At 32.7% G+C, this 115,343-nt stretch carries 123 protein-coding genes, 2 riboswitches and 1 other annotated feature (1 of these 126 running past the window's edge); of the genes, 99 read left to right on the top strand and 24 right to left on the bottom strand.

Going from position 1 to position 115,343, the window contains the following annotated elements:
- The 12 genes from fdhF to ACFWM3_RS12295 form a co-directional block, all read left to right on the top strand.
- Positions 1 to 1,338, top strand: partial view of a formate dehydrogenase subunit alpha gene (gene fdhF, locus ACFWM3_RS12350; RefSeq protein WP_390311514.1) — the 3' portion only. The gene continues 789 nt to the left of window position 1, outside the view; 1,338 of the gene's 2,127 nt are visible here — the last part of the coding sequence; its start codon lies beyond the left edge, outside the window; the stop codon is at positions 1,336 to 1,338.
- Positions 1,339 to 1,345: 7 nt separating this feature from the next.
- The gene (locus ACFWM3_RS12345; RefSeq protein ID WP_390311513.1) at positions 1,346 to 1,900 is read left to right on the top strand and encodes a 4Fe-4S dicluster domain-containing protein; all 555 of its coding nucleotides are present in this window, start codon (positions 1,346 to 1,348) and stop codon (positions 1,898 to 1,900) included.
- A 33-nt stretch (positions 1,901 to 1,933) separates the two neighbouring features.
- Positions 1,934 to 2,467, top strand: a complete 534-nt coding sequence (locus tag ACFWM3_RS12340) for a QcrA and Rieske domain-containing protein (RefSeq protein WP_056475604.1) — start codon at positions 1,934 to 1,936, stop codon at positions 2,465 to 2,467.
- A complete protein-coding gene (locus tag ACFWM3_RS12335; RefSeq protein ID WP_056475607.1) occupies positions 2,457 to 2,651 on the top strand; it encodes a hypothetical protein in 195 nt (64 codons plus the stop codon). The genes ACFWM3_RS12340 and ACFWM3_RS12335 overlap by 11 nt, the downstream gene beginning before the upstream one ends.
- 392 nt (positions 2,652 to 3,043) lie before the next feature.
- On the top strand, positions 3,044 to 3,478 hold the full coding sequence (locus ACFWM3_RS12330) for a GNAT family N-acetyltransferase (RefSeq protein WP_390311512.1): 435 nt from the start codon (positions 3,044 to 3,046) through the stop codon (positions 3,476 to 3,478).
- Between the two features lie 232 nt (positions 3,479 to 3,710).
- Positions 3,711 to 4,268 (top strand): TetR/AcrR family transcriptional regulator, encoded by a 558-nt coding sequence (locus tag ACFWM3_RS12325; RefSeq protein ID WP_390311560.1) that lies wholly within the window; start codon positions 3,711 to 3,713, stop codon positions 4,266 to 4,268.
- A gap of 198 nt (positions 4,269 to 4,466) precedes the next feature.
- The gene (speB, locus tag ACFWM3_RS12320; protein ID WP_390311511.1) at positions 4,467 to 5,399 is read left to right on the top strand and encodes an agmatinase; all 933 of its coding nucleotides are present in this window, start codon (positions 4,467 to 4,469) and stop codon (positions 5,397 to 5,399) included.
- A 577-nt stretch (positions 5,400 to 5,976) separates the two neighbouring features.
- A complete protein-coding gene (locus ACFWM3_RS12315) occupies positions 5,977 to 7,311 on the top strand; it encodes an APC family permease (protein ID WP_390311510.1) in 1,335 nt (444 codons plus the stop codon).
- Positions 7,312 to 8,202: 891 nt separating this feature from the next.
- Positions 8,203 to 9,465 (top strand): helix-turn-helix domain-containing protein, encoded by a 1,263-nt coding sequence (locus tag ACFWM3_RS12310; protein ID WP_390311509.1) that lies wholly within the window; start codon positions 8,203 to 8,205, stop codon positions 9,463 to 9,465.
- Positions 9,466 to 9,826: 361 nt separating this feature from the next.
- On the top strand, positions 9,827 to 11,083 hold the full coding sequence (locus ACFWM3_RS12305) for a helix-turn-helix domain-containing protein (protein ID WP_390311508.1): 1,257 nt from the start codon (positions 9,827 to 9,829) through the stop codon (positions 11,081 to 11,083).
- A 250-nt stretch (positions 11,084 to 11,333) separates the two neighbouring features.
- Entirely contained in the window at positions 11,334 to 15,479 is a 4,146-nt protein-coding gene (locus ACFWM3_RS12300; protein ID WP_390311507.1) for a S8 family serine peptidase, read from the top strand.
- A gap of 612 nt (positions 15,480 to 16,091) precedes the next feature.
- Positions 16,092 to 16,583 carry a YxiF family protein gene (locus ACFWM3_RS12295; RefSeq protein WP_390311506.1) on the top strand — a complete coding sequence of 164 codons (492 nt, stop codon included), beginning with the start codon at positions 16,092 to 16,094 and terminating at the stop codon, positions 16,581 to 16,583.
- A 149-nt stretch (positions 16,584 to 16,732) separates the two neighbouring features.
- On the opposite strand, the gene ACFWM3_RS12290 is transcribed toward ACFWM3_RS12295, so the two are convergent.
- The 4 genes from ACFWM3_RS12290 to ACFWM3_RS12275 form a co-directional block, all read right to left on the bottom strand.
- On the bottom strand, positions 16,733 to 17,269 hold the full coding sequence (locus tag ACFWM3_RS12290) for a hypothetical protein (RefSeq protein WP_390311505.1): 537 nt from the start codon (positions 17,267 to 17,269) through the stop codon (positions 16,733 to 16,735).
- Between the two features lie 216 nt (positions 17,270 to 17,485).
- The gene (locus ACFWM3_RS12285) at positions 17,486 to 19,000 is read right to left on the bottom strand and encodes a nitrate/nitrite transporter (RefSeq protein WP_390311504.1); all 1,515 of its coding nucleotides are present in this window, start codon (positions 18,998 to 19,000) and stop codon (positions 17,486 to 17,488) included.
- A 130-nt stretch (positions 19,001 to 19,130) separates the two neighbouring features.
- A complete protein-coding gene (locus tag ACFWM3_RS12280; protein WP_390311503.1) occupies positions 19,131 to 19,574 on the bottom strand; it encodes a hypothetical protein in 444 nt (147 codons plus the stop codon).
- A 311-nt stretch (positions 19,575 to 19,885) separates the two neighbouring features.
- A complete protein-coding gene (locus ACFWM3_RS12275) occupies positions 19,886 to 20,602 on the bottom strand; it encodes a Crp/Fnr family transcriptional regulator (RefSeq protein WP_390311502.1) in 717 nt (238 codons plus the stop codon).
- 326 nt (positions 20,603 to 20,928) lie between these two features.
- Here ACFWM3_RS12275 and moaA point away from each other — a divergent pair, with 326 nt between their 5' ends.
- Positions 20,929 to 21,936 carry a GTP 3',8-cyclase MoaA gene (gene moaA, locus ACFWM3_RS12270; RefSeq protein ID WP_390311501.1) on the top strand — a complete coding sequence of 336 codons (1,008 nt, stop codon included), beginning with the start codon at positions 20,929 to 20,931 and terminating at the stop codon, positions 21,934 to 21,936.
- A gap of 365 nt (positions 21,937 to 22,301) precedes the next feature.
- On the opposite strand, the gene hcp is transcribed toward moaA, so the two are convergent.
- A complete protein-coding gene (hcp, locus tag ACFWM3_RS12265) occupies positions 22,302 to 23,591 on the bottom strand; it encodes a hydroxylamine reductase (protein WP_390311500.1) in 1,290 nt (429 codons plus the stop codon).
- A gap of 222 nt (positions 23,592 to 23,813) precedes the next feature.
- Here hcp and ACFWM3_RS12260 point away from each other — a divergent pair, with 222 nt between their 5' ends.
- Positions 23,814 to 24,362, top strand: coding sequence for a hypothetical protein (locus tag ACFWM3_RS12260; protein WP_390311499.1), 549 nt, complete (start codon positions 23,814 to 23,816; stop codon positions 24,360 to 24,362).
- Positions 24,363 to 24,381: 19 nt separating this feature from the next.
- Here ACFWM3_RS12260 and ACFWM3_RS12255 read toward each other — a convergent pair whose 3' ends face one another.
- Positions 24,382 to 25,899 (bottom strand): MDR family MFS transporter, encoded by a 1,518-nt coding sequence (locus ACFWM3_RS12255; protein ID WP_390311498.1) that lies wholly within the window; start codon positions 25,897 to 25,899, stop codon positions 24,382 to 24,384.
- The gene (locus tag ACFWM3_RS12250; protein WP_056466957.1) at positions 25,899 to 26,375 is read right to left on the bottom strand and encodes a MarR family winged helix-turn-helix transcriptional regulator; all 477 of its coding nucleotides are present in this window, start codon (positions 26,373 to 26,375) and stop codon (positions 25,899 to 25,901) included. Before ACFWM3_RS12250 ends, ACFWM3_RS12255 begins: the two co-directional genes overlap by 1 nt.
- A 364-nt stretch (positions 26,376 to 26,739) precedes the next feature.
- On the opposite strand from ACFWM3_RS12250, the gene ACFWM3_RS12245 reads away from it, so the two are divergent.
- Entirely contained in the window at positions 26,740 to 27,240 is a 501-nt protein-coding gene (locus tag ACFWM3_RS12245; RefSeq protein ID WP_390311497.1) for a GrpB family protein, read from the top strand.
- Positions 27,241 to 27,268: 28 nt separating this feature from the next.
- Here the strand turns inward: ACFWM3_RS12245 and ACFWM3_RS12240 are convergent, their stop codons facing one another.
- Both ACFWM3_RS12240 and mciZ read right to left on the bottom strand, forming a co-directional pair.
- A complete protein-coding gene (locus ACFWM3_RS12240) occupies positions 27,269 to 28,180 on the bottom strand; it encodes an aldo/keto reductase (protein WP_390311496.1) in 912 nt (303 codons plus the stop codon).
- 37 nt (positions 28,181 to 28,217) lie between these two features.
- The gene (gene mciZ, locus ACFWM3_RS12235; protein ID WP_156339604.1) at positions 28,218 to 28,367 is read right to left on the bottom strand and encodes a Z-ring formation inhibitor MciZ; all 150 of its coding nucleotides are present in this window, start codon (positions 28,365 to 28,367) and stop codon (positions 28,218 to 28,220) included.
- 90 nt (positions 28,368 to 28,457) lie between these two features.
- Between mciZ and ACFWM3_RS12230 the strand changes: the two genes are divergently transcribed.
- From ACFWM3_RS12230 to ACFWM3_RS12175, 12 genes are all read left to right on the top strand, one after another.
- Positions 28,458 to 29,003 carry an NUDIX domain-containing protein gene (locus ACFWM3_RS12230; RefSeq protein WP_056466947.1) on the top strand — a complete coding sequence of 182 codons (546 nt, stop codon included), beginning with the start codon at positions 28,458 to 28,460 and terminating at the stop codon, positions 29,001 to 29,003.
- 78 nt (positions 29,004 to 29,081) lie between these two features.
- Entirely contained in the window at positions 29,082 to 29,768 is a 687-nt protein-coding gene (locus ACFWM3_RS12225) for a DUF975 family protein (RefSeq protein ID WP_056466939.1), read from the top strand.
- A 181-nt stretch (positions 29,769 to 29,949) separates the two neighbouring features.
- The gene (locus ACFWM3_RS12220) at positions 29,950 to 30,816 is read left to right on the top strand and encodes an alpha/beta fold hydrolase (protein WP_390311495.1); all 867 of its coding nucleotides are present in this window, start codon (positions 29,950 to 29,952) and stop codon (positions 30,814 to 30,816) included.
- Between the two features lie 213 nt (positions 30,817 to 31,029).
- Positions 31,030 to 31,680, top strand: coding sequence for a stage II sporulation protein M (gene spoIIM / locus ACFWM3_RS12215; protein ID WP_390311494.1), 651 nt, complete (start codon positions 31,030 to 31,032; stop codon positions 31,678 to 31,680).
- 67 nt (positions 31,681 to 31,747) lie between these two features.
- Complete coding sequence (gene fur, locus ACFWM3_RS12210) at positions 31,748 to 32,197, top strand: ferric iron uptake transcriptional regulator (protein WP_056466931.1); 450 nt, start codon at positions 31,748 to 31,750, stop codon at positions 32,195 to 32,197.
- 203 nt (positions 32,198 to 32,400) lie between these two features.
- Positions 32,401 to 32,619, top strand: coding sequence for a YqzK family protein (locus tag ACFWM3_RS12205; protein WP_056466929.1), 219 nt, complete (start codon positions 32,401 to 32,403; stop codon positions 32,617 to 32,619).
- Positions 32,620 to 32,625: 6 nt separating this feature from the next.
- The gene (xerD, locus tag ACFWM3_RS12200) at positions 32,626 to 33,552 is read left to right on the top strand and encodes a site-specific tyrosine recombinase XerD (protein WP_056466928.1); all 927 of its coding nucleotides are present in this window, start codon (positions 32,626 to 32,628) and stop codon (positions 33,550 to 33,552) included.
- Between the two features lie 175 nt (positions 33,553 to 33,727).
- A complete protein-coding gene (gene map, locus ACFWM3_RS12195) occupies positions 33,728 to 34,474 on the top strand; it encodes a type I methionyl aminopeptidase (protein WP_056466927.1) in 747 nt (248 codons plus the stop codon).
- Between the two features lie 324 nt (positions 34,475 to 34,798).
- Positions 34,799 to 35,500 (top strand): TerC family protein, encoded by a 702-nt coding sequence (locus tag ACFWM3_RS12190; protein WP_056466924.1) that lies wholly within the window; start codon positions 34,799 to 34,801, stop codon positions 35,498 to 35,500.
- 287 nt (positions 35,501 to 35,787) lie between these two features.
- Complete coding sequence (deoB, locus tag ACFWM3_RS12185; RefSeq protein WP_390311493.1) at positions 35,788 to 36,969, top strand: phosphopentomutase; 1,182 nt, start codon at positions 35,788 to 35,790, stop codon at positions 36,967 to 36,969.
- 13 nt (positions 36,970 to 36,982) lie between these two features.
- The gene (locus ACFWM3_RS12180) at positions 36,983 to 37,801 is read left to right on the top strand and encodes a purine-nucleoside phosphorylase (protein WP_056466918.1); all 819 of its coding nucleotides are present in this window, start codon (positions 36,983 to 36,985) and stop codon (positions 37,799 to 37,801) included.
- Positions 37,802 to 37,897: 96 nt separating this feature from the next.
- On the top strand, positions 37,898 to 39,205 hold the full coding sequence (locus tag ACFWM3_RS12175) for a pyrimidine-nucleoside phosphorylase (RefSeq protein WP_056466914.1): 1,308 nt from the start codon (positions 37,898 to 37,900) through the stop codon (positions 39,203 to 39,205).
- A gap of 187 nt (positions 39,206 to 39,392) precedes the next feature.
- Here ACFWM3_RS12175 and ACFWM3_RS12170 read toward each other — a convergent pair whose 3' ends face one another.
- Entirely contained in the window at positions 39,393 to 40,970 is a 1,578-nt protein-coding gene (locus tag ACFWM3_RS12170; RefSeq protein ID WP_390311492.1) for a P-loop domain-containing protein, read from the bottom strand.
- 109 nt (positions 40,971 to 41,079) lie between these two features.
- On the bottom strand, positions 41,080 to 41,238 hold the full coding sequence (locus ACFWM3_RS12165) for a hypothetical protein (protein WP_390311491.1): 159 nt from the start codon (positions 41,236 to 41,238) through the stop codon (positions 41,080 to 41,082).
- A gap of 631 nt (positions 41,239 to 41,869) precedes the next feature.
- On the opposite strand from ACFWM3_RS12165, the gene ACFWM3_RS12160 reads away from it, so the two are divergent.
- From ACFWM3_RS12160 to ACFWM3_RS12145, 4 genes are all read left to right on the top strand, one after another.
- Positions 41,870 to 42,697, top strand: a complete 828-nt coding sequence (locus ACFWM3_RS12160) for a hypothetical protein (protein WP_390311490.1) — start codon at positions 41,870 to 41,872, stop codon at positions 42,695 to 42,697.
- A 303-nt stretch (positions 42,698 to 43,000) separates the two neighbouring features.
- Complete coding sequence (locus tag ACFWM3_RS12155; RefSeq protein WP_056466903.1) at positions 43,001 to 43,357, top strand: DUF2500 domain-containing protein; 357 nt, start codon at positions 43,001 to 43,003, stop codon at positions 43,355 to 43,357.
- A gap of 229 nt (positions 43,358 to 43,586) precedes the next feature.
- On the top strand, positions 43,587 to 44,531 hold the full coding sequence (locus tag ACFWM3_RS12150; RefSeq protein ID WP_390311489.1) for a nucleoside hydrolase: 945 nt from the start codon (positions 43,587 to 43,589) through the stop codon (positions 44,529 to 44,531).
- Between the two features lie 266 nt (positions 44,532 to 44,797).
- The gene (locus tag ACFWM3_RS12145; protein WP_390311488.1) at positions 44,798 to 45,187 is read left to right on the top strand and encodes a hypothetical protein; all 390 of its coding nucleotides are present in this window, start codon (positions 44,798 to 44,800) and stop codon (positions 45,185 to 45,187) included.
- A 107-nt stretch (positions 45,188 to 45,294) separates the two neighbouring features.
- Here the strand turns inward: ACFWM3_RS12145 and ACFWM3_RS12140 are convergent, their stop codons facing one another.
- Positions 45,295 to 45,762, bottom strand: a complete 468-nt coding sequence (locus ACFWM3_RS12140; RefSeq protein ID WP_390311487.1) for a hypothetical protein — start codon at positions 45,760 to 45,762, stop codon at positions 45,295 to 45,297.
- A gap of 252 nt (positions 45,763 to 46,014) precedes the next feature.
- Between ACFWM3_RS12140 and ACFWM3_RS12135 the strand changes: the two genes are divergently transcribed.
- The gene (locus ACFWM3_RS12135; RefSeq protein ID WP_056466895.1) at positions 46,015 to 47,313 is read left to right on the top strand and encodes an NCS2 family permease; all 1,299 of its coding nucleotides are present in this window, start codon (positions 46,015 to 46,017) and stop codon (positions 47,311 to 47,313) included.
- Positions 47,314 to 47,386: 73 nt separating this feature from the next.
- Here the strand turns inward: ACFWM3_RS12135 and ACFWM3_RS12130 are convergent, their stop codons facing one another.
- The 3 genes from ACFWM3_RS12130 to ACFWM3_RS12120 are packed head-to-tail and all read right to left on the bottom strand — an operon-like array spanning position 47,387 to position 49,644.
- Entirely contained in the window at positions 47,387 to 48,388 is a 1,002-nt protein-coding gene (locus ACFWM3_RS12130) for an ABC transporter permease subunit (protein WP_390311486.1), read from the bottom strand.
- Positions 48,381 to 49,259, bottom strand: coding sequence for an ABC transporter ATP-binding protein (locus tag ACFWM3_RS12125; RefSeq protein ID WP_056466889.1), 879 nt, complete (start codon positions 49,257 to 49,259; stop codon positions 48,381 to 48,383). Before ACFWM3_RS12125 ends, ACFWM3_RS12130 begins: the two co-directional genes overlap by 8 nt.
- 1 nt (position 49,260) lies before the next feature.
- Positions 49,261 to 49,644: a GntR family transcriptional regulator gene (locus ACFWM3_RS12120; RefSeq protein WP_390311485.1), complete on the bottom strand. Its 384-nt coding sequence runs from the start codon at positions 49,642 to 49,644 to the stop codon at positions 49,261 to 49,263.
- Positions 49,645 to 49,836: 192 nt separating this feature from the next.
- On the opposite strand from ACFWM3_RS12120, the gene ACFWM3_RS12115 reads away from it, so the two are divergent.
- The 11 genes from ACFWM3_RS12115 to ACFWM3_RS12065 all read left to right on the top strand — a co-directional run bounded on the left by ACFWM3_RS12115 (position 49,837) and on the right by ACFWM3_RS12065 (position 57,868).
- On the top strand, positions 49,837 to 51,000 hold the full coding sequence (locus ACFWM3_RS12115) for a D-alanyl-D-alanine carboxypeptidase family protein (RefSeq protein ID WP_056466886.1): 1,164 nt from the start codon (positions 49,837 to 49,839) through the stop codon (positions 50,998 to 51,000).
- A gap of 128 nt (positions 51,001 to 51,128) precedes the next feature.
- Positions 51,129 to 51,479, top strand: a complete 351-nt coding sequence (spoIIAA, locus tag ACFWM3_RS12110; RefSeq protein WP_025672020.1) for an anti-sigma F factor antagonist — start codon at positions 51,129 to 51,131, stop codon at positions 51,477 to 51,479.
- Complete coding sequence (gene spoIIAB / locus ACFWM3_RS12105; RefSeq protein WP_056466884.1) at positions 51,479 to 51,919, top strand: anti-sigma F factor; 441 nt, start codon at positions 51,479 to 51,481, stop codon at positions 51,917 to 51,919. Before spoIIAA ends, spoIIAB begins: the two co-directional genes overlap by 1 nt.
- Positions 51,920 to 51,932: 13 nt before the next feature.
- Positions 51,933 to 52,688 carry an RNA polymerase sporulation sigma factor SigF gene (gene sigF / locus ACFWM3_RS12100; protein ID WP_056466881.1) on the top strand — a complete coding sequence of 252 codons (756 nt, stop codon included), beginning with the start codon at positions 51,933 to 51,935 and terminating at the stop codon, positions 52,686 to 52,688.
- A 275-nt stretch (positions 52,689 to 52,963) separates the two neighbouring features.
- Positions 52,964 to 53,587 carry a stage V sporulation protein AA gene (locus ACFWM3_RS12095; protein ID WP_390311484.1) on the top strand — a complete coding sequence of 208 codons (624 nt, stop codon included), beginning with the start codon at positions 52,964 to 52,966 and terminating at the stop codon, positions 53,585 to 53,587.
- Positions 53,580 to 53,996, top strand: coding sequence for a stage V sporulation protein AB (locus tag ACFWM3_RS12090; RefSeq protein WP_056466874.1), 417 nt, complete (start codon positions 53,580 to 53,582; stop codon positions 53,994 to 53,996). The genes ACFWM3_RS12095 and ACFWM3_RS12090 overlap by 8 nt, the downstream gene beginning before the upstream one ends.
- 12 nt (positions 53,997 to 54,008) lie before the next feature.
- Positions 54,009 to 54,461 (top strand): stage V sporulation protein AC, encoded by a 453-nt coding sequence (spoVAC, locus tag ACFWM3_RS12085; protein WP_056466871.1) that lies wholly within the window; start codon positions 54,009 to 54,011, stop codon positions 54,459 to 54,461.
- Between the two features lie 13 nt (positions 54,462 to 54,474).
- Positions 54,475 to 55,482, top strand: coding sequence for a stage V sporulation protein AD (spoVAD, locus tag ACFWM3_RS12080; RefSeq protein WP_056466869.1), 1,008 nt, complete (start codon positions 54,475 to 54,477; stop codon positions 55,480 to 55,482).
- Positions 55,483 to 55,493: 11 nt separating this feature from the next.
- Positions 55,494 to 55,844, top strand: coding sequence for a stage V sporulation protein AE (gene spoVAE, locus ACFWM3_RS12075; RefSeq protein ID WP_056466865.1), 351 nt, complete (start codon positions 55,494 to 55,496; stop codon positions 55,842 to 55,844).
- A gap of 3 nt (positions 55,845 to 55,847) precedes the next feature.
- Positions 55,848 to 56,411 carry a stage V sporulation protein SpoVABEA gene (spoVAEA, locus tag ACFWM3_RS12070; protein ID WP_049819788.1) on the top strand — a complete coding sequence of 188 codons (564 nt, stop codon included), beginning with the start codon at positions 55,848 to 55,850 and terminating at the stop codon, positions 56,409 to 56,411.
- Positions 56,412 to 56,467: 56 nt separating this feature from the next.
- Positions 56,468 to 57,868 (top strand): spore germination protein, encoded by a 1,401-nt coding sequence (locus ACFWM3_RS12065; protein WP_082459356.1) that lies wholly within the window; start codon positions 56,468 to 56,470, stop codon positions 57,866 to 57,868.
- A gap of 483 nt (positions 57,869 to 58,351) precedes the next feature.
- Here the strand turns inward: ACFWM3_RS12065 and ACFWM3_RS12060 are convergent, their stop codons facing one another.
- The gene (locus ACFWM3_RS12060; protein WP_390311558.1) at positions 58,352 to 59,185 is read right to left on the bottom strand and encodes a DUF1002 domain-containing protein; all 834 of its coding nucleotides are present in this window, start codon (positions 59,183 to 59,185) and stop codon (positions 58,352 to 58,354) included.
- A gap of 224 nt (positions 59,186 to 59,409) precedes the next feature.
- Here ACFWM3_RS12060 and ACFWM3_RS12055 point away from each other — a divergent pair, with 224 nt between their 5' ends.
- On the top strand, positions 59,410 to 59,847 hold the full coding sequence (locus ACFWM3_RS12055) for a peptidylprolyl isomerase (protein ID WP_390311482.1): 438 nt from the start codon (positions 59,410 to 59,412) through the stop codon (positions 59,845 to 59,847).
- Positions 59,848 to 60,277: 430 nt separating this feature from the next.
- Here ACFWM3_RS12055 and ACFWM3_RS12050 read toward each other — a convergent pair whose 3' ends face one another.
- Entirely contained in the window at positions 60,278 to 60,907 is a 630-nt protein-coding gene (locus ACFWM3_RS12050; RefSeq protein ID WP_390311481.1) for a cupin domain-containing protein, read from the bottom strand.
- Positions 60,908 to 61,237: 330 nt separating this feature from the next.
- Here ACFWM3_RS12050 and ACFWM3_RS12045 point away from each other — a divergent pair, with 330 nt between their 5' ends.
- Positions 61,238 to 61,597, top strand: a complete 360-nt coding sequence (locus ACFWM3_RS12045; protein ID WP_025672354.1) for a GNAT family N-acetyltransferase — start codon at positions 61,238 to 61,240, stop codon at positions 61,595 to 61,597.
- A 240-nt stretch (positions 61,598 to 61,837) separates the two neighbouring features.
- Here the strand turns inward: ACFWM3_RS12045 and ACFWM3_RS12040 are convergent, their stop codons facing one another.
- Both ACFWM3_RS12040 and ACFWM3_RS12035 read right to left on the bottom strand, forming a co-directional pair.
- The gene (locus ACFWM3_RS12040) at positions 61,838 to 62,341 is read right to left on the bottom strand and encodes a DUF309 domain-containing protein (RefSeq protein WP_056466854.1); all 504 of its coding nucleotides are present in this window, start codon (positions 62,339 to 62,341) and stop codon (positions 61,838 to 61,840) included.
- Between the two features lie 110 nt (positions 62,342 to 62,451).
- Complete coding sequence (locus tag ACFWM3_RS12035) at positions 62,452 to 62,565, bottom strand: YjcZ family sporulation protein (RefSeq protein WP_082459343.1); 114 nt, start codon at positions 62,563 to 62,565, stop codon at positions 62,452 to 62,454.
- A gap of 208 nt (positions 62,566 to 62,773) precedes the next feature.
- On the opposite strand from ACFWM3_RS12035, the gene ACFWM3_RS12030 reads away from it, so the two are divergent.
- The 13 genes from ACFWM3_RS12030 to ACFWM3_RS11970 all read left to right on the top strand — a co-directional run bounded on the left by ACFWM3_RS12030 (position 62,774) and on the right by ACFWM3_RS11970 (position 73,165).
- Positions 62,774 to 63,544 (top strand): segregation/condensation protein A, encoded by a 771-nt coding sequence (locus ACFWM3_RS12030; protein ID WP_390311480.1) that lies wholly within the window; start codon positions 62,774 to 62,776, stop codon positions 63,542 to 63,544.
- Positions 63,544 to 64,125 (top strand): SMC-Scp complex subunit ScpB, encoded by a 582-nt coding sequence (gene scpB / locus ACFWM3_RS12025; RefSeq protein ID WP_390311479.1) that lies wholly within the window; start codon positions 63,544 to 63,546, stop codon positions 64,123 to 64,125. The genes ACFWM3_RS12030 and scpB overlap by 1 nt, the downstream gene beginning before the upstream one ends.
- Positions 64,126 to 64,197: 72 nt before the next feature.
- Positions 64,198 to 64,593 carry a hypothetical protein gene (locus tag ACFWM3_RS12020; RefSeq protein ID WP_390311478.1) on the top strand — a complete coding sequence of 132 codons (396 nt, stop codon included), beginning with the start codon at positions 64,198 to 64,200 and terminating at the stop codon, positions 64,591 to 64,593.
- 18 nt (positions 64,594 to 64,611) lie between these two features.
- A complete protein-coding gene (locus ACFWM3_RS12015; RefSeq protein WP_390311477.1) occupies positions 64,612 to 65,106 on the top strand; it encodes a DUF3907 family protein in 495 nt (164 codons plus the stop codon).
- A gap of 166 nt (positions 65,107 to 65,272) precedes the next feature.
- A complete protein-coding gene (locus ACFWM3_RS12010; protein WP_390311476.1) occupies positions 65,273 to 66,259 on the top strand; it encodes an aromatic acid exporter family protein in 987 nt (328 codons plus the stop codon).
- A gap of 151 nt (positions 66,260 to 66,410) precedes the next feature.
- Positions 66,411 to 67,334, top strand: coding sequence for a superoxide dismutase (locus ACFWM3_RS12005; RefSeq protein WP_390311475.1), 924 nt, complete (start codon positions 66,411 to 66,413; stop codon positions 67,332 to 67,334).
- Positions 67,335 to 67,479: 145 nt separating this feature from the next.
- Positions 67,480 to 68,625 (top strand): serine hydrolase, encoded by a 1,146-nt coding sequence (locus ACFWM3_RS12000; RefSeq protein WP_390311474.1) that lies wholly within the window; start codon positions 67,480 to 67,482, stop codon positions 68,623 to 68,625.
- Positions 68,618 to 69,211: a nucleoside recognition domain-containing protein gene (locus ACFWM3_RS11995; protein WP_056466830.1), complete on the top strand. Its 594-nt coding sequence runs from the start codon at positions 68,618 to 68,620 to the stop codon at positions 69,209 to 69,211. Before ACFWM3_RS12000 ends, ACFWM3_RS11995 begins: the two co-directional genes overlap by 8 nt.
- Positions 69,212 to 69,742: a spore maturation protein gene (locus tag ACFWM3_RS11990; RefSeq protein ID WP_056466828.1), complete on the top strand. Its 531-nt coding sequence runs from the start codon at positions 69,212 to 69,214 to the stop codon at positions 69,740 to 69,742. It abuts the gene before it with no gap.
- Between the two features lie 200 nt (positions 69,743 to 69,942).
- The gene (locus ACFWM3_RS11985; protein ID WP_390311473.1) at positions 69,943 to 70,863 is read left to right on the top strand and encodes a PLP-dependent cysteine synthase family protein; all 921 of its coding nucleotides are present in this window, start codon (positions 69,943 to 69,945) and stop codon (positions 70,861 to 70,863) included.
- 3 nt (positions 70,864 to 70,866) lie between these two features.
- Complete coding sequence (locus ACFWM3_RS11980) at positions 70,867 to 72,021, top strand: bifunctional cystathionine gamma-lyase/homocysteine desulfhydrase (RefSeq protein ID WP_390311472.1); 1,155 nt, start codon at positions 70,867 to 70,869, stop codon at positions 72,019 to 72,021.
- Positions 72,022 to 72,663, top strand: coding sequence for a class I SAM-dependent DNA methyltransferase (locus ACFWM3_RS11975; RefSeq protein ID WP_056466817.1), 642 nt, complete (start codon positions 72,022 to 72,024; stop codon positions 72,661 to 72,663).
- Positions 72,664 to 72,691: 28 nt separating this feature from the next.
- The gene (locus tag ACFWM3_RS11970; protein WP_056466815.1) at positions 72,692 to 73,165 is read left to right on the top strand and encodes an S-ribosylhomocysteine lyase; all 474 of its coding nucleotides are present in this window, start codon (positions 72,692 to 72,694) and stop codon (positions 73,163 to 73,165) included.
- Between the two features lie 352 nt (positions 73,166 to 73,517).
- Here the strand turns inward: ACFWM3_RS11970 and ACFWM3_RS11965 are convergent, their stop codons facing one another.
- Positions 73,518 to 73,790, bottom strand: coding sequence for a hypothetical protein (locus ACFWM3_RS11965; protein WP_056466812.1), 273 nt, complete (start codon positions 73,788 to 73,790; stop codon positions 73,518 to 73,520).
- A gap of 67 nt (positions 73,791 to 73,857) precedes the next feature.
- Positions 73,858 to 74,136 carry a hypothetical protein gene (locus ACFWM3_RS11960; protein WP_056466809.1) on the bottom strand — a complete coding sequence of 93 codons (279 nt, stop codon included), beginning with the start codon at positions 74,134 to 74,136 and terminating at the stop codon, positions 73,858 to 73,860.
- Positions 74,137 to 74,377: 241 nt separating this feature from the next.
- On the opposite strand from ACFWM3_RS11960, the gene rluB reads away from it, so the two are divergent.
- The 13 genes from rluB to ACFWM3_RS11895 all read left to right on the top strand — a co-directional run bounded on the left by rluB (position 74,378) and on the right by ACFWM3_RS11895 (position 87,770).
- Positions 74,378 to 75,106 carry a 23S rRNA pseudouridine(2605) synthase RluB gene (gene rluB, locus ACFWM3_RS11955; RefSeq protein WP_390311471.1) on the top strand — a complete coding sequence of 243 codons (729 nt, stop codon included), beginning with the start codon at positions 74,378 to 74,380 and terminating at the stop codon, positions 75,104 to 75,106.
- Between the two features lie 279 nt (positions 75,107 to 75,385).
- Entirely contained in the window at positions 75,386 to 75,913 is a 528-nt protein-coding gene (gene resA, locus ACFWM3_RS11950) for a thiol-disulfide oxidoreductase ResA (protein WP_056466802.1), read from the top strand.
- 28 nt (positions 75,914 to 75,941) lie between these two features.
- Positions 75,942 to 77,558, top strand: coding sequence for a cytochrome c biogenesis protein ResB (gene resB / locus ACFWM3_RS11945; RefSeq protein ID WP_056466799.1), 1,617 nt, complete (start codon positions 75,942 to 75,944; stop codon positions 77,556 to 77,558).
- A 20-nt stretch (positions 77,559 to 77,578) separates the two neighbouring features.
- On the top strand, positions 77,579 to 78,745 hold the full coding sequence (gene ccsB / locus ACFWM3_RS11940; RefSeq protein ID WP_056466796.1) for a c-type cytochrome biogenesis protein CcsB: 1,167 nt from the start codon (positions 77,579 to 77,581) through the stop codon (positions 78,743 to 78,745).
- Between the two features lie 236 nt (positions 78,746 to 78,981).
- Positions 78,982 to 79,701, top strand: coding sequence for a response regulator transcription factor (locus ACFWM3_RS11935; RefSeq protein WP_025672290.1), 720 nt, complete (start codon positions 78,982 to 78,984; stop codon positions 79,699 to 79,701).
- Complete coding sequence (locus ACFWM3_RS11930) at positions 79,701 to 81,485, top strand: ATP-binding protein (RefSeq protein ID WP_390311470.1); 1,785 nt, start codon at positions 79,701 to 79,703, stop codon at positions 81,483 to 81,485. Before ACFWM3_RS11935 ends, ACFWM3_RS11930 begins: the two co-directional genes overlap by 1 nt.
- 147 nt (positions 81,486 to 81,632) lie before the next feature.
- Positions 81,633 to 81,804: riboswitch (cobalamin riboswitch) on the top strand.
- Between the two features lie 124 nt (positions 81,805 to 81,928).
- Positions 81,929 to 82,888, top strand: a complete 960-nt coding sequence (locus ACFWM3_RS11925) for an ABC transporter substrate-binding protein (RefSeq protein WP_056466790.1) — start codon at positions 81,929 to 81,931, stop codon at positions 82,886 to 82,888.
- Positions 82,854 to 83,906 (top strand): FecCD family ABC transporter permease, encoded by a 1,053-nt coding sequence (locus ACFWM3_RS11920; protein WP_056466786.1) that lies wholly within the window; start codon positions 82,854 to 82,856, stop codon positions 83,904 to 83,906. The genes ACFWM3_RS11925 and ACFWM3_RS11920 overlap by 35 nt, the downstream gene beginning before the upstream one ends.
- Positions 83,903 to 84,688 (top strand): ABC transporter ATP-binding protein, encoded by a 786-nt coding sequence (locus ACFWM3_RS11915; RefSeq protein WP_390311469.1) that lies wholly within the window; start codon positions 83,903 to 83,905, stop codon positions 84,686 to 84,688. Before ACFWM3_RS11920 ends, ACFWM3_RS11915 begins: the two co-directional genes overlap by 4 nt.
- A 29-nt stretch (positions 84,689 to 84,717) precedes the next feature.
- Entirely contained in the window at positions 84,718 to 85,287 is a 570-nt protein-coding gene (locus tag ACFWM3_RS11910) for a cob(I)yrinic acid a,c-diamide adenosyltransferase (protein WP_056466779.1), read from the top strand.
- A gap of 295 nt (positions 85,288 to 85,582) precedes the next feature.
- Positions 85,583 to 85,729, top strand: coding sequence for a hypothetical protein (locus ACFWM3_RS11905; protein WP_156339602.1), 147 nt, complete (start codon positions 85,583 to 85,585; stop codon positions 85,727 to 85,729).
- Between the two features lie 145 nt (positions 85,730 to 85,874).
- Entirely contained in the window at positions 85,875 to 86,783 is a 909-nt protein-coding gene (locus ACFWM3_RS11900; protein ID WP_390311468.1) for a phosphotransferase, read from the top strand.
- Positions 86,784 to 86,846: 63 nt separating this feature from the next.
- A riboswitch (FMN riboswitch) is annotated at positions 86,847 to 86,983 on the top strand.
- Positions 86,984 to 87,200: 217 nt separating this feature from the next.
- Positions 87,201 to 87,770, top strand: coding sequence for an ECF transporter S component (locus ACFWM3_RS11895; protein ID WP_056466771.1), 570 nt, complete (start codon positions 87,201 to 87,203; stop codon positions 87,768 to 87,770).
- A gap of 113 nt (positions 87,771 to 87,883) precedes the next feature.
- Here the strand turns inward: ACFWM3_RS11895 and ACFWM3_RS11890 are convergent, their stop codons facing one another.
- Both ACFWM3_RS11890 and ACFWM3_RS11885 read right to left on the bottom strand, forming a co-directional pair.
- Positions 87,884 to 88,426, bottom strand: coding sequence for a YpiB family protein (locus tag ACFWM3_RS11890; RefSeq protein ID WP_390311467.1), 543 nt, complete (start codon positions 88,424 to 88,426; stop codon positions 87,884 to 87,886).
- A 237-nt stretch (positions 88,427 to 88,663) separates the two neighbouring features.
- On the bottom strand, positions 88,664 to 88,912 hold the full coding sequence (locus tag ACFWM3_RS11885) for a ferredoxin (protein WP_056466764.1): 249 nt from the start codon (positions 88,910 to 88,912) through the stop codon (positions 88,664 to 88,666).
- Between the two features lie 320 nt (positions 88,913 to 89,232).
- On the opposite strand from ACFWM3_RS11885, the gene ACFWM3_RS11880 reads away from it, so the two are divergent.
- The 14 genes from ACFWM3_RS11880 (at position 89,233) to rpsA (ending at position 102,531) form a co-directional block, all read left to right on the top strand.
- Positions 89,233 to 90,306 carry a YpbB family protein gene (locus ACFWM3_RS11880; protein ID WP_390311465.1) on the top strand — a complete coding sequence of 358 codons (1,074 nt, stop codon included), beginning with the start codon at positions 89,233 to 89,235 and terminating at the stop codon, positions 90,304 to 90,306.
- On the top strand, positions 90,293 to 91,810 hold the full coding sequence (locus ACFWM3_RS11875; protein WP_390311464.1) for a RecQ family ATP-dependent DNA helicase: 1,518 nt from the start codon (positions 90,293 to 90,295) through the stop codon (positions 91,808 to 91,810). The genes ACFWM3_RS11880 and ACFWM3_RS11875 overlap by 14 nt, the downstream gene beginning before the upstream one ends.
- A gap of 9 nt (positions 91,811 to 91,819) precedes the next feature.
- Complete coding sequence (locus ACFWM3_RS11870) at positions 91,820 to 92,404, top strand: CPBP family intramembrane glutamic endopeptidase (protein ID WP_056466755.1); 585 nt, start codon at positions 91,820 to 91,822, stop codon at positions 92,402 to 92,404.
- Positions 92,401 to 93,018 carry a LysM peptidoglycan-binding domain-containing protein gene (locus ACFWM3_RS11865; RefSeq protein ID WP_056466751.1) on the top strand — a complete coding sequence of 206 codons (618 nt, stop codon included), beginning with the start codon at positions 92,401 to 92,403 and terminating at the stop codon, positions 93,016 to 93,018. Before ACFWM3_RS11870 ends, ACFWM3_RS11865 begins: the two co-directional genes overlap by 4 nt.
- A 113-nt stretch (positions 93,019 to 93,131) precedes the next feature.
- Positions 93,132 to 93,764: a CBS domain-containing protein gene (locus ACFWM3_RS11860; protein ID WP_056466747.1), complete on the top strand. Its 633-nt coding sequence runs from the start codon at positions 93,132 to 93,134 to the stop codon at positions 93,762 to 93,764.
- A 388-nt stretch (positions 93,765 to 94,152) separates the two neighbouring features.
- On the top strand, positions 94,153 to 94,803 hold the full coding sequence (locus ACFWM3_RS11855) for a hypothetical protein (RefSeq protein WP_390311463.1): 651 nt from the start codon (positions 94,153 to 94,155) through the stop codon (positions 94,801 to 94,803).
- A gap of 33 nt (positions 94,804 to 94,836) precedes the next feature.
- Positions 94,837 to 95,745 carry a MerR family transcriptional regulator gene (locus tag ACFWM3_RS11850; RefSeq protein ID WP_390311462.1) on the top strand — a complete coding sequence of 303 codons (909 nt, stop codon included), beginning with the start codon at positions 94,837 to 94,839 and terminating at the stop codon, positions 95,743 to 95,745.
- A 76-nt stretch (positions 95,746 to 95,821) separates the two neighbouring features.
- The gene (locus ACFWM3_RS11845; protein ID WP_335415320.1) at positions 95,822 to 96,430 is read left to right on the top strand and encodes a genetic competence negative regulator; all 609 of its coding nucleotides are present in this window, start codon (positions 95,822 to 95,824) and stop codon (positions 96,428 to 96,430) included.
- A 236-nt stretch (positions 96,431 to 96,666) separates the two neighbouring features.
- Positions 96,667 to 97,947, top strand: coding sequence for a Glu/Leu/Phe/Val family dehydrogenase (locus tag ACFWM3_RS11840; protein WP_056466735.1), 1,281 nt, complete (start codon positions 96,667 to 96,669; stop codon positions 97,945 to 97,947).
- Positions 97,948 to 98,088: 141 nt separating this feature from the next.
- Positions 98,089 to 99,060, top strand: a complete 972-nt coding sequence (locus tag ACFWM3_RS11835) for a YpdA family putative bacillithiol disulfide reductase (protein ID WP_056466732.1) — start codon at positions 98,089 to 98,091, stop codon at positions 99,058 to 99,060.
- A gap of 123 nt (positions 99,061 to 99,183) precedes the next feature.
- Complete coding sequence (locus ACFWM3_RS11830) at positions 99,184 to 100,152, top strand: asparaginase (protein ID WP_390311461.1); 969 nt, start codon at positions 99,184 to 99,186, stop codon at positions 100,150 to 100,152.
- A 148-nt stretch (positions 100,153 to 100,300) separates the two neighbouring features.
- Positions 100,301 to 100,486 (top strand): DUF5359 family protein, encoded by a 186-nt coding sequence (locus ACFWM3_RS11825; protein ID WP_069031855.1) that lies wholly within the window; start codon positions 100,301 to 100,303, stop codon positions 100,484 to 100,486.
- Positions 100,487 to 100,623: 137 nt separating this feature from the next.
- Positions 100,624 to 101,304, top strand: coding sequence for a (d)CMP kinase (cmk, locus tag ACFWM3_RS11820; RefSeq protein WP_056466725.1), 681 nt, complete (start codon positions 100,624 to 100,626; stop codon positions 101,302 to 101,304).
- Between the two features lie 108 nt (positions 101,305 to 101,412).
- Positions 101,413 to 102,531, top strand: a complete 1,119-nt coding sequence (gene rpsA / locus ACFWM3_RS11815; protein ID WP_390311460.1) for a 30S ribosomal protein S1 — start codon at positions 101,413 to 101,415, stop codon at positions 102,529 to 102,531.
- A gap of 47 nt (positions 102,532 to 102,578) precedes the next feature.
- On the opposite strand, the gene ACFWM3_RS11810 is transcribed toward rpsA, so the two are convergent.
- Complete coding sequence (locus tag ACFWM3_RS11810) at positions 102,579 to 102,716, bottom strand: YpzI family protein (RefSeq protein WP_082459340.1); 138 nt, start codon at positions 102,714 to 102,716, stop codon at positions 102,579 to 102,581.
- Positions 102,717 to 102,843: 127 nt separating this feature from the next.
- On the opposite strand from ACFWM3_RS11810, the gene ACFWM3_RS11805 reads away from it, so the two are divergent.
- From ACFWM3_RS11805 to aroA, 14 genes are all read left to right on the top strand, one after another.
- Positions 102,844 to 103,434: a YphA family membrane protein gene (locus tag ACFWM3_RS11805; RefSeq protein WP_056466720.1), complete on the top strand. Its 591-nt coding sequence runs from the start codon at positions 102,844 to 102,846 to the stop codon at positions 103,432 to 103,434.
- 132 nt (positions 103,435 to 103,566) lie between these two features.
- Positions 103,567 to 104,877, top strand: coding sequence for a ribosome biogenesis GTPase Der (gene der, locus ACFWM3_RS11800; RefSeq protein ID WP_056466717.1), 1,311 nt, complete (start codon positions 103,567 to 103,569; stop codon positions 104,875 to 104,877).
- 20 nt (positions 104,878 to 104,897) lie between these two features.
- A complete protein-coding gene (locus ACFWM3_RS11795) occupies positions 104,898 to 105,953 on the top strand; it encodes an NAD(P)H-dependent glycerol-3-phosphate dehydrogenase (RefSeq protein ID WP_335413476.1) in 1,056 nt (351 codons plus the stop codon).
- A 131-nt stretch (positions 105,954 to 106,084) separates the two neighbouring features.
- Complete coding sequence (locus tag ACFWM3_RS11790) at positions 106,085 to 106,354, top strand: stage VI sporulation protein F (RefSeq protein ID WP_056466710.1); 270 nt, start codon at positions 106,085 to 106,087, stop codon at positions 106,352 to 106,354.
- Positions 106,355 to 106,797: 443 nt separating this feature from the next.
- Positions 106,798 to 106,995, top strand: a complete 198-nt coding sequence (locus ACFWM3_RS11785) for a DUF2768 domain-containing protein (RefSeq protein ID WP_056466707.1) — start codon at positions 106,798 to 106,800, stop codon at positions 106,993 to 106,995.
- A 20-nt stretch (positions 106,996 to 107,015) separates the two neighbouring features.
- Positions 107,016 to 107,732, top strand: a complete 717-nt coding sequence (locus tag ACFWM3_RS11780) for a hypothetical protein (protein WP_390311459.1) — start codon at positions 107,016 to 107,018, stop codon at positions 107,730 to 107,732.
- 196 nt (positions 107,733 to 107,928) lie between these two features.
- Positions 107,929 to 109,407, top strand: coding sequence for a stage IV sporulation protein A (spoIVA, locus tag ACFWM3_RS11775; protein WP_390311458.1), 1,479 nt, complete (start codon positions 107,929 to 107,931; stop codon positions 109,405 to 109,407).
- A 472-nt stretch (positions 109,408 to 109,879) separates the two neighbouring features.
- Complete coding sequence (locus ACFWM3_RS11770) at positions 109,880 to 110,152, top strand: HU family DNA-binding protein (RefSeq protein WP_056466694.1); 273 nt, start codon at positions 109,880 to 109,882, stop codon at positions 110,150 to 110,152.
- A gap of 243 nt (positions 110,153 to 110,395) precedes the next feature.
- Positions 110,396 to 110,968, top strand: coding sequence for a GTP cyclohydrolase I FolE (gene folE, locus ACFWM3_RS11765; RefSeq protein WP_056466689.1), 573 nt, complete (start codon positions 110,396 to 110,398; stop codon positions 110,966 to 110,968).
- 175 nt (positions 110,969 to 111,143) lie between these two features.
- Positions 111,144 to 111,815 (top strand): heptaprenyl diphosphate synthase component 1, encoded by a 672-nt coding sequence (locus ACFWM3_RS11760; protein ID WP_056466687.1) that lies wholly within the window; start codon positions 111,144 to 111,146, stop codon positions 111,813 to 111,815.
- A gap of 41 nt (positions 111,816 to 111,856) precedes the next feature.
- Positions 111,857 to 112,567, top strand: a complete 711-nt coding sequence (locus tag ACFWM3_RS11755; RefSeq protein WP_056466685.1) for a demethylmenaquinone methyltransferase — start codon at positions 111,857 to 111,859, stop codon at positions 112,565 to 112,567.
- Between the two features lie 44 nt (positions 112,568 to 112,611).
- A complete protein-coding gene (gene hepT / locus ACFWM3_RS11750) occupies positions 112,612 to 113,574 on the top strand; it encodes a heptaprenyl diphosphate synthase component II (RefSeq protein WP_056466682.1) in 963 nt (320 codons plus the stop codon).
- A 226-nt stretch (positions 113,575 to 113,800) separates the two neighbouring features.
- Entirely contained in the window at positions 113,801 to 114,247 is a 447-nt protein-coding gene (gene ndk / locus ACFWM3_RS11745; RefSeq protein WP_025671395.1) for a nucleoside-diphosphate kinase, read from the top strand.
- Between the two features lie 233 nt (positions 114,248 to 114,480).
- Positions 114,481 to 114,707, top strand: a binding site (T-box leader).
- Positions 114,708 to 114,813: 106 nt separating this feature from the next.
- Positions 114,814 to 115,343: chorismate mutase (gene aroA, locus ACFWM3_RS11740; RefSeq protein WP_390311457.1), on the top strand; the 530-nt coding region annotated here is incomplete at its 3' end.

The following is a 115,343-nucleotide window of genomic DNA, read 5'->3' as shown; positions in this document are numbered from 1 at the left end:
AATAATTTTGAAGAACTAAAGAAAACAGTTGAAAAGTTTACACCCGAATATACTTCAAAGATAACAGGCGTGTCGGTTGGAAAAATTGTAAAAGCTGCTCATATTTATGGATTATCCCAAAAATCAGTTGTTATGTTTGCACGAGGTGTTGAGCAACAGTCAAAAGGTGTAGATAATGTTTCGCTTTATACATCGATGGCACTGCTCATGGGACAAATAGGTAAATTTGCTTCGGGGGTTGCAACTTTTACTGGACAGGGAAATGGTCAAGGAGGAAGAGAACACGGGCAAAAAGCCGACCTTTTACCAGGATATAGGAAGCTAACAGATCCAGAAGCGGTGAAGTATGTATCAAAAGTATGGGGAATCGATCCAAGCGAAATGCCAAAGCCTGGTGTTTCTGCATATGAAATGTTCGATGAAATTCAAAAAGGTACTATTCGTGGTATGCATGTTATTTGTAGTAACCCTGCAGTTTCAGCTCCGAATCTTGAACATATATGGAACGGGTTTAGGAAGCTTGATTTCTTAGTTGTCAGTGATTTCTTCTTATCTGAAACAGCGGAGTTTGCTGATGTAGTATTACCTGCGACTACTTGGGCAGAGGATGAAGGAACAACGACCAACCTCGAAGGCCGAGTGATTCGAATCCGTAAAGTACGTGAACCTTTAGGTGAGTCAAAGCCAGATTGGGAGATTGTTAGCTTAATTGCAGAACGAATGGGCAAAGGTAAATATTTTCCATATAAAAATGCTGAAGAAGTTTTTGAAGAGTTTCGCATTGCCACTAAAGGTGGGAAAGCAGATTATTACGGAATAACATGGGATCGAATTGATAAAGAAGACGGGGTGTTTTGGCCATGTCCTTCTGAAGACCATCCAGGAACTCCAACGATGTTTATTGACAAGTTTGGAACGCCAGATGGTAAAGCCAACCTCCCGAGTGTTGAATGGAAAGAAGCAGGTGAAACTCCAACGAAGGAGTATCCTCTGTTCTTAACGACAGGAAGGGTAGTGTTTCACTATTTATCTGGTGCTCAAACAAGAAGAGTCAAATTTCTTATGGAACAATGTCCAGAGCCATTTGCTGAGATGCATCCGGCACTTGCAAGCCAATATGGATTGGAAAATGGCGACCTTGTAAAGTTGATCACACCGCGCTCCCATATGCTTGTAAAAACGAAATTAACAAAAGCTACGAGAAGAGATACGGTGTTTGTTCCATATCATTGGGGAAAAGAATTAGCGGTCAATCAATTAACCAATCCATGTTTAGATCCGATTTCGAGAATGCCAGAATTTAAAGTATGCTCACTGAAGATTGAGAAATATAAATAACTTTTGAATGGAGTCGGGATCGATGAATAAAATCATGTATTTAGAATTTGAGCGATGTATTGGATGTCGTTCTTGTCAAGCGGCTTGCCGAGAATGCGGTGATCATGACGCAAAAGAAAGAAACTATGTAGAATATGTTGATTTCATGGAAAGTCGACAGACCTATCCGATGCTTTGTATGCATTGTAAAGATCCAGCCTGTGCACGAGTTTGTCCCGCGAATGCCATTCAAATAACTGAAGAAGGTGTAGTTCTTTCAGCTATGGAAGAGAAATGTATAGGATGTAGGAATTGTACTTTTGGATGCCCGTTCGGTATTCCTAAGTTCGATTTTGAAGAAAATAAAATGTACAAATGTGACATGTGCTACGATCGCTCAAAATACGATATTGCACCAATGTGTGCTTCTGTATGTCCTAGTGATGCGATTCGTTTTATTGACTTTGATGAAATGCAGCTGTTGCGTAGAAGAAGATCTCAGATGAATCTCGTTGAAGGGAAAAAACCACAAGAAGGAAATAAGTGGGAATACGTTCCGGAATTTTTTGGAGTATATACATAAATAAGTTCATATTAGGCGAAAGGAGACGGACTTATGCCTCAAGATAATAAAAGTAAACGAAATATAAAAGAAACAAATGATGATATGATTAACTTAATCGATAACTTAAACAGAAATGAAGATTTAAAATTAAACAGAAGATCTTTTCTGAAATCTGTTGTAGGTGCTTCTGTTGCTCTTGGATTAGCAACTGTTCCATTTTCAGCTATTGCCCTTAATAACAAGAAAGAGGATTTAAATAGACAAAAGATTATCAGATTGAAAGACTTACCAAAAGATAGTTCAATAAACTTTAACTATCCAACTGCCGATGAACCTGCAATACTAGTACACACAAAAGATGGTAATCTAAAAGCTTATAATAATAAATGTACTCATCTACAATGTCCTGTTTTTTATGATAAGGAAGAATCAAAGCTATTGTGTCCTTGTCACCGCGGATTCTTTAGCGTGGACAATGGTCAGCCTCTAGCTGGCCCACCTCAGCGTGAATTACCACTGATTGAATTAGAAGTAATCGATGGGGTTGTTTACGCAGTCGGAAGGAAAGTTCGTCATGGTGCGTAAAAAATATTGGATAATCATATTTATTACCTTAATTGTTAACGTAGTGATGCTTCAATGGACAATTGAGTCTTTTTATGGAGAAAAATATGAATCTGTTAAGCTATATACTGTTATAGGAGTTCTTTCTTCTATCGTTTGCTTTCTTACTTACTTAAAATGGAGAAAGAAAGAATATCAGAAATAATGAAAGTTAATAGATTGATTTGATGAAGAGATTGATGATGAATGAAATGAACGATTTTTAGAAGAAAACCCGCAAATAAATGAATTTTCTTTGCGGGTTTTTATATTTCAATAGATTTAATGTCATTCCTAATATCCAAGGGTATAAATCATTGCGTCTAGCTAGTCCAAAAAATGAGCTTTTATGGAACTCTTTCAAAATGACTCAGACGACATGCTATTCTTAATCTTTTAAGGTTTATTTGGTTGAGGAAGAAATATCTTCCTATTAGTTATATAATTTAAGCATTACTTCAAGTTAGCAGGAAGTAATGCTTTTTTAATTGAATAAGTGATATAGTTCTTCAATTCTATAAATTTTAAAAATATAAGAGTTAATCAAGGGGGAATATTATGCATCAATTATCAAGTATTAAGCATATGGAATCAAAAGATGAATTAGTAAAAGCTTTTAACCTTTTAAATCAATTGAGAACACACTTAACTTTAGAAAAATTTGAAGAACAATATAATCAAATGCATAAAGAAGGGTATCGTTTGATTGGTTTGGAAGTAAATGATGAGATTGTTGCAGTTGCAGGGATCAATATCTTAACAAACTTTTATAATAATAAATTTCTTTTCGTTTACGATTTGGTAACGAAAGAAACAGAAAGGTCAAAAGGATATGGTGAAGAATTAATGACGTACATTCATCGCTACGCACGCGAGCAAGAATGTTCACATGTAACATTAGAATCAGCTCTTCACAGAGTTGACGCTCATCGATTCTATGAGGAAAAAATGGGATACGATAAGTTTTGTTACTCATTCCGTTATACTCTATAAATAATGGAGATCATCCACCTTATGTAACAAACGTAGTGCTTTAGTAGAACAACATGATCGCCGATTCATCGTTATTTTATTTTTGAACAAAATGGTATGACCACAAAATTCCTATTTTCATTCGTGGTGTAGCAACAATTTTTTTATTGTCAGAATATTTCATTATATGATACAATGATGGAAACTGTTATAGTTTTTTTAGTTTCTGTGAATACGTGAGAGGTGGATATGTATTAAAGATCGAATTATAAAAGCTTTTATTGAAGAAATTCAACTTAAAGGTCTGAAATTTCCTTTAGATGATTTGGTAAAACGACTAGGTATTAGCAAAAAAACGTTGTACAAGTACTTTCCTTCAAAATTAGAAATGATGGAAGCGGTTATTGATTACACCTTTGAAGATATGGATATAAAAGCGACAGCAATTATACAGAATGACGAATTGTCTTTAATCGAAAAAATTAAAAATGTTATTACTGTTTTACCAGATCACTATCAGTTTCTTGACCAAAATATATTAGATCAAATGAAACGATATTATCCTGAACAGTGGGTTAGGATGGATACGATACTAAAGAGTGATTGGGAGTTGCTTCGTAATTTAATTGAGCAAGCGATCAAGGAAGGGATAATTGTTGATCGGAATATATCTCTAATTATGAAAGTTATTATTGAATCGATTAATTCTACATTAGATCAAAATTTTTATATGGAAAATCGAATGACTGTTTCTGAAGCACTTTCTGAAATAGTTGATATTCTACTTTTTGGTCTTACTATTCAAGAATAAAAGAGAAAGTTTCTTTTATTCTTCTTTTACGCCTATGGAAACTAAGGAAACTAATATAGTTTCCTATTTGGATAAACTTAGATTATAAAATAACGAATAAGCAACTTATGTTTGTTATTTTCATAATAAATTTAAAATTTCACATGTTAGAAAGGGGTTATATTATGGGAAATAAGATAGTTTGGAGGTATTTTGAAAATGTCAAATCCATTTGAAGATTATCAACCTGACTTTTGTACTTCAGGTTCTTTTATGAGGTTGCCTTCCGAAAGTGAGAATACAAGACTTGCTATATTAGGGATGCCTTTTGATACGGCAGCTTCTTATCGCGTAGGCGCTAGATTTGGTCCACAAGCCATTCGTCAGATGTCGATGAGTTTATCTTCTTATCATGCACTTCTTGATGTTTCACCTTTTGAAGATACAAATGCAATCGACATTGGGGATTTACCTGTCGTTACGCAAAATATCCATCGAAGCTATGGGATTATAGAAAATGCCATGTTCGATCTTATGAAAAACGGAATCATCCCTATTGGATTAGGTGGGGACCATTCCATCACATTAGCAAGTCTACGTGCAGCAGCCAAAGTATATGGACCTGTGGCTTTACTTCATTTTGATTCCCATACAGATACATGGGATACATATATGGATGAGAAATACTGGCACGGTTCTCCTTTTATTCGCGCACATGAAGAAGGTCTTATACAGCCAGATAAAGTTTTTCAAATCGGTATGCGCGGCTGGGAAATAACTTCTAGTCTTGAATTGGGGTATAACGTTATTACTCAGAGCGAGCTGTTTACTCGTGGGATTGATGATGTTGTCCAACAAGTAAAAAGTACGATTGGTAATACTCCTTGTTTCCTAACTTTCGATATTGATTTCGTTGATCCTGCTTTTGCTCCAGGAACTGGTACACCTGAAGTGGGTGGTTTCAGCAGTCATGAAACACTTAAAATGGTTCGTTCTCTTACTGATTTTAACTTTGTTGGGTTTGATCTGGTTGAGGTACTACCTTCATTTGATCCAACTCAAACTACTGCCCTTTTAGCTGCAACAATTGTGCATACTTTTGGTAGTTTGATAGCCTTAAAAGTTAGGAAGGATTCCGTCATACAAATATAGTTTTATTTCACGTTAGCATGATCACCAAGCCAACAGATACTATTGTAATTAAATGATACTTTTAAAATCGGCAGGATTGCATTAAATTATTTTCAATTGAACAAGATAAATTCCAAAGAAAGTTATCTAATTTATAAATTTATCCAAGCCTTTATGCGTATTAAAAAACCCCCTTATAATTAGGCTGTGTAGTCATGTTCAAATCGTAATTATAAGGGGAATCCCTAAAGTAAAGGTCAACATTGAATTCCAAATTAATGAAATACTAAAAGTTTTGACGAAGAGACTTTTATTTAATGTTATCGATTTTGATAAGTATGTTAAAAAGCCAATAGTTTTCAAATTCTTGCAGCTACTTATCTTAGTGCAAATGAATAAAAATGGATAGTTTTGCTGGGTAGTTGCTTTATATACTGGTGTATTTTTAATTCGCGATTAAATGACTGAAAATTCAGTTAATGCTTTAAGGTAACATAAAAATTCAATTTAACAAGACTAGTAAGTTTTCATGCAATGCTAATGATTCAAAATATACTTTATGACAATTATTTTTTGAAAATTATTAGGAGGAAAATAAATGGAAAAAGAGGTTTCTTTAAAACGTTCATTAATACTTTGGCATATTGTCATAATTGGGATAGGGTTTATTGCGCCGACAATTGTGTTCGATACTTTTGGTATTGTTTCCAAAGCAACAGATGGCCATGTTCCAGCCGGATACTTGTTGACTGTGATTGCGATTCTTTTTACAGCTGGAAGTTACAGGGAAATGGTGAGGGTTTTCCCTTCCTCAGGGTCTGCCTATACTTATGTGCAAAAGACTATAAACCCATCACTTGGCTTTATAGTTGGATGGTCAATTCTTTTAGATTATCTTTTTACACCGATGATCAATGCGTTAGTATGCAGTATATATGTTTCAACATTGTTCCCCGATTTTCCAGTTTGGTTAACCATTGTGTTCTTTGTTCTTGTGACAACGCTAACTAATATATTTAGTGTAAAAATTTCGATATCTGTAAATGTTTTGTTTGTTATTTGGCAATTTATTACAGTATTTGTTTTTACTGCATTATGCATAATCCATCTATTGCAAGGAAAGGGCCCGGAAGGACTATTTTCCTTAGAACCACTTTATTCAAGCAATTTGAAATTTTCTCTGTTAATGGGTGGTGCAGCATTACTAGCTTTTTCATTTCTTGGATTTGATGCGGTTACTACGCTTGCAGAAGAAACGAAAGATCCGAAAAAAACAATTCCAAAGGGAATATTATTAATTGTCATTATTGCAGGCTTTTTGTTCATCACTGCTTCCTATTTTGAGCAATCTGCATTAGCTCTTTTTCCAAAAATAGAAGATATTGAAGGAACCTCCTCTATTTTAGCAAAATATTTAGGAGGGGTATTTTTTCAATCTATGTTATTTTCAGCTTCTCTTACATCTACTTTTGTATCAGCCATGGTTTCACAGACAAGTGCTTCACGGATTTTATATGCAATGGGCAAGGATGGTGTACTACCAAGAAAATTTTTTGGATATATACATCCGCGCTTTGGGACACCTGTCTATAATATCCTTTTACTTGGATTAATAGGTTTAACTGCTATATTTCTAAATTTAGAAACTGCAACTTCCTTTATTACCTTTGGAGCACTTACTGCCTTTACTTTTGTGAATTTGTCAGTCTTTTTCCACTACATAATCAAAGAGAGAAGAAGAGGATTCAAATCTGTTTTAAATTATCTCGTTTCACCGTTAATTGGTACATGCTTAATAGTATTTTTATGGTTAAATCTTGATCAACATGCTCTAGTTTTAGGAATTTCTTGGGTAGCGATTGGAATATCATACCTGTTAATACTAGAAAACATATTTAAGAAAGATATATCCAAAATAAATTTTGAAGCATAGAAATTTTTCGAAGTTAATTGTAAGCATATTGGAAACTTTGAACAAATATCATTAAATTTAGCAAAAGAGTTTATTAGCACATTTTTATATCATGTAAAAGACACAAGATTAATAGGTGTTGCACTGCCAAATGTTTATTTAGATAGTTTCTTAGATGAGGAAGACACTCTAAATAAGATGACAGAAGAAAGAACAGGACTAGAGAATGTTCTTACCAGGAAAGAATTTATTGTTCATTAAAAATGGTTCATTTAATGGTTATGAGATCTTAGGCTATGAAACAAGTTCATTTCAAACTTATTTGTGTAACGGATTAGAAAAGATTTTAAAAATCAATTTAATTTTACATTGAATGAATATAGTTTTATTAAATCCCTTGCTGAAGCAGACAGGTGTTGTTACATCGCAAATAACGAAGACTTTGGAAGTAAACCTGTTTTTTGGCTTCCATGGGCTATTTTTGAATTCAATTCTTATTGAATTAACACATGCTTTAGTTGAAGAACACAAACTGCTTAATTGCAGTTTTTTTGTTGAACAAATGGCAGATTCGTATAAGAATTTTATTGTTTTAACAATTTTATTCTCTCGGAAGTGTTTTTTCACAAATGAATGTAAAATTTGAAGTGACACTTTAGCACGGATTTTATCTTTTTAAGGAGTATTCCTAAACTCTTACAAGAAAAATGAGCTTTCTAAGCAACTGATGGTCATTTGTATGGCGAATTAATTGTATTCTATCATCATGTTTATTTTTTATATAAACCTAAAATTGTTAATTCGAAATAATATTTTGTAAATTGAAAAAATTAAAATGGTATTATACGATATTAAAAAGATTAAGATCGAAAACGTATTGGTAAGTACGGAACAAGAAAGCAGGTGGATAGGATGAATGTCAATCTTTTTGATAAAATTGACCAATATATGCAAAAAAAGAAATTGAGCAGAACGGATTTGGCAAAACAAACCGGTATCCACTTGAGTGAGATAAGCCGTATTTTGAATCATAAGCAGTCACTTTCTTTGAACAATTTGGATATAATTACTATTGCACTCGGGCTTATTGAAGGTACTTTATATCCTTATTATGTGGAGGAATGTTTTAATGAGAGTGGAAATTTGGATAAGAGAAAAGGTGAGCAGTTTTTATATAAATGTGCAGTAATAGGGTATGAAAGGCAACTCCAATCTATTTTTGATGCAGTAGTGGAAGAGAGATCTAAAACTGTACGAAGCAAAAATTTTGTGCACATTTTTTCTGTGGCAGAGCAGCTGTTTGAAGAAGGAATGGAAGAAAAAGCATTGCTACTGTATGAATTCATCATAGAGAACATGCCCGATCACTTCTCACAAGAAGTAGCGATCAGTTATTTCAGACGGTTTTACATAGTTCGATTAACCGAAGAAGGACAATTCGCGCTTGGGTATGTGCTAGAGCATATAGCTTATATGCCAGAAGAATTTCAGATATTATCCTATGTTTGGATTACAGCTACGTTTTATGTACGACGGGAATGGAAAAAAACGTTCTATTATGCTAGTAAATTAGAGAAAATGGCTAAAAAAGGTGAGCATTATGGAAGGGCTCTTGTATACCAAAGTCTCGCATTACCACGTCTAGGTGGCTCATTGGAAGAAGTATTAGCCCTTATAGATCGATATGCACAGGTTAATGAATATTTTGCTGATGCAGCTATTGGGAATAAATTTTGTGCTTATCTAGATTTTAATCAATTCGAATATGCCGATGACTACTTAAAATGGCTACAAGGGAGGGACGATATGTTTGCCGGCTTACCGCGAGTGTTAGAGGCATATGTCCAACTGCATCGACTAGAGGATGTTGAGCGATTAATGGATCGTTTTCAGCATATCATCCAAGATTGGGCTGCAAGTAAGCATCCACATCAGCAGCAGATGTACTTGCGTTTTCGTTATGCCTATGCTTTGTACCAATTTGCTTGCAAGCGTTTTTCAGAAGGGCTATATGAGGTGTTAGATGTAGCATATGCGGCAAATAAAATCGGCATTCCGGAGAGATTTAAACAATGCCTACTTATCTATTGGGAATATAGAGATTATGTCACAATCGAACACGAAGTAATGTATGTGAAGTTATTCCAAACAGAAAATAGTAGCAAACTACTTTAATTATATGAAGTTGGTAAACTTTTTTTCTTTCGTGGGGGAGAAGATACCATCTTCAAAAAAATGGAAGGACCGGAAATCCTTCATTATTTACATAAGCATGAGTAAGTAAGAAAAAGAGGTCTCAAAAAACAGAGACTTCTTTTTTATTATCATAAAAAAGTAAAATTGATAGAATTTGTTAAAACTGAAATCCCATCAAGTCGCAATATAATGAAATTAGCAACAACTAAGGAAAAGGAGAATGAGAATATGAAATTATATTTTTATAATTAGTTTTATGTTAGGAAAGCATTTTAGTTTTAAAGAATATCTAATTTTATATCTTCATAGCCTAATTGGCGATAAATGGTAGGTGGTTAAGGTGAATACTGTTCTATATCAAAAGATTCAGCATTATATGCAGAAGAAAAAATGGAATCAAAGTGACTTATCGAAAAATACTGGTATTCATTTCAGTGATATAAGTCGGATTTTGAACCATAAGCAGTCTCTCTCATTAAAAAAACTGGATGAGATAACGAAAGCGTTTGGGTTAAAGGAAGGGTCTTTCTATTCATATTTTGTACAGGAATGTCTTAGTGACAATAAATATGCAGAAAAGCGAACGTGTACACAGTTTTTATATAAATGTGCAGTTTATGGGTTTGAGAAAGAATTTCACGAACTGTTACGTGTAATGATGGCAGAAACTTCACCTATTACGCGAACCAAGTATATGACATATATTTTTTCCGTGGCAGAGAAGTTATTTGCAGTGGGAAAAAAAGAGAAGGCGCTTCCGCTCTATGAGAAAATCATTGAAAATACGTCTGATCACTTCTCAGAACAACTGGCAATAAGTCATTTTAGGAAGTTTTATATGAACAGCATGACTGAGGAAGGCGAACATGCGTTAACGTATGTGTTAGAGCATCTCCCATATATGCCAAGGGGAGTTCGGAGAGAAGCTTATTTATGGATTACAGCCGGTTGCTATAGACGTCAAGAATGGAAAAAAGTTCTCCATAATGCTCAAGCGTTAGAACGCATATCCAGTGAAGGCAGTTATTATGGAATAGCTCTTATGTATAAGAGTTTTGCGCTAATGCGATTAGGGGCTCCATTAGATACAGTGCTGACTTATATCGATCAATATGCGCAAGTAAATGAGTTTTTTGCTGATATTGCAGTTGGGAATCGATATATTGTCCTGTTAGATTATGGGAGGCTAGAGTATGTAGATGAGTATTTGATTTGGTTGGAAGGAAGAGAAGATTTGTACGTTGGTTTACCAAGAGTACTGGAGGCATATGTCTTTTTGAGTCGCCTAGATGATGCTACAAGATTAATAGAAAGGTTTCCCCATGTGATTGAGGATATGGCTGTAAGTAAGGAACCTTGGTTAAAGCAGAAAATGTATTGGGATTTTCGCTATGCGCATGCTTTGTATTGGTGTAAAAGAAATCAGTTTTCAAAAGGCTTGGATGAATTATTGGATGTAGCGGAAGCGGCAAATCAAATAAGGAATATGGAAAGATTGAAACAATGCCTTCAAGTTTACTGGGAATATAGATCCTATGCGACTATCGAACATGAAGTTAAATATAAACAATTATTAAGTATTAAAGAATGCAACTGAATACACTTCCAAATAGTTTGGAGCAATACACGAATTTTTCGTATTTGCTTGTCAGCCTGATCTGTAAAGATAACAAACATTAAATGTTTCCCTTTGAACGATTAAGCTAATCAGATTATAAGGAGAAAAAACTGCTTTGGGAGTTCATACTAAAAAAAAAGTGACTTGATGGAATTTTGCAAAAATTAAAATTCACTCAACCCTATATACAATGAAGTTGTAACAAACACAGTAAGAAGGGGAGAGAGAAATGAAGAAGAAATTTGTAAAAAGTACCGCAATCTTTGCGCTCAGCACTGGAGTTCTACTTAGTACTTTGCCAAACATCAACACTAATGCCGTTGTTAGCGCAAAATCATCAACTTCAATCGAACAAGTATTATCAAATCTTACACCTGCTCAGAGACAAGCCATTAGACAGCTGAAAACGAATGACCAAGAGGGATTGCAATTATCTCCTGAGGTTGATCCAGAAAGTAATGCTCCTGTTTCTGTCATTGTTGAGTTTAAGGACAAGCCAGAAAAAACAGCAATATTAGTAGCGCAAGCGGAAGGTAAATCTCTTTCTTCTGCTGAAGCAAAACAAAAAGTAGTTGCTTCTCATGAAACGTTTCAAAACGATTTGAAAACGATTTTTAAACAGGAGCTAAAAGAAAAGAAAAATCCTTACACTGTAAAACAGACATTTAAGCATGCGTTTAACGGGGTTGCCATGACACTACCTGCCAACAAGGCCAAAGAATTACTCCAATCCGGAGCGGTAAAGACTGTCTGGAGCGATATGCAAGTACAGGTAGAGCCATCGGTAGAAGAACAACAATCGAATCAACAAGCAGATACACATACAAGAGTGACATTCCCTGGCATCAAAAAGCTTCATGAAGAAGGATATACAGGGAAAGGAATTAAAATCGGCATTCTTGACACTGGAATTGACTACAATCATCCTGATTTACGTGATGCGTACAAAGGTGGTTATGATTTTGTCGACAATGATAATGACCCGATGGAAACAACATATGATGACTGGAAGAAATCAGGACAGCCGCAAACAAGCTCCAGCGGCGAAACGTATTATACCGAACATGGTACTCACGTCGCTGGAATTATTGCTGGACAAGGAAAGAACAACACGGATTATGCCGTGGAAGGCGTTGCTCCAGGTGCAGATATTTACTCTTATCGTGTACTAGGTCCATACGGTTCCGGTTCGACGGCAGGAATTTTAGCTGGTATCGATAAAGCGGTGGCAGACGGTATGGACATCATCAGTATGTCCCTTGGTGCTTCTTTCAATGATCCATTATACGTGACGAGCATCGCCGTCAACAATGCGGTTCTTGCGGGAGTCACAACGGTTGTAGCAGCAGGAAACTCCGGTGACAGAATGTATACGCTCGGTTCGCCAGGTACATCTCCTTTGGCAATCACAGTCGGAGCGAACGATGTATCGGAGAATATCACAACATTTAAGGGAGCTATTGACACAGTATCTGTTGACATGCGCCTTCTTGGACAGAATTATACCGATAACATCCCTGCTCTAAAAGGTCAAACTCTTCCAGTTGTAGATGTGGGTCTTGGTGGTTTAAACGATTATACTGGGAAGGATGTAAAAGGGAAAATTGTACTCGTAAGCCGAGGTACGTATGGGATAAATGATAAAGTCAAGTATGCGAAGCAAAATGGCGCACTTGCTGTTCTTATGTATAACAACAATACGGCAGAAGGATATCTACCGTTTAATCTAGGCGAAGGAATGGACTTCATCCCGGCGTTCAATCTCACGAATGCCGATGGATTGGCACTGCAGGCAAAAGTGAAAGCTGGATACACAAGCTTCACCTTTGGAGAAATGAGTCAAATGCAAACGAATGGGAATACGTTGGCAGGTTTCAGTTCCCGCGGTCCGTCCCGAGTGTTGTATGATATCAAGCCGGAAGTAACTGCACCTGGTGTTGCCGTATTCTCTACTGTGCCGTCTTATGTACACGGGCCAGATCAAATCGGAAACTACAAATATGCATACGAGCGCCTATCAGGCACATCTATGGCGACCCCGAATGTTTCCGGCGTGGCGGCTCTGTTATTACAAGCCAATCCAAAGTCCACACCAGCCGAAGTGAAGCAAAAATTGATGAATACTGCCGATCCGCTAAATGGGGACTACAGCGTATTTGAAGTTGGGGCAGGCCAAGTTGATCCTTACGAAGCGGTTCATTCCCAAACTCGAATCGAAGTAGTCGATAAAACGGAAGGGACATTTGATAAAAAAGGAAAATTAAAGAGCATTAAAGATGACACTGGAGCAGTCAGCTTTGGCACCATTGCACCAGATGGAAAAAATGTGCAGGATAAACGTTCTGTTGTTATTTACAACGACAGCAAGCAAGCAAAAACATTTGATGTGAAGGTTCAGTTCCAGACCGGTCGAAGAGGTTCAAAGGATGCGGCTGCAAATGGAGTTCAGCTCTTAACTAATAAGACAATTACAATAAAGGAAAATTCGAAACAGAATGCAAATGTTGTAATTGAGGTTCCAAAAGAAGCAGTATTAGGTACGTATGAAGGGTATATCACGTACATAAACAAAGATAATCCAGAAGAATCATACCAAGTTCCATTTGCCATCCATACAGTGAAGGAAGGAATCGATCATATCGCGATAGATCCGCCAGCCTATACGACAGCTGTTGAGGCAGGCTATAACGGATTAAGATGGTCGGTTGGTCTACTCTTTCAATTAAAGTCCCATATGCGCACAATGGATTTATTTCTTGTAAATCCAAAAACGAACGAAGAAATAGGTTTCCTTGGCTCATTGGACGGTACTGGTGCGGATGAGAATATTGAATATTATCTAAGAGGCGCAATGAACGAAGGATTTTATTATCCGTTAACGGGAGATAAGGATAACCCGATTGCGTATGATAAGGAACAAACCGAACCAGGATTATATAAAATCAGGCTCGTTGGGACAAATGATGATGGAAAAACCTTCAGCGCAGATGCACCTGTTTACTATAGCGTTACACAGCCAACGCTCAATCTTAGCTCGGAATCCGGTGTATATGAATATAGTCCGGAACAACCAACTGTTTCATTAACAGGTTCTGTTTATGATCCAGATGTGAAAGAGATGAAAGCTGGGGGCATTAATGTTTCTCAAGCAGATAACAAAGTTGTCTATACGATGCCGGGTAGTGGAAGCGGACTTGGAGGAGGGACTAAGACCGTAACGGTACCGGTAGAAGAAAGTGGCAAGTTTGCTACGCAAATCCCTCTGAATCCAAATGTACAACCGTTCAAAGTGCAAATGTATGCAGAAAACAAGGCGACAGTGCGGAACTATACAAGTAATAAAACTCTATACTATGTGAAAAAAGGTACGCCGTATGCGACTGCTATGGCTGACAAACAGACAGTAAAGGCGGGCGATACAGTGACGGTTACCCTTTCCATGAACAATATGACAAACATGAAACAAGCTGTCTATTCATTTATAGATTCCAGTCTATCGAATATCGATCTAGTGAGCATAAAACCGCATGCAACAATGGAAGGGAAAGTAGATATTAAGACGGCAAATTCAAATAGCGGAAGTTCGATAAAAAGAGATATTACTGTAACATTAACTGGCGATGTAGCACAAACAGGAGTAACTGGTAAAATTCCAATGGTTGATCTAACATACAAAGTAAAAAATGATGCCGACACTGCATTTCCAGCATTAGCACAATTTAATGCTTCGTATACTAATACGGATGACTCAACGAAATCCGCATTTGGCATCAGTCTTCCTTACTTTGTTGAACGAAATTATTCCTTTATGAAATCGTATGTCTATGCCGAAGCATTTACGCTTCTTCCTTATCTTGATGAACCATCAAGCTTGGATTATGTAAAGGCAGGTGCAAAGGTCAAAGTAACAGATGAAACAGGAAAAGAATATCCAAACACATTTGGAAAAGGGAGTATGGCGTTTCCATCCTCGTTATCATCCAATCTGCCGCTAACAGATAAACCATTTACACTAGTAGTAGATATGCCGGGGCATTTCACGGTTAAGAAAAACTTTACGATCGGGTTGAAAGAAAATGGTGAAGTCAAGCCTTACTCCAAGGCACTCTACTATGACAATGCGCCTGCAGGTGATGTAAACAAGGATAATGTGATTGATATCCGAGATGCGCTTACCATTCAATCCTATTTGAAAACAAACAAACGTGAAGCTGACATCAACTTTGATGGTGTGGTAGATGAGAAAGATATGCAATATGTGGTGAATAATTACTTAATGCAAAACCCATGGATGTTGGACAAGGCTCCGAAACCGGAAGAGAAATACAAGGGGAAAGCATTAAATGATGTTCTTCACAAGATAGGAATGAGGTAACGACTAAAAAGATTATGTGTTAGAGTGAATCACTATTAATAACCTAAACTTAAAAATCGGTGGCGATCGGAATGACGTTGCCGGTTTTTTTGATTTTAACCCATTCTTAGTGTCAGTTGATCTCCACTTGTAGAAGACTGACAGGAGAGAATCTTATTTGTTTAACTAACTAGCCATCGATTAACGATGAAGAAACCTCTACCGATGAAAGTCCTGCTATGTGGACTAACCTCAAAAAGTTAGACAAATAGATTTGCAGTTTTAGAGAACTAGACTCTGTAATGAACATAAGGTCTAAGTGTGCCCCATCCGCGAGATCTTAGGCTTGGTTGAAAGTAATCAACTGGAGATATAAAAATTGCATAATCGCTAGGTATAAAAAGTATTCTTCAGATTAACCTATTGCATTAGGAAGAGAAGGGGATTTGTGGCAGCAGTAAAAATAATATTCTGGTAAAAATTAAATTGCCACTAATGTAAAATCATTGCATTAGTGTTTTTTTGCATTTACACCGATTTCTTATTCAACATAATGGCTGTTTAATTGAACAAGGCATTCAGTTTTTTTGTTAAAATGGGCTTATTAATATGTTCATAGAGGAGACTGTTTAAGTGGATATCAACAATCGAAAAGAAAAGATTAAATTACTTCAATTGAAAAATAATCGAAATAACATAATTAAAAAAATTAAGACTAAGGACATACACTTAACTTTAAATTCTTTCTTAGAACCTCAATACTCCAGAGACTTACTTATTAATTTACACAAAGAAATAGATAAGTTAGGTGAAAATAAAGAAGAATTTAAGTTTGACCATAATAACCCTAAAGCAGTTAAAGAAATTGATTTGTTATATAAGAAAATTCCTAAGCATCTTCTAGAAAAAGAAGTTATTTTGTTTCATTTGAATTATCGTGAAACAGGCGCGATTATTTTAAGGTTAAAAGATATTTTTAGTGATATTAATTGGTTCGTTAACTTTAGTGGGTATAACGATAATACTTTTGATTTTGTTGTTTTTGAACAGACTTTTAATTTTGGAATTTGTATTGAAAGGTTGGAATATTGGGATGCATTTACTAACTGGGGCTTATACAATTAAAGCAGAGCGTTAGTTGAAAAGGCACCACTCAAGAGCAATGCCTTTTTCTCATTTTATTATCTAATACAAATTAGCACGTTATTTATATAACTTTACAAAAAACAGAACAACGATTGAAATTACGTTTCAAATAAGTTAAGTATTTTCAGTTACCATTCGTTTGTTGCTTCAATTAATAAACTGCTTCCTTTAAAGGATCTCTCACCAAAATGTGTAATCAATATACATTCTGTAATATTTGATGATTGTTCATCCGTTTTGTAGCTTATAAACATACCAGAGGCAATTTCTTTATTTGTTTCATCGAATACTCGTACTTTTTTTCCTTCTAAACTATGTAGTCTTGCTTTTTGAAGAAAGGCAACCCAATAGTCCCAATTTGTAATGATGTATGCTCCTTCTCCAGTAGATAAGTAGCCTAATAAACTTTGAGAATCATTATATTCAGCATTAAGAACTAGAATAAGATACTTAATAATATGGTGTACGGTTGTATATTGTTTTAGATTTAATTGTGGGGGGAAATTGATTTTTAGACATCTTTTATTAGAATCTATGATACCTTCTAATTTAATGTTATCTTTTGTGTAAAAATACGTTCCTTCTTGAATTTTAAATCCTTTCATATGAAGAGTATGTTCTATAGATAGATCAGGGCTAATAGAGTGTAATTCAACAGTTAACATGATGTATATCTCCTCCCGTGGCTTTATCACTTACGATCAATTCATTCCTTATTATAAAAGATAACGAAGAAAGCTCCTGTGACATTTATTACATGTAAGTGGTAGAAAAAGTATTATATACATAGTTCAATACATAAAAAGAAAGTGGTGCCCCTTTATAGGAGCACCATATGTAAAGTATTATGTTTTTCATAAGTTATAGAATAAACTACATTTTTAGTTTATTTTACTTTTACTTTTACTTGTAGATAGATCACTAAATTGTCCAATATAATAAATCACTTTACCATGATCGTCACACACTTGAGTGATCGTCAGCCATTCTAAATAAACTTCACCATTTTTTCGCTTGTTCCAAATTTCACCTTGCCAATTACCTTGATCTTTGAGTTGTTTCCAAAGTTGTATATAGAATGCTTTGTTGTGATGTCCAGATTGAAGGATATTTGGCTTTTTACCAATGACTTCTTCTTTCTTGTAGCCTGTTACTTTCGTGAAGAAAGGATTTATTTTTTGAATTACTCCATGCTCATTTGTAACCATCATTGCTTGGGCTGTATTTTCTAATATTTTATATTCCGTTTTCAATTTTTCACGGAAAGTCATCCATACTACAATAACAAAACTGAGAAGTGCAAACTCAGATAATGCCATAAATCCAATCGCATAATGTCCTGTCAAGCTAAATACAGCTGTTAATATTAATGGAGGGAAGAAGCCTCCTAAACCTCCCATAGCAGCAACTAACCCATTTACAATACCAGCCTGTTTTGAAAAATAAAGTGGTACTAATTTAAAGATTGTACCGTTTCCGATTCCTGCACAAACTGCTACTAATAAAACCCCTACTGTGTATAGTTTAATAGTAGGAGAAAAAGATAATAGAACTCCTGAGAATGTTAGTCCACCAAAGACAAACAATAAAATATTGAAAGGATTGAATTTATCTGAAAGGAATCCACCGATTGGTCGGAAAACTGTTGCTAGAGCAATGAAGCCAGCGGTAAGTAAACCAGCGTCAATGGGACTTAAATTAAAATTATTAACTAAGAAATTTGGTAAATAGATTGTAAATGCAACAAACGATCCGAAAGTTATGAAATAGAATAAATTAAGTGACCATAAAGTTGAATTATGATAAACCTCTTTTACCTGCTTTACAATCGGAACATTTACTTTCTTCTCATTTTTATCACCTAACAGAAAATTAAATAGGGCAAACGCAATTAGTAATACTAAATAAAATCTGACTGTTGTTTCCCAACCAAATGATTTAGCTAAAACAGGTGCCGAAAATGCAGTAATGGCTGTACCGATATTACCAGATCCATAAATTCCATTCACAAAACCATGTTTATTTGAAGAGTAATACTTTGGTAATGAAGTGACTCCGACTGAAAAGACTGCACCACCTATACCAATAAATAATCCTCCAATAACTAAATCTAAAAGTGAATCAGCATGACTAATGAAAAATACAGGAAATAAAAGTGCAAGAAAACAGATGGTGAAAATGGGTCTAGCTCCAAATCGATTTGTGTAATACCCGATTGGAATACGTAAGATGCTTCCTAAAATTACAGGGATGGCAGTGACTAAAGAGACTTGACCATTTGTTAATTCAATATCTTGGCGAATATTTGGCATGAGTGAAGAAATGAGTACCCAAACCATGAACCCTACGATGAGACTTGATGTTTGAAGAGGTAATTGGATTTTAGAACTTTTCATATAATGATGCCCCTTTCAATGGATCAATAATAAAATTTACTAACTAAATTTTACCAATCAATGGAAAGAAGCGTTGTGAAGTATATCACACAAATGGGGCAAGAATGGATAACATATTTTAAATTATTCGTTAACTCATCATATTGAAAATTTCTTCGTAAGTACTTTGAAGGTTTTTATGTAAAGAGCGCAAAATATTACGTTTTAAAATAGGCTCTTTAACAGACAAGCTTTTTATAAATAAATATGGGACTTCAATATATACCGAAGACTGAGTCACTTCAAGAATAATGGAATTGTTAACATGAGTATACAGAAAGATACTAGGCAAACAAACATCACTTGAGTTTAAGTTGCCAATTTTATATTGAAGGCCACTCGATTCTTTCATATGAACATTTACCTTTCCGGTTAAAATGATAATCATATTCTGTTCATTATGAATAGGTATATTTTCATTTGTTTCTCTAAAGTATAGATTGGATGCATCAACTATTTTTTTTAAGAGGTTATGATTGATATCTTGAAACAAACAGAGGCTTTTCAAATAAAGTAAATAATCAGGTTTATACAATTTTTTTCTCTCCCTAAATTACAAGACCGTATATTTTCATCATTATATAAAAACGATTTGAACCAAACTGTGACTCTTTTCACACATATAGCTCAAATAATAGCGATCAGATGATGTGAAATCAGTTAGATGGTGGGAAAGGAGGGGGAATTTGGAGGACCAATCTATTTTAAAGAGAAATACAAGTAATTAAAAAATAAATAACCTTAACTAGTTAGAAGTAAAGTTAAGGTTACTTAATATCAAGTATTTAATAATATTATGTAAAGACAAATTTAATCAGCTTTATACTTAAATAGTCTTATAAAGAACTAATCTATGTTACATATATCTTTTGGGCAATTATCACAGCCGATTTCATTTTTAAGAAATTGTAAATCTTTGATGATAATTTTTCCATCGGGAGTATAACTAATAACATCTTTTTTCCTTAAATCACTTAACATCCGATTAACACTTTCTCTAGTAGCAGCACAAAACTTAGCTAATTCTTGATTGGTAAGATGAATATTAAGAAGAATTCCGTTTTCTATTATTTCTCCGTAAGAGTTCGATATACGGATGAGTGTAGAGTAAAGTGCGCCTTTTTTACCACTCAATACTAAGTCTCGAATCTTTGATTGATTTTTTCTAAGATGAGTAGAAATCCATTTCATAAATTCAAATGTCAATGGAGCATGGTTAATTAGTTTTTTCTCCAAAATATCTTTCGGAATGACCTGCACTTCTGATTCTTCTAATGCGTATGCGCTAAGCATATAATTTGCATTCTCTGAAAAGAGAGTCAATTCTCCGATTAAGTCATCTTTTTTACAAATACGAAGATTTAATTCATCACCATTTAAAGTCAGCTTACTTATTTGGATCATTCCTGATTTAATTAGATACAATTCTGTAGCATCTTCTCCTTCTTGAAATAAGAAGGTGCCTTTTTTTACTGAACGAGTTGATCCAATCGACTGTAATAAGGAAGCCAAATCTTTAGAAACGATTGAAAGGTCACTTTTTCTATTATTATTTTTTTCCATCAAAGTATCTCCGCTTCGTTATAGTTGAACATCATTGATTTTATGTATTTATCAAGAAAACAAGTATTTTATGTATTACATTTATTATTATAATACCATTCTATTAAATAGCATAGAACTCTAAGGATATAGAATATGAAAGATTGACGTAGTAGCTGGTTAAACTTGCATTTTGCAAATGGAAAGTAACTCTTTCAAAGAGGCATTCTGGAACATAAATACTGAATAGCTTAAACAACGAGATTGTGACATACATCATAAGGTGAAATAACTTTGTATGCTAATATTAGCTAAAAATCATACATAAGAAGAAGGGGGAGGAAAAAATGACCAATATCCTCGATACCCGCAATCGACCACTTCGAGATTTAAGAATATCTGTAACAGACCGTTGTAACTTTAGATGCAGTTATTGTATGCCTAAAGAGATATTTGGGGTTGACTATCCCTTTATGAGTAAAGATGAAATCCTATCCTTTGAGGAAATTGTTCGATTAGCTAAATTATTTGCAAAAATAGGTGTAGAAAAGATTCGTTTAACAGGAGGGGAACCTCTTTTAAGAAAAGATCTACCAATACTGATTAATCGTCTTTCAAAAATTGAAGGAATTAAATATGTGACGTTAACAACAAATGGTGTATTTTTGGCAAAAAACGCCAAAGCACTTAAAGAAGCCGGAATTTGCCGCGTAAATGTGAGCTTAGATTCCTTGGATGATAAAGTTTTCATGAAGATAAATAATATGAATACGAGCGTTTCCACAGTCTTAAACGGAATTATTGCAGCTAGAGAAGCAGGGTTAGAAGTCAAAGTAAATATGGTAGTAAAGAAAGGGTTAAATGATACTGAAGTATTACCAATGGTTCATTTTTTTAAAGAGAAAAATATTACATTACGATTTATAGAGTATATGGATGTAGGGTGTACAAATGGATGGAATTTTAAAGATGTTATCTCGAAGAAGCAAGTTTACGATCTGTTCCAAGAACAATATCAGTTGGAGCCAGTAGAGCAGAATTTCATTGGCGAGGTAGCAAAACGATATCGATATAAAGGAACGAATACTGAGGTCGGATTTATCTCATCAGTTACAGAAACTTTCTGCGGTTCATGTACGAGAGCGCGCCTATCTACAGATGGAAAGCTATACACCTGTCTATTCGCTTCAGAAGGGTATGACTTAAGAAAAATGTTGCGCACTGGCGTTACAGATCAATACATTTCAGCAATAATTCAATCATTATGGGAAAAAAGAGATGACAGATACTCTGAGATCCGCACAGAAGAAAGTCATAAAAATCGTAAAATTGAAATGTCTTATATTGGTGGATAAGAAACAACTATTTATCTATAGTTGTTTCAGACTGCCCGCCAAACGCTCGCTTTCTTCGTTACTTCGCCTGTCTGCGGTGCTCATTACCGCCTAAAGGTAACTCCGCTCCTCACCATGCTTCGTGCCTCGAAAGACAAGCGCTTGCAATCAGTCTGAAAATCAAGTATTTAGTACTTTGTCTACACACTGAAACAACTATTTATCTATAGTTGTTTATTTATTTTTATTTTGAAATATGGTATATAGCAACACAGAAAAATACGTTCGAAATGATTGAACAAACTCTAAGCATTCATTGATGTTGGAACTGAAAAATAAATAAAAGAACTTCTCTTTTAAGAGAAGTTCATTGTTCATTCAGGCTATTATCCTTGTAAAATTGTTTTCAAATCGTCTTGTGCATTCGTAATTAATTTTAAGCCAAATGTATCAACTAATACATTTAATACGCCTTCATTAATAAAGTCTGGTGCTTTAGGTCCGATTCGAATATCTTGGATTCCAAGGCTAAATAACCCTAATAATATAGCCACGGCTTTTTGCTCAAACCAAGAAAGTATAATACTTACAGGCAAATCATTGACACTACAATTAAATGCATCCGCTAATGCAGCCGCAATTTTTATTGTTGAAACTGAATTATTGCATTGCCCTAAATCTATAAATCTAGGAATGTTTGTACCAGTTACAGTACCGTAATCTACATCATTAAAGCGAAATTTACCGCAAGAGGTTGTTAAAACTACTGTATCATTTGGTAAAGATGTGACAAGCTCACGATAATATTCTCCACCTTTTCCTGGGGCGTCACAACCTGCTACAACAAAGAAGCGTTGAATCTTCCCATTTTTTACAGCTTCTACAATTTCAGGAGCAATAGATAAAACTGTTTCGTGATGGTAACCAGTAGTCATTACTTCTTCTGATTCTATATTTGCTTCTGGTAGTTCTAATGCACGTTGAATTAATGGCGAAAAATCTTCCTCTATAATCTTTGTTACTCCTTCTAATCCCGCCACTTCATATGAGAAGAAGCGATCTGCATAACTTCCCTTTATTGGCATCACACAGTTTGTGGTTGCTAAAATCGCTCCAGGGAATTTTTCAAATAAACGTCTTTGATCAAACCAAGCTTTTCCGATGTTACCTTTTAAATGTGTATATTTTTTTAATGCTGGATAACCGTGAGCAGGTAGCATTTCAGAGTGTGTGTAAATATTTAAACCTTTCCCGTCTGTTTGTTTTAACAATTCTTCTAATGCAAATAAATTGTGGCCAGTCACAACAATGCATTTTCCTTCGATTTTATTAGAAGAAACTTGAACAGGTTCAGGAATTCCAAAATGTTTTGTATGGGCTTCATCTAATAGCTCCATTACACGAATTGCGGCTTTACCTACTTTCATAGCCATATCAATGTGTTCTTGTAAGTTAAAATTAGAATTTGTTAAAGTCATATACAGAGCTTCATGTGTTACTTGGTCAACAAATGGATCGGTATACCCTAATTGAGCAGCATGTGTACGATAAGCTGCAATTCCTTTTAACCCATAAACCATCGTATCTTGTAAACTTGCAATTGTTTCATCTTTTCCACATACACCTACAATCTTACAACCACCAACCGGAGTTTGTTCACATTGGTTACAAAACATCATTCATCCCCCTAACAATTTGAATAAACTTATTATATGGCGGGATATAATCATTGTTTGTGACTTAAATCACATGAAATCTTTAAACTAATAAATAAATTATTTCAAAGATTGTAAGGGTATAAGTGAATTCTTAGATAGGTTATTGAACGAACGTATACATTATTTGAATAACGGTTTAAGATGACTATGAGCAATAAGATAGGGGGTGATAGTTGGAGGATGAGTATAGACCTAACCAAAAACAATGCTAAAATAATTGTAGAGATGATCGATTCAGGATTAATTTTTTACAAACACTACTATTTGTGGTGTGATTCAATTATTGAGTCTTTAGAAAATCCACCTTACTGGATTTTAGAATTAGCGATTACTAAAAGCTCAAATGATGCAAGTGGGATTGTTTCTGAATATGCTTACTCTGACCTAGAAACATTAAGCCCGGACTTTTATATAAAATTTAATAACCTACATTTAGCGTGTCTTTTTTTAAGTTCTAAAAATGGTGAACTTTCTTGGAATACATTATTAAGAGAATCAGGCCACTACTCGGATGGTTCTATATGTAAAATTGACTGTACGTTTTTTTATGAAATGCTAAATAAATATGAAGATAGCTTGCAATCATTTGAATTAAAAAGAGAACAAATGAATGAAATGGAAATAATGTTAAGTGATGAAATTGAAGAAATAATAGAGATTTATAAAGTATTCCAAATGTATTATTCAAAGTATTTAATAGAAGAAAAAAATAAGCCAAATCCATATTAGAATGGGTTTGGCTTTATTTTTATTGAGCTTTTTTAGCTCTATTTTCTTTTACTTCAAATGTTAATTTTTCTTTACCCATTAAGATAATCGCGATAAAACCTAAAGTAATCGGAATTAATGTCCATTTGAAAGTAGTTGCAACTGAATGTGCCATTGCTTCTGAGATTTTATGAAGTACTTCTGGTGGAATTTTAGCTCTTGCATCAGCGGATAATAATGCTCGTGAATCAACTTTTCCGCCAAATGCGCTAATATTTCCAAGTAAATCACTTAATTTATTTTTAAATACGTGGTTTTGAATTGTACCAAAAATTGTTACACCAATTGTCATACCTAATGTTCTAAAGAAAGTATTTGTTGATGTAGCGATGCCTCGTTTTTGAGGTTCGATTTTGTGTTGAGTTGCCATACTTAATAATGAGAATGAACAGCCCATCCCAAGACCAGCGATAATCATGTAGAATGTTACTGTTGATCTAGCTGTATCAGTATCTAAAGTGCTTAATAAATACATTCCAATAAAGAATAAAACAACTGAAACTAACATGATGCTTCTGTAACTAAATTTACGTACTGATTGACCTGCTACTTGGCTACCTACAACCGAACCAAGCATCATCGGAATAAGAATGATACCAGAATTTGTAGCTGTACCACCAAAAACTGATTGAACAAAAAGTGGAATTAATACAGTCGTAATAATGAAAGCAGAACCGTAGAAAAATGCAACACCCTGTGTTGCTGCAAACAGTTGCTTTTTAAATAAGCTAAATGAAATAATTGGCTCTTCAACTTTTCTTTCAATTAGAATAAATGCGATAAATAATACTGCAAAGATTGCAAATAAGGAAATAATTGGAGCAGAATTCCAATCGTACTCATTTCCACCTAATTCAAGAGCAAACATTAAACTGACAACTGAACCAACAAGTGTAATCGCACCAAACCAGTCGATTTTAAGTTTTCTAAGCTGAAGGTTTTCTTTATAAAACTGTGAAATTAAATATAAAGAAATAATACCTAAAGGTAAATTGATGTAGAAAATCCAGCGCCAATCAATTTGATCAGTAATATAAGCACCTAAAAGTGGTCCAAATACACTAGAAAGACCAAAAACTGCACCAAATAAACCAGTCATTTTTCCTCGTTTTTCTGGTGGGAAAATATCGAAAATAATTGTAAAGGCGATTGGCATTAGTGAACCTCCGCCAATTCCTTGAATCGCACGATAAATACTTAATTGAATAATGCTATTTGCTGTTCCACATAATGCGGAACCAATTAAGAAAATGATAAGTCCTAATAAATAAAATCGTTTACGTCCATACATATCTGATAACTTACCAAAAATCGGCATACTTGCCATAGTAGCAACCAAATAGGCAGAGGTTACCCAAATAAATTGGTCTAAACCACCTAGTTCTCCAACAATTGTCGGCATTGAAGCTGAAACAATTGTGTTATCCATAGCCGCCATCAGCATTCCTAATAATAGACCTGCTACGACAAAGCCAACCTTACTCTCTTTTGAAACCATTAAGTTTCCCCCTTATTTAATTCTTTAGTCTCTTTTGGAATCAATTCATTAATATCATTCCAAAATTTAAATAATAATGTTAACTCTTTGTCATCATACTGATTAAAAATATTAGAAAGAGAGTCAGATAATGGTTTAAAAAGTTCTGCTAATTCATCATCACGTTCATACACAGGTTGAATAATTACTCGTCTACGGTCATTAGGATCTTGAATACGTTCAACAAAGTTGACTTTTTCAAGTCGGTCAATAACACCTGTTATAGCACCAGTAGTTAGATGTGTTAATTGAGATAACTTTCCAGCTGTAATCGGGCCAGTGTGGCAAAGTAATTCTCGACATCGTAAATCAGTCGCATTTAAATGAAGGTTTGAGGCAAGCCCTTCATTAAAAAGAACGATTGAAGTGCTGAATTTTCTAAATTCCATTATAAGAGATGGAATAAATTCACTTCGAATGATTGGTTTTTCTGACATTTCATTCTCTCCTTAGAATATAGGAAGTACTAAAAAGTTAACGTAACTAAATATCTTAGTAACTAAAATAATTATAATTCAAAGAAACCAATTAAAGTAGGAATTGTGAGTATTTTAACCAAAATTTAATTTAGTATTAAATTACGATTTTTGAACATTTTTTAAGTGAAAGTAAGGGTAAAAGGGATTAGGGAATTTTAATTAAAATAGTTTAAACATAAGGTTTATGGGATAGGTGGAAAGTCATGATTGTATAAGGTCTATTTTTATGCTTTTTCTACTACAATTAATTTTTTCAATAATTAATTGTCCTTTAACGAATGCTATAAAAGGAAGTTAATGAAAAAAGTGTAGGTGTTCTAAAATGAAAAAGAATATTGAAATTGTACCTTATCGTACTTCCTGGGAAGAAGATTTTCAGTCTGAAAAAAAGGCAATTGATCTATTATTACCAGAGAAAGCAGCGATTTATCATATAGGGAGTACTTCAATTCCGAATATGTTTGCGATGCCAATCATTGACTTAATGATCGTTGTAAAATACTTAAAAAAGTTTGATGAGTATAGTGATGTTCTAAAAACTTTAGGTTACGAACAATTGGGGGATCAATCTAAGCAAGACAGAAGACTTTTTATAAAATGTGATGATAATAGTAGTTTCCATATTCAAGTATATGAAAAAGGAAATGCTGCTATTGAACGAAATATTGCATTTAGGGAATATATGATCGCTCATACTGATCAAGCAATGGAATATATAAAATTAAAAAAAGAACTTGCTAAAAACAAATTAGAAAATAAAAGAGGACGTAAAGAAGAATTTTTAGATGAAATCGATAGAAAAGCAAGTAAATGGAAGAAATAACACTCCTTCCATGGAAGGAAGGAGTGGCTTAACGATGTTCCTCATAATTCGTAAGAAGTGAAATTTCTTTTATTTGGGCGATTTGTTGTGAATTTAATGGTTTTGCAAAGTAAGCGTTAATATTATCTAGTAATTGTTCTTTATTTCTAGCTCCAACAGCTAATGATGAAACTGCTTTATGAGAAAGAGCATATTGTAAAGCTAAGCTATGTAAGGATTGTTCTTCATCGAGAAGTTGGAGAAGTTTTCGGATTGTTTCAGTACATTCTTGTTCTGAATATGACATATAGCCCTTGTTAGATAGTTTCTTTTCCCATTTACTTGTTAATAATCCTTTTGCTACAGAACCACGTGCAATGACAGAAATATTATTTTTTTCGAAAAGCGGAAAGAATTCTTCAGGTCTACGCTCAAGTACATTATATTGCATCATAACACCTTGTATAGATGAATGATTTATAAATCGATTAATAACATTCGGACGAATTGAAGAGATTCCATAATGGCGAATTAAGCCTTCTTTTACTAGTTCATCAAAAGTAAATATAGTTTCTTCATATTGATCCTCAATTGTTCCACCATGAAGTTGATAATAATCGATATAATCTGTATTTAGTCTACGTAAACTGTCTTTTACAGCTTCTTTAATATATGCTCTCGATGGATCCCAATACCATTTATTATCATGTGAATTATTCCAACGGTTTCCGACCTTCGTTGCAATAACCACTTGATCTCTGCGACCTTTTAAAGCTTTACCAACGATTTCTTCATTTTTACCGAAATCATATAAATCAGCAGTATCAAAGTAATTAATACCAGCATCGATTGCTGCATGAATTGTTGAAATTGCCTCATTTTCTTCTGTCCCAAGAGACATACAACCTAAACCAATTTCGGATATTTCTAATAAAGTAGAACCAAGTTTACGTTTTTTCATATAAATCCCTCCAAGTTTAATTGTAGGGAAAAGAGAATTATTTTACAACATAGAGAAGCTTGCCATTGGAGTTTTGAATCCATTCTTGAACCGTTTTATATTGCATAGCAATAACTTCGAGGCTTTTTAAAATTTCTGTTTTAGAGCCTACAAGGACAACAGAATTTTCCGTCATACACATTTTCATCAGACTACCTCATTTCAGAAAGTATTTTAATGAAATAAATGATAAAATGTATGTGACAACCATATAAATTAGAACAAGGTGATGAAAAAAATGAAAAAATTTGAAGAAAAAACACTAGCAGAAGAAAAAATATTCACAGGACGAGTAATCTCTCTTTATCATCAAAAAGTAGAATTACCGAATGGAAATACAAGTACACGTGAAATCGTAAAGCATCCAGGTGCTGTAGCTGTAATTCCAATTACAAGTGAAGGAAAAATAGTATTTGTAGAGCAGTATCGAAAAGCGCTAGAAAGAAGTCTTTTAGAAATTCCAGCGGGAAAATTAGAAAAAGGCGAAGAGCCACTTGTAACGGCTAAACGAGAACTAGAAGAAGAGACTGGATATGAAGCAGCCGAGTGGGAGCATATTCAATCTTTTTATACATCACCGGGGTTTGCAGACGAGTATATACATATATATGTAGCAAAAGGTTTAAAGAAATTAGAAAATAGTGCAGTTTTAGACGAAGATGAATTTGTCGAAATTTTTGAGCTAACATTAGACGAGTGTCTAGAAGAACTAAAAAAAGGTTCAATCCATGATGCGAAAACATGCTTTGCAGTCCAATATTTACAATTATTACAAAAAAATTAAATTAAAATTAAAAATATCTCTCAAAAAGTGGTAATAAACATGGTAAAATAAAGTGACATTTTTTGAGAGGATGAGTAGATGAGAATTTCGTCAATTAAAAAAACAGCTAAAAGTCGTCTATCTGGTAATTGGGGTAAAGCGATTTTAACACTTGTGGTTTTTGGTGTATTACAAGGACTTATTTATATGTTACTTAATGGGCCAGTCAACTATCATTATACAGGGAGTATAACTTTAGATTTTGATCAACAAGATTTAATACCTGGTGGAATCCAAACCGTAATCGAAATTATTACTGCAATCTTAAATACGCTACTAGGTTATGGATTACTTGTATACTTTTTAAAGTTGATTCGTGCTGAGGAAAAAAACATATCGGATATATTTTTCTATTTTAAAAGTGGGCATCAATTTATAAGAGGAATAATAGTTGGATTTTTAGTAACTTTATTTACAGTATTATGGACTGTTTTATTAATCATTCCTGGGATTATCAAATCAATCGCGTATTCACAAGTTGGATATATTTTAAAAGATTTTCCAGAAATGAATGCACTAGATGCAATTACATTAAGTAGAAGAATGATGGATGGGTATAAATGGAAATTCTTTTTACTAGGGCTTTCATTCATCGGTTGGGGTCTATTAGTGATCATCACTTTTGGGCTTGCTTTATTTTATGTAGCACCATACTTTTATACTTCTCAGGCACAATTTTATGCAGAAGTAAAAGAAGCATACGAAGCAAAAAATGAAACGATATAAAAATCTTGAGAAAAAAGACGTTATTTTTTTAACGTCTTTTTTTTATGACTTATTGAATGCCTATATTGAAAAACAGCATTTCACTTTTATTAAGCAAAAATTAAAGAATGAAAGATAAAATAGAAAATAGGAAAAATGAATACAATAAGACAACTAATCAAATACGATGAAGGTGAGAATATTGTTTGTTAATGGTGAGCTTGGCACATATCACGTTCGAGTAAAAGGGGATGGCAAAGTTACAGTTCTTTTAGAATGTGGAATGATGCATACTCTTCATCAATGGAAGTATTTACAAGAAGAGTTGAGTAAATATGCCAAAGTTATAACGTACGATCGCTTAGGTTATGGAAAAAGTGGAATATGGACGACAGAACGATCAACAGAGCAACAAGCTTTTGAATGTTATGATATTTTATTAGCATTAAATATTAAAAGTCCTTTAATTGCTGTCGGACATTCTCTGGGGGCATATATTGTATTCCAATTGTCTCGGCTTTTTCCAAATTCTATCCAATCAATGGTTTTACTCGATCCAACACATCCGACCCTAGAAGAACAAGAGCAGAAATTATATGATAAGTTACTATATCAATTTGCGTTAATGATGAAGAACGCGAACCGATTTAATCTTACTAAGGTAATTCCAAATAAATTAATTAATAAAATGATGAAAACTTCACCGGAGAACCAGTTCGAAATGATTAGCGCAATTAAAAGCTATAAGCATTGGAAGACTGTTGTCAGTGAGTGGAAAAACCTAAATTATAGTAACTTACGAATTAAGGACGCATTGAAAATAAAAATGAATATTCCTTTACTAGTATTAACAGCTTCTAATCAAAGTGGCTTACAACTTAACCTGAAGAAAAAAAAGGAATTACTACATAAAGTTGAAAAATATCATAATGAATATTGTGAAACAACGAATCAAGGTAACCGTCAAACATTAGAAGGCTACACACATTCTTCTATTTATGGAAATAATGCAGAAAATGCTAAATCAATCGGTCAAATCATAAAAAAACAAATTGAATTATTAAATTAAAACAAAGCTGTTTTAGTCGTTGACTGACTTTAACAGCTTTTTTTTATTTTTTTAAAATTTTTGATGACAACGAAAATCATCATCCCTTTCCATAAAATAGCAACTAGACCTACTTTTTCTTTATGATTAATTTTTCAACTTTTATAAATTAATAGAATAAATTACTTGTCCATTCATAAAATGAAGAGAGAATATAGTGCAGGAGATGATATCATGACAAGAAGCTCAGTCAAATCAACGATGAAAAAACATGTTAAAGATTATTTGTCACTCTATATTTTTGTTAGTGTGATTTTACTTTTTGGTGTAGTATTTGGAGCAGTCATCGTAAATAGTATGAATGTGAATCAAAAGCAGGATATTCTATCCTTTATTACACATTTTTTTGGACAAGTTAATAATGGGGATTATATAAGCGGAAATGAAGTGTTCCTTTCTAGCTATTCCTCTCATTTAAAGTTTTTAGCATTGATTTGGGTTTTAGGGATCTCAATCATCGGATTACCAATCATTCTTATTTTATTATTTATGAAAGGATTGGTAGTTGGATTTACAGTTGGATTTTTAGTCAATCAATTAGGTTGGCATGGTATTTTATTAGCATTTTCTTCTGTTTTTCCACAAAATGTGATCGTTTTACCATTATATATACTTTTAACTGTTTTAGCAGTTCAGCTATCTATTCGAATGATTCGAAAGCAATTTATTAAAAATGATAATGAACCAATTATGAAACAGTTAGTCTCGTATTCTATTGTTTTTGGAATTGTTGCTGTTTGCTTAAGTATGGCAAGTATTATTGAAGCATATGGTTCAACATATTTTTTAAAAGCCATCTCAGAAATAATTGTTTCAAAAAATTAACAAATAATTTTTGACACTTTCTCTTTCTTTGTTATAATTATTATCAAGTGGCGAGGGAGTGAAAAGAATGGAAGAACGAGTTGAACGAATAAAGAAACAACTACATTTAGCAGGATACAAATTAACACCACAACGGGAATCTACTGTTCGTGTTTTATTAGAAAACGAAGAAGATCACCTAAGTGCAGAAGATGTTTACCTCCTAGTGAAAGAAAAATCGCCAGAAATTGGACTTGCTACTGTTTATCGTACGTTAGAATTACTAACTGAGTTAACAATTGTTGATAAAATAAATTTTGGTGATGGCGTTTCAAGATACGACTTAAGACATGAAGGTGCACAACATTTTCACCATCATTTAATTTGCACGGTTTGCGGAGCAGTAGATGAAATTCATGAAAATCTATTAAGTGAAGTTGAAAAGACAGTTGAAGAACGTTGGAATTTTAAAATTAAAGATCATCGATTATCATTTCATGGTGTATGTCATCGTTGCCATGATCAAAACGAAGAGTAGTAAAATGATTTTAATTTAATTAAAATCATTTTATTTTTGATTCTTAAAAGACGGAGCAGTTCAATAAAAAGAGTCTGCTCTTTTTCATGTTCTAAAAATTACACTGGTAATGATTAATGTTGCTTTTTTGAAGTATGATTTGTCCTATTTTTGCATAGTATGTAGTAATGATGTCTTTACTTCTAGCAAAAGGTGGTGGTCATATGAAAAAAAGAGCAAGTATTGTTTTTAATGTAATAAAAGTTACAATTTTATTCATTACATGTACAATTTTATTTTATTTTGCTATTCAATGGATTCATTCTGAATATGAAAATATGCATCGATATGACCGACCAGAAGGCTCAATGTTAAAGGTGGACATTCATAAAAAGGATGGTGCTTTTAACCAATTGGTACGGTTTTATCAAAACGGGGAGTAATGAAATGTGACAACGACTGATAAAACACCTTTTAAAAAAGAATTTGATTTTGCAACTGAGGATTTTATCCATTTTATCCAAGTAGAAAAAGGTTTATCTAAAAATACAATTCTATCATATGGCAAGGATTTAGAAAGCTACGGAAAATATTTGGACGTTGTTGAAAATATAAATGGTCTCGCAAATATAACTAGGTTACATATTATTAGTTATTTAAAATATTTAAAAGAAAGAGATTTAACGGCACGAACAATGGCTCGTCAATTAGCAACAATTCGCTCATTTCATCAATTTTTAATTCGTGAGGTTGATGGGATGAAAGACGATCCTTCACTATTAATAGAAATTCCAAAAGCCCCAAAAGTACTTCCAAAGGTTTTATCACTACAGGAAGTAGAGGCTTTATTAGAAGTACCTGATCACTCTACATTTGGTTTAAGAGATAAGGCCATGTTAGAATTGCTATATGCTACTGGCATGCGGGTGTCAGAGTTATTATCATTAAATCTATCTGACATTAATTTAACAATGGGATTTGTGCGATGTTTAGGTAAAGGTAGTAAAGAAAGAATTATTCCTTTAGGTAAACTTGCTATTGAATCAATTGAAAATTATTTAAAATTAGCAAGAAATGATTTAAAAGGTAAAAAAAATAATGATGCATTTTTCTTAAATCATCATGGAAATAGAATGTCTAGACAAGGATTTTGGAAAAACTTAAAAAAGCAAGCTGAAAAAGCAAATATTCAGCATGAATTAACACCGCATACTTTACGTCATTCATTTGCAACACATTTATTAGAAAATGGCGCTGATTTAAGATCGGTTCAAGAAATGTTAGGACATGCAGATATATCTACAACACAAATTTATACACATGTAACGAAAAATAGACTTAAGGATGTTTATAAAGAGTTTCATCCAAGAGCTTAATCTCAGATTTAGACTGTTCAGTCTAAAAAACAGATTTTTAAAACTTTGTCTACACACTAAAGAGCTTAAATAAAGCTCTTTTTTCTTGGGAAAAGATTGTTATAATGTGAAAAGAATAATATATTAAATTAATCATGTAAGAACCGAAACTAGGTGACTTGAGAGGATGAACTAAATGATTACGATTAAGACTGAACGTGAAATTAACTTAATGGATGAAGCAGGTACTTTATTGGCTGCTACGCATAAGGAAATTGCAAAAATGATTAAGCCAGGGATTACGACTTGGGAAATTGATCAATTTGTAGAAAAGTTTTTAGCTGAAAATGGTGCGAAACCGGAGCAAAAAGGTTATCGAGGATATAACTATGCAACTTGTGCTTCAATTAATGATGAGATTTGCCACGGTTTTCCTCGTAAAAAAGCTTTAAAAGATGGAGATATTGTAACGATTGATATGGTCGTAAATTTAAATGGCGCGCTTGCTGATTCCGCTTGGACATACGGTGTAGGGAATATTACTAAAGAAAACAAGGACTTATTAAAAGTTACCCAAGAATGCTTATATAAAGGTATAGAACAAGCTGTAGTAGGTAACCGTATTGGTGATATTGGCTTTGCAATTCAAACTTATGCTGAATCATTAGGTTATTCAGTTGTGCGTGATTTTACAGGACATGGCATCGGACCAACGCTTCATGAAGAGCCATATGTTCCACATTTTGGTATGGCAGGTAAAGGTTTAAGACTGCGTGAAGGGATGGTCATTACGATTGAACCGATGATTAATTTAGGATCATGGCAATCAACAATGGATTCAAATGGCTGGACAGCAAGAACAAGAGATGGAAAAAATTCAGCACAATATGAACATACTTTAGCGATAACAAGTAATGGACCAAAAATATTGACAAAGCAATAAGTTAATTATTTACATTGAAAATAAAAGATAAAACTTATAATTAAAAACCGGTTAAAAATCTATTGACATAATGGACTAGCTAGAATACTATTATATTATTAATAAACAATCGAATACTCCAAAGGGGAGTAGCGTCAGGAGAGATCCTGAAACAAAGTCGTCATTACATGAGAAGAAATTCTCATCGGCTTTGTTGGCATACATATGTGTGCTCAGCAAGACCTTTGCCGTAGAACTACAACTATTGGCAAAGGTCTTTTTATTTTGTAGTCACGGGTACAGGTTGTTTAATTAAAAATAGTAGTTTCATAAGGGGGAATAGTCATGGATTTATTTGACGGATTAAGTATTGGCGTACTATTGAATGTAATTTTTATCGACCTGTTATTAAGTGGTGACAATGCTATTCTAATCGCATTAGCAGCGAAAAACTTACCAGCAGACCAAAAGAAAAAAGCAGTTTTATTTGGTACATTAGGTGCAATTGGACTACGTATCGTATTTGCAGCAGTAATCGTGTATTTATTAAAAATTCCTTTTATTTATGCAATCGGTGGTTTAATGTTATTATGGATTGCTTTTAAATTATTAGTCGATGACTCTGGACACGGCGAAGTTAAAAGTGGTGCAACATTATGGGGAGCAGTTAGAACAATCATCATTGCTGATGCGTTAATGAGTCTTGATAATGTTTTAGCTTTAGCTGGTGTATCACATGGTAGCTTAGTTGCAATCGTAATTGGGATTTTAATTTCAATTCCAATTATTGTTGGCGGAAGCTCATTATTAATGAAAATTATGAACAAATACCCAATAATTACAACAATTGGTTCAGGTATCTTAGCTTGGACGGCAGCTGGAATGATTACTCATGAAAAAATGATTCACGATGCTTTTGATAATTCTGCAATTGCTTTAGCTTTCAAAATTGTCATGACTGCAATCGTAATTGGAGCTGGTACAATTGTTTCTAGAAGAAAAGCACAAAAACATCAAGTTGCAAATACAGAAAATCAAACCGCATAATACTTTAAAAGGCCCAGCTAAAAAAGCTTGGGCTTTTTCTTTTTGCATTATGTATGGAAGAGTGTAATTTTACATATCATCATTATTAGCAACTTGATAAAAAAGAATGTATTTATGAATTATTTATGTCAATTTATTATGATTCTGGGGAAATATAGTATCAATAGACACAAATTGGAAAATATATTTCTTGAAAAGAATTAGGACAATAAGTATACTTTAGTTGTCAGACATCTGACGCTAGCATTTAAGTTTAAGTTTGTTTCGATGAGTTAGGAGGAAAACAAATGAATAGAAAATTTAATAGAGTGTTCCTCGTTGTTATGGATTCTGTAGGAATTGGAGAAGCTCCAGATGCAGAAAAATTTAATGATGTTGGTTCAGATACACTAGGCCATATTGCTGAAGAAATGAATGGATTACATATGCCGAACATGGCAAAACTAGGTTTAAGTAATATAAGAGAATTGAAAGGGGTTCCAAAGGCCGATAAGCCACTTGCTTATTATACAAAAATGGAAGAGTCATCAGTCGGAAAAGATACAATGACTGGACATTGGGAAATCATGGGACTTCACATTGATAAACCATTTAAAGTTTTTGCTGATGGATTCCCTAAAGAATTAATAAGCGAATTAGAAACCCATTTTGATCGTAAAATAATTGGGAATAAACCTGCTTCAGGAACTGAAATCTTAGTTGAACTTGGTGAACAGCATATGAAAACAGGCGATTTAATCGTTTATACGTCTGCTGATTCTGTTTTACAAATTGCAGCTCATGAAGAAGTTGTTCCTTTAGAAGATTTATATCGTTATTGTGAAATTGCACGTAAATTAACATTAGATGATCCATACATGATTGGGCGTGTGATTGCGAGACCATTTGTTGGTGAACCTGGAAACTTTAAACGTACACCAAATCGTCATGACTATGCATTAAAACCATTTGGACGTACTGTTATGAATGAGTTAAAAGATGCGAATTTAGATGTGATTTCAATCGGTAAAATTGCTGATATCTTCGATGGTGAAGGAATTACGAAAGCATTACGTACTGTTTCTAATATGGATGGTATGGATAAATTAGTTGAAACACTAAAAATGGACTTCACAGGTATTAGCTTCCTAAATTTAGTTGATTTTGATGCTGTATACGGTCATAGAAGAGATCCGCTAGGTTACGGTAAAGCATTAGAAGAATATGATGCACGATTACCAGAAGTATTTGATTTATTAAAAGAAGATGATTTATTGATGATTACTGCCGATCATGGAAACGATCCGACTTATACTGGTACAGACCATACAAGAGAATATGTTCCGTTATTAGTTTATAGTAAACAGTTTTCAGAAGGTAAGGAATTAGAAATTCCAAAAACGTTTGCCGATATTGGAGCAACTATTGCAGAAAACTTTAAAGTTACAATGCCATCACATGGATCAAGTTTTTTTGAAAAATTGAAATAAGGTGGAGTTACATATGAATAAAGAAAATATTGATAAAGCCGCTGAATTTATTAAAAGTAAAGTTGACAGACAGCCTAAAATTGGATTGATTTTAGGATCTGGCTTAGGAATTCTTGTTGATGAAATTGAAAACCAAGAAAAAATTCCGTATCATACAATTCCTGAATATCCAACATCAACAGTTGAAGGACATGAAGGACAACTAGTCTTTGGTACGATACATGGTATTGAAGTAGTAGCAATGCAAGGAAGAGTACACTACTACGAAGGTTATAGCATGGAAAAAGTTACATTCCCTGTTCGCATCATGAAAGAACTAGGTGTTGAAAAATTAATCGTAACGAATGCTGCAGGTGGAGTTAATACTTCATACGAACCTGGTGATTTAATGTTAATTACAGACCATATTAATTTTACTGGTACTAGTCCACTAATTGGACCAAATAACCCAGAGCTAGGTGTTCGTTTTGTCGATATGTCTTATCCGTATGACCGTGAATTAAGAGAACTTGCAAAAAGTGCTGCTAGTGAAGTAGATGTAAAACTTCAAGAAGGAGTTTACGCTGCACTGACAGGACCATCTTATGAAACACCAGCTGAAATTCGCATGTTTAGAACATTAGGTGCTGATGCAGTAGGGATGTCAACTGTATCTGAAGTAATTGTGGCACGTCATGCTGAATTAAGAGTACTTGGTATTTCTTGTATTTCAAACATGGCAGCGGGAATTTTAGATCAACCTCTAAACCATGAAGAAGTAATTGAAACAACACAAAGAGTAAGAGCTTCATTTTTATCTTTAGTAAAAGAGATTATTCGTAAAATCGGTTAATTCAAAAGTTAACGAAAATATAAAGGACTTCTACATTATGTGGAAGTCACTTTTCATTAGAAGTAATATACACAAATCAGAAAGAGGCGTTTCAAAATGAGAATGGTAGATTTAATTGAAAAAAAACGTGACGGAAAAACATTAACAACTGAAGAAGTTAATTTTGTAATCAAAGGTTTCACAGATGGAAGTGTACCTGATTATCAAATGAGTGCTTTTGCAATGGCAGTTTTCTTAAAGGGAATGACTGAGAAAGAATACAGTGATTTAACAATGGCTATGGTACACTCTGGTGATACAATTGATCTTTCAAATATTGAAGGAATCAAAGTAGATAAGCATTCAACTGGTGGAGTAGGTGATACAACTACACTTGTATTAGGTCCATTAGTAGCTTCTTTAGATATTCCAGTAGCAAAAATGAGCGGACGTGGTTTAGGTCACACTGGTGGTACAATTGATAAATTAGAAGCTGTAGAAGGTTTCCATGTTGAATTAACAGAAGAAGAATTTACAAAACAAGTAAATGATATTAAATTAGCTGTTATCGGACAAACAGGAGATTTAACACCTGCTGACAAAAAGTTATATGCACTACGTGATGTAACAGCAACTGTTAACTCAATCCCATTAATTTCAAGTTCAATTATGAGTAAAAAAATTGCTGCTGGTGCAGACGCAATTGTTTTAGATGTTAAAACAGGTGCAGGCGCATTTATGAAAGATATTGATGATGCACGCGATTTAGCTAAAGCGATGGTTAAGATTGGAAACAACGTTGGAAGACATACAGTTGCAGTAATTTCTGATATGAGCCAACCATTAGGTTTTGCGATTGGTAATGCATTAGAAGTGAAAGAAGCAATTGACACACTTAAAGGTGAAGGTCCAAAAGATTTAGAAGAATTATGTTTAGTATTAGGTAGTCAAATGGTTGTATTAGCTAAAAAAGCTGCAACAATTGAAGAAGCAAGAGCTAAACTTCTAGAAAACATGAAAAACGGAAAAGCTTTAGAAGTATTTAAAGCATTCTTAGTAGCTCAAGGTGGAGACGGTTCAGTAGTAGATGATCCATCAAAATTACCTCAAGCTAAATATGTAAAAGAAGTAGTAGCGAAGCAAGACGGTTATGTTTCACAAATCGTAGCTGATGCTGTTGGAACAGCTGCTATGAAATTAGGTGCTGGACGTGCAACAAAAGAATCAGTTATTGACTTAGCTGTTGGATTAATGCTAAACAAAAAAGTAGGCGAAGCAGTTAAAAAAGGCGATTCATTAGTTACTGTTTATTCAAGCACAGAAGATATTAGTGAAGTTGAAAAAGACTTACTAGAAAACATTAAAATTTCTGCTGAAAAAGTAGAAGAACCTACATTAGTTTATGATTTAATTATGGAAGCTTAAGTATTTTTAAAAGCTATTCTCACAAGATGAGAATAGCTTTTTTATATTGTTCACTTGTTGGTTTCTGAGACTTTTCAATGCAATTTTTTAACTTTACTATTTGATTATCAAGATAATTAATATTTATGTCGTAATTAGAGATGTTCAGATGGCTCAGGTTGAATAAAATTCAAATGTTTCATCCGGTTTATGACAGATAATACTTCATTAATTCTAGGTAATTCAAGCCATCTTTCGAAACCAGGAAAAAAGGAAGAAAATACAATATCCACTCCTTCTTTCTCGATTTCTTCAAGTTATTTTTGATGTTTTCATGAAGAAAGATGGTGCGATCCTGATTCCTTATAGCTATTTTTCGAATTAAAAAGGCAATCGCTGCAAGCTGTGCGTGTGATGTGATATTGTAAAGCCCTCTAATATCAATTTGTTCATCACCGATCATCATATATCCCATCGTTGAAACGATCAACTTCTCTGTACCACTGCCCTGTGGATAGCTCGAAAAGTGATCGGTAGTTATATTTCTTTCTATCTCCCATTTTGTATGGGGGATGCGCTCTCGGGGTATTTCGAGTTCACATAAATTTTTTGCTTCCTCTGTTACGTTTTTTGGCACAAAATTGTCCATTAGGATGATTTGATCGGCTACGGCTAAAAATTCACTGCTCCCTCCAATAACAAGAATAGAAGATACGCCAACAGCCTCATGTAGCTCCTTTACACGTTCTGTAAATGGTGTAATGGGTTCGCGCTTGATTAATGAACGCATTTTGTTGTCTTGAATCATAAAATTGGTCGCACTTCTGTCTTCATCAATAAGAAGAAGCTTACACCCGTAGTTAATTGCCTCCATAATATTTGCAGCTTGAGATGTGGAACCCGAGGCGTAGTCAGTCGAAAACAGTTCAGCCGAATTATGGGGTATCCATTTTATGAAAGGCGTAATATTGATATTTTTTATGGAGCGGCCTTCCTCTGCAGAGATTTCCATTGCACTTTGATCTGTTATCACAAATTCTCGTCCGTCGCCTTTGATGTGATTGTAAATCCCAGAATTTAGTGCATCCAGCAAAGTGCTTTTACCCGAATAACCACCGCCGGTAATGACCGTCACGCCATGTTTTATACCCATTCCCCGCATACCACAAATTTCTACTTCAACATCTTCCGGGGATGTAAAAGGCAAGGCATCCTCTAGTGGGCCGCTATTGTCTTTATTTCTTGGCAAAATGCTGCCATTCCCAATAAACGCACAATAACCACTAGATTTTAGCCATTCGCGAATCATATTTTGTTTTTTTGTCAATTCAAAAGCAGCATTTAATTTGATGAGATCAAACTTAGCAATAAATTTCTCCACTTCTTTTAGAAGCATTTTGCAGAGCATGCGCATTGCTTTATTATTATCCTTGAATGGAAGTTGAACTGTAATCATTATACATAAATACCATTTTCCTGAGATGACTTCGACAAATGATGCATTACGTTGCATCAACACATTGGTTGGACGAAAACAATAAAAAGCACCGTTTTCTTTATCAGAACGTGACCGGTTATAAATCCCTTCATTTAATGCCTCAATATGATCAACCCATTCTCTTAATGCAAAATCCGAGAGAACAATTTGATTCATATTTTCATCTAAGCCGAGACGGTCAAAAGGTATTTGTATGGTGATACAAGGTTTATCTTGTGTGAGTTTATGCGTCCTTGTAATGTAGTAGGCAACTTCATTATTCCAATAGGTTGGGTCTTCATAAATCATACTATATGATGACTGTCCGGATTGTAATGAACGAAAATATTGAGCTAGTCTTTTAATAAAGTATCATCCTTTCATATTTGGAAAGCTGCGAATAAAGGAATTTAATTTCCTAAGTTGAAACGATAGCTAGATTAGGTGGTCCCTTATCCTTTGGAACAAGGTAATAACTATTCGGTTCGGTCTCGAATCTCCAAGTAGCCTGTTCAAACATAAACCTGTGCTTTTTGAAATTTTCCGTGGAAAGTGCATTCCATCCTGAGTATTTCAATAAATATCCCCCTAATAGAGTTCAAATCAATTTGTATGACAATCGATTAAATCCTAATTAATTTCAAAATAAAACCAATTTTGTTGCCTTGACCAACCTTTGGCCCAAAAAAATAACAGCCACTCAGTAAGTGGCTGTCATAGAATAGATCGGCAAGAAAGCTTGAACGGTCATTCTGCCTAAAAATATAAAAGCCCTGAGAGTGAATCCTACCCTCAGAGCTTAATTAATGTATTTATATAAAAATTACAAACTAAATAGCAATATGAGGATAAGACATATATTTTTTTGTTTTCATTGTTATCCTCACCTCATTACGATTTATTTTTACAGCAACACAATCCTAACATTTATTGAACCATTTGACAAGAGGTGCATCGCATATTGTTTTGTTGAAAAAAAATGCTAGACTAAATTCTTTATAATCTGATGTTGAGTTGAACAACTTTTAAGTTGCTTCGGTAGCTTTTCTATATTCAACTATATAGCAGGTGAATATAAATAAGTTCAATTTTCGTGTCAAAATGACGAAATTACCCCAAATTACACTCGTAGTTCTATACTGTATACTTATTTTTATGGGAGTAACTGGAAATTTGGTTAAACGAAAATAAAAATAGGAATACATAGTATGAAAAATAAGAAATTAATTTCTCTTTTTATCTTAATAGTTGTTGTGTCTTCAATTCTATTATATAAGCACCGAACTGATGCTGAAACTGTAAAGGTAAAAGTAGGACATTCAAATAAGTTCACTAAGGACGAAATAAATGCAGCAGTAAGTGCAGTAAAAGAAAAATTCAAAGGTTATAAAGGATGTACACTGACGGATCTATGGTATTCAGAAAAAGATTCTCTTGCGATCACCAAAGATTATATGAATAATGGTGGCGGTTATGAAACGGTTGTAGGCGATAAAAATGTAATTGTTTTGCTTTCTAACTTTGAAGTAGATTCTTCTGGTGGTGATGGAAGTTGGAAGCCAAATTCGACTCAGACTAGATATGCTTGGACTTTAATTAGAAATAATGAAAAGGGAAAATGGAGAGTTGAACAAGCGGAAGATAATTATACAGATGCTGATAATATAAAAGTAAGAATAGGACAATCTAAAAAGTTCACTAAGGACGATATTATCACTGCGTTTGATACAGTCAAGAAAGAATTCAAGAAAGATGAAAATAATGAAGGATGCACAATTACGGAACTACACTATTCAGAGTTTCAAGCGATCGATGCAGATACAATTGAAGCGTATATGGAAAATAAAAATGCCATTGTTGTCTTTTCTACCATTAAAACCGCTCCTACAGTTGTAGGTGGTTGGGATGCAAATAAAACGATGGATAATTTTAGTTGGACGCTGGTTAGGGATAGTAAAAAAGGAAAATGGAGAGTTAAGGATACGGAATATGCATTAGATTTAAATTCATTCTTTTTAACTAATGCAATGCTTTAGTTTAACAGGAATCTACTATTCAAGTAGTCTTTTTATTGTACTACATGGTAAATTAGTAGAATAAGGATAATTTTGGAGTAGGAATCTTATTGATGTCTTTTGTGTATACAAGAGAACGGTACAAAAAAGAGAATGAGGAAGTAATTACCTGTTTGTATAGATGGTCTCCATTTATTACACTGGTATGTTGCAAAAGGAATTATCATTTTTATAACATTATTTTTTATTATTTTTCCTATATTAAACTACTTATAAAATTTATATACCTAAATTTATTCTATTCAACTTGCTAGGAGGGGTAAAATGTTTGAAGGTGAAGATTTTATGTTTACGTTTGGTCCAATTTTCATTGGTATTAGTTTTGTAATTGTTATATCCATTGTTTTATTTTCAATAATAAAAGGAGTTACACAATGGAATAAAAATAACAACTCACCAAAATTAAATGTAAAAGCGAAAGCTATAACTAAAAGAACAGCAGTACATGGTGGCAGGGAACATTCGTCATATAGTAATTATTTTGTAACGTTCGAAGTAGAAAGTGGAGATCGGTTAGAATTCCAGGTAAAGGATACTGAATACGGAATGATTGTTGAAGGTGATGATGGAGAACTTACATTTCAAGGCACAAGATATCAAAGTTTTATTAGAAGTAGATAAATTCAATTAAATAAAAAAGTGTTATGAATATCATGAAAAATTGAACTGTTAAAAAATGAAATTATATAAATCCCGATGAATGAAATATATGGGGATATAAAAAACATCCTATAGTGAAAATATAGGATGTTTTTTATACTTTTCAAATAGATAACTACATACCATTATATCAAAGGAATAAATAATAAAAAAAATGTTCCAAAGTTTTGATATAAAGGGAGCTAAGCTGATGGGAAAGAAAGTGTTATTCTTCGGAGATGTAGGAATTGATGATGCGATTGCTTTGGTTTATGCAAGATTAACAGAAGATATTAATATAATTGGGATTGTGGCGGATTACGGCAATGTTTCTAAAAAAGAAACGACTAGGAATGTTCGTTTTTTACTTAAAAGGTCAGGAAAAGAATATATTAAAGTCTATGGTGGTGCTGAGAAACCAATGACGGGAGAAATCCCAACCTATTACCTTGATATACATGGTCCGTTTGGTTTAGGCCCAATTGATCCAGGTTTAAAGTTAGAGAACTTAGAAAACTTTTATGAAGTTATCAAGTTGATTGAGCAGTATAAGGACGAACTAATTATTGTGAATACTGGGAGGTTAACCTCGCTAGCCACCTTATTTATCTTATACGAAGATCTGATGAAAACTGTGAATTCTTACTATATCATGGGTGGCGCATTTCTATATCCTGGAAATGTTACACCAATTGCAGAAGCGAATTTTCACGGAGATCCGATCGCAGCTAATATCGTTATGAAATATGCAAAAGGTGCATATATTTTTCCATTAAATGTAACACAAAATGCCATAGTTACTCCTGCAATGGCCAATTATATTCATTCTAAAGGGAAAACTGATCTTGTAAAACCACTATTAGATTATTATTATTTTAACTTTTATCAAAAGCAGGTACCGGGCATAAAGGGGAGTCCAGTTCATGATGCAGTAACTCTCATGGCAGTCATTCGAAGCGATCTATTTAAATTCTATCAATCTGCTGTTGTCATTGATTCAACAGGTGTAGCTAGAGGTCAAAGTATTGCAGATTTTCGAGTAACAAATACTCCTGAGAAATTTGATGGAAGAGAGCAACAACATATTGCAATAGGGTTAGATTATGAAGGGTTTTATAAGGATTTTATGTCGATTATGACTGGGGAGAAATTCTAGCTTAAAAATTTAATAGAGAAAATTTATTTGATTCAAACTTTAGAGGTTCGATATAGGATTGTTGAAGTTCATAAAACTGCTTAATTGCAGTTTTTTTTTGTTTTATTAAATGGTAGTTTTTCATTCGGATTTTTAAATACACAAAAGTAATTTTCATTATAAAAACTTATTTCTCTCTATAATTCAGCCTGAGGACGTATTAAATAAATTTTACATGTCAGTATAATTTATTTAATGTAATATATCTCGCAAAGGTGGGAAGAGAGTTGAAAAAGTTAAATACGCTTTTTTTCATTGGGGTCTTAATGCTGATTTTAGGGGGGATTTGGGCTTATCAGATGAATAAAATTGGAGCAATTGAATGGTTGTTGTTACTCTCGGGAATCATTATGGGTATCTTAACAGGGATCATTCAAGGGTGGGCAATCACTCGTGAAAAACGAGGGGAAATCGGTTCTGGAAAAAGGAAGCTCTGGGTGATTGGATCAATCATTATATTAATTTCACTGAAAGTTTCTTTAAATATTTTAATTCCATCGTATTTAGCATTGAGTGAAAGTGGAATATGGTTATCTATAATATTTGCTATTGGAGGTCTACTCTTGGGACGATCTCTTTTTACTATCTTTGGGAAGTTGAACGTAACAGCTACATAATTTCAATTCCTTAGTAGGATATCAAGGAATGAAGAGTAAAAAAATAAACCCCACCATTTTATGGAAGGGGTTGTTTGATTTTGTTTATTGTAAAATTTATATCTCTTTTAAATACTTAAACTTCCAAATAACATAAGTACGAAAATGATATATGGAAAGAGGATTAAAAACCATATAAACGGCTTTTTCCACGTATCGAGTTTTTCATAGATCGCTATAGTGATTAATAAGATAACCCCTATTGGGATTAATAGAAAGCCATACATGTCAGTGAATGAAAATCTCTGTGAAATAAAGGGTAAAAACAATAAGCCGATACAGCTAATAAGCTTAAATACTGTACCTTTATTGATTATCAATTTAGTAATAATAGATGTAATCAGTATGATGGCAATAAAATATACTAACAAATACATTGTAAAATAAAAGGATCCTGATAATTCCCTACCAGCCCCAGTACCATCGGCGTCAGTAGACATTCCAAATAAAAAAAACAACATTGGAAAGATAATGGGACTTGTAACTAGCAATGTAAAACCAATTGCTGCAGACACTTTCTTAAATAGTTCTTTCAAAATAAACACTCCTAATATAATTCTCTAGTGTTATCTTACGAAATGAAACTAAAAAAATATATAGGAGTTGCTCAATTAATTGGGATCCTAGGCACTGTTTTCGTTGCAATCCTGATTTGTCAAAAAGTTTTTATAAATGAAACACTAAAGAAAATTATTTTCTTGTTTAATTATTTGATTAAATTTAGTATAATTGTAATCGTGCCTTGTTGCATGGGTGGGAGAGGGAGACACTAAAAGAGAGGAATTTCTTTGAAAAATTTATTGAACAAACAGTTTAATCTTGAAGGTAGCGGTACGACCATTAAAACGGAGTTGATTGCAGGTGCAGTTTCTTTTTTAACACTTGTCTATATTTTGTCCGTTAATAGTACAATTTTGCATGATGCAGGTATACCGTTCCAAGGTGCAATGATTGCCACAATTCTGTCAGCTTTTTTTGGAAGCGTTATGATGGGATTATGGAGTAATTCACCTTTAGTATTAGTTCCAGGAATGGGCATCAACGCATTGTTTACTTATACAATGGTTGGAGAAATGGGAATGAATTGGAAAGAAGCACTTGCTGTTGTATTCGTAAGTGGAATCTTATTATCAATTTTATCATTCACAAAATTAATTAAGAAATTAACAACTGCTATTCCATTATCACTAAAAAGTGCAATTACAGTTGGAATTGGATTTTTCTTAACATTTATCGGTCTTCAAGCTGGTGGGATTGTTGTAAAAAATGAAAGTACGTTTGTATCCATCGCGAATTTTACAAACATGGATGTTTTAGCAACAGTTATTACACTAGGTATTGCGATTTATCTTTTTATTAAAAATGTACCTGCAAACTTTTTAATTACGGTTATTTTAGGTACAATCATTTCATTCATTTTACATGGTGGAATTGAAAAAGCACATGATACATCGAGAATAACAATGAAATCTGCTAGTGAGGTTGTCGGACAACTGACCTTTGCTCATATATTGAGTTTTCCATTTTGGATTGCAGTATTTTCGTTAACGATGGTTGTATTATTTGAATCAATCGGTATTATTCATGGTCAATTAAGCATGATAAACCAAGAGCATAAGCAACAAAAGGTTGTTCAAGGAACTGCGTTTGGTATTATTTTATCCGGTTTACTTGGAACTAGTCCAACAGTTATTGCTGTTGAAGGTAGTGCAGGTATCAGTTCTGGTGGTAGAACAGGTCTTACTTCTGTTGTAACTGGATTTTTATTTTTAGGTTGTTTACTCTTTATGCCATTAATAGCATATATTCCAACATCTGCGATTGCACCAATCTTAATCATAATCGGTTCATTAATGGTTAAACACATTACAGATATTCAATTGGATGATCCTACTGAGGCAATACCAGCCTTCTTAATTTTAGCATTCATCCCTTTAACATATAGTATTATTGACGGAATTGCATTCGGTTTTATTGCTTATCCATTAGTTAAAATGGCAGCAGGTAAGAAAACTGAAATCACACCATATATGGTGGCAATTTCAGCATTATTTTTTGTACGTTTCGCATTGAACTTTATCACATAAAAAAAAGCGCTGATTTCTCTACTGAGAAACAGCGCTTTTTATTTTGGTGTTTTATGAATTTTTTTGAAAAACATTAATCAAAAAATTTATTTAATCGTTTATAGAAGAAATAGCCAACAACGGTACCTATTATTAATCCAATCACGTAAATAATCGTGTTATTTCCATTTGCAATTGTAGATGTTAGTAAAGCGATTAATGTTGCTGTAAGATATACAAATAATCCGTTTACGAAAAACCCGAATTTTTTATATACGAATAATTTGCCATTATTGACATTCGCATGTCTGTTATAACATAATAACCCGATTATTAAAAATGCAACGATATAAAGGATAATGATCGTTAAATTTCCATAGTCTATAGTTGGATAATCAACGATTTGTTCATTAAAATCCTTTGAAATTGATAGTTGGCCAGCTAGATATGGAATAGACCAACTAGTAATCAGTTTTTCAAAGCTATTACCAGTTAATTTATAGTTAATGAGGCCATTTAAATTTGAATAGATACTAAAATAGATAATACTAGGTGAGAAAATCGTAAAAATAGTGAAAAGTGTTTGTGAAAAATAATGACCAGTAATTGTTCCAATCGATAGACCAATAGTAAAAAAAGCAATCGTAAATAGGAAAATGACAGTAAAAATAGTTACAAATGATGAAGCATCAATATATTTGTGAAGATTAGTATTGTAATGGATTAATAGAGTTAAAATAATTAATCCAACAGTCGCCATAAAAATATGAGCAATTCCAAACATCCATTTTGATAAATAAAGTTGTCTCGGTGAGTATGGAAGTGAAAATTGAAAATCAATTCCTCCTGTATTACGGCCAATTCCGATCAATAAGATACTTAGGATTAATACAATAATCGGTGAAATAACTGCTAGCATACTAAAGTCAGTTATATAAAGGTACGGATTACTCGGATTTGTTAGTAATGCTCGATTTAATTCATCCGTGTTATTGTAATAGCTAAATGGAAGAATAATCAGGTAGACAAGATATAATAAAATAAGTGCAAGCCTAGATTGTTTAGAATTTATTAGCCACAATGCTTTACTAAACATATAAGTCCCCTCCATCGTTTATGAAAAATAAATCCTCTAAAGTCAATGGAAGTTCTTCTAAAAGAAGCGGATTTTCATTTTCCATTCGTTTTATATATTCGTCTTTATTTCCATTAATAATGATAATTGCTACTTTGCCGGTTTTTGAGAATACAGAAATAGACGGGTCTTCTTCCAATATTTTAGGTAAGCCATTTTCAAATGCTACTTGTAATTTATAAAATTGATTCGTACTTTCTTCCATTGTAGAGATTGAATTAATTCTTCCGTCCTTAATAAATAAATATTGATCAATTATTTTCTCAAGCTCAGCAAGATGATGTGATGAAATAATAACTCCAACTGATTCTGTGCTTGCATATTCAATTATTAATTGCAAAACAGTCCGTTTAACGACTGGGTCTAAACCGTTAGTCGGTTCGTCTAAAATGACATATTTTGCATTAGTCGAAAAGGTTAATAATAAATAGATCAGTGTTTTCATCCCTTTAGAGTATTTACGTAGAGATGTATTAGGTAACTTATATTTATTTAATGCTTCTAAAAATTTGTGTTTATTGAAGTTTGGATATGAATTTTCATAGATCGTAATAAGTTCTTTCACACTATATTGATTAATGAAATTTGTAGAATCACTCATATATGCAATTTGTCTTCTAGTAATTGGTGATTCGTTAATCTCCTCATCATCAATTAGTATTGAGCCTTCGTCTGGAGATAAAATGCCAACGATCGTCCTTAAAAGAGTCGTTTTACCAGCTCCATTTCTACCGATTAAGCCTGTGATTTTACCTTTTTCGATTTGAAAGTTTAGATTTTTTAATACTTCCTGTTCATCGAGTTTTTTATTTAAATGATGGATTTTCAGCAAACTATTCAGCTCCTTTATTAGAATAAAACTCTTTTACCCAATTCATTATTTCTTCCTCTTCAACGCCATCTGTTAAACAATCAATTAATAAATTGGACAGCTTATTTTTATATTTTAAAAGGGTGTCTGTTGAAACAGTCTCTTTCGTTAAACCAATTACAAATGTTCCTTTACCCCTTATCGTTTCGATGACGCCAGTGCGCTCTAGTTCTTGATAGGCTCTACTAACAGTATTTGGATTAATTACCAATGTGGTTGCTAATTCACGTACGGAAGGAAGTTTATCTCCATTTACCAAAATCTTTCTTAGCATCTGCTCTTTTGTTTGTAGAACAATTTGCTCCCAAAGCGGTAAATGGCTTCTTGGGTCTAAAATAATAATCAAGAGATCACCACCTCAAATGTTTTCTTAAGTGTATGGAGTGTATTAAGTGTATGAGTATAATTAATACACTTTACTTATATCATATGTTCTCATGTATGTAAATAGTTCCATTCTTTCTAATATTTTCTTCTGTGCTTGATTAAACTACTTATATTTGGAAAAAATATGTATGAAAAGAATGGAGGGTTATAGATGAAAAGGGTATTACTAACTCTTTTAAGTAGTGTTATGATCTTTTCTTTATCACTACCTAAAGTAGATGCAAGAGAGACACAAAATAATGATGTAAGTTTGGCAAAAAATGCATTATCTTCTGTAATTATTGAACAAGATACTGGCAAAATCTTATATGAAAAAGATGCTAGAAAAGAGCTTCCACCAGCAAGTATGACTAAGATCATGACAATGCTTATTATTATGGAAGAAATCAATAAAGGAAAACTCAGGCTGGATGATAAAGTAATGACAAGTGAACATGCTGCGTCAATGGGCGGATCACAAATCTTTTTAGAACCTGGCGAAGAGATGACTGTAAAAGAAATGTTAAAAGGGATTGCAATCGCATCGGGAAATGATGCATCAGTTGCAATGGCAGAGAAAATTGCAGGTACAGAAGAGGCATTTGTCGCTTTAATGAATAAAAAAGTAAAACAGTTAGGATTAAAAAATACACATTTTGAAAATCCAACTGGGTTACCTGCACCTGGTCATTATTCATCAGCGTATGATATGGCAATCATGGGAAGAGAGCTTTTAAAATATCCATTAATCACAAAATTTACTGGTACTTATGAAGATTACTTGAGAAAAGATACTGAAAAACAATTTTGGTTAGTTAATACGAATAAACTAGTTCGTTTTTATCCAGGAGCAGATGGATTAAAAACTGGATTTACTGCAGAAGCAAAATATTGTTTAACAGCAACTGCTAAGAAGAACAACATGCGAGTAGTTAGCGTAATTATGGGTGCGCCTACTTCTAAAGAAAGAAATGCACAAATGACAAATATGCTTGATTATGCATTTAATCAATATCAAGTAAAGCAATTAATTAAACAAGGTGAGAATATCGAAAGACTTAGTATTAGCAAAGGTAAGTCTAAAGGTGTAAATGTTATTACAAAAAGCCCAGTTTCAGTTGTATTGAAGAAGGGTGAGGCGCTGAATAAAATTACGAAAGATATTAAGCTTAACAAAAATATTCAAGCACCAATTAAAAAAGGGGAAGTTGTCGGAGTTTTAGTCTTAAAACAAGGTAGTAAAGTTTTATCTAAAACAGACTTAGTGGCGAATAAATCGGTAAGTAAAGCGAATTGGTATGATTTATTTAAGCGTACTGTTGGTGGATTCAACTAATTATTTCCGACTAATTTCGAGTATTCCTAAAAGATTTGGCGTTTTCCCACTAGTTTTGTCATGCATGAAGGAATTCGGTTTAGTTTTAACGAAACTTTCAATAACCGTCAAATAAGGAGGTTATTGTAGTGAGTCTTAATATTGAACTTGAAGTGAAAAATGCAATCCTTTGTGTAAGACTAGCAGGGGAATTAGATCATCACACTGCTGAGGATTTACGTTTACAAGTAAATGAGGTATTAGAGTCACGGACTATCAAACATATTTTATTAAATCTTGAGCATTTAACATTTATGGATAGTTCTGGTTTAGGTGTCATTTTAGGTAGATATAAAGTTATTCGAAATAAAGGTGGAGAAATGGTTGTATGCTCAATTTCTCCATCAATTAAGCGGTTATTTGATATGTCTGGTTTATTTAAGATCGTTCATTTAGCTGATGATGAGTCAAATGGACTTAATGTATTGGGGGTGGCATAATGCGAAATGAGATGAACCTTCAATTTTCTGCATTAAGTCAAAATGAATCATTTGCTCGTGTAACTGTAGCTGCATTTATTACTCAGCTTGATCCTACTTTAGATGAATTAACTGAAATTAAAACTGTAGTATCTGAGGCTGTTACAAATGCGATTATTCATGGGTATGAAAATAATCCTGAAGGGATCGTATTCATTTCAGTTTTACTTGAAGATCAGACAGTAACTTTAACAATTCGAGATGAAGGAATTGGTATTTCTGATTTAGATGAAGCAATGCAACCTTTATATACTTCAAAACCAGATTTAGAAAGATCCGGCATGGGATTTACGATTATGGAGAATTTCATGGATCAATGTGAAGTTGTGTCCACTATTAATGTTGGTACAACGATTACGGTTAAAAAGTACTTATCAAATAGCAATGTTTTAAGTAATTAAGGAGAATCCGCCTATGGACGTAGAAGTCAAGCAAGATCAACCCCGTGCGCAGTTAAAGGATCATGAATTAAAAGAGTTAATTAAGCGTAGTCAGGCTGGAGATCAATTGGCTAGAGACAGCATCGTCGGGCACAACATGAGACTGGTATGGTCAGTTGTTCAGCGCTTTATTAACCGTGGATATGAACCAGATGATTTATTTCAGATTGGTTGTATCGGTTTATTGAAATCGGTAGATAAATTTGATCTATCTTATGATGTACGATTTTCTACATACGCTGTTCCAATGATTATCGGAGAAATCCAACGATTTATTCGAGACGATGGAACAGTTAAAGTGAGTCGTTCATTAAAGGAAACGAATAATAAGATTCGAAAAGCAAAAGAAGAATTAAGTAAAACGCTTGGAAGAATGCCTACAATTAACGAGATTGCTACTCATATGGAAATTACACCAGAGGATGTTGTACTTGCGCAAGAAGCTAGTAGAGCTCCTTCATCAATTCATGAAACGGTGTATGAAAATGATGGGGATCCAATTACATTGTTAGATCAAATTGCTGATAACCATGAAACAAATTGGTTTGAAAAATTTGCATTAAAAGAAGCGATAAAACAATTAGATGATCGAGAGCGATTAATTGTCTATTTAAGATACTATAAAGATCAAACTCAATCAGAAGTTGCTGAACGATTAGGAATTTCTCAAGTGCAAGTATCAAGACTAGAGAAAAAAATTCTCCAACAAATGAAAGACAAAATTAAATAAAATCATAGCTAAAAAAGCTGAAGAATCGTATTGAATACAAAACGATTTTTCAGCTTTTTTATTTTGTCTTTTTACTATAAACTCCTGTTTCAAATATAGATGAAACATCTCCAAATTCGACTACCTAATGCTTTTTTTGATCGGGATGACGCCTAACATTTCCTGTTTTTACTTACCAAACTACTTAGTTCAATCTTCCTGGACTTATATTTTTGGGAAGTTTTCACATACTAGTTGTAATTGAATTCATAAAGCTTTGAAACTGAGGGGAAAGTATGAATAAGGTGTTATATATTAAGTTACTTAATCGGATCGTTGTACAAGTAGGTAAACGTGTACATCTAGAAGAGATTGCACGAATACAAGGGATTAATGTTGATTTAGCCCAAATTAAAAAAATCATTGTACATGAATCAAAAAAGGAGGATGGTACACATACAGTTATTGATATTCTCGATCTTTTGCCATTAATTCAAGAAATTGAACCTGATATTTCGTTTGAGCTCGTTGGAGTGACGATGTGCATAATAGAACTTAAAAATGAAGTTTCAAAGGATCGTTTCTTTCTGTTTTGTTTCGTTTGGATCCTGTTATTTACGGGTTCTTCATTAGCAATCATTTATTTCCATGAAGATGTAAGCATGCAGCAGGTTCAACAACGAATTTACTATATGATTACAGGAGAACATAATCATAAACCTTTATTACTTCAAGTACCATATTCTTTTGGACTAGGAATTGGGATGATTTTATTTTTTAATCAATGGTTTAAGACTAGATTAAACGAAGAGCCGAGCCCTCTTGAAGTAGAAATGTTTCAGTATCAACGCTCAATGGATGAATATGTGTTAGTAAACGAAAATAAAAAGCCAAACAAAAGTGTAAATACCGATGATTAGAGATTTGTTTATAGTGTTTGTAGGGTTTTCGGGAGGTATAGCTGTTGGTACGGGCTTTGTAGCATTTTTATCGGTTATTGGAATTATTCCGAGACTAACACAGTTAACAAAAACGATTAAAAAAATTCGTGCATATGAGTTTTCAGTCATTTTAGGAGCAATTTTTGGTTGCTGGATTAGTTTACGAAATACCGTATTTAATTTGCCGAATATATTTTCAGTTTTTATTGGGCTGTTAGCAGGTATTTTTATTGGAATGTTAGCTGCCGCATTAACTGAGGTTTTAAACGTTTTTCCAATTTTAGCGAAACGAATTGGCATTCAAAAGAAAATTGTGTACTTATTAATGGCGATCGCACTAGGTAAAGTTTTTGGTTCGTTATTTCATTGGATTTATTTTATAGAGTAAAGGATGGATGAAATGAGTGGGAAATTAAAAGCTAATTATAAAGAGAATATCAAACCATACCAACCAAAAAAGCCGGTATTAAAAAATTGTATTAAAGCATTTTTAGTTGGGGGATTTATCTGTTTTTTAGGTGAGTGTATTACAAAAATCTATATAAACTATTTTAACTTTACTGATAAAAATGTCGGTGATCCAACAGTAGCTACACTTGTTTTAATTTCTAGCTTACTTACAGGGTTAGGTATATATGACAAAATTGGCCAATTTGCAGGTGCAGGATCCGCTGTTCCTGTAACAGGCTTTGCCAACTCTATGACGAGTGCTGCTATGGAACATAGAAGTGAAGGTCTAGTTCTAGGGGTTGCAACAAATATGTTTAAACTAGCTGGTTGTGTAATTGTTTATGGAGTTGTTTCGGCATACGTCGTCGGAATGATACGATACGCATTTAAAGTATTCTTATAGGAGGTGAGTACCAATGGCTTTAGTCGGTAAACAAACTTGGGAGTTTCAAAATGGTGTTTATGTCCAAGCATCTGGAACCGCTGTAGGACCAAGAGAAAACTTGGGACTGTTAGCTGGCAAATTTGATTATGCTTATGAAGATCTTCACTGTGGTGAAGATAATTGGGAATTAGCAGAAAGAGCATTAATGAGAAATGCAGTTTCAGTTGCATTAAAAAAAGCAAACAAAAACGTCGAAGATATCGATGTATTTTTAGCAGGTGATTTATTAAATCAAAATGTTACTGCGAACTTTATGGCAAGAGAATTGCAACTTCCTTTTTTATGTATGTTTGGAGCATGCTCAACTTCAATGGAAACGGCTGCACTCGGTGCACAGTTAATCGATAGTGGTTATGCAAAAATGGCATTGGCAGCAACAAGTAGCCATAATGCTACTGCTGAAAGACAATATAGATATCCTACAGAATATGGTGGACAAAAACCTGATTCGGCAACTTTTACAGTAACTGGTGCGGGAAGTGTTCTCCTTTCCAATAAAAAAAGCAAAATAAAAGTAAAATGCGCCACAATAGGTACAGTTCAGGATTTAGGTTTGACAGATCCATTCGACATGGGTTCTGCGATGGCACCAGCAGCAGCTTATACAATCGTGCAACACTTTAAAGATACAAATACAACACCTAATGATTATGATTTTATCGTAACTGGAGATCTTTCAGCTGTTGGTGCACCAATTTGCGAACAACTTGTTAGAGAAGAAGGATATGATATGGCAGGGAAATACAATGATTGTGGATTGCTAATCTATGATCGAGAAAATCAGGAAGTTTTTGCTGGTGGAAGTGGCTGTGCTTGTTCAGCGGTCGTAACATATGGTCATTTATTTCAAGAGTTAAATAAAGGTACTTATAAACGGATTTTGGTAGCAGCAACCGGCGCTCTTTTAAGCCCAACAATGATTCAACAGAAAGAATCAATTCCAACTATTTCACATGCTGTCGTTTTCGAAAGCTGTTAGGAGGTGTTCAGATGGATTTTGTTAATGCTTTTATAGTAGGAGGTCTAATTTGTGTAGTAGGCCAGTTACTTTTTGATTTCACAAAGTTAACACCAGGGCATGTAATGTGTATTTTTGTTGTAATTGGTTCAATTTTAGATGGGTTTGGCATTTACGATAAGCTTATAAAATTTGCTGGTGCGGGTGCAACCGTTCCAATTACTAGTTTTGGTCATTCTTTATTACACGGAGCGATGGCAGAAGCAAATGACCACGGCTTCATAGGTATTGGAATGGGGATCTTTTCACTAACTTCATCTGGCATTTCGGCAGCAATTTTATTCTCATTTATAATTGCTCTAATTTTTAAGCCAAAAGGTTAACTTATGAAAAAGAAAAGGATCATTATCGTAACCGACGGAGATGTATATGCACATCGGAGTATTGAGTATTTGGCAAAACAATTTGGCGGATGCACAATATCACAATCGAAAGGTAATCCCACTAAATTCTCTGGAAAGAGAATGGTTGAAATCATTATGCAAGCACAAAAAGAACCAGTATTTGTATTGTTTGATGACAGTGGCTTTATGGGAGAAGGTCCTGGAGAAAAGGCTTTAAAATATGTAGCAAGTGATAAACATATTGAAGTTATTGCTGCATTAGCAGTAGCATCAAATACACATCATCAAGAATGGACAAAAGTAGATGTAAGCATTGATAACGAAGGGAATTTAACTGAATATGGTGTCGATAAATATGGAGTTCCTGATATTGAAATCGGTAGAATAAATGGAGACACCGTTTATAATTTAGATCAACTAAATATCCCCTTCATTTTAGGAATCGGTGATATTGGAAAAATGGGTGGGAGAGATGATATTGAAATCGGCTCACCTATTACACGAAAAGCAATTGAATATATCCTCGAGAGGAGTGAACTCCAGTGACCACGAAAAAAGAGCCAACTAAACTAACAAATAAACTAGTTACAAATGCTTATAAAATAAGTGATCGAATAGGTTATGGAGTAAGTTTTGATATCGGAAAACGTGTGATTTTTGTAAATAAAGTTGAAGTTAATCTATATTATGTAAACGGATTAACGGATACAAGCTTTATTCAAAGATTTTTAGACGACTTAATCGGGCTAGAAAAAGTCGAGAAAAATAAATCGATGTTTAAAAATATTGAGGATACGATTGTCCATCAATCTGTAGAAATTGTTTTAACATTTGAAGATGTTATAAAGAAAGTATTATCTGGTTTGATTGTAGTACTAGTTGACGGAGAAGATAAAGGACTTGCAGTCGATGTTAGGAGCTATCCTGGGCGTGGACCAACTGAACCAGATACCGAACGAGTAGTACGTGGTTCGCGAGATGGTTTTACTGAAAACATTATTAATAATACTGGCCTAATAAGAAGACGTATTCGCGATGAAAATTTAAGAAATGAAATTCTTCAAGTAGGTGAAAGTTCAAAGACTGATGTTTGTTTATCGTATATAGAAGGTTTAGCACACGCGGAACTTGTTACAGAAATTCGAGATCGAATTACAGGTATACACGTTGATGGTCTTACAATGTCAGATAAGAAATTAGAGGAATTTATATTAAAGCAAGGGTATAATCCGTTTCCTTTAGTTAGATATTCAGAAAGACCTGACGTCGTTGCAAACCACATACTTGAAGGACATGTATGTATTATCGTGGATACATCTCCGAGCGTAATCATTACGCCGGCAACATATTACCACCATATGCAACATGCAGAAGAGTTCAGACAAACTCCTTCTGTCGGAACATTCCTTCGATGGTGTCGTTATATGGGGATTTTTATGTCAGTCTTTTTATTACCATTTTGGTTACTATTATGTAATTATCCAGAGGTATTACCAAAATCATTAAGTTATATCGGACCAAAAGAAACAAGTAATATTCCAATTTATTTACAATTAATTATTGCTGATTTGGGGATTGAATTCCTCAGAATGGCAAGTATACATACACCAAATGCAGTTTCCACTTCGATGGGTATTATTGCAGCAGTATTAATTGGACAAGTCGCAATTGATGTGGGTCTTTTCCAACCAGAAGTAGTCTTATATACGGCTGTGTCAATGATTGGATCATATGCTACGCCTAGTTATGAGCTAGCACTTGCAAATAAATTAGCCAAGTTTGGAATCTTAATTTTAACAGCAATATTAGGTGTTAAAGGCTTTATGATTGGTTCGACATTATTCATTCTGTTTTTAGCAAGCCTGAATACTTTAAATACACCTTATTTTTGGCCATTTATTCCATTCGATGGCAGAGCATTTTGGCACTTAGTTGTCCGTACAAAAGCTAGTGAAAGTCAACATAAAAAAGGTGGAAAAACAATCGGTGATGCTACCATTTGATTTGTTGACTTAAGAATAAAGGAAGGGGGCTGTCTCAGGAGTCAGATCAACTGACAAATAAGCGCCCTCATTTTAATTTTAAAAAATGTACTAGTGCTAGGGAGGTATCTCAACAGCACTTTTTATTTGTTTTGATAAAATCGAACTTTTTTTAGAATTAGCCAAATTTTTATCAAGTTTTTATTAGAAAAAGAAAAGAAATAGAGTGATCCGTATAAAATGAGTTGATTATTAGCTTATAATACATTTACTGGTATGGGTAACTTTTGTTTTTATTTGCGATTCTATCGAGTTTAATTGCAGTTTTGTTGAATTTATTTACGATTCTCAAATTTTAATTGCAGTTTTACTAATTTTAATTGCGCTTTTCAGTTTTATTTGAAGCCAACGATTTATTTGCAATATTTCATCTTTTATTTGTAGCTCGAATTTTAACATCAAAAAACCCAGTTACTTTTTTAAGTAAAAGGGTTTCTTTCATAATTATTTAAATAATGAAACAATCGCATCAAATAATGCAGAGAAGAAATCTTTAAGTTTTTCAATAAAAGATTGGCCTTCTTTAGAATTTAGATAATCTGAGATTTTATTTTTAGCTTTTGTTAATTGGTTTCCTACTTGATCCCAGTTAATATTTAAATCTTTCATTTTTTCAAATAAATTCATCAAACTAGCTTTTTGATCAGCAGTTAATGTAATTCCAAGATCCTTTGCTAATCGATCAATTAATGATTTTAATTCATCGGTTGACATGTTTGGATTTTTAGCTAGCTCTTCTTTCACTTTAGTGACAAGTTGTACAGCTTTTTCATTACCTACTGAATCACCAAGTTCGGCAGTTTTAACCATTTCTTCATTTGCTACTTTTTTAACATCATCAGGTATCACTTGACCAGAACTTAGCTCATAAGCCTTCATAATCCCAGTTAAAGCAGCTGTACCAGAGACTTGAAATGGTGCAGTAATTACAATATTTGCATCCTTTAATCCAGCAGTGATTAAAGCATTTGTATACATTGAGTTAGTAACCCATGAAATATTATTTGATTGAACGACGATGCCTGTATTTTTTTCACCAATTGTAATCATAGCAGATGAAAGAGCTCGAGTACCGATTTGAGCACTAGGCACAGTACCATCTAAATATTTATGCTCCTCTTGATTTGAAACAGTCACAATTCTAGCATCAGATGGCGCACCCATTTCAGCTAATAATGATTTCTTTTGCGTTTCAGATAAATTTTGCCCAAGAGTAACAATCGTTTCACCCGGAACAGCATCAGCAAATACCGATAAAGGCATAGCTACTAATCCCATTGATATGGTGAACGCTAATAACTTTCGTTTTAACAAAGAGACACTCCCTTTACAATAATCCAAATTTTACATCTTACAACACTATTATAGTCATTTTCGAAAACTTGTCATTACTTTTTGTTTTTTGTATGATAATATCAGCGTTACTAATTTATTCAGTAATGAAAAAATATAGGACAATTAAGTCTTATAAAGTTGTACATACATAAGGAGGATTTTTTATTATGAAAAAAGCAAGTATTACGTTTGAAAATGGCGAACAAATCTTAATCGAATTATTCCCAGAGCATGCACCAGGTACAGTTGAAAACTTTGAAAAATTAATCCGTGAAGGTTTCTACAATGGATTAACTTTCCACCGTGTAATTCCTGGATTTGTATCTCAAGGTGGAGATCCAAACGGTAATGGAACAGGTGGTCCAGGATACAAAATCAAATGTGAAACTGTAGGAAACCCATTAAAACATAAAGCTGGATCTTTATCAATGGCACATGCTGGAAAAGATACTGGTGGTAGCCAATTCTTTATCGTTCACGAGCCACAACCACATTTAAATGGAGTACATACAGTATTCGGTCAAGTAATCGAAGGTATGGATACAGTTTTAAGAATGCGTAATGGCGATGTTATGCAAGAAGTTAAGGTTTGGGATGAAGAATAGTCAAACCATTTAAGAAGTCACTCTAATAAGATTTCAAATGAAAAAAGCCACAAGGGAAAAATTTTTCCTTGTGGTTTTTTAACATGTTCTTTGTTGTTTTAACGGTGAAATCATTTAATAACATCTCGGACTATTTAGAGAAGGTTAAGTTAGAAGATTTATTTTGGTTTTTTTTGAAATATGTTTAGTTTTTATTGTTTCACATGCGATTTCATGTTATTTCTTCTATTTTCTTGGTTCTCATAATCTATTTCCACATGTTTCATAGTCTTGTTTGCAGTTTTTTAAATTTTAATTGCAGATATAACTTTTTTAATTGTAGATTTGCCAAATTTAATTGCAGTTTTGGATTTTTTAATTGCACTTGCGCAGATTTAATTGCAGTTTTGACTTTTTTAATTCGACTAACTGGTCTCACTTGATCTTGCAATTAAAAACGCTGTTGATAATAATTCTGGTTGTAATAGGAGTTTGGATAATAATTTTGATTGTGCTGATTTGAAAATTCATGCTCGTTTTGAACTTGTCGATTACAATTTTTTGGTGGTCCTATAAATATAGAAGGTTGTAAATTTGCAGTTGCTGTTTTCCATTGGTTTTCATCAAGACAGTAAGTATGTGAGACAATATTTGAAGGTGTAAATTTCATTAAATCAGAGAATAAAATTACGTCTGGGGAAGGTGCATTAAATATTGCTAATAAGTGAGTATTGTCAACAGTTGCAATTTCATAATGCCACCAGCCTTGTGGTACGTTTGCAACTTGACCAGGAGTAATTGGGAAATTTAATAGTTGCTTTGTATAAGGATTTAAGATTGATACAACTGCTGCACCAGAAATACAATAGACTAATTCTGATGAATTTTGATGATAATGTGGCTCTACAACATTATTTACACTTAAAAATATATCCAATAAAGACAAACTATCCAAAGTATTCAAATCATTAATACTTAATTGATTGATAAAGTTTTGACTGTCCTTTACAAATGCATGATTTTTATTTATATCATAAGTATATTGAATATTTGGTGATGAATAATCTAAATCCAACCTCATAATGATCACCCTTTTATATAACTCTAACTAAAACTTACTGTATTCAAATTTATCTAATTGGTGACAAAAGCCTATAAGGTTGGATGGGCAGGAAAAATACATGACTAGTACTCTAAATCAGTTTAAATTCTCACCTATACCATATATCCCGTTTTTCCATCTCTCCGGTTTTCTGACTTGACAGAAAAATGTGAGAATTATATATTTGAAATATTGATATATTTGGAACGTATTTTTATATTTATCGTACTATAGAGGGATAATCAATCATATATTATGTATTGGTTTAGAAGCTAATTAGAGTTTTAATAATTTTTAAGAGGGGTTAACATGTTAATTAGGTATAAGAAAACATATGAGAAAATTGCAATGGGCCTGCTTTCGTTTATGCCGAATGAAAAGAATGTGAAGAGCTTAGTAAATACGATTAAAGATTATGAAACTAAAGATGATAATCATTTGTTCCTTTGGAAATTAGACGATATTGTTGGGATTATTGGAATACAACTTCTACCAGATAAGGTTATTATGATTAAACATTTAAGTGTAAACCCTTCATTCCGAAATCAAGGTATTGCAACTTCACTTTACGATGCGATTCGATCTCAGTATACAGACTATACAATCGTAACAACGCAAGAAGTAGCTTCATTCATTGAACATTGTCATGTTAGTTTGAAAGTATTATAGAAAAAGTGCTCAATTTTTTGAGCACTTTTTTTACACTGTAGAAAAAATGGTTCCATGAACCATTCATGAGTAAGGTTTTTTAAACTTCATGCGATTTTACATACTCATAGGCCGGTTATGAGTATGAATGAAACAACAATTTGCACTTTGCTTACTCATAAACCAGTCATGGGTAGGTACGATGCAACTTCTATTTCGAAACACAGAAAAAAGGTGCCCAATTTTTTGAGCACCTTTCCTCTAAACTTTTCTTCGTAATTCTAATTGCTTTAATCTTTCTGAAATGACATCTGTTCGATCTCTTGTAGAATGTTTATTAATTAAATCTTCCGTAAAAGACGAGTAATATTCTTTTTGATTTTGATATCTTTCAATCAATTCTTGGTCATTTAATGGGAGGTCAAAATGGTGATATTCCGTTTCATTTTGAAGATTTAACTGTAAATTTGATATGATTTGTTGAAAGCGCAATTGATCAATTCCAGCCATTTCCAATAAATTAGAATCATTTGAAAAGGTAATGACGTGTCGAAATAATTTTTTAGCACCAGTAAAGTTTCTTCTTCTATAATGATATAACACTACCGATAATCTGATTAAACCTAACCAGACCTTTTTATAATGATGATTTAATTCAAGTTTCCATTGTTCCTCAAGAATTTCATGACATTCAAAAAAATCTTGATCAAAATGGAAATGACATAAATATTTTATGTACCGCTCGTTTTTATTGTAATGGACCAAGTTTTTCACCTCTTTATTACTAAAATTTTATCAGAAATGGAAAAATTTAAAAAGAAGAAAGCCTAGAGCAATGTCTAGACTTTCACGTTTTGTTTATTCACGGGGTTAAATTAACAGACGAAAGCACATCCAACGATGATTAATAAAATAAATAATACTACGATTAAAGCAAAGCCTCTGCCGTGGCCGAAACCGCCGAACTCTGGAGAAACACCTTTACTCATGAAATAACCTCCTTACCAAAAATATAATTCTTCTTGCACTGATATCTTATGAAAAATTTTAGAAAATGGTATAGGCGTAAAACTAAAAATTTAGGAACAAAGTAACTTCATCGATGAAAAATCCTTTTCTGTTATATAGTTTTATGAAATAATACTTTATACTGTTATAAAGTATATTTTTATTTTAAAGTAAGTTGGTGAGTAGTTTGTGAAGCAATATGAAGTTAAAATTGATGCATTTGAAGGGCCATTAGATTTATTACTTCATTTAATTCAACGATTTGAAATTGATATTTATGATATACCTGCATCTGAAATAACAGATCAATATGTTTCATATATTCATACAATGAAAGAATTAGAATTGGATATTGCAAGTGAATATTTAGTGATGGCAGCTGAATTACTTGCGATGAAAAGTAAAAGTATTTTACCTAACCATGAAGAACAAGCTGATTGGGATGCAATACTTGAAGAAGACCCTAGAGAAGAATTAATGAATCGATTAATTATATATAAGCAATTTAAGGAAGCGGCGATCGTATTTCAGGAAAAAGAATCAGAACGGGCGATGATTTTTACTCGAAATCCAGTTGATTTGTCCGAATATGGGCCGAGACCAGAAGATATTGTTATGCCAACTGATGTAACAATTTACGATATGTTTGGTGCACTTCAAAAGCTATTTAAACGTAAAAAGCTACAAGAACCACTTCAAACTAAAATTGTTCGTGAAGAAATATCGATCGAAAAAAGAATGGATGAAATTATTACCTACTTAAAAAGTATTAAAAAGAGAACTAATTTCATCAGTTTATTTCCACATAATGATAAAGAAAGTATTGTAGTTACTTTTTTAGCAATATTGGAGTTAATGAAAACAAAAGACATTGTAGTAGAACAGGAACAAAACTTTTCAGAAATTTTTCTTACATCACGGGAGGTTTTTGAAGATAAGCAAGCTGAGGTGTACTTGTAATGGAACAGGAAAAAAATTTAGTAGGAGTTCTAGAAGGACTTTTATTTGTAGCTGGCGATGAAGGAATTTCGATTGTCGAGCTATCTGAGACTTTAGAATTAGGTCAAACCGATGTTCTAGAATTAATTGAGAATCTTAAAAAAGAATATGAAAATCCTAACAGAGGCTTGCAAATTAGAATTCTAGCTAGCAGATATAAACTTACTTCAAAGAGGGAACATGGTGAGTTTTTCAAAAAATTAGTTGAAAGCCCATCGAACTCTTCGCTGTCACAAGCAGCATTAGAAACTTTAGCGATTGTTGCATATCAACAACCAATTACGAGGACAGAAATTGAAGATATTCGTGGAGTTAAGACTGAAAAACCAATTCAAACTCTTGTCTCGAAATATTTAATTAAAGAAGTTGGACGGGCTGAAGGTACTGGACGTGCAATTTTATACGGTACTACTTCTGAGTTTTTAGATTATTTTGGCCTAAAAAACATTAAAGAATTACCTCCACTCCCACAAGATTTAAAAATGGAAGAGGTTGAAGAAGAAGCAGATTTATTTTTTAGCAAATTTGAAAAACAAGATTAGTTAAAAAATTCTGCAAATCTTTATGTATCCTATGTTAAACTAATACTATGGAAATCTTGGAGGGTGAAAGAATTGTTAATTTATAATTGCCATGGGTATGAATTAGTAAAGGCTCAATCAAATACTTCAGAAGACTTTTTTAATCGTTCCGAAGTTGAATATGAATATAATGATCAAAAAATTGTAACTTCTGTCTTATATGTTCGCTTTTTTGAAGAACAACTTTCCGAACTAAGTGATTTAAAAACAACTAGATTATATGAAAATGGTGACCAATCACTCGATTTTCGTGATTTAGTGGCACTTGCGCTAATTATTAAAAATCCTGATTATCGTGGAAGAAAGCGAATATATATTAATGAATTAGATCAATTTGTAAAAGAGCTACAAGGTGTTGATTTTGATAAATTGGTAGGATATGCGAGAAGTATTAAGCAAAATTCAAATAAAATAGAAATATCGATCTAATTTAACGGAGGGAAAAAAATGTCGAATAAGATGGTAGAGCATCAATTAAAAATTGTAGTTAATCAATTAGGGATTGTTGGTCTAGAGTGTAATTTGTTTTTAAATAGGAATTCTTTACCGTCATTTCAACATGAAAACCAAGCAGTGGATACTAACTACTTAGAAAAAATACTCTCTTCATTACGTAGAATTACAGTATATTGTGAGGATGCTAAAGAAGTTTGTGAGAAAATTTTAAGTGGACAGTTCCATAAAGCAACAGCTGAAGATACTTTACATAAAATTTATCACAGATGTATCGCTGAATTCTTCTCTCCTAAAAACGATGCATGGTATGAAAATAGTCGTGCAGCATACACGGGTAATCAAGCAATTACATTTTATAAAGCTGTACCTGGTACTCTTCAAGACCTATTTTCGTCTTTAGAAAAAGTTTTTCAACAAATGCGAGAAGAACTTGAGTATTATGAAACAGATTATTCAACAAAACTGATGCAACAATACAAACAGTAATTAGAAAATAGTTAAATGTAAATAATATCGTTAAGAGAAAAAGACTAGAAATTTTCTAGTCTTTTCATTTTGTATAAAACTCAAAAAAATGGATATATCTAGTAATTTTTATCTAAGATACGTTACAATACTATAGAAATTTCTTTGTAAGAGAAGAGGACTTAAAATGAAACAAATGTATTCAATTGGACAAAGGACAATCAAAACAGCAATCGGAAGTGGTATATCTCTATTAATCGCAGAAGCTCTACATTTACAAAATTACAGTACTGCTGCTGTCGTCACGCTATTAAGTATTCAAAATACAAAACGCAGATCATTTATTGTTGCAATTCAAAGATTTGTTGCATCAGTTATTGCAATGTTAATTGGATGGATGATGTTTGAATTTTTAAGCTATACCCCATTAACAGTTGTCATTTATTTTCTTTTAACTATACCCTTATTAGTCACATTGAAGTTACAAGAAGGAATCATACCAAGCTCAGTGATCGTTTTGCAAATTTATGTGAGTAACAATAAATCAATATCTTTCTTAATTAATCAAGTTGAAATTTTAGCAGTTGGGATCTTAATTGCTTTAATAATGAATACATATATGCCAAGTATTGAGAAGAAGATGATTGAATCTCAAAAGAAAATCGAGCAAAATTTTAAAATGTTACTTCTAGGAATTGCTTTAAAAATGAAGGGTAAGGATGAAGATTCACAAAATGAATTAATTTATGAAACAAAAAACCTTTTACAAACGGCGAAAACATTAGCTTACAGGCAAGTTGAAAATAGTTTTGTAAAATCAAACTTATATTATATTAATTATTTTGAAATGAGAGAACGTCAATTCGAAATCATATCGAATCAAATCATCCCATTATTAAAAAAGGTTGCGTTAAATTATCCGCATTCAAAAATTATCGCAGAATTTTTTGAGGACACAGGTGTTTATTTAAAAGAAAAATCTACGGGGATTGAATTATTAGGGGAATTTAGTCATATGATGAATGATTTTAGAAAGATGCCATTACCTGAATCAAGAGATGAGTTTGAGACTAGAGCTAGTTTAATGATGATTGTTTATGAATTGGAAAAAGTGATCTCATTAAAAATGGAGTTTTACTCAGAAAATCAGACCGTTTTAGAAAAACTTAACTAATCATTTAATATAAGAGGATGCGGAATTAACATCTTAAATACGTTAATTCCATTAATCGCGTGAATCGCATGAATACCGGTAATAGCTATAAATTTAATATCATACAATGGAAAGTAGAAGAGAAATTTATTTTCTCTGATGGAGGTGTATGATGTTAAATCAATCTGAACTCGTCACTTACTTTCAGGAGGTAGAAATCTGGTGTGCGAATGTATTACAGTTGCTGTCTGAAAGATTTGACCATATTCAAGAAAAAGAACTATTAGAATATAAAGTTAAACTATTGTTAAACAGAATGGGGACAAAAGGTCATTATGTAGATCAAAATTCCTTTTTAGATGAAATTAGTATGGATGTGGATGATATCCAAGAACGATTAATTTCAATTTTAAATGAAGAGGAATATGATGATAGCTATGCGTATCGGGTAATAGAAGTCGAAGAGAGAGTGGGGATTGGTAAGCACGAGCTCCCGCCTTTACCATACCCATATAATGCACTCGAGCCATATATATCAAAAGAAATTATGATGCTACATCATGATAAGCACCATAAAAGTTATGTAGATGGTTTAAATAAAGCTGAGATTGAATTAGAAAAGGCAAGAAAGAATAAGGCATACGATTTATTAAAGCATTGGGAAAGAGAGCTTGCATTTCATGGGTCTGGTCATTATTTGCATACGATATTTTGGAATAATTTAAGTAAATCAGGTGGAGGGCAACCTCATGGGGCTTTTTTAAAACAAATTGAAGATGACTTCGGAAGTTATGAAGCCTTTAAAGAGCATTTTACACAAGCTGCTAAAAAAGTGGAAGGTGTCGGTTGGGCGATTTTAGTTTGGGTTCCAAGATCGAATCGGTTGGAGATTCTTCAAACTGAAAAACATCAATTCTTTACTCAATGGGATACAATTCCATTGCTAGTTTTGGACGTTTGGGAGCATGCTTATTATTTGCAGTACAAATTTGATAAAGACGCATACATTACAAATTTTTGGAACATTGTTAATTGGCCAGATGTAAATTATCGATATGATTATGCTAGTCAATTAAAATGGCAACCATTTTATTAATAAGCGAAAAATAGTAGGTGCTGGAATTGCTCAGGTTGTATATCTGAACAAGTTCAGCACTTTTTTCTTAAAAAAAAGTCATTTTTTTATAATGTAATTCGTAAACTTGTACTAATTAGGACTAACTGTGGAGTTGATGCGAAAGATGAAAAAATGGCTAGTAATCGGAATCATTGGCTTATTTTTAATCGGAATTATTATTCCGACGAATAATGTTAAAGCATTTGGAGGAGTTAGTGCTAGAAATGCAGTTTTGATGGATCAAAAAACTGGACGAATCTTGTATGGTAAAGCAATGCATGACTCTGAAAGAATCGCCAGCATAACAAAAATAATGACTGCAATACTCGCTGTAGAGTCCGGTAAAATGCAAAACACGATAACAATTAGTTCAAGGGCAGTGCAAACAGAAGGATCATCCATTTATTTAAAACCAGGACAAAAAATTAAACTTGAAGATTTAGTTTATGGTTTAATGCTTAGGTCTGGGAATGATGCGGCTAATGCAATTGCCGAGGCTGTAGGTGGTAGCATCGAAGGATTTGTTTATATGATGAACGAAAAAGCAAAAGAAATCGGAATGAGTAATACATATTTTAGCAATCCATCAGGACTTGATCAGCAAGGAAAAGAGCATTACTCATCTGCTTATGATATGGCGTTATTAACGAGATACGCTATGGAAAATCCTAAATATGCAAAAATTGCAGGTACAAAAGTACACCGTGCCCCAAATACGGCAGAATCTTGGGATTATGTTTGGAAGAATAAAAACAAATTGCTTACTTTCATGTACAAGTATAGTACTGGAGGTAAAACTGGATTTACTAAAAAAGCAAAAAGAACACTCGTATCAACTGCTTCAAAAAACGGAATGGATTTAATTGTCGTAACACTAAATGATGGGCAAGATTGGCAAGATCATATGTCACTATTCGAATATGGTTTCAGTAACTATCCTTTAACGAAAGTTTTAAGTAAAGGAGGAATTAAAGAAGTCACAGATAAAAAATATAAAGGACATGTTTATATGAAAAATGACTTCTCTTATCCTTTAGATAAAAAAGAGCGTGATCAAGTAAGAATCACGATTGAAATGCAAAAGCCGACCAAGAAAAAAATTGCTAATGATGCAATTGTTGGTAAAGCGATTATCGAACTAGAAGGTGAACAAATTGGATTTAGAAATATATTTTATAGCGATAGTAAGGTCAAAATATTTACAAAAGAAATAATCCAAAATGGGAAACAAGTTCTATTAAACTTAATGGGAGAGCACTCTGATGGTTAATATCATTTGGGTTGCTCTTACAATAATTGGTTTTGTTTTTGCGATGATTAATGGCACCATGGATGAAGTAAATAAAGCAGTATTTGACGGAGGAAAGCAAGCAATTACCATTATTATTGGACTAGTTAGTGTGCTTGTTTTTTGGTTAGGTTTAATGCGAATAGCAGAAGAATCTGGATTATTAAAAATTCTTTCGAAATTATTTCAACCATTCCTATCTTTCCTATTTCCGAGAATCCCTAAAGACCATCCGGCACTAGGTTATATTATGTCAAATATGGTCGCCAATTTATTCGGTTTAGGAAATGCCGCAACACCATTAGGTATAAAGGCGATGGAACAACTAAAAGTGTTAAATAGAAATAGTATTGAAGCAAGTGATGATATGATTACATTTTTAACTTTAAATACAAGTGCAATCACTTTAATTCCTACAACAGTGATCGGAGTTAGAATGTCTTATCATTCTGCAAATCCGACCGAAATAGTAGGTGTTACAATCCTTGCACAGATCGTTTCATTTATTGGGGGACTCGCGGTAAATAGTTTTTTTGCAAGTAGGCGAAATCGAAAGGGGAGAAAATAAATGGGATATATGAATACTATTTCACTTTATATTATTCCATTTATTATCGCTGTCATTTTAATACATGGAACTTGGAAAAAGGTGCCTACGTATGAATCTTTTGTTGAAGGTGGAAAAGAGGGTGTAACAATTGCAGTGCAATTAATTCCATTTTTAGTAGGGATGCTAGTATCGATCTCGATCTTTAGAGCGTCAGGTGCTCTAGAGTTTTGTGTAGAACTTATGCGTCCATTATTAAGTTCATTAGGTATTCCGGCAGAAGTTTTTCCGCTAGCAATTATTCGACCTATTTCTGGTTCGGCCGCTTTAGGGATTACTTCGGATTTAATTAAAACATATGGACCGGATTCATTTATCGGAAGGTTAGCTTCGACTATGCAAGGCAGTACAGATACAACGCTATATGTTTTAACGGTGTATTTTGGAGCGGTAGGAATTCGTAAAATGGGTGATGCATTAAAAGTAGGTTTAATTGCAGATGCAATCAGTATTATTTTCTCAATCATTTTTGTAACGATGTTCTTTTCTTAACCCAACGCATACGATTTGAAACAGTGAAAAAGTACTTTTATTTTAGGATAAAAGTACTTTTTTATTGCGCATTTAAAATTAATATCTTATAATACCAATAAGAATAGTTGGTATTAAGACAACATTCAATTTTACCCATGTTGCATATAATGGATTGGAAGAAAAACTAACCTTTTTGTGACATAAAGGAGCATGAAATTATGAAAGTTGTAAAATCAGTACACGAGCTGATCGGATCAACACCATTGCTTGAAATTACAACATTCCCTTTACCAAAAGGAACAAGACTATTTGCAAAATTAGAATTCTGTAACCCAGGTGGAAGTGTAAAAGATCGACTTGGAATGGAATTATTAGAAAGTGCACTTAACGAAGGTAAATTAGAAAAAGGTGGTACAGTCATTGAACCAACCGCCGGAAATACAGGAATTGGTTTAGCACTAGCAGCTATAAAATATGGTGTAAATGTTCTATTTGTTGTTCCTGAAAAATTCAGTATTGAAAAACAAACATTGATGAAAGCACTTGGAGCAAAAATTGTGAACACACCTACAGAAGATGGAATGACAGGTGCAATTAAAAAAGCGAATGAGCTCTCAAAAGAAATACCGAATTCATTTGTACCATCACAATTTAGTAATGAAGCAAATCCAAGAACCTATTACAAAACATTAGGTCCTGAATTAGTTGACCAACTAGATGGAAAAATAGATGTATTTGTTGCTGGAGCTGGTAGTGGAGGAACATTTACTGGTACAGCCCAGTATTTAAAAGATAAATTACAAAATGTAAAAACAGTGATTGTTGAACCAGAAGGATCAATCTTAAATGGTGGAAAGCCAGGTTCACATGATACAGAAGGAATTGGAATGGAATTTATTCCTGCCTTTGTAGATACAAACTTATTTGATGCTATTCATACAGTACTTGATACAGACGCATTTCGTTTAGTCAAAGAACTAGCAACGAAAGAAGGACTTTTAGTAGGAAGTTCCTCAGGAGCTGCGTTATATGCAAGTTTATTAGAAGCAAATAAAGCAAAACCAGGGAGTACAATCGTAACGATTTTCCCAGATAGTAGTGAAAGATACTTAAGTAAAAACATATATAGTGAGGGATAAAATATGAAGAAAAAGACGGCGTTAATACACGGGGGAATTAGTAGAGATGAAACAACTGGTGCGGTTAGTGTTCCGATTTATCAAACTAGTACGTATAAACAAGATGCTGTTGGTAAACATAGAGGATTTGAATATTCCAGAACAGGCAATCCGACACGACATGCTCTTGAAGAGTTAATGAAAGATATTGAACACGGTGTTGCAGGATTTGCATTTGCATCAGGAATGGCAGCTATTCATACTGTGTTTAGTTTATTCAAGACTGGTGACCATATCGTAGTCGGTGATGATGTTTATGGTGGTACTTACCGATTACTTACAAGAGTGTTATCAAATTTAGGCATAACAGCTACATTTGTTGATACAAGTAATATTACTATAGTTGAAAATGTTATTTCACCAAATACAAAAGCAATTTTTATTGAGTCACCTAGTAATCCATTATTAAAAATTACTGATATTAAAGCAATTGCAAAACTTGCAAATGAATATGACTTATTAACGATCGTTGATAATACTTTTGCTACTCCATACTGGCAACAACCTCTTACACTAGGTGCTGATATCGTCGTTCATAGTGGAACTAAATACCTTGGAGGACATAGTGACGTAGTAGCTGGAGTTGTTGTAACGAATAAAGAAGAATTAGCTGAAGATTTAGCATTTTATCAAAACTCGATTGGTGGAGTTTTAGGGCCAAACGATAGCTGGTTATTACAACGTGGTATTAAAACACTTGGAATTAGAATGGAAGAACATGAAAGAAATACGCATGAAATTGTGACGTTCTTATCGAATCATCCAAATGTAAATAAAGTTTTCTATCCTGGATTATCGACACATCCAAACCATGAATTAGCAAAACAACAAAGCAGTGGATTTGGTGGCATGTTATCTTTTGAATTAAAAGAAGGTTTAGATCCAGAAGAATTCGTAGGTAAATTAAAGTGGTTTACATTAGCTGAAAGTTTAGGAGCAGTTGAAAGTCTTGTAGGGATTCCTTCAAAAATGACGCATGCTTCAATCCCAAGAGAAAAACGAATTGCATCCGGAATTTCTGATGAATTAATTCGATTATCGGTTGGTCTAGAAGATTTAGAAGATTTAATAGAAGACCTAGAACAAGCATTAATATTTCAAACATCAAAGGTGAGATAAATGGGTAGAGAGTTTTTAGACGTTTTTACTGGTTGGGCAGATAGTTACGATTCTTTTGTTCAAGGCCATGACCCAGAATATAAAGAAGCATTTCGACGTTATGATGAAATACTGAATGAAATTGTTAATAGAAGTGGAAATAGCGTTCTCGAATTTGGAATTGGTACAGGGAATTTAACAAAGTTACTTCTTGATAAAGGAAAAACTGTATTTCCAATCGAGCCATCTCCTGAGATGAGAATTATTGCCTCAAAGAAATTGGGCGAGAATATTACGATTCACGACGGAGATTTAATTGATTTTCCAAAACCACAGGCCGGGATCGATACAATTGTAAGTTCATACGTTTTTCATCATTTAACTGATCAAGAAAAATATGAAGCTATTAAAATATATAGCTCATTATTGAACACAAATGGGAAAATCGTATTTGCAGATACAATGTTTTTAACAGAAAACGAATATAAAAATGAAATTACAAAAGCTGAAAATGCAAATTATATCAATCTAAGAGATGATTTAATTAGAGAATATTATCCATTAATCCCAGTTGTTCGTTCACATTTTGAAAAAAATGGTTTTGATGTGAAATTCGAACAATATAATGATTTTGTATGGATCGTTGAAGCTACAAAAAAATAGAGAGAAGTAATTTAGGAGGAAATTAAATATGCCATCAGTTGAAAGTTTTGAATTAGATCACACAAAAGTTGTTGCTCCTTACGTTAGACATTGTGGGACTCATGCAGTTGGTACAGACGGAGTTGTTACAAAATATGATATTCGTTTTTGCCAACCAAATAAGCAAGCAATGAAACCAGATACAATTCACACTTTAGAACATTTACTAGCTTTGAACGTACGTGAAGCAGTACCTGCTGGTGACCCTTTTAAAATTATTGATTTATCACCAATGGGTTGCCAAACTGGATTTTATTTAATAATCGCTGGTACACCTTCAATTTCAGAAGTAATCACATTATTACGTAAAACAGCTGAACTTGGACAGCAAGTTGAAGAAGTACCTGCTGCAAATGAGCTTCAATGCGGCCAAGCAAAACTTCATGACCTTGAAGGCGCAAAAAAATGGTTAAAATATTGGAGCGAGCAAACTGACGAAACGTTAGAAAGCGTATTTGCTTAATATAAAAAAACGTCATCTTAATGGATGACGTTTTTTTATATTAGACTGTTGGAAAAAAGAAAATGGGGAGGTGCAAATAAATAAGGCAAAACTACAATTAAAATTAAGTAAACTGCAAATAAGACCACGAATCATTCATAAATTTGAGCGAAACCCAAAAGAATCTTGAGGACTAAACGTAAAATGGATTGAGAAATGAACAAATAAATCTCGGCCATAAGGAAAGTGGACATCCCGTTGTGGAAATAAGGCTCATGCAGCCACCTTAATTGGCAAAATCGTTTTCAACAGAATGAAAAAAACGTCATCCTAATTTTGATGGCGTTTTAAAGCAACAAAAATAAAAAATAGCTTAATTGATCACAAGAAGTAATTTCTCTTTTGGAACGGTGAATTTAATTTCTCCAATATTTTCTTCAATATCTTCAATTGTTGGAATATCATCAAAGCTTTGAATTGAAATGGCATCATCTAAGCATAATAAAATATATGGGTAATTAGTTTCTGTAGAGTCATAGATTAATTTGTATGCTTTTGAAGGTTTATCGGAAGTGAAAAATACATCGCCTAATTTAAACGAACCAACTGAATTATATTTTACTGCTGGATTAAAAGAATAATTCATATAGTAAGCTCCTTTTTCATTTTACTTATTATATTATTGACGGGTTCCTAATAGATTAAACAGCAAACTAGTAATTAGCTTGAATTGTAATAGATATTTTGTTTTTCTGAGTTACCATGGTCACTTCACCAATCCAATCTTCAATATCTCCAAGGGTTGGCATAATATCATAATTTTGGACTAGTCTTGCATCGGTTAATGAGACAAGTACATATGGGAAATCGTCTTCATTTTCCTCATAAACAAGCATATAGATTGTTTCATTCTTTTTAGTAATAAGTACACTACCTGGCGTAATAATTTTAGAACGGTCAAATGCTGAGGAGTGTTTTAAAGTTAAATTCATATCTATTACCTCATTTCTGCAAATCTAGTAAATTATATGATAGATTTTTAAAAATATGATATTGAGAGAAGGATAAAGGGACAATGGATTAAGAGGAAGAATGACGATCGTGCACGACTTAAAAATGGAATTAAGGTTTAGATTTGGTGTTTAACTCACTTTATTCATAAAAAACCTTGTAGCTGCTACTTGTTTTCAATTGTATAAATCTGTATGATGGTTGAAGAGGTGAAATGATCGAATGGAAAGATTACAGAAAGTTATTGCTAGAGCGGGAATTGCTTCTCGTCGTAAAGCAGAAGAGTTAATTAAAGAAGGAAAAGTGAAAGTAAATGGTCAGGTTGTTACTGAGTTAGGTGTTAAAGTAAGTGGTAACGATCGTGTTGAAGTGGAAGAGATTCCGATTGATAAAGAAGAACCAGTATACTTCCTTTTATATAAACCATCAGGTGTAATTTCAAGTGTTTCAGATGATAAAGGTAGAAAAGTTGTAACAGACTTTTTCCCAATGATTAAACAACGCATTTATCCAATTGGTAGATTGGATTTTGATACATCGGGTATCATTCTATTAACTAATGATGGCGAATTTTCAAATATACTTCAACATCCAAAATATGAAATAGATAAAGAATATATCGCAAAAGTAAAAGGGATTCCAACTAAAGAGCAGTTACGTAAATTAGAAAGAGGAATTGTGCTTGAGGATGGGAAAACGGCTCCAGCTCAAGTTAAAATGATTTCACTTGATAAAAGCAAAAATACTGCAATTGTAAGACTGATCATTCATGAAGGTAGAAACCGTCAAGTCAAGAGGATGCTTGAGGCGATTGGTACTCCAGTTGTGAAGTTAAAACGTGAACGATATGCGTTTTTAGATTTGAGTGGATTAACTCCTGGTGATGCAAGAGAACTATCACCTCATGAAGTGAAAAAACTAAGAGCAATAGCTACAGCAAAGCCACGCTAATGATAAATCAGACTGATGATCACTGCTTTTTTACTTAGTTACTTAACCTAAATTCAGTACTTATTTATAATCCGTTAACAATTTTAGAAAATATGTTTTAATTCAGTCTGATATCTTATTTTTTCACTACGACTCGGTAAATACCGAGTTTTTTCTTTGCTTTAAACATTTAATATTTCGGGATAAAAGATTGAAAATTTAGTCTTTTTTGAAACGTATCAAATTTCTATTCAAGAATAGGAAATAATGATATTCTATCATATGGGAGGAACTGCATATATGAAGAAAAATAGAACGTTAATTCGAACAATTATCCTATTAGTTTTGGTTTGTGCAATTGGTTATACTTTTTACATAAATTTCTTTAAGAAAGATGAAGTTATTACTAAAGGAAGTAAAGCGCCAAACTTTGCTATGACGGAGCTAAATACTGGTAAAAAGTATACTCTTTCAGGTGAAAAAGGAAAAGGCGTGATTGTTAACTTTTGGGGTACTTGGTGTGAACCATGTAAGCGAGAAATGCCATTTATGAATGAAATCTATTCGAAATATAAGGGAAAAGGAATCGAGTTACTTGCAATGAATGCAGATGAATCGAAATTTTCAGTACAAAGATTTGTAAGCGATTATAAACTTAAATTTCCAGTCGGAATAGATAAAGATCAAGAGGTTTTAAATACGTATGGTGTTAACCCTTTACCAACTACGTTTTTTGTAAGTCCGGATGGAACAATAAAGAGAATCGTAACTGGTCAAATGACACCAGATTCTTTTGAAAGTTATATTAAAGAAATATTACCAAAATGATGAGTGTACATTAGTAAGGGGAAATAAAATGGAGACTTTTAAATGTGAATGTGGTCATCTTAATCATGTAGGTACTGAAATATGTGAGTCATGCGGTAAACCTCAAGATGAAAAAGCAACAGAAATACTTGATATGCGATATGAAGGGACTGCTAGAAGATCAATCGTTAATAATCAAACTTATATAGATAAAATATGGACGTTTTTTTCATCTGTAAAGGTAGCAGTTGTAATCATTCTAATTACGCTAGTAGCAGCAGCATTAGGTACTATTTTTCCGCAAAGAGATTTATTACCACCTACTGCGAATCCTGCAACGTATTATCAAGATGAATATGGAATCTTTGGTAAAATATACGATGCAATCGGTTTGGATAATACGTTTAACTCTTGGTGGTTCATGTTACTTGTTGCATCGATTGGGATCTCACTAGTAATTTGTAGTTTAGATCGAATTTTACCACTCTATAAAGCTCTAAACAAACAAACTGTTACTAGACATCCAAACTTTTTAAAAAGACAAAAAATGTTCGGAATTAGTAGAGTTGATCATATTCCAGACGAGATAGAAAAAGCTAAAGTTAATTTGCGTAAAAGAGGTTATAAGATTCGTGAAGAAAACGGCAATATCTTAGCAGAAAAAGGTCGTTTCTCTCGTTGGGGTCCATATGTAAACCATATAGGGTTAATTATCTTCCTTATTGGGGTAATGATGAGATATGTACCTGGAATGTATATGGATAAAGCTCTTTGGGTTCAAGAAGGCGAATTAAAACCTGTCGTTGGTACAAACCAAAACTATTATATTAAATTAAATGATTTCCATATGGAAACATATGATAAAGATAAAGAGGGTAAAGTTTATAAAAAAGCGATTGAGCGCTTTGGAAATGATAAAATACCTAAAAACTATCAAGCCGATGTGACGTTGTATAAACGCGAAGGGAATTTAATTCCAGGAGAAGATCCAAAACTTAAAAAAGTAAAAGATTATAGTATTAAAGTTAATGAACCTTTAAAGTTCCAAAACTTCGCTCTATATCAAGTAGATTATCGAATTGGTGAATTTAGTGCATTCTTATTTACATTACAAAATAAACAAACAGGTGAAAAATTAGGGCCAATCACAGTAGATTTACAAAATCCTAAAGAAGTATATGACTTAAAAAATGGATATAAAGTAGAACTTAAAAATTATTTTCCAGATTTCTATTTTAACTCTGATGGTCAGCCTGATACAAAAACAAGAAAACCAAACAATCCAGCGTTTGTATTTAAAATGACTACACCAAAAACACCAAAAGGCGAAGTAGCATTTGTTGCAATTAAACAAAATATTGAACCAAATGGTGAAAACAAATATAAAATGTCATTTGCAGGGATTGAAACAAAAGATTCAACAGGTTTAACAGTACGTAAAGATTTAACTCTTTGGTTACTAGCACTTGGAGGAGCAATCTTTATGATCGGTGTAATTCAAGGTATGTATTGGTATCACCGACGCGTTTGGATACAGAATCAAGATGGGGAAGTTTGGGTTGCGGCATTTACAAATAAAAACTATTATGGTTTAAAGATGGAATTAAAGAAAGTGTTTGTAGACACAAAAATTGAATTGCCGATAGATCAACAAGCTAAAGAATAGTGTTTAACTAGGGGGAAAATATGTACGAGCTAAGTAGTAATTTTTTATTTATCGCGTTTATTTGTTATATAGTAGCTACTTTCTTTTTTGGCGGCTCGATGAAAACAAATGATAATGGTCCTAATAGATGGGGTACTATTGGTATTTCGATTACATTAATTGGATTCTTATCGCAAATTACTTATTTTATTTTAAGATGGATTGCTGCTGGACATGCACCTGTAAGTAATTTATTTGAATTTATTACATTCTTTGGAATGATGTTAATTTTTGCGTTTATCATGATTTATTTTATGTATCGCTTAAATATAATCGGATTATTCGCATTACCTTTATCAATAATCATCATTGCTTATGCATCAGTATTTCCACATGAAATCAAACCATTAGTTCCATCTTTAAAAAGCTATTGGTTACATATCCATGTAACAACAGCAGCTTTAGGGGAAGCTATTTTAGCGATTAGCTTTATTACAGGACTAATTTATTTAATTAAAAATATCGATCAAAAAGTATCAACAAAGAAAACATTTTGGCTAGAAGCAGTTTTATATTTCTTAGTAACTGTTGTTGGTTTCGTTATTATTTCTACAGCATTTAATGCATCTGGATACGAAGCAAAATATAATTGGATTAATAAAGATAAATTACAAGAAGAAATGGTCTATAATCTTCCATCAATTGTTGGTCCACATAAAGGTGAATTGACAACAAAAGATAAATTTGAAGCCCTTGCAGAAGTGCCAGCGATGGTTAATGCTAAAAAATTGAACACTGTAATTTGGTCAGTTTTTGCTGGCGCAGCATTATATGCAATCATTCGTTTAATTATCAGAAAACGAATTGGTGCATTTTTACAACCATTTGTACAAAAAGTCGATAGTGAATTATTAGACGAAATCGGATACCGTGCTGTAGCAATTGGTTTTCCAGTATTTACACTTGGTGGATTAATCTTTGCTATGATTTGGGCTCAAATTGCTTGGACAAAGTTCTGGAGCTGGGATCCAAAGGAAGATTGGGCATTAATAACATGGTTATTCTATGCAGTGTTTTTACATCTTCGTTTCAAACGAAATTGGCAAGGTGAAAAATCTGCTTGGTTAGCCGTACTGGGATTTGCAATTATTATGTTTAACTTAATTGCAGTAAACTTAATCATTGCTGGTTTACACTCATATGCGTAATTAATAATCAGCCTTGTAAAGGAATAAAGCTTCCTTTACAAGGCTTTTTTTTCTAATTTTTATTTTGGTCCACATTTACTTAATTTTGGTTTCCTAGAAATCGCACTCTTGCTGCCAAGTTTTTTTTCACTATTTTATGGAAATAATAAATTCTAAGAATTATGTAAAAATGTTCACAAATTATACTAGAATATCCAATTTTTATTATGTAAAATTATGTAGAGGGGGTCGAAATTATGGATCAAAATATAAAAATATTAATAGCAGATGATGAAGATCGTATTAGACGATTATTAAAAATGTATTTGGAACGTGATGGATATAGTATTGACGAAGCTGAAAATGGTGAGGATGCTTTAAATTTAGCATTGAAGAATGAATATTCCTTAATCGTACTAGATTTGATGATGCCTAAAATTGATGGAATTGAAGTTTGTAGGGAATTACGAAAAACAAAAACAACGCCTGTGATCATGTTAACGGCAAAAGGTGAAGAAACAAACCGAGTTCAAGGTTTTGAAGTAGGTACCGATGATTATATCGTTAAGCCATTTAGTCCGCGTGAAGTAGTACTACGTGTTAAAGCTCTATTAAGACGTTCTTCACCTGTACCAGTATTTACTTCAGATAATTCTTCAGCGAAGGATATCGTTGTGTTTCCGCATCTAACGATTGATAATGATGCTCATAAGGTAATTGTTGAAGGGGAAGAGATCAGTTTAACACCAAAAGAATACGAATTACTGTTGTTTTTAGCTAAGGCACCTGACAAAGTATTTGATCGTGAAACATTATTAAAATCAGTTTGGCAATATGATTTTTTCGGAGATTTACGTACCGTAGACACACATGTAAAACGACTACGTGAAAAACTAAGTAAAAGCTCTGAGGATGCTGCGAAAATGATTGTAACCGTTTGGGGTGTAGGTTATAAATTTGAAGTAGGTCAGGAGTAATGATCGTAAGAAGTTTAGTTGGAAAGCTTTGGCTGACAATTATCTTACTAGTCTCTCTTGTATTATCATTTTTGACCTTTGTCTTAATAGGATTTTTTGAAAAATTTTATATTGACCTTCAAGTACAAAATATGAAAGATGATGCAACGAAAATTGCACAATTAATAGATAATGGTCAACCACTCTCAAATATTGAGTATTTATCAAATAATATTGTTAGTCGATATTCAAGAGTAATCATTTCTATTGACGATAGGGAGCCATGGTATTCAAATAATACTTATGGAATACAGGATCTACCTTTTAAAGAAATAAAAAATGATGAAATCTTAAATAAAACGTTAACTGATAATAAAGAGGTCAGTAAAAGACTTGTTTATGGTGAAAATAGTGAGAGAGAAAAATTAGTAGTGGGTGTTCCATTACATACAAACTCAAATAATGGAGCTGTATTTATATACCAAACATTACAACCTGTAAAAGTGATGATTCATCAAACGACTAATTTTGTCTTGCTTGCGGCATCAATCGGAATCGTATTAACAACATTTTTCTCATTCTTTCTTTCTTCTAAAATTACAGCTCCTCTTAGAAAAATGAAAGAAGTTGTAAGTAGTATGACTTCAGGAAATTTTAATGTGAAAGTACCGATCCATTCAAGTGATGAAATTGGAGAGCTTGCGTATTCATTTAACAAGATGAGTAAACAATTAAATTTTAATATGAATGCATTAAAACAAGAGAAAGAGAAGGTTTCTAATATTATTACAAGTATGGTAGATGGGGTAATTTCGATTGATAAAGAAGGTCAAATCGTGACATCAAATCCACCAGCTGAACGCTTTTTGAAAATGCTTAATGATGATCAGTTAGAAGATCCCTCTTCTCTTGTTTTAACAAATGAGTTATTAGATTTATTTGTATTAGTAGTCGAAAGTGAGAAAAAGCAATTTATCGAATTACATTTTGATCAAGGCAATTGGCAAGTTTTAATGTCGCCCCTTTATAATCAAACAAATATAAGAGGCGTTGTAGCGGTGATTCGAGATGTTACAGAACAAAGACGTTTAGAAAAGATGCGAAAAGATTTTATAGCGCATGTTTCTCATGAACTACGTACGCCTATTTCTTTATTACAAGGTTATAGCGAAGCGATTGTTGATGGGGTAGCAGAATCCAAAGAAGAAATGCAGGAATTGTCACAAATCATTTATGATGAGTCTCTTAGAATGGGGCGTTTAGTAAATGATCTGTTAGATTTAGCAAGAATGGAGAACGGTTTTACCGAATTAAATAGAGAGTTCGTTCCTCTAGTACAATTTGTGGATCGAATTTTACGTAAGTTTAAAGGTCTAGCAAAGGATAAAAATATTAAGCTATTTGGTGAAATCGACAATGTTTCGCATTTGAATATCTACATAGATGAGGATCGAATGGAACAGGTTTTTACAAATTTAATTGATAATGCTATAAGACATACGAATGAAAATGGAAGAATAATTGTTTCAGTAAATCAAAATGAAAGATCAACTACATTTAATTTTATTGATTCAGGTGCAGGGATTTCAAAAGAAGACTTACCATTTGTATTTGAACGTTTTTATAAGGCAGATAAAGCTCGTACCAGAGGTAGAAGTGGAACAGGTTTAGGTTTATCAATCGTTAAAAATATTGTTACAGCACATGGTGGATCCATCCAGGTTTATAGTGAAGTAGGACAGGGAACGACATTTAAAGTTAAAATACCGCATAATTTACGAATGAACGAAAAAGATGTAGAGTAATCTTGTTTCATATAAAACATATTTCCCATATGTTTAGAGAAGAAATTTCTACAAAACACACAAAAAACAGATAAAATGTTAGTAAAATCATAAACATATAAATAAAATAATTGAATTCTTACCCAATTTATCTTACGATTGAATTAATGAAATATTGATGAGTTTAGTGCAAGTATTGCTTAAAAGGGAATCTGGTATAATCCAGAACTGTCCCCGCAACTGTAATGTGGACGAAACGAATAGCCACTGTTCGAAAGAATGGGAAGGTCGGAGTAGGTTGAAACAAAGTCAGTAGACCTGCTAAATTCATCCTTGTTCAATTCTTCGGGGAGTAAGGATTTGAAGCAGCAGTTGCAAGACTTCTTGTATTTTTATGTTGTTTCAGCCCCGTTCAAAATGAATGGGGTTTTTTTTATGTATTTCAATTATTTAGGAGGATTTAAATGAAAAAGTTTTTATCAAGTTTTATTATTATGTTATTGTGTTTAGGATTATTTGGTTGTAATAATGATACGACACAAAAAAAATCGAATGTAAGTAAAACAGAACAAGCAACTTTTCCAATGACTGTTAAAGATGCAACGAACAAAGAAATTAGCTTTAAAGAGGCACCTAAAAGAATCGTATCACTTATTCCAAGTAATACTGAAATCTTATTTTCTATTGGTGATGGCAAGGATGTAGTAGGGGTAACAGATTTTGACAATTATCCAAAAGAAGTAAAATCAATTGATAAAGTTGGCGGAAATAATGCCGATATGACATATAATGTTGAAAAAATTATTTCATTGAAACCTGATTTAGTTTTAGCTCATGAATCAAGTTTAGGAATTTCTGCTGACGGTTTAGAACAGATAAAACAAGCTGGGATTAATGTTTTTGTCGTAAAAAATGCTGCAACTATTAATGATGTGTATGATACAATTCAACAAGTTGGAGAAATAACTGGAAAAACCGAGCAATCGAAAAAAGTTGTAACTGGTATGAAAACAAAATTAGATGAAATTAGCAAAAAAACAGCTAAAGCAACTACAAATCCAAAGGTTTGGCTTGAAATTTCTGGTCCGCCAGAAATCTATACAGCAGGTAAAGGTACTTTCTTAGATGAAATGCTTTCGATTGTTCATGCTAAAAACGTAGCTGAAAGTGAAAAAGGTTGGGTAAAGTATAGTGAGGAATCAGCAATTAAAGCGAATCCTGATGTGATTTTAACAACTTATGGATATTATGTTCCAAATTTAGAAAAAACTGTAATGGCTAGGAAAAACTGGCAAACAGTAAACGCAATTAAAAATCACCGTGTATATGATGTTAATTCAGATACAACATCTAGACCTGGTCCAAGACTTGCAGAGGGAGTCGAAGCAATTGCAAAGGCGGTTTACCCAGAGCTTTATAAATAATACATATTTAATCTTTTTAATTCCAATTATCTTATTAATTTTTTTATTTATTTTAGGGGTTTCGATTGGGTCTACATCGATTCCCTTTTCTTCTATTATTTCTAGCTTTTCAGATGCTATATTTAAAACTGATTATGTTCCAGCTGATATTCAAACAATTGTCATGAATATACGAGTGCCAAGGGTTATGTTAGCTGGATTAGTCGGTGCGTGCCTTTCATTGGCAGGTGTTGCGTTTCAAGGAATACTTAAAAATCCTTTAGCTGATCCTTTTACATTAGGTGTTTCTTCAGGCGCCTCTGTAGGTGCAGTGTTTGTATTGTTTTTTCAAATAAGCTTACCTTTTGTTACTTATTTTACATTACCAGTAGTTAGTATCTTATTTGGATTTGGTACACTTATTTTATTATTACTCTTTGTTAGAAAACTGGATCGATCACTTAATGTAGAGACAATTATTTTAGGTGGAATTATCATAAGTTCATTTTGTTCTGCATTGTTGTCATTATTTATAACTTTTTCAAATAATGAATTACGTGCAGTAATTGGATGGTTAATGGGTAATATTGGTGGGAGAGGCATTCAGTACTCTCTAAGTTTATTACCGTTTTTAATCATTTCTTTCTTAATATTATTTAGTCAAAATAGGCAGTTAGATGCGATGACATTTGGGAGCACAAATGCAAAACATATCGGAATTGATGTAAAAAAATCTACTTATTTAATTTTGTTAACAGGAAGTATTTTATCTGGTGCAGCAGTAGCCGTTTCTGGAACAATTGGATTTGTAGGATTAGTTGTTCCGCATTATACTAGAATACTTGTAGGGCCATTACATAAAAAATTACTTCCTTTATCGATGATCAATGGAGCAATTTTTTTAATCGGGTCTGACATATTATCGAGAGTTGTTTTAGCCCCAAGAGAGTTACCAATAGGGGTAATTACTTCACTAATTGGTGCTCCAATATTTGCTTTTATATTACTATCTTTGAAAAGAAATAGGGGAAAAGTATGATCAAATGTCAAGATATCTCATATTCTTATGATGGAATTCATACTGATTTGGATGAACTGTCTTATTCTATTAATCAAGGAGAATGGCTAGGAATTATCGGTCCAAATGGGAGTGGCAAGTCAACGTTTTTAAATATTCTTTGTGGACTTTTTAAGCCGTCTAAAGGAAATGTAATGTTGGATGGAGAAATAGTTTCTAGTATGTCAAATAAACAAATAGCAAAAAAGATTGCTGTTTTATCACAACAAAATTCCTATACATATTCTTATGAGGTAAAAGAAACAGTTAAACTTGGACGTCTTGCTCATTCGTCTTCCTTTTTTCCTAGCTGGTCCACAATCGATGAAACTGCGGTCAATAATGCAATGATGATGACTGGTACTAAGAAGATGGAAAAAAGTTTCATCAATGAAATTAGTGGTGGTGAGCGTCAAAGAGTCTTTCTTGCTCAATGCTTCGCTCAAGAAACACCATATATTTTTTTAGACGAACCAAGTAACCATTTAGATTTAATGCACACAATTAAAATTTTAGACGTTTTAAAGGAATTACAAAAACAAGAGAATAAAACAATTGTAACTGTTTTTCATGACCTAAATTTAGCAAGTCTTTACTGTGATCGATTATTAGGATTAAAGGACGGAAAAATTTATATCGAAGGAAAAACAGACTCAGTATTAAATGAAAATTTATTAAAAGGTTTATATGACACATCTTTTCAAATTTTAGATAATCCCGAAACAAATAAGAAAGTCATTATTTATAAAAGTAATGTATTGTAAATTAAAATTGAAAAAAGGAGAGGTTTTTCATGAAAATTTATACAAAAACCGGGGATAAAGGTCAAACTAGCTTAGTAGGTAAACGAGTAGATAAAGATGATTTAAGGGTAGAATCTTACGGAACAATTGACGAAGTAAATACAATCGTTGGGTACGCAATGACATATTTAGATCAAGAGGATACGAGAGATATTTACAATGCACTTCAAAAGATCCAACATGAACTATTTGACTGTGGTGGAGATTTGGCAGTAGTAAAGGATAGCATCCCTTTTAAAACGACAGAGAAAATGGTTGAAGAGCTTGAAACATTAATCGATGAATATATGGAAGCAACTCCCCCATTACAGCGTTTTATTCTACCTGGTGGGTCAAAACCTGCTGCAATCATTCATCAAGCAAGAGCGGTAACGAGACGTGCAGAAAGAACGGTTGTAACATTAATGAAGCAAGAAAACATTCATCTACCAGTATTTTTATATTTGAATCGATTATCTGATTATTTCTTTGCACTTGCAAGGGTAATCAACACACGTTTAAATATTAAGGATGTTGAATACGAACGAGGATCAATCGTATTTCGAACTGATAAAAAATAAATAAGAAAAGTAGCGGTTGAATAGTTAAATTTTTCTAATCAATCGCTATTTTTTTTGTATAAATAATTTTTTTCTATCATAGAATGATTGAGCGTATGTTTTAGTAAAACTACTTCTTGGCGTTTACACGATCCATTTGCTCAATACTTCTTAAGTAATATACATAAAAAAGAGTCAAGGATTTGCAATGATTTATGCGTCTCGTCTATTTTTTTAAATGAATTACCAGTTGTCAGTCTACGAGTTTTTGGGCTGATTAAACACTTTCCACAATTCTTTAGGTAGGAGGAAAATAATGCTTGATTTTCTTAGGAGATGTTTGTTGATTGTTGTTTTTGTTTTAACGATTGGTCTTTTATTTATCGGAGGGAATCGAGAGAAATTAAAGGATATAATATTAGATAAAAATTTTCATGAATTAAAAATTGTTTCAAATCCTTAGCCGTATATTTGGACTATTAGTTTAATAATTTGTGTCGAAAAGACCGACTGTTTTAAGAACTTCCATATTAAATGTAATTTACTTCTAAATTTGGTAAAGTACATTTATATGTGAAGTTCTATTTTTTGATTTTAAGGAGAAAGAAATGTCTAATATATGGGATCCAGCGATTGTAATGGAAGAGGGATTAGTAAAAGAAATAATGAAGATACAATTCCCCGAAATAAATATAAACGTAATTAAAAAAATTGGTGAAGGATTTGACAATACTGTCTTTTGTTTAAATGATGACATTTTACTAAGATTTCCGCGAAGAGAAATAGCTGTAGCCATTTTAAACGTTGAAAGAAATTTACTCCCAATTATTTACAGTCATTTTGAATTAAAGACAACGGTACCAACACTTGATGGAAAGCCATCTGAATTATTTCCTTGGCCATTTTTAGGATATAATTTTATTGCGGGAAAGCCTCCAATTTATTTAAATAGAACTGAGAGAATTTTAATGATTGAACCAATCGCTAATTTCTTGAAAAATTTGCATTCAATAAAATTCGATGAATTAAAGGGGATTAAATTACCATTTGATGAGTTAAAAAGATTAGATATAAACTTCCGTAAACCTCAGGCTAAAAAATATATACAACAGGCAATACAGAAGAAACTCATTGAAGATGAACAGAAAATTAATCATTATATTGAAAGCTTAGTTGAAATTAAAAGTGAGACACCATTAGTTCTTGTTCATGGTGATTTACATTTTAAGAATATGATTGTGAATGAACAAAACCAACTTGAAGGAATTATTGATTGGGGTGATGCTCATATCGGCAATCGTGAATTAGATTTGTCTATAATTTATAGTCTAATTCCGAACGATATGAGAGGTGCATTTTTTGAGATTTATGGTAATGTATCGGAAGCGTCAAAGAAATTAGCACAATTTAAAGCCGTTTTTACAACAGTTGTGCTGTTGTTATATGCGAACGATCAAAAGGATGGTTCGTTAGTAAGTTTTTGTCAAGAAAACCTAAATAATGCTCTAAATGATTAGTGGGAGATTTTTATTTACAAACTGTATTTAATTTAGTAACATTAAACTGTAAATTAATAAACGATCTATCTTCGGGGCGGGGCGAAATTCCCCACCGGCGGTAATTAAGCATTGCTTATAAGCCCGCGAGCCTGATTTTTTGGGCAGGATCTAGTGCGATTCTAGAGCCGACAGTATAGTCTGGATGGGAGAAGATGGAGGTTCGCAAGTTCAAAAAATTTCACTTTTTGAACGCTTATTTGGCGTACTGAAAATTCTCCCCTATTTCAAAAAATAGGGGATTTTATTTTATTTGCATAATTTTATACTATTTTTCATTTATTAATTCGGACTTATGATAATATGTGCAAATAATAACGCTACTTAAGCGAACCTTTCATTTTTCTTGATATGATCGGGAAAAAGGAGAGAGGTATTATGCAACAACGCAACAAAGTAAATAAAATGGTAGTAGTAGCTATGCTTAGCAGTATTTCTTATGTACTGATGATGCTGTACTTTCCACTACCTGCATTTCCAGTATGGCTTACAGTTGATTTTAGTGACGTTCCTGCGTTAATAGGAGCAATTGTTTTTGGTCCTGTAGCAGGAGTAGGAATAGAGTTAATAAAAAACATCCTTCATTATGTTATTAATGGTAGCATGACTGGCGTACCAATTGGAGAATTTGCTAATTTCAGTGCAGGAGTATTATATATTTTACCTGCGTCGTATTTCTTTAGAAAATATCGTTCAGTAAAAGGTTTAACTCTTGGATTAATCGTTGGTACAGTAGTGATGACTGGAATATTAAGTCTTTTAAATTATTTTGTGTTATTACCTGCATATGCACATTTCATGAATTTTAACCTGCCAAATGAAGTAATTGTTGCATCAATTATGCCATTTAATGCAATTAAAGGTCTATTAATCATGATCCTATTCTTAGTAATCTACCCTAAATTAAAGGTTTGGTTAACTCAAAGAATGAATGTCCATAACGTATAAATAAATGAAAGTGTCTACTAAATTTTGGTAGACACTTTTTTGTTTTTTTGAAAGGTGAAAAAACTGCACCGTAAAAAAGAGAACCATCTATCGAATGATAGATGGTTTATTTGTTAGTTTATCAGCTGAGAAGATAACAAAAGAAATTGTTGTTCATTCTTCTCATCTAGTGCTTTGTCAATTTGACGAAGAAGAAGTGCGTGTGAAGTTTGAGCGATAAGCGATGAAAGAAACGCATCAATTTCTGCTTGCACTTCTTCGTTTGGTTCAATAGAAGTCGTCGAAAACGGATTTGAATCTAAAATCAAAACGTACTCGATCGGCATCGCATCAAATAACAACTCAAGATAAAACGCTGTTTCCTTTCCGTGTAATCGAAGTTTATGGTAAATCGATTCCAGTGACATTTCGACCTTCTTATTAAATTCGTAATACGAAACCTGAAGGTACGAGTAGTTAGAGTAGTTATCATTTCGAAAATTAATTACAATGCCATTTGGTGTACTCTTTGCATCATCTACAAACGAGATGTTTGTTAGTACTTCATCAACAGCAAGGAGATATTGTAGAATCAATTCGATGTCTTTTTTTACCTGATTTTTCTCTAAGAACTTGTTTAAAAATGTTTTTTTCTCAGTAATTGTCATCTGTTCCATGCTGTTCATCCTCTCTTGATGTTTTGTTTATTATAACGAATTATTAGATTATTCTAAATATGTAAAATAAGGAAATAATTAAGAAAGGGGTTTTGATTATTAATTGTATAGGCCCGGCAATGAGTGATTTAGAAATTACAGGAAGGACGGAACAGTAGAATTAGCAATTCGGCTAGCTCGTGTTTTTTTATTAAAAAAAATAAAAAAAGCGACGAAATAACTTCGTCGCAGTTTTTACTATTCGAATTTTAAAGCGTCGCCATCAAATGATTCGTCAGCAACTTTGATTGAGTCTGTTGGGCATCCTTCGAATGCATCCATCATGTCATCAACTAAAACGTCTGGAATTTCAACGATTCCTTGGTTATCATCTAGAGTAACGTATGCGATCCCTTCATCATCATAGTCATAGATATCAGGTGCAGCTGCGCCACAAGCGCCACATGCGATACAAGTGTCTTTATCAACGATTGTATATTTTGCCATTGTATTGACCTCCCAAATTATTCCCTGTTTATGTTACAGATACTATTTTTGTAATGTACCTGTAAACATTTTAAAACGGTTTCCAAAACTTTTCAATATAATTGTACAAGGTTTTGAAAAAAACGAGAAATGATGAAATCTCAAATAAAATAAATAATGATTTTTATATGCTTAAAATGGTTTGGTTATTGATACATATGATAAGCTAGAAGAAATAAAAACTATTTAGAAAAAATGCACAAATATTTTTGTACTACTAATTATTATTCGAAAAAATATTCAAATATATTAATGGAATAATTTTATTTGAGAGGTTTATGATGTCTAATCTATCAATATTGGAAGAAATCTTCCTTTTTTTACTTCATCGATATAATGCTGAACGAACGATTCAAGGTATAATGTATTTATTAAAAGGTAAACAAAGTGCTCAAATTATTCAAGATTCTCATTTTTATCATGTCACATCATTTTTCGGGCTTTTTCATTTCCTCACTCATCAGAATATGCAAGAAATTATAAATGGGTTAGAGGTTAAAGGGTATATAAGTCAAACGGAAAATAAAAATATCTATTTGTTAAATAAAAATGGTCAAGCTTATCTAGAAAATCAAAAATTACAGTTTATGGAGTTTAAATATATAAATGGTCTAAGGTTTTCTAGTATTCAAAAGATATTTTGGAAAAGATTTTCATTGTTCTTTCAAACAGTTTCAAATCTGAATATGAATTTAAAATATTTTAGGGCAGTAATTCAAGACCAAGATATACAAGAATGGGTAAAAAATGAAATTCTTAATTTTACAGGGAATAAAAACGAATTAGTTAATCAATTTTATAATGAATTACATACAATTTTAGAAAATGTAAGTGATGAAGACGCATTACTATTTGTGAAACGATTGTCTGGAGCAAATGCTTATGGCATGACTTTAGAACAGATTGCATCTGAACACAAAGTGAGTGTTGAGAAAATTTATCTCAAATCGATTAATACTTTGCATCATATGATCACCATTTTAGTTGAGCCTAAAAATAATTATCCTTTTTTAAGTAAATTTGTTAATGGAGATAAAAGTACTAATATTACGAATACTTCGATTGAAACGAAGAAATTATTTGCTGAGGGTAGAACAATTCAAGAAATAGCTGCGATTCGTAATTTAAAGATTAGTACAATAGAGGATCATATTGTTGAGTGTGTATTAGGTGATAAATTATTTCCAATTAATCAATTTATTACGACAAAACAATTTACATTAATAAAAAATAAAATTATTGAGCTAAATACAAGGAAATTAAAAATTATTAAAGAAGCTTTATTAAATGAGGTAACATATTTTCAAATTCGTATTACTCTTGCAAGAATGGGTGATTTACATGGACCTAAATAAAATTCTATACGAAAAGTTCGGTTATTCAAGTTTTCGAAATAACCAAAAAGAAATTATTAATGACTTGTTAAACTCGAAAGATGTTTTAGCGATGCTTCCTACTGGTGGGGGGAAGTCATTATTATATCAATTAACAGGGCTACTATTGCCTGGCGTTGTAGTAATCGTTTCACCATTACTTTCACTTATGGAGGACCAGGTAGAACAAATTAAAGCATTTGGAGATAAACGAGTCATTGCACTAAATAGCTTTAGAAGTTTTGAGCAAAAAAAATATTTGTTTAAAAATATAAGCAGCTATAAGTTTATATTTGTTTCGCCTGAAATGTTACAAAATCAATTTTTAATTCAAAAACTTTCTGCTTCTAAGGTCTCGTTATTTGTTGTTGATGAAGCACATTGTATATCACAGTGGGGGCATGATTTTAGGCCAGAATATAAAACTTTAGGAGAAATTAAGCAGAAATTAAATAATCCGACGGTTTTAGCTTTAACCGCTACAGCTAGCAAAAATGTGCGGGAAGAAATAATTGAAACTTTACAGTTAAAACATGTTCAAAAATATATCAATTCAGTTAATAGAGAGAATATATCAATTCAAGTTGAAAAAGTAGATTCAGAAGTAGAAAAGCTCAAGTCATTAACTGACCATCTTTCAAAATTAACAGGTCCAGGCATTGTCTATTGTGGTACAAGACCTACTTGTGAGAAAATTTCACATACCATAAGAGAAAAGTTAAATTGCAAAGTTGCTTATTATCATGGTGGAATGGAGCATGAGCAAAGAATTTTAATTCAACAACAATTTATTCAAAATCAAATAGATATCATCGTTTGTACAAGTGCTTTTGGTATGGGAATTAATAAACCGAATGTAAGGTTCGTGATTCATTATCAGTATCCGTCAAACATTGAGAATTATCTTCAAGAAATTGGACGTGCCGGCCGAGATGGTGAGCCCAGTATAGCAATACTAATCATGTGTGAAGAAGATCATGAGTTACCATTAAGGTTAATTGATGACGAAATCCTTTCTGTAAATCAAGTTGAGTCTTTTCTAGCTTATTTAAAAAGATTAGAAGAAAATCCGATAAAATTGACTGAAACCCTTGTGTCTAATTGGAAATCAGTTTTTCAATTTAGTGAAATACAATGGACGACGCTTCATTCTGAAATGGTCAAATTTAATATAATTGAAAATGAACACTTGTATTTAGAAAAAATAAATTATGGCTTATTAGAATCGATTAAAGAATTAATTTCCGAGAGAAAAAAAGTAAAATATTTAAAACTCAAAGCGATGATTGATTTTCTATCTTCAACAACTTGTTATCGCGAAAAATATCTTTTACTTTTTGATGAAATATTAGTACAGAAACCAATAAATTGCTGTAACATTTGTGGTATATCGTTTGAAGAGTATTGTTCAAATGATCATGAGAAATATATAAATACAAACGTAATTTCATGGGAACAAGAATTAAGAAATAAATTGGGGCTGTGAGGAATCTATATGGAAAGCGAATTAAACCGACAAGAAATTTCTGCTAACTATTTGAAGAAAAGCGTATACGGTACGCAGTTAATCATTTTAGTAATCGCAATTTTATGTATTGCTTTTTTCGTTGGTACAGAAAAATTTATAGATGATTTACATTTATTTAAAAGTTATAAAACATATTTATATGGATTCGGTGCTGGATTTTCACTCGTCTTATTTAATATTTTATTAAATTATACGATTCCAGAGCGTTTGTTGGATGATGGCGGTTTTAATAAAAGATTCTTTACGTCACTTTCAGTTCCTGAAATGACATTACTTTGTATTTTGATCGCATTATCAGAAGAATTACTTTTTAGAGGATTTATTCAAGCTAAATTTGGACTAATTATTGCATCAGTTGTTTTCGCTTTAGTTCATTTTCGCTATGTGAAAAAACCGATTTTACTTACGATTGTATTAATTGAAAGTTTTTTCTTAGGTTACTTGTATTTGAAAACAAATAATATAGTAATTGTATTTATCGCACATTTTATCTTAGATTATGTTTTAGGAATGTATATGAAATTAAGTTTGGAAAGTGAAGACAAAGAATGAAAAATGAGCTTCAGAATAATAGTATTGCTGACTTAAGTCGAAAGAAAAAAAATAAGAAATCAAAAAATAAGAAAATAAATGATCAGAATAAAGCAGTTGATCTGTTAAATTTACCACCAAGAAGTGAAACAATGAAAATAAAAGAGGATCTACAAAGACCCTGGTGGAAAATAAAATATCCTTTAATCACTGCTTTAGTCATACTTTTTATCATGCTACCATTTGGAGTGGTTAAGTTTGTACATAGTAAATACGATAAAATTTTTACTGAAAAAGGAAGTTTAATCATACCTTCAAATAAATTTGAAAAAGTTGAATTAGCTACTACCGATCATGTTAAAAAACAAAAAAAGAATGAAACACAGAAAAAAGCTCCAATCAAAAAAGAAATAAAAAATGTAGTAAAACCTCCAACAGATTCAAGTGAAACTGTTGGAGTGGAAGAAATTAATCACGAAGTCAAAAAAGGAGAAACATTATTTACTATTTCAATGAAATATTACGGTAATCGTGATGGCGAAGAAATTATTCAAGATGCAAATCATTTAAATGGGATTGAAGTGACGCCTGGCCAGATCTTAAAAATCCCATTAAATGTCGATGTGGATAAATAATGTTAAGAGATACATAAAAGGCAATGAAATTGAAATTCAAAATCTAGACAAATTCGCTTTGATTTGATGCTTCCGATCTATGTTATAAATAGAGGGAAGGGAAGTGTTATAGTATGTTAGCAAAGCATAGAATGCTTCAAAACCATCAAGTAATTACGATCCAATCTAATAAAACTGTAGAGTTTGCAATTAATCTCTTATTGGAAAAGCAAATAGATAGCGTACCTGTATTAACGGGAAATAAATATGTTGGAATGATTTCACAAGCAGAGATTTTTAGAAGATGCTTTTTTAGTGAATTACGAAAAGAAGAATATACAAAGAATCTAAAAATAGGTGAAATCGCAACACATCAAACAATCTGTGTTAAATCAGAAGAGCCATTTGAAGATACTATGAACTCGTTAAAAAAATACCCATCAATTGCAGTAGTTGATGATGAGAGAAATTTTGTTGGACTAGTTATAAGATATGACGTAATTGAGATTTTTCAAGAAGTACTTGGAAAGGATTGTCGGGGAATAAGAATTTCAATGACAAGTATGGAGAAGGAAGGGCAATTAGCAAGATTACTTGATTATCTTCACAATTTCAAGATTAATATTATTTCGCTAGTAACTTTTGATTCAAAAGATCAGTTATTAAGAAGAATTGTCTTAAAAATAGATGATAATAAAAATATCGATAAAATTTTACGTAAATTTGAAGAGATTGGTCTAAGAATAGTATCTGTTACAAATGAATAAGAAAATTCTACAGTTAAACACAAATAATATTATTTTAGTTTCGCAGTTTTCTTGGAACAAAAAATTGATTAATTATAGTTTTTTGCATAGACGACAATAGACAATTAAACCATTTTTTACTCAAATTAAAAACTTATGCCCATTTTGTAATAATGGATATAAGTTTTTTGTTGTTTAAAATTTTTCAATTTCTACTAGTTTTTGTATAATAAATAAAAGCACTTTGAACTATAACAAAAAGAAATAGATAAAGTTGATTTTTTTAAAAAGAAGTAAAATCAGGAAATAAGCCGATATTTACTTTGTTGATGGGTTAAGTTACAAGGGGGAAATTAAAATAAAATTATTATTATCGATCGGATTCGTATTAATAGTAGCAATTATTCTATTGCTAAATAGAAAAAGTAAACTAGAAATTATTAATAAAAAAATTAAAATAAATCATTTAGATGATTCATTACAGTCAATTCAGTTTATATGGATTCCAAATATAGGTGATATTCCTTTTAAATTGAGTGAGATTGAAAAAATTTGCAATCATAATACATTAATCCTTTTAAGCGGTTACTCAAAAAAGAAATCAAAGAAATATAATGATGAAAACATCCACTATTTATCATCTTTGGCTCCAGTATATTTTTTGTGGAATGATTTTGATTATAGTGGCAACTATAGAGATCTAAATGCATTATTACTAGATTGTAAAGTTACAATTTTAGAAAATAAAAGTGCTTCATTTGAGACTGAAAATGGGACAAAGTTTTCGATTGTTGGTTTAGATGATGTGAAAACAAAAAGAGATGATTTAAACTTTGCACTTGAAGAGCGATATGAAGACGATCTTAGTATTTTAGCAAGCTATACTGAAGTCAAGGATAGTAAAAGTAGTAATTTTGAAAGTATTCAAGTTTATCTGTTTGAAAGAAGTCAAATAAATGTAAATCGAAATCAGAAAACGGTATATTTGGAGCTACATAACAATAAAGGAATTCGAAAACAAAACACAATAACTGTTTTAAATTTTGAAGTTATGAAATAAGTGTTTCTTGTTTACATGCAGGAGGAAAGAAAATTGGCCCAAATAGGAATGTACAATATTAAAGCAATTTCTAACATTGTTGGGATATTACCAGGCACATTAAGAGCTTGGGAAAGAAGATATAATATCATAAGTCCTGTACGAAATGATGCTGGCCATCGACTATATACAGAAGAACATGTTTATATTTTAAAATGGCTCGTTCAAAAAGTTAATGAAGGATTTACAATTGGACAAGCAATTAATTTATACGAAGCAAAAGGGCATAAATCGTCTAATGACAGTTCTCTTACTGAAAATTTACAATCAGATGCTCTAGTAAATCGAATTGTTTCTTCATTATTATCTTTTGAAGAAAGTGAAGCCCACAATTATGTGAATGACGCATTTAGTCTTTTTTCTGTAGATAAAGTATTATTTAAAATTATTTCTAAGGTTTTCATATTAATAGGTGATAAATGTCGTAATGGTGAAATTACAAGTGCCCATGAACATTTTGCAACATCTTTTCTGAGAACGAGATTAGGGATGATTTATCAAAATTTACCTAACAATAAACATTTGCCAAAGTTAATCGCGGTTTGTGGACCTGCAGAAAAGCACGAACTAGGTTTATTAATATTTACGATCTACTTAAGAAGAATCGGTTTTCAAGTTATTTATTTAGGCGCATCAATCGATTCAAATGATGTTGAACAAGTAATTAATGAAGTGAACCCAGCTGGATTTATCATGACTTGTACTTTAAGGGAAAATTTAAAGAAAACAATTGATCTAGCCATCATAATCAAAAAAATTAAACCTGATATCATTATTGGAATTGGTGGACATGCAGTTTCAACTTGTGAGAGCCCAATTATGGATTCCATACAGGAATTTTATATAGGTAATCAACAATCGAACTGGGATGAATGGTTAAAGCAGAATTTTAATTATAAATGAATTTTGACTTTAGAATCACCAAAATTATATAAAAACATAAACTGTACTATGGTAAATGCAGCAAGGAGGCTAGTTCATGAGGTTGGAACGGTTGAACTACAATAAAATAAAAGTTTTTCTTACATCTGATGATTTATCTGAACGTGGTCTGACAAAAGAAGACTTATGGTACAATGCACCAAAAGTTCAACAGCTTTTTCAAGATATGATGCATGAAGCTAGCGTAGAACTAGGTTTCGAAGTAGATGGAAAAGTATCCGTTGAAGTTTTCTCTCTTCAAGCTCAAGGTATGGTTGTTATTGTAACAAAATCCGATGATATTGAAGAAGAGGAAGATGAATTTCAAGACGATTTTATCTCGATGGAAGTAATCCTAGATGAAAGTGAACATATATTGTACGAGTTTTCTACTTTAGATGATCTAATCCTACTTTCTGAAAAATTAGTTTCATGTGAAGCTTTAGGTGGGAGATTATTCTCTTTTGAAAATACGTTTTACTTAAAGTTCGAAGAGAATGAAATAGGAAGACTAGATCGTGAAACATTTTATGCGATATTAGCTGAATATGGTAATCCTTCCACAAGAACAATTTACCGTATTATTGAATATGGTAAAGAACTTATCTCGGAAAATGCTATTGAACAACTGCATTTTTATTTCGTTAAAAATAAAGCCTCTCAGTAATTTATTACGAGAGGTTTTACTTTTGTAAATTTTTATTAATATATTGTATTTCTTCACATTCTTTTCTTTTCAAATTTTGGAAATAGGAGTATAATGACCTTAGAAAACGCTTACATTAAACGAATATTATATTTTGTTTTCTATGTGTTTATAACTTTCAAAATGGGATGGAAAGTTGTATACTAATTTCAGAATGAATGAATCTTTTCATAGTTCAAATTTCTAGGGGGTTTACAATGGTTGCCGAGAAATCTACAGAGAAAAATAGCAACACTGAAGAACAATTAGATGTACTAGCGCCTACACAAGTAGTTATTAAAGAAGCGTTAGAAAAATTAGGATATTCAAATGAAATGTATGAACTTTTAAAAGAACCAGTTCGTATGATGACTGTAAAAATTCCGGTTCGCATGGATGATGGACAAGTGAAAATTTTCACTGGTTACAGAGCTCAACATAATGATGCAGTAGGACCAACTAAAGGTGGTATCCGTTTCCATCCAAATGTAACAGAAAATGAAGTAAAAGCCCTTTCAATCTGGATGAGCTTAAAATGTGGAATTGTAGATTTACCATATGGTGGAGGTAAAGGTGGAATCGTTTGTGATCCACGTGATATGTCATTCCGTGAGTTAGAAAGACTTAGTCGCGGTTATGTTCGTGCAATTAGCCAAATCGTAGGACCAACTAAAGATATTCCAGCTCCAGACGTATTTACAAACTCACAAATTATGGCTTGGATGATGGATGAATATTCTAGAATAGATGAATTTAACTCACCTGGTTTTATTACTGGTAAACCATTAGTACTAGGTGGATCTCACGGCCGTGAAACAGCTACTGCTAAAGGTGTAACGATTGTAATTCGTGAAGCAGCAAAACGTAGAGGTATTGAATTAGAAGGTGCACGAGTTGTTATCCAAGGATTTGGTAATGCAGGTAGCTTCTTAGCGAAATTCATGCATGATGCTGGCGCAAAAGTTATTGGTATTTCTGATGCTTATGGTGCACTTCATGATCCAAACGGCTTAGACATTGATTATTTATTAGATCGTAGAGATAGCTTTGGTACAATTACTAAACTATTTAATAATACAATTTCAAATAAAGAATTATTAGAATTAGATTGTGATATCTTAGTTCCAGCAGCGATTGAAAATCAAATTACAAAAGATAATGCTCATAATATTAAAGCAAATATTGTAGTTGAAGCTGCAAACGGACCAACAACTCTTGAAGCTACTAAGATTTTAACAGAGCGCGGAATTTTATTAGTTCCAGACGTATTAGCTAGTGCTGGTGGCGTAACTGTTTCTTACTTTGAATGGGTACAGAATAACCAAGGTTACTACTGGACTGAAGAAGAAGTAGAAGATCGATTAGAAAAAGTTATGGTACGTTCATTTAATAATATTTATGAAACAAGTGTAAATAGAAAAGTAAATATGCGATTAGCTGCTTACATGGTTGGTGCGCGTAAAATGGCTGAAGCTAGCCGATTTAGAGGTTGGGTATAAGATTATATTTGAAGTTAAAAACAAGGTGGAAAATATCCATCTTGTTTTTTTTGATTAGCTATTATTAGACAAATTGAATATTTTCCGTAAAATAGAAATAGTAAATAAATCTAAGACTCTAGTTTATTGGAGATGTTTCAAATGGAAAAAGTTGAAGTTCTGATCATTGGCGGAGGACCTTGTGGTATTGCAGCTTACTTAGCATTAAAAAATAAGGGGATATCTGCATTAATAATTGAAAAAGGAAATATTGTCCATACCCTCAGTCGATTTCCAACGCATCAAACATTTTTTAGTACAAGTGAAAAATTAGAAGTGGGAAATATTCCATTTATTATTGAAGGTAGAAAACCAAAAAAACACCAAGCTCTAGCATATTACCGTGATGTTGTTAAACGAAATAACATTAAAATTAATGCATATGAAGAGGTAAAAACAGTTAGTAAGAAAAATGATTTTATCATCGAATCCGTTACAATAAACGGTGAAGAAAAACGTTATGAAGCAAAAGCGGTTATTGTAGCAACTGGATATTATGACCAACCTAACTATTTATCAACGCCTGGTGAACAGCTTAGTAAAGTTTCGCACTACTTTTTTGAAGGTCATAAACATTTTAATCAGAAGGTTGTTATTATTGGTGGTAAAAACTCAAGTGTTGATGCAGCACTAGAATTAGAAAAATGTGGAGCGGATGTAACTGTACTTTATAGAGGTAGCTCTTATTCACCAAGTATTAAACCATGGGTTCTACCTGAATTCGAGGCACTTGCCCGTTCTGAAACAATTAAAATGGAATTTAACGCAAATCTAATTGAAATCAAAGAATCATCAGTAGTATACGAAAAAGAAGGGCAAATAATTGAGATTGAGAATGACTTTGTCTATGCCATGACAGGTTACCACCCTGATCATACATTAATTAAAAGTATGGGCGTAAAAGTTGATGATACAACAGGAAGACCTTTATTTAATCCAGAAACGATGGAAACAAATATTGAAGGTATTTATATTGCAGGGGTAATTGCTGCAGGAAACAATGCAAACGAAATTTTTATAGAAAATGGTCGTTTTCACGGTGACTTAATAGTTTCCCACTTAGCTAGTAAATAAAAATTTTAATTAAACTAAAAACGTAGCGATGCTACGTTTTTTTTATTAAAGAATTTCAAGCCGTTTTATGTTTACTTAAAGAATTTTAAAATGTTATAATTTCATGTGAAATGAGGTGCTGAAATGAAAAAAGTAGTATTAATAACAACGGGTGGAACGATTGCTAGTAAACCAAATGCAGAATCAGGTAAGTTAGATTCTGGAGCATTGTCAGGACAAGAAATTGCAGATATGCTCAATTTACCAAAAGACATAAATGTTATTGTTGATTCTTTTTTCCAAGTTCCAAGTATGCACATAGGCTTCGAACATTGGATGTTGTTAAAGAATAAGATTGAAGAACACTATCAAGATGAAACAATCGATGGGGTTGTCGTTACCCATGGAACTGATACGTTAGAAGAAACGGCTTATTTTTTAGATTTAACAATTGACGATGATCGTCCAGTTGTTATTACTGGCTCTCAAAGATCACCAGGTGAATTAGGTACCGATGCTTTTATCAATTTAAGACATGCTATTTATACTGCATCTGACGAATCTGCTCGAAACGTCGGTACAGTTGTTGTCTTTAATGAACGTATTTTTACTGCAAAATATGTTAAAAAAGAACATGCATCTAATATTCAAGGGTTTAACGTATTTGGATTCGGATACTTAGGTATTATCGATAACGATAAAGTACATATCTATCAAAAACCGGTATTAAAGGATAAATACAAAATTACAAGTGAATTACCTCAAGTTGATATCATTAAATGTTATATTGAGGCAAAAGGATATTTAATTAAAGCAGCTGTTGAAAATGGTGCTAAAGGAATTGTCCTTGAAGGCGTTGGAAGAGGACAGGTTTCTCCACATATGACTGAAGAAATTGAAAAAGCTGTTAAAGATGGTATTAAAGTAATCATCACAACTAGTTCTGAAGAAGGCGAAGTATATCCGACTTATGATTATTATGGAAGTGCCTATGATTTAGTTAATAAAGGTGTTATTTTAGGTAAAGATTATGATAGTAAAAAGGCAAGAATTAAATTAACTGTTATGTTAGCATCCGAAGTGAATGACATTCTTGAAGGATTCTCTAAATAATTTTTACTTGTCTATACATTTCACAAAAACGTGCTTAGCACGTTTTTTTAATTTGTTAAGAGATTGATGAATTAAAAATTAAATTCAAAATTGTGTATAAAATTATTTGAATCTAATCATACTGGTAATAAAAAAGGTATGATCTTAAATGAAAAGAATCGAGCGAATATTATTTAAATTAATTATTATTCAGTTATTTTGTTTAGTCATCAGTCAATACGTCTTATCATTCCCTAGTCTTTCTGTCTATTTAACCAAAATAGAATTGTATGAAGGTGTTACGCAAAAAGCTAAGGACGTCACGAGAGAAGTATATAATCATATTGGTAAATAGGTGAATTCGTCGGAATCATATGGTAATATAAAATAAAGCAGGCTAGCCTGCTTTATTTTTATTTGTTTTAATTTTTTAGGACATGATAAGATTAAAGGTTGCTATTGAAGTAGCACTTTTTTTATGTAGGAGGACTTATGAGTAAAAAAATTAGTATAGCGATAGATGGACCAGCAGCTGCCGGTAAAAGTACAGTTGCAAAGATTGTTGCAAAAAAATTAGGATATGTATACATAGATACAGGTGCCATGTACCGTGCTCTAACCTTTAAAGCAATCCAAAACAATATTGATGTCAATAACGAGATGGATTTAAGTAATTTACTTTCAAATATTACGATCAAGTTAATCCCGGAAGAAGGGACTCAAAAGGTTTTCATCGATGATGTAGATGTTTCAGAGCCAATAAGAACACCAGAAGTAACTAGAAACGTATCATTTGTTGCAAAACATAGTTTAGTTCGTGAAAAAATGGTCGATTTACAACGCCAATATGCCGTAAATGGTGGGGTTGTAATGGATGGAAGAGATATTGGGACTCATGTATTAGTCGGTGCAGAAGTTAAGATCTTTATGATTGCTTCTGTAGATGAACGTGCTCAAAGAAGACATATCGAAAATGTCAAAAATGGTTTTGAAAGTGATTTAGAGCAATTGAAAATAGAAATAGCGACAAGAGACAGAATTGACTCAGAAAGAGAAGTTTCACCATTGAAAAAAGCTGATGATGCAATCTCATTAGATACTACTTCAAAAAACATTGATGATGTCGTAAATGACATATTAACGATAGTCGAAGGGAAAATAAAAAATATTTAGAAGAATTAGTCATCAGATTTCTTGACTTTTCTGCTTATTTATTAGAAGGTAAAAGAGGATAATACATAATTGGCCTATCCATTTTTAAAACATAAGGAGGAATATGACATGGTTGAAAAAGTAATGCCAGAAGTTGGGGAAATTATCTCTTGTGTAGTAGAACAAATTGAAGATAAGCAAGCAATCGTAGGTTTCGGTGGAAAAACAGATGGTATTCTTCCAATAAAAGAAATTTCAAACGTACATATCGAAAACGTAAGTGACGCGCTAACTGTTGGACAAGAAATTGAATTAAAGGTTATTAAAGTTGAAGAAGATACAGTTGTATTTTCTAAACGTGCCGTAGATTCAGTTAAGGCTTGGGAACAATTAGAAGGAAAATTAGCTAGTAAAGAAGTTTTTGAAGTAATCGTTACAGAGCAAGTAAATGGTGGACTAATTGCAGACGTAGGCGTTCGTGGATTTATTCCAGCTTCACTTGTTTCAAAAAAATTCGTTGAAGATCTAGGAGGCTTTGTTGGTCAATCGCTTGAAGTAGTAATTGAAGAACTAGATCGCGAAAAAAATCGAGTAATCTTATCTCATAAAGCTGTTGAGCAATTAAATGAAATTGAAAATCGCCGTCAAGCATTTTCTTCTATTAAAGTTGGGCAAATCGTTGAAGGTAAAGTAGAAAGATTAACAAATTTCGGTGCTTTTGTAAATATTGGTGGAATAGATGGGCTAGTCCATGTATCTCAAATGTCTCATAAACGAGTTACAAAACCTGAAGAGATTGTATCTGTAGGAGATACTGTAAAAGTTCAAGTTCTTTCAATTGACACAGATACAAACCGTATTGCTTTATCAATGAAAGCAATTCAGCCAGGACCATGGGATCAATTAAATCCAAGCATTAAAGCCGAGGCGGTTATCGAGGGGACTGTAAAACGTCTTACAAACTTTGGTGCATTTGTAGAAGTACAAAATGGAATTGAAGGATTAGTTCATGTTTCCCAAATTGCTGATAAGCATATTAAAAATCCAAACGAAGTCTTAACTGTTGGTCAAGAAGTAAAAGTAAAAGTTTTAGAAATTAATCCTACTGAAAAACGCTTATCATTAAGCATTAAAGAAGCTGGTGAAGCTGAACTTCAAGAGGATATTGCTAGATACGTACAACCAAGTGAAAGTGGTTTCCAATTAAGCGAACTACTTGGTGATAAGTTAAATAAATTTAAAAAATAATAAAAAATCCTTCAGCCATTTGCTGAAGGATTTTTATTTAGAACACTTTAGTTATGCTGATTTTCTGCTCTTGCCTCTTCAGGTGTGTCTAAACGTGTAGCACCTTTATAATGTATGCTTTGATCTCGATCAGATTCAACTCTTCGAGATTGTTTAAGTTTCTTTTCTTGACGATCTTTTCCCACTCGATTCACCTCCAAAAAAATCTCATTTATAGATTCGTTTTAAATGCAACTTCTTATACACTTTCTTTTCGATTTGATTATTTTTGAATATGAATTGTTCATACTAGTACTATTAGGAGGTTTTTGTGTGCAGGGTAGTTTATTTATATTTACTTCTTGGATTATTGTTTTATTTCTTTTGTTTTATAGGGATCGAACTAAGAAGAATTTCTTGTATTTATCTGGAGTGCTTATATTAATTAGTTGTTCAGCTTATACAATTGATCTATTTTCAATTGAAATAAATCTTTCATATATCATTATAATTTTTATCATAAGCTACTTTATTAGTTTATTAAATTTAATTGAGCAAATAGTTCATTTCTTTAAAGGCTTGATTATAGGAATGACATATAGTGTAGTTACACTGCTATCGATTTATGATCCTGCAAGCTTTTTTATTGATGAGAGAATAATTAGTTCATTTTTAGTATTACTACTTACTTTCTTTTTAAGTAAATCCTATTATGACAAAATTCGTTATATAACAATCGGTCTAGTTCAGGGAGAAATTTTTAATTATATTACGTTTAAGTCGATTGATTTTAAATATATAATTGGAGATTTAAGTTGGTTTGATACATTATTAATGTCTATTTTATTATTGTCAGCAATTCAATTCATAGTAATTTACGTATCAAAAGTAAGTCTCAAAAATAGAAAATTACTAAAAAGTTGAAGTGTATTGGTTTTTTCTCGTATTTTTTGTTAAAATAGATAAGTTATTTAAATAAATCAATTTTTAATACTAAACTAAAACTCATTTAGATGATTTAAATGGTACATAGTTATGCTAGGAAGGATGAATTAAATGTCTAAACCGACAGTTGCTATAGTTGGACGACCAAATGTAGGGAAATCAACTATTTTTAATAGGGTAGTGGGAGAAAGAATTTCAATTGTAGAAGATATTCCAGGAGTTACTCGTGATCGTATTTACAGTTCAGGAGAGTGGTTAAATCAAGAATTTAGTTTAATCGATACAGGTGGAATTGACATCGGTGATGAGCCATTTTTAGAGCAAATTCGTCAACAAGCTGAAATCGCAATTGATGAAGCGGATGTTATTATTTTTCTAACAAATGGACGTGAAGGTGTTACAGCGGCAGATGAGGAAGTTGCTAAAATCCTTTATAAAACAAAAAAACCGGTAGTATTAGCCGTTAATAAAGTCGATAATCCTGAAATGAGAAGCGATATTTACGACTTTTATGCATTAGGTTTTGGAGAAGTATTTCCAATCTCAGGTTCACATGGTTTAGGAATAGGTGATTTACTTGATGAAGTTGTAAAACATTTCCCTGAGCAAGAAGATGATAATTACGATGAAGAGACAATTAAATTTAGTTTAATTGGACGACCAAATGTAGGGAAGTCATCTTTAGTAAATGCATTATTAGGTCAAGAACGTGTAATTGTAAGTAATGTTGCAGGAACTACACGTGATGCAGTCGATACGCCTTATTCAAAAGATGGCCAAGACTATGTCATTATCGATACAGCTGGTATGAGAAAAAAAGGTAAAGTTTATGAAAGTACGGAAAAATACAGCGTATTACGTGCTTTACGTGCAATTGAGAGATCAGATGTCGTCTTAGTTGTATTAGATGGTGAAGAAGGTATTATCGAACAAGATAAGAAAATCGCTGGTTATGCTCATCAAGCAGGTAGATCAATTGTTATTGTTGTAAATAAATGGGATGCAGTAGAAAAAGATGAAAAAACGATGAATGATTTCATTGAAAACATTCGAGCACATTTCCAATTCTTAGACTACGCTCCAATTGTATTCCTATCAGCTAAAACGAAGAAACGAACTCAAACTTTATTACCGATGATAAATAAAGCATGTGAAAGCCATAGTTTACGTGTTCCAACAAATGTACTAAATGATGTTATTATGGATGCAATTGCGATGAATCCAACACCTACACATAATGGACAAAGATTAAGAGTGTATTATGCAACTCAAGTAGCAATTAAACCACCAACATTTGTTGTTTTTGTAAATGATCCTGAATTACTTCATTTTAGTTACGAGCGTTTCTTAGAAAATCGTATTAGAGATGCTTTTGATTTCGAGGGATCTCCAATTAAGATTATCGGTCGTGCACGAGCTTAAATTCGAAATATGGATTCTTTATGAAGGGGAGTGTTGATTTGGAAAAAATCGCTGTTTTAGGTGCAGGTAGTTGGGGAACTGCTTTAGCCATGGTTTTATCAGATAATGGGCATACGGTTACTTTATGGGGAAATAAATCCGAACAAATAAATGAAATAAATGAACAACATACGAATAAAAGATACTTACCGGAAATTAATTTACCTCAAAATTTAAAGGGATCGGTTAATTTAAAGGAAGCAATCAATGGGGCTAACTATATTTTGCTTGTTGTACCGACTAAAGCAATAAGAGAAGTTTGTCAGCAATTAAATAATGAATTAACGAACGAGGTTACGATCATCCATGCAAGTAAAGGGATTGAGCCAGACACATCTAAGCGTGTTTCTGAAATGATCTCTGAAGAAATTGATTCGAAATTCTTAAAATCGGTAGTAGTATTATCAGGACCAAGTCATGCTGAAGAAGTTGCTTTAAGACATCCAACGACTGTAACATCGGCATCAAAAAATATGGAAGATGCGGAAATTGTTCAAGAATTATTCTCAAATGGTTATTTCCGTGTATACACAAACGAAGATGTAATCGGTGTAGAAATTGGTGGAGCATTAAAGAATATTATCGCACTTGCTGCTGGTATTACTGACGGACTTGGGTATGGCGACAATGCCAAAGCTGCATTAATGACACGAGGACTTGCAGAAATAATTCGTTTAGGCAAGGCTATGGGAGCGAATACTCAAACTTTTGCTGGTTTAACTGGAATGGGCGACTTAATCGTAACTTGTACGAGTGTCCATAGTCGTAACTGGAGAGCCGGTAATTTATTAGGGAAAGGCAAATCTTTAGACGAAGTACTAGATAATATGGGTATGGTCGTTGAAGGAGTTCGCACGACTAAGGCTGCATATCAATTAGCAAAACAAGTAAATGTAGAAATGCCAATTGTTAATGAATTACACGCAGTTTTATTTGAAAATAAAAATCCTAAATTAGCAGTTGATGCACTGATGTCTCGTGTAAAAAAACATGAAGGCGAAAGTACTTCAAATTATATAAGCGATCTTACCGAGTAATTAATTTATATAGTCAGATTAAAAGCATTAAAACTTTGTTTTAGTGCTTTTTCTTTTATGGACTAAAATAGGCGTTTCACCATTTCTCTTTTTTTGCATAGCATATTTGTATAGAAAAGAAGGAGGTTTGAATGGTGACTAATAATAATCCAAATGGTTTCTTCGATAAAATTGAAAAGAAAGCAAATGTAAGCAAATCAGATATTTTTAAAGTCGCTGATTCAGTAAAAGATGCAAACTTTAAAGATGAAGCAACTGTTAGAAAACTAGTTCGTCAAATTGCATTGATGACAGGTCGTCAAGTTTCTAAGGAAAAAGAAGACAAAATCGTTCAAGCAATTGTTACAAATAATATGCCATTAGATTTTCAATCATTAACAAATATGTTTAAACAAAAATAATTGGGCTTATTCTTCAGCGATGTATTTAGTGCATAATCATACATTTTCGCATAATATAGAATGACTTATACCGGATGTATTCTGGTGGGTGTTAGTCGAAGAAGATTACGAAGCAATTGCCCCAGTTTGCTTCGAAGAAAGAAGGAGTATATTTTTACTTTTTCTTTCTTTTTATTTTGCACTTTTAAATATGTGAATGGTCCTGAGTGCCTCCTTGGTTCGTTTTAACAAGGAGGTATTTTGATGGTGTTTGTTAAGGTGTAACTAGTGAATTTGTTCTAATGGATTTTTTATGAAGCAAAGAAATAAATTAATAACTTCCAAGTATACTTAAGCATTAAATAAGTCGATAATGTCTTAATAGGATTAAAAAAGATTTTAATTCAAATCATGTGATTATTTTGATACTATAATAATGGTAGAAAATACATAGGGGGAACATAATGAACGCGGCACATATTAATGAAATTATTTCTTTTGTAGGAATCGGCTTAATGCTTTTATCATTATTTTTAATTTTCTTGAGTAGAAACAAAATAAAAATAAAATTTTTAAAAATGATTACAGCCTTCATTGCATATATGTCTTTAATTATTTCAGGGATTTTAATTACATATATCGTGTTAAGCTGGCCTAGTTAATGAGAATAAAGGGGACTAACATGAAAAAGCTATTTCTTTCCATTCTAATGTGCTTTGTAATTAGTTTATTAAGTGGCTGTTTATATCCACAAGATAAACTTGCACAAAATCAAGTACCATACGATGATCAATTGCAATCTGTTCAAACTGCAGTTAATAAATTTAAGGAAAACAATTCAGGAATGTTACCTATAAAAAACAAGGATATGAGTACACCAATTTATATTAAATATCCAATTGATTTTACAAAACTAACACCTGGCTATTTAAGTGATGCACCTGGTAATTCTTATGAAAATGGTGGGATCTTTCAGTACGTATTAATAGATGCAGAAAAGAATCCGACGGTTAAATTAGTCGATCTTAGAATTGCAGAAAAACTAAGAGATGTATCCTTAAGAGTAGAAGTTTATAAAGATAAACATACATACCCACCAATCAAGAAAACATTGGCTAATGGTGTTTTTCTATTAAACTATAAAAAGATGGGTTTCAAAGAAGAACCGTTCGTAGTCAGTCCTTATAGCAATAAGAACTTACCAATCATAATGGGGAATGATGGGGAGTTTTATGTTGACTATTCAACTGATTTATATGCAAAAATTAAAGAAGCGAAAAATTATAAATTCGGTGAAGATATTCGTTCTATTTTAGTAAAAGACTCTCCAATCGTGCCTGCATACTCACTTCCATATACGATTAAAGATGGACAACCGGTGTTTTTAGAACAAAAATAAATAATATAAATCATAATCCTTTGATAAAAGAATACATTTTATCGAAGGATTTTTTTATTTGATCCGAAGTGAGTAAAAAGAAAAAATAAAAAATCTTGTCATAACTCACTAGGACAACATCATAGAATGATATTGTCATAGGTATACTACTTCAAGTCAATTATTCCCATGTATTGATAAATCGGGAGGGGAACACATGGAAAAGATAGATATTTTTAAAGACATTGCCGAGCGCACAGGAGGAGATATCTACTTAGGTGTTGTAGGTGCCGTGCGTACTGGTAAATCAACATTTATTAAACGCTTTATGGAAGCAGTTGTAATCCCTAATATTCAAAATGAAGCGGATCGTGCTAGAGCACATGATGAATTACCTCAAAGCGCTGCAGGTAAAACAATAATGACTACTGAACCAAAATTCGTTCCGAATCAAGGAGTTAAAATTCATGTAGCGGATGGGTTAGATGTAAATATTCGATTAGTAGATTGCGTTGGTTATAGTGTGCCAGGAGCTAAAGGGTATGAGGATGAAAATGGTCCTAGAATGATTAGCACTCCTTGGTATGAAGAACCGATTCCATTTAATGAAGCGGCGGAAATCGGTACAAGAAAAGTTATTCAAGAGCATTCAACAATTGGAGTTGTTGTAACAACTGATGGCACAATTGGAGAAATAGCTAGATATGATTATATCGAAGCAGAGGAAAGAGTAGTTGCTGAATTAAAAGAAGTTGGAAAGCCTTTCATTATGGTGATCAACTCTTCTCAGCCATATCATCCTAATACAGAGGCACTTAGACAAGAACTATCTGATAAGTACGATATTCCTGTCATTGCATTAAGTGTTGAAGCAATGCGCGAAGGAGATGTAATGAACGTACTTCGCGAAGCCTTATATGAATTCCCAGTCCTTGAGGTGAACGTAAACTTACCTAGCTGGGTATTAGTTTTAAAAGAAAATCACTGGCTACGCCAAAGCTACCAAGAAGCAATACAAGAAACAGTTAAAGATATTAAGCGATTAAGAGATGTAGACTATGTAGTTGGCCAATTTAGTGATTATGAATTTATTGAACATGCACAACTAGCTGGAATAGATATGGGTCAAGGGGTTGCAGAGATTGATTTATCTGCACCAGATGAGTTATATGATCAAGTCTTAAAAGAGGTTGTAGGAGTAGAAATTCGCGGAAAAGATCATTTATTAGAATTAATGCAAGATTTCGCTCATGCAAAACAAGAATATGATCAAGTAGCAGATGCTTTAAGAATGGTTAAACAGACCGGCTATGGAATTGCTGCACCTTCACTTTTAGATATGAGCTTGGATGAGCCAGAAATTATACGCCATGGTTCAAGGTTTGGGGTGAAATTAAAAGCAGTAGCACCTTCTATTCATATGATTAAAGTTGATGTCGAGTCAACGTTTGAACCAATCATCGGAACTGAAAAACAAAGTGAAGAACTTGTTAAATACTTAATGCAAGATTTTGAAGATAATCCATTATCAATTTGGAACTCAGATATATTTGGACGTTCATTAAGTTCAATCGTGCGTGAAGGCATCCAAGCGAAACTTTCTCTAATGCCTGAAAATGCAAGATATAAATTGAAGGAAACTTTAGAAAGAATTATTAACGAAGGAAGTGGCGGTTTAATTGCAATTATCCTTTAATTATTAATTGATCAGGTGGTAAAAACCATCTGATTTTTTTTGTGTTTGCTATAAATAAAGGTTAATCTTTAAAAAATCTAATCGTTATTTTTATTTAAGGAAATGAAATTTGAAGAAAAAACATAGAAAATTAGTAAGATAAAATAAATAACATTCGACAAATTTCAACAAAAGTTAATTTATTAAAAATCATCAAAAAAATTAAAAAAATGCCAATTAATACAGTAATCATCGTACTTTCACGAGACCTTGTAACAAAATTGAAGACGAAACATGAATTTTTCAGAAAAATCACCACCTGTTTTCGAGTAATTCCAACATTTTCTTATAAAACATATTGAAAAAAGCCGTAGAATCGTATAATATAAGGCATGACAAAGAAATTAATTGGAATTTGTTGTATAAAATTTAAAATTTTGGTCACAAATGAAATTAAGAAACATTTCTAAAATTTTGGGAGGAGGTGAAAGACATGAACAAAACAGATTTAATCAATGCAGTTGCTGAAGCTGGTGAATTAACTAAAAAACAAGCTACTTTAGCAGTAGACGCTGTATTCGAATCAATTCTTGGTGCGTTACAAAACGGGGATAAAGTACAATTAATCGGATTTGGTAACTTTGAAGTTCGTGAGCGTGCAGCTCGTAAAGGACGTAATCCACAAACTGGCGAGGAAATCGAAATCGCAGCTAGTAAAGTTCCAGCTTTCAAACCTGGTAAAGCGCTTAAGGATGCAGTAAAATAATTACATAATTTAAGCGAAAAAGAAGGATGCTAATAAAAGCATCCTTCTTTTTTTGCTAAAAAAAGTCCAAAAAGTCCCATGATTTTGGGATCAATCATTAATTTTGGACATAGAAAGCGTTGTTTTTAGGTGATCTTAAAGAAAGTATCCTTCTTTTTTTTGCCTATAAAAAAAGAATTATGTTAAAATAAAACGAATCTGATAGTGAATATTAGAATTTTTTTTAGCATGGGGGATACATTAATGAATGAAGTTAATTTAGAAAAAATTGAACAAGCGGTTCGTCTAATTCTCGAAGCTATCGGTGATGATCCAAATAGAGAAGGAATTTACGAAACGCCAAAGCGAGTTGCGAAAATGTATGCTGAAGTATTCTCTGGTATGCGCCAAGATGAAAAAGCTCATTTACATAAAGTATTTGGTGAAGATCATGAAGAATTAGTTCTTGTAAAAGATATTCCATTCCATTCAATGTGCGAACATCATCTATTACCTTTTTACGGAGTTGCTCATGTAGCGTACATTCCTAGAAATGGTAGAGTAACTGGTTTAAGTAAATTAGCCCGTACTGTAGAAACAGTAGCTAAAAGACCTCAGTTACAAGAGCGTATTACTGCCTCAGTAGTAGATGCTATTATGGAAGTTCTACAACCACACGGTGCAATGGTAGTTGTAGAAGCTGAACATATGTGTATGTCTATGCGTGGAGTAAGAAAACCAGGCTCAAAAACTGTTACGACTGCAGTTCGTGGCTCACTTAAAGAAGATGTGCAAGGAAGAAATGAAATACTTGCAATGATTCATTCAACTAAATAGAATCTAATAATCAAAAAGCAGGGCGTTTGACAGGCAGTCTAAAAAGCCGGAAGTCCTGCTTTTTTTAAAATATTCATTATAAAATAATTCAAGTTGATTGAGCAATCAACTTATACCATCTAAAATACTTATGGTATAATGAAAAAATCAGTTATAAATGGAATGGATGGAAATAATGAATAGTATTCACGAGTTAAAAAATGAAGTAATCACTCAAATCTTACATACGATTAAACACCCATATTTAAATCAACATCTGCAAGCACCGACAATTGATGATGTAAAGGTTACTTTATTAATAAATTTATTAAATGATCACAATTTTACGAGTGATAAAATTGTACATTACTGTAAAGCCTTGATGATTCATCAAATTGCATTAGATACTCATGAAAAGGTATCCACATATGAAGGTACTCCAATGGATCGTGAGAAGAAACAATTAACCGTTTTAGAAGGAGACTTATATAGTGGACTATACTACGATGCTCTGTCTAAAACTGGGGAAATTGGTTTAATTCGAGAACTGTCATATGCTGTTAAAGAAATGAATGAAGAGAAGATCAATCTAGTTCACGAACAATTTAGTTCTTTAGAAGATCTTTTCAACTGTATAACTGTAATCGAATCAACTATACTTGTACATTTTGCAAAATTTATTTCAGCAGAAGAATCTATAAAGCATATTGAGCAAGAATGTTTAATGTCAAGATTGAAAAAAGAATTCGAACAATCTTCAGTTGAAAACTACTCTGATTTTATTTCTCAATTTCAAAGAATAATGGGGATTGTTGATTTAGCTAAAACAAAAGAAGAATTATCAAAAATAATACAATTACAAAATTAATCTACATAGAAGTAATCGTAATTAGTTTAGTGGGGGTTTATATGACTCAATCAAAAGAAGAACGCGTACATGACGTGTTTGAAAAGATTTACAATAAATATGATACAATGAATGGTATTATTAGTTTTAGACGACATATTGCTTGGCGCAAACAAACTATGAAAATTATGAATGTTCAAAAAGGTATGAAAGCGCTTGATGTATGCTGTGGTACTGGTGAATGGACAATTGCACTTGCAAATACAGTTGGAAAAGACGGAGAAGTAGTAGGATTAGACTTTAGCAAAAATATGCTATCAATTGGTGAAGAAAAAGTTAAAAATATGCATTTGGACCAAGTAAAATTAATTCATGGCAATGCTATGGAGTTACCATTTGAGGACAACTATTTTGATGTCGTTACAATTGGATTTGGTTTAAGAAATGTTCCAGATTATTATCAAGTGTTGAAGGAAATGACAAGAGTCGTGAAACCTGGGGGTATTGTTGTGTGTTTAGAAACATCACAACCGACTGCATTTGGTATTAGACATGTGTATAAAGCGTATTTTAAATACATCATGCCGATTTTTGGGAAAATATTTGCTAAAAGCTTTAAAGAATATTCTTGGCTACAAGAAAGTGCAAGCACGTTCCCAGGAATGAATGAACTTGCAAATCTTTTCAAAAAAGCAGGATTAGAAAAAATAAAAATTAAACCTTATACTTTTGGTGTAGCAGCAATGCATTTAGGTGTTAAACCAAAAAGCTAGTTACAAAAAAGCGAGAAAATGGGATGAATAGTAAGGTGAACGGAATGAAGGTTAAATGGAAATATTCTTATTTAAAAAAGGACATTAATGAGATTGAAAGCACGCTTCATAAAGTAGTTAATTCTTCACAGCCAATTTTGAAAAACGCTTCTGTACAGTTGCTTGAATCTGGTGGTAAAAGAATTAGACCAGTTTTTGTATTGCTTAGTGCTAAATTTGGACAATATAACCTTCAATCGATTAAAAATGTAGCAGCTACTTTGGAAATCATACATATGGCATCATTAGTTCATGATGATGTAATTGATGAAGCTAGTTTACGAAGAGGTAAACCGACAATCAATTCCACTTACAATGATCGTGTTGCTATGTATGCAGGGGATTTTTTATTTGCAAAAGCATTGGAATGTATGTCAGAAATCGAAATCCCATTGGCCCATCAAAAATTATCTGAGACTATTTTAGAGATTTGTTTAGGTGAGATTGAACAAATAAAAGATAAATATAATTTTGACCAAAATTTAAAATGTTATTTAAGAAGAATTAAACGAAAAACTGCACTTTTAATTTCAGCAAGTTGTGAAATTGGTGCAATTGCATCAGGAGCCTCTCCGGCTTTTCAAAAGTGTTTAAAAGATTACGGATACTATTTAGGTATGTCCTTTCAAATTATGGACGATATTCTTGATTTTACGGCTTCTGAGAAAGAATTAGGAAAACCATCAGGTAGCGATTTAATCCAAGGGAATATTACATTACCTGTCTTGTTTGCGATGAATGATTTAGCTCTTAAAGAGAAAATTGAATCCGTTTATGAAGGAATCGATCCGGAATCTGTAAAACCTCTTATCAATCAAATTCGTAAAAGTACATATATTAAAGCAGCAAGAAAAGTCAGTGAAGCATATTTACAAAAATCTTTAAACAGTATCAATAGCCTTCCTAATAGTGAAGCAAAGGAAATGTTAATATTAATTGCTAAAAATATTGGAAATCGAAAAAACTAGAGGCGGGGAAAATGCTAGTGCATTTACAACTGCCTCTTTTGGCTTTTTAGATACGTATAGAACTCCCGTTAATCAGTTATATTGATTAAAGTTAATGAATAATCTGGAAGCGATTTCAATTTTTATAATATAACAAGATTTTAAACTATTGATAATTTTATAAATTGATGTTACTATTCTAACTGTGTTGTTTATACATAATTGAAATCAAGTGAGGTAGAGCATAATGGAAAGAACTTATTTAATGGTAAAACCTGATGGTGTACAACGTAACTTAATTGGTGAAATCGTTTCACGTTTCGAAAAAAAGGGTTTCCAATTAGTTGGAGCTAAATTAATGCAAGTGAGTAAAGAACAAGCTGAAACTCACTATGCTGAGCACAAAGAACGTCCTTTCTTTGGTGAATTAGTAGACTTCATCACTTCAAGCCCAGTATTCGCTATGGTTTGGGAAGGCGAAAATGTAATCGCTACCGCTCGTCAAATGATGGGAGCAACAAACCCTAAAGATTCAGCACCAGGAACAATCCGTGGAGAGTATGCTGCAACTGTAGGCAAAAACATTATCCATGGTTCAGATTCACCTGCTAGTGCAGAACGTGAAATCGGTATTTTCTTCAATCAAAATGAATTAGTTGAATACTCTAAGCTTATTAAAGAGTGGGTATACTAATAAATAAAAAGTTTTAGACAAAGAAGTCAGCATAATTGCTGGCTTTTTTATTTTGGAAATGATTAAAATCTAGATCTGTGGATCAATTTTCGTATTAACTTAGTAGAATCGTTATGAGTAAGCAAAATAGTGAATAAGTTATAAATTGTAAAAAAATAATACATTGACAGCCTCTTTAAATCTGCTTATAATCATCATTAATAACTTTTTTAATGAATCTTTTGACAATTAAATATATTGCGATGATAAGGGCACAGTAGGCATAACTTCCCTGTTTAAGAGAGCTGACGTAAGCTGCGAGTCAGTACATATGGTATGCTGAATTACATTCTTGGAGCAATTTCTTTTTCATTTATTGAAAATAGAAACGGTCGTTTTGATCGTTAACAAAATGAAGGTGGTGAACAAAAGTTTTGTTCACAACTAGGGTGGTACCGCGATTAATTAATTCGTCCCTACTGTTTATTCAGTAGGGGCTTTTTGTTTTTATTTTTTACATGCCTACTACTTGATGAAAAGTAGAGGTGTTGGACATTAGAATTTTTAAATTTAAGGGGGAAAAGGAAATGAGTACAAATAATGAATTAATAAATTTACGTGATAAGGTTGATGAGATTAATTTAAAAATCGTTGAATTATTAAACGAGCGTGGAAAAGTTGTTCAAGAAATTGGTCAACAAAAGATTAAACATGGTATCAAGCGTTTCGATCCAGTTCGTGAGCGTGAAGTGTTAGATATGATTGCAAATGTAAATGAGGGCCCTTTTGAAACGTCAACTTTACAACATATTTTCAAGACGATCTTCCAAGCAAGCTTAGAACTACAAGAGGATGATCACAGAAAAGCTCTTTTAGTTTCAAGAAAGAAAAAGCCTGACAATACAATTGTTACAGTGAAAAATGATATTGTCCTTGGTGATGGTTCTCAATCATTTATTATGGGACCGTGTGCAGTTGAGAGCTACGAACAAGTACGTGCAGTAGCACAAGCTATGAAACAGCAAGGTTTAACAATGATGCGAGGCGGTGCATTTAAACCTAGAACTTCTCCATACGATTTCCAAGGTCTTGGATACGAAGGACTACAAATTTTAAG

The sequence above is a fragment of the Gottfriedia sp. NPDC058432 genome, assembly GCF_042721555.1.
Classification (GTDB): Bacteria; Bacillota; Bacilli; order Bacillales; family Bacillaceae_G; genus Gottfriedia.
This window is presented reverse-complemented; position numbering and strand designations above follow the sequence as displayed.

What these genes read in the sequence shown, in the direction of transcription:
- ACFWM3_RS12345 (WP_390311513.1), top strand. Translation starts at nt 1,346, where the DNA reads ATGGAGTCGGGATCGATGAATAAAATCATGTATTTAGAATTTGAGCGA.
- ACFWM3_RS12340 (WP_056475604.1), top strand. Translation starts at nt 1,934, where the DNA reads ATGCCTCAAGATAATAAAAGTAAACGAAATATAAAAGAAACAAATGAT.
- ACFWM3_RS12335 (WP_056475607.1), top strand. Translation starts at nt 2,457, where the DNA reads ATGGTGCGTAAAAAATATTGGATAATCATATTTATTACCTTAATTGTT.
- ACFWM3_RS12330 (WP_390311512.1), top strand. Translation starts at nt 3,044, where the DNA reads ATGCATCAATTATCAAGTATTAAGCATATGGAATCAAAAGATGAATTA.
- speB (WP_390311511.1), top strand. Translation starts at nt 4,467, where the DNA reads ATGTCAAATCCATTTGAAGATTATCAACCTGACTTTTGTACTTCAGGT.
- ACFWM3_RS12315 (WP_390311510.1), top strand. Translation starts at nt 5,977, where the DNA reads ATGGAAAAAGAGGTTTCTTTAAAACGTTCATTAATACTTTGGCATATT.
- ACFWM3_RS12310 (WP_390311509.1), top strand. Translation starts at nt 8,203, where the DNA reads ATGAATGTCAATCTTTTTGATAAAATTGACCAATATATGCAAAAAAAG.
- ACFWM3_RS12300 (WP_390311507.1), top strand. Translation starts at nt 11,334, where the DNA reads ATGAAGAAGAAATTTGTAAAAAGTACCGCAATCTTTGCGCTCAGCACT.
- ACFWM3_RS12290 (WP_390311505.1), bottom strand. Translation starts at nt 17,269, where the DNA reads ATGTTAACTGTTGAATTACACTCTATTAGCCCTGATCTATCTATAGAA.
- ACFWM3_RS12285 (WP_390311504.1), bottom strand. Translation starts at nt 19,000, where the DNA reads ATGAAAAGTTCTAAAATCCAATTACCTCTTCAAACATCAAGTCTCATC.
- ACFWM3_RS12275 (WP_390311502.1), bottom strand. Translation starts at nt 20,602, where the DNA reads ATGGAAAAAAATAATAATAGAAAAAGTGACCTTTCAATCGTTTCTAAA.
- moaA (WP_390311501.1), top strand. Translation starts at nt 20,929, where the DNA reads ATGACCAATATCCTCGATACCCGCAATCGACCACTTCGAGATTTAAGA.
- hcp (WP_390311500.1), bottom strand. Translation starts at nt 23,591, where the DNA reads ATGTTTTGTAACCAATGTGAACAAACTCCGGTTGGTGGTTGTAAGATT.
- ACFWM3_RS12260 (WP_390311499.1), top strand. Translation starts at nt 23,814, where the DNA reads ATGAGTATAGACCTAACCAAAAACAATGCTAAAATAATTGTAGAGATG.
- ACFWM3_RS12255 (WP_390311498.1), bottom strand. Translation starts at nt 25,899, where the DNA reads ATGGTTTCAAAAGAGAGTAAGGTTGGCTTTGTCGTAGCAGGTCTATTA.
- ACFWM3_RS12250 (WP_056466957.1), bottom strand. Translation starts at nt 26,375, where the DNA reads ATGTCAGAAAAACCAATCATTCGAAGTGAATTTATTCCATCTCTTATA.
- ACFWM3_RS12245 (WP_390311497.1), top strand. Translation starts at nt 26,740, where the DNA reads ATGAAAAAGAATATTGAAATTGTACCTTATCGTACTTCCTGGGAAGAA.
- ACFWM3_RS12240 (WP_390311496.1), bottom strand. Translation starts at nt 28,180, where the DNA reads ATGAAAAAACGTAAACTTGGTTCTACTTTATTAGAAATATCCGAAATT.
- mciZ (WP_156339604.1), bottom strand. Translation starts at nt 28,367, where the DNA reads ATGAAAATGTGTATGACGGAAAATTCTGTTGTCCTTGTAGGCTCTAAA.
- ACFWM3_RS12230 (WP_056466947.1), top strand. Translation starts at nt 28,458, where the DNA reads ATGAAAAAATTTGAAGAAAAAACACTAGCAGAAGAAAAAATATTCACA.
- ACFWM3_RS12225 (WP_056466939.1), top strand. Translation starts at nt 29,082, where the DNA reads ATGAGAATTTCGTCAATTAAAAAAACAGCTAAAAGTCGTCTATCTGGT.
- spoIIM (WP_390311494.1), top strand. Translation starts at nt 31,030, where the DNA reads ATGACAAGAAGCTCAGTCAAATCAACGATGAAAAAACATGTTAAAGAT.
- fur (WP_056466931.1), top strand. Translation starts at nt 31,748, where the DNA reads ATGGAAGAACGAGTTGAACGAATAAAGAAACAACTACATTTAGCAGGA.
- ACFWM3_RS12205 (WP_056466929.1), top strand. Translation starts at nt 32,401, where the DNA reads ATGAAAAAAAGAGCAAGTATTGTTTTTAATGTAATAAAAGTTACAATT.
- map (WP_056466927.1), top strand. Translation starts at nt 33,728, where the DNA reads ATGATTACGATTAAGACTGAACGTGAAATTAACTTAATGGATGAAGCA.
- ACFWM3_RS12190 (WP_056466924.1), top strand. Translation starts at nt 34,799, where the DNA reads ATGGATTTATTTGACGGATTAAGTATTGGCGTACTATTGAATGTAATT.
- deoB (WP_390311493.1), top strand. Translation starts at nt 35,788, where the DNA reads ATGAATAGAAAATTTAATAGAGTGTTCCTCGTTGTTATGGATTCTGTA.
- ACFWM3_RS12180 (WP_056466918.1), top strand. Translation starts at nt 36,983, where the DNA reads ATGAATAAAGAAAATATTGATAAAGCCGCTGAATTTATTAAAAGTAAA.
- ACFWM3_RS12175 (WP_056466914.1), top strand. Translation starts at nt 37,898, where the DNA reads ATGAGAATGGTAGATTTAATTGAAAAAAAACGTGACGGAAAAACATTA.
- ACFWM3_RS12170 (WP_390311492.1), bottom strand. Translation starts at nt 40,970, where the DNA reads ATGATTTATGAAGACCCAACCTATTGGAATAATGAAGTTGCCTACTAC.
- ACFWM3_RS12160 (WP_390311490.1), top strand. Translation starts at nt 41,870, where the DNA reads ATGAAAAATAAGAAATTAATTTCTCTTTTTATCTTAATAGTTGTTGTG.
- ACFWM3_RS12155 (WP_056466903.1), top strand. Translation starts at nt 43,001, where the DNA reads ATGTTTGAAGGTGAAGATTTTATGTTTACGTTTGGTCCAATTTTCATT.
- ACFWM3_RS12150 (WP_390311489.1), top strand. Translation starts at nt 43,587, where the DNA reads ATGGGAAAGAAAGTGTTATTCTTCGGAGATGTAGGAATTGATGATGCG.
- ACFWM3_RS12130 (WP_390311486.1), bottom strand. Translation starts at nt 48,388, where the DNA reads ATGTTTAGTAAAGCATTGTGGCTAATAAATTCTAAACAATCTAGGCTT.
- ACFWM3_RS12115 (WP_056466886.1), top strand. Translation starts at nt 49,837, where the DNA reads ATGAAAAGGGTATTACTAACTCTTTTAAGTAGTGTTATGATCTTTTCT.
- spoIIAB (WP_056466884.1), top strand. Translation starts at nt 51,479, where the DNA reads ATGCGAAATGAGATGAACCTTCAATTTTCTGCATTAAGTCAAAATGAA.
- sigF (WP_056466881.1), top strand. Translation starts at nt 51,933, where the DNA reads ATGGACGTAGAAGTCAAGCAAGATCAACCCCGTGCGCAGTTAAAGGAT.
- ACFWM3_RS12095 (WP_390311484.1), top strand. Translation starts at nt 52,964, where the DNA reads ATGAATAAGGTGTTATATATTAAGTTACTTAATCGGATCGTTGTACAA.
- ACFWM3_RS12090 (WP_056466874.1), top strand. Translation starts at nt 53,580, where the DNA reads ATGATTAGAGATTTGTTTATAGTGTTTGTAGGGTTTTCGGGAGGTATA.
- spoVAC (WP_056466871.1), top strand. Translation starts at nt 54,009, where the DNA reads ATGAGTGGGAAATTAAAAGCTAATTATAAAGAGAATATCAAACCATAC.
- spoVAD (WP_056466869.1), top strand. Translation starts at nt 54,475, where the DNA reads ATGGCTTTAGTCGGTAAACAAACTTGGGAGTTTCAAAATGGTGTTTAT.
- spoVAE (WP_056466865.1), top strand. Translation starts at nt 55,494, where the DNA reads ATGGATTTTGTTAATGCTTTTATAGTAGGAGGTCTAATTTGTGTAGTA.
- spoVAEA (WP_049819788.1), top strand. Translation starts at nt 55,848, where the DNA reads ATGAAAAAGAAAAGGATCATTATCGTAACCGACGGAGATGTATATGCA.
- ACFWM3_RS12060 (WP_390311558.1), bottom strand. Translation starts at nt 59,185, where the DNA reads ATGGGATTAGTAGCTATGCCTTTATCGGTATTTGCTGATGCTGTTCCG.
- ACFWM3_RS12055 (WP_390311482.1), top strand. Translation starts at nt 59,410, where the DNA reads ATGAAAAAAGCAAGTATTACGTTTGAAAATGGCGAACAAATCTTAATC.
- ACFWM3_RS12050 (WP_390311481.1), bottom strand. Translation starts at nt 60,907, where the DNA reads ATGAGGTTGGATTTAGATTATTCATCACCAAATATTCAATATACTTAT.
- ACFWM3_RS12045 (WP_025672354.1), top strand. Translation starts at nt 61,238, where the DNA reads ATGTTAATTAGGTATAAGAAAACATATGAGAAAATTGCAATGGGCCTG.
- ACFWM3_RS12035 (WP_082459343.1), bottom strand. Translation starts at nt 62,565, where the DNA reads ATGAGTAAAGGTGTTTCTCCAGAGTTCGGCGGTTTCGGCCACGGCAGA.
- scpB (WP_390311479.1), top strand. Translation starts at nt 63,544, where the DNA reads ATGGAACAGGAAAAAAATTTAGTAGGAGTTCTAGAAGGACTTTTATTT.
- ACFWM3_RS12015 (WP_390311477.1), top strand. Translation starts at nt 64,612, where the DNA reads ATGTCGAATAAGATGGTAGAGCATCAATTAAAAATTGTAGTTAATCAA.
- ACFWM3_RS12010 (WP_390311476.1), top strand. Translation starts at nt 65,273, where the DNA reads ATGAAACAAATGTATTCAATTGGACAAAGGACAATCAAAACAGCAATC.
- ACFWM3_RS12005 (WP_390311475.1), top strand. Translation starts at nt 66,411, where the DNA reads ATGTTAAATCAATCTGAACTCGTCACTTACTTTCAGGAGGTAGAAATC.
- ACFWM3_RS12000 (WP_390311474.1), top strand. Translation starts at nt 67,480, where the DNA reads ATGAAAAAATGGCTAGTAATCGGAATCATTGGCTTATTTTTAATCGGA.
- ACFWM3_RS11995 (WP_056466830.1), top strand. Translation starts at nt 68,618, where the DNA reads ATGGTTAATATCATTTGGGTTGCTCTTACAATAATTGGTTTTGTTTTT.
- ACFWM3_RS11990 (WP_056466828.1), top strand. Translation starts at nt 69,212, where the DNA reads ATGGGATATATGAATACTATTTCACTTTATATTATTCCATTTATTATC.
- ACFWM3_RS11985 (WP_390311473.1), top strand. Translation starts at nt 69,943, where the DNA reads ATGAAAGTTGTAAAATCAGTACACGAGCTGATCGGATCAACACCATTG.
- ACFWM3_RS11980 (WP_390311472.1), top strand. Translation starts at nt 70,867, where the DNA reads ATGAAGAAAAAGACGGCGTTAATACACGGGGGAATTAGTAGAGATGAA.
- ACFWM3_RS11975 (WP_056466817.1), top strand. Translation starts at nt 72,022, where the DNA reads ATGGGTAGAGAGTTTTTAGACGTTTTTACTGGTTGGGCAGATAGTTAC.
- ACFWM3_RS11970 (WP_056466815.1), top strand. Translation starts at nt 72,692, where the DNA reads ATGCCATCAGTTGAAAGTTTTGAATTAGATCACACAAAAGTTGTTGCT.
- ACFWM3_RS11965 (WP_056466812.1), bottom strand. Translation starts at nt 73,790, where the DNA reads ATGAATTATTCTTTTAATCCAGCAGTAAAATATAATTCAGTTGGTTCG.
- ACFWM3_RS11960 (WP_056466809.1), bottom strand. Translation starts at nt 74,136, where the DNA reads ATGAATTTAACTTTAAAACACTCCTCAGCATTTGACCGTTCTAAAATT.
- rluB (WP_390311471.1), top strand. Translation starts at nt 74,378, where the DNA reads ATGGAAAGATTACAGAAAGTTATTGCTAGAGCGGGAATTGCTTCTCGT.
- resA (WP_056466802.1), top strand. Translation starts at nt 75,386, where the DNA reads ATGAAGAAAAATAGAACGTTAATTCGAACAATTATCCTATTAGTTTTG.
- resB (WP_056466799.1), top strand. Translation starts at nt 75,942, where the DNA reads ATGGAGACTTTTAAATGTGAATGTGGTCATCTTAATCATGTAGGTACT.
- ccsB (WP_056466796.1), top strand. Translation starts at nt 77,579, where the DNA reads ATGTACGAGCTAAGTAGTAATTTTTTATTTATCGCGTTTATTTGTTAT.
- ACFWM3_RS11935 (WP_025672290.1), top strand. Translation starts at nt 78,982, where the DNA reads ATGGATCAAAATATAAAAATATTAATAGCAGATGATGAAGATCGTATT.
- ACFWM3_RS11930 (WP_390311470.1), top strand. Translation starts at nt 79,701, where the DNA reads ATGATCGTAAGAAGTTTAGTTGGAAAGCTTTGGCTGACAATTATCTTA.
- ACFWM3_RS11925 (WP_056466790.1), top strand. Translation starts at nt 81,929, where the DNA reads ATGAAAAAGTTTTTATCAAGTTTTATTATTATGTTATTGTGTTTAGGA.
- ACFWM3_RS11915 (WP_390311469.1), top strand. Translation starts at nt 83,903, where the DNA reads ATGATCAAATGTCAAGATATCTCATATTCTTATGATGGAATTCATACT.
- ACFWM3_RS11910 (WP_056466779.1), top strand. Translation starts at nt 84,718, where the DNA reads ATGAAAATTTATACAAAAACCGGGGATAAAGGTCAAACTAGCTTAGTA.
- ACFWM3_RS11905 (WP_156339602.1), top strand. Translation starts at nt 85,583, where the DNA reads ATGCTTGATTTTCTTAGGAGATGTTTGTTGATTGTTGTTTTTGTTTTA.
- ACFWM3_RS11900 (WP_390311468.1), top strand. Translation starts at nt 85,875, where the DNA reads ATGTCTAATATATGGGATCCAGCGATTGTAATGGAAGAGGGATTAGTA.
- ACFWM3_RS11895 (WP_056466771.1), top strand. Translation starts at nt 87,201, where the DNA reads ATGCAACAACGCAACAAAGTAAATAAAATGGTAGTAGTAGCTATGCTT.
- ACFWM3_RS11890 (WP_390311467.1), bottom strand. Translation starts at nt 88,426, where the DNA reads ATGGAACAGATGACAATTACTGAGAAAAAAACATTTTTAAACAAGTTC.
- ACFWM3_RS11885 (WP_056466764.1), bottom strand. Translation starts at nt 88,912, where the DNA reads ATGGCAAAATATACAATCGTTGATAAAGACACTTGTATCGCATGTGGC.
- ACFWM3_RS11880 (WP_390311465.1), top strand. Translation starts at nt 89,233, where the DNA reads ATGTCTAATCTATCAATATTGGAAGAAATCTTCCTTTTTTTACTTCAT.
- ACFWM3_RS11875 (WP_390311464.1), top strand. Translation starts at nt 90,293, where the DNA reads ATGGACCTAAATAAAATTCTATACGAAAAGTTCGGTTATTCAAGTTTT.
- ACFWM3_RS11870 (WP_056466755.1), top strand. Translation starts at nt 91,820, where the DNA reads ATGGAAAGCGAATTAAACCGACAAGAAATTTCTGCTAACTATTTGAAG.
- ACFWM3_RS11865 (WP_056466751.1), top strand. Translation starts at nt 92,401, where the DNA reads ATGAAAAATGAGCTTCAGAATAATAGTATTGCTGACTTAAGTCGAAAG.
- ACFWM3_RS11860 (WP_056466747.1), top strand. Translation starts at nt 93,132, where the DNA reads ATGTTAGCAAAGCATAGAATGCTTCAAAACCATCAAGTAATTACGATC.
- ACFWM3_RS11845 (WP_335415320.1), top strand. Translation starts at nt 95,822, where the DNA reads ATGAGGTTGGAACGGTTGAACTACAATAAAATAAAAGTTTTTCTTACA.
- ACFWM3_RS11840 (WP_056466735.1), top strand. Translation starts at nt 96,667, where the DNA reads ATGGTTGCCGAGAAATCTACAGAGAAAAATAGCAACACTGAAGAACAA.
- ACFWM3_RS11835 (WP_056466732.1), top strand. Translation starts at nt 98,089, where the DNA reads ATGGAAAAAGTTGAAGTTCTGATCATTGGCGGAGGACCTTGTGGTATT.
- ACFWM3_RS11830 (WP_390311461.1), top strand. Translation starts at nt 99,184, where the DNA reads ATGAAAAAAGTAGTATTAATAACAACGGGTGGAACGATTGCTAGTAAA.
- ACFWM3_RS11825 (WP_069031855.1), top strand. Translation starts at nt 100,301, where the DNA reads ATGAAAAGAATCGAGCGAATATTATTTAAATTAATTATTATTCAGTTA.
- cmk (WP_056466725.1), top strand. Translation starts at nt 100,624, where the DNA reads ATGAGTAAAAAAATTAGTATAGCGATAGATGGACCAGCAGCTGCCGGT.
- rpsA (WP_390311460.1), top strand. Translation starts at nt 101,413, where the DNA reads ATGGTTGAAAAAGTAATGCCAGAAGTTGGGGAAATTATCTCTTGTGTA.
- der (WP_056466717.1), top strand. Translation starts at nt 103,567, where the DNA reads ATGTCTAAACCGACAGTTGCTATAGTTGGACGACCAAATGTAGGGAAA.
- ACFWM3_RS11795 (WP_335413476.1), top strand. Translation starts at nt 104,898, where the DNA reads ATGAAGGGGAGTGTTGATTTGGAAAAAATCGCTGTTTTAGGTGCAGGT.
- ACFWM3_RS11790 (WP_056466710.1), top strand. Translation starts at nt 106,085, where the DNA reads ATGGTGACTAATAATAATCCAAATGGTTTCTTCGATAAAATTGAAAAG.
- ACFWM3_RS11785 (WP_056466707.1), top strand. Translation starts at nt 106,798, where the DNA reads ATGAACGCGGCACATATTAATGAAATTATTTCTTTTGTAGGAATCGGC.
- ACFWM3_RS11780 (WP_390311459.1), top strand. Translation starts at nt 107,016, where the DNA reads ATGAAAAAGCTATTTCTTTCCATTCTAATGTGCTTTGTAATTAGTTTA.
- spoIVA (WP_390311458.1), top strand. Translation starts at nt 107,929, where the DNA reads ATGGAAAAGATAGATATTTTTAAAGACATTGCCGAGCGCACAGGAGGA.
- ACFWM3_RS11770 (WP_056466694.1), top strand. Translation starts at nt 109,880, where the DNA reads ATGAACAAAACAGATTTAATCAATGCAGTTGCTGAAGCTGGTGAATTA.
- folE (WP_056466689.1), top strand. Translation starts at nt 110,396, where the DNA reads ATGAATGAAGTTAATTTAGAAAAAATTGAACAAGCGGTTCGTCTAATT.
- ACFWM3_RS11760 (WP_056466687.1), top strand. Translation starts at nt 111,144, where the DNA reads ATGAATAGTATTCACGAGTTAAAAAATGAAGTAATCACTCAAATCTTA.
- ACFWM3_RS11755 (WP_056466685.1), top strand. Translation starts at nt 111,857, where the DNA reads ATGACTCAATCAAAAGAAGAACGCGTACATGACGTGTTTGAAAAGATT.
- hepT (WP_056466682.1), top strand. Translation starts at nt 112,612, where the DNA reads ATGAAGGTTAAATGGAAATATTCTTATTTAAAAAAGGACATTAATGAG.
- ndk (WP_025671395.1), top strand. Translation starts at nt 113,801, where the DNA reads ATGGAAAGAACTTATTTAATGGTAAAACCTGATGGTGTACAACGTAAC.